97 protein-coding genes and 1 tRNA gene are annotated in these 114,942 nt (G+C 41.4%); 44 read left to right on the forward strand and 54 right to left on the reverse strand.

Annotated features, from left to right (window positions below; all coding sequences use genetic code 11):
* Nucleotides 1–412 precede the first annotated feature (412 nt).
* Entirely contained in the window at nt 413–1,081 is a 669-nt protein-coding gene (locus A2W93_00150) for a hypothetical protein (protein ID OFY53817.1), read from the reverse strand.
* Nucleotides 1,082–1,150: 69 nt separating this feature from the next.
* Here A2W93_00150 and A2W93_00155 point away from each other — a divergent pair, with 69 nt between their 5' ends.
* The 11 genes from A2W93_00155 to A2W93_00205 all read left to right on the forward strand — a co-directional run bounded on the left by A2W93_00155 (nt 1,151) and on the right by A2W93_00205 (nt 15,317).
* Nucleotides 1,151–2,734: a hypothetical protein gene (locus tag A2W93_00155; protein OFY53818.1), complete on the forward strand. Its 1,584-nt coding sequence runs from the start codon at nt 1,151–1,153 to the stop codon at nt 2,732–2,734.
* Nucleotides 2,735–2,987: 253 nt separating this feature from the next.
* A complete protein-coding gene (locus tag A2W93_00160; protein ID OFY53819.1) occupies nt 2,988–3,971 on the forward strand; it encodes a diguanylate cyclase in 984 nt (327 codons plus the stop codon).
* Between the two features lie 187 nt (nt 3,972–4,158).
* Nucleotides 4,159–6,012: a DNA topoisomerase IV gene (locus A2W93_00165; protein ID OFY53820.1), complete on the forward strand. Its 1,854-nt coding sequence runs from the start codon at nt 4,159–4,161 to the stop codon at nt 6,010–6,012.
* Nucleotides 6,013–6,578: 566 nt separating this feature from the next.
* Entirely contained in the window at nt 6,579–7,538 is a 960-nt protein-coding gene (locus tag A2W93_00170; GenBank protein OFY53821.1) for a transcription antitermination factor NusB, read from the forward strand.
* A gap of 230 nt (nt 7,539–7,768) precedes the next feature.
* A complete protein-coding gene (locus A2W93_00175; GenBank protein OFY53822.1) occupies nt 7,769–8,632 on the forward strand; it encodes a ferredoxin in 864 nt (287 codons plus the stop codon).
* Nucleotides 8,633–8,649: 17 nt separating this feature from the next.
* Entirely contained in the window at nt 8,650–9,981 is a 1,332-nt protein-coding gene (locus tag A2W93_00180) for an electron transporter RnfC (protein ID OFY53823.1), read from the forward strand.
* A 15-nt stretch (nt 9,982–9,996) separates the two neighbouring features.
* Nucleotides 9,997–10,986 (forward strand): Na+-transporting NADH:ubiquinone oxidoreductase subunit D, encoded by a 990-nt coding sequence (locus A2W93_00185; protein ID OFY53824.1) that lies wholly within the window; start codon nt 9,997–9,999, stop codon nt 10,984–10,986.
* The gene (locus A2W93_00190; protein OFY53825.1) at nt 10,979–11,548 is read left to right on the forward strand and encodes a hypothetical protein; all 570 of its coding nucleotides are present in this window, start codon (nt 10,979–10,981) and stop codon (nt 11,546–11,548) included. The genes A2W93_00185 and A2W93_00190 overlap by 8 nt, the downstream gene beginning before the upstream one ends.
* The gene (locus A2W93_00195; protein ID OFY53826.1) at nt 11,545–12,132 is read left to right on the forward strand and encodes an electron transport complex subunit RsxE; all 588 of its coding nucleotides are present in this window, start codon (nt 11,545–11,547) and stop codon (nt 12,130–12,132) included. Before A2W93_00190 ends, A2W93_00195 begins: the two co-directional genes overlap by 4 nt.
* A gap of 12 nt (nt 12,133–12,144) precedes the next feature.
* Entirely contained in the window at nt 12,145–12,717 is a 573-nt protein-coding gene (locus tag A2W93_00200; GenBank protein ID OFY53827.1) for an electron transport complex subunit RsxA, read from the forward strand.
* Between the two features lie 275 nt (nt 12,718–12,992).
* Nucleotides 12,993–15,317 (forward strand): hypothetical protein, encoded by a 2,325-nt coding sequence (locus tag A2W93_00205; GenBank protein OFY53828.1) that lies wholly within the window; start codon nt 12,993–12,995, stop codon nt 15,315–15,317.
* On the opposite strand, the gene A2W93_00210 is transcribed toward A2W93_00205, so the two are convergent.
* The 3 genes from A2W93_00210 to A2W93_00220 all read right to left on the reverse strand — a co-directional run bounded on the left by A2W93_00210 (nt 15,314) and on the right by A2W93_00220 (nt 19,713).
* Nucleotides 15,314–16,390 carry a hypothetical protein gene (locus A2W93_00210; protein ID OFY53829.1) on the reverse strand — a complete coding sequence of 359 codons (1,077 nt, stop codon included), beginning with the start codon at nt 16,388–16,390 and terminating at the stop codon, nt 15,314–15,316. The two genes, A2W93_00205 and A2W93_00210, sit on opposite strands and share 4 nt — an antisense overlap.
* A gap of 56 nt (nt 16,391–16,446) precedes the next feature.
* Nucleotides 16,447–17,937, reverse strand: coding sequence for a hypothetical protein (locus A2W93_00215; GenBank protein ID OFY53830.1), 1,491 nt, complete (start codon nt 17,935–17,937; stop codon nt 16,447–16,449).
* A gap of 282 nt (nt 17,938–18,219) precedes the next feature.
* Nucleotides 18,220–19,713: a hypothetical protein gene (locus A2W93_00220; GenBank protein ID OFY53831.1), complete on the reverse strand. Its 1,494-nt coding sequence runs from the start codon at nt 19,711–19,713 to the stop codon at nt 18,220–18,222.
* Nucleotides 19,714–19,979: 266 nt separating this feature from the next.
* Between A2W93_00220 and A2W93_00225 the strand changes: the two genes are divergently transcribed.
* From A2W93_00225 to A2W93_00275, 11 genes are all read left to right on the forward strand, one after another.
* Nucleotides 19,980–22,124, forward strand: coding sequence for a hypothetical protein (locus A2W93_00225; GenBank protein ID OFY53832.1), 2,145 nt, complete (start codon nt 19,980–19,982; stop codon nt 22,122–22,124).
* The gene (locus tag A2W93_00230) at nt 22,121–22,873 is read left to right on the forward strand and encodes a hypothetical protein (GenBank protein OFY53833.1); all 753 of its coding nucleotides are present in this window, start codon (nt 22,121–22,123) and stop codon (nt 22,871–22,873) included. Before A2W93_00225 ends, A2W93_00230 begins: the two co-directional genes overlap by 4 nt.
* A 45-nt stretch (nt 22,874–22,918) precedes the next feature.
* Nucleotides 22,919–25,276, forward strand: a complete 2,358-nt coding sequence (locus tag A2W93_00235) for a hypothetical protein (protein ID OFY53834.1) — start codon at nt 22,919–22,921, stop codon at nt 25,274–25,276.
* A 30-nt stretch (nt 25,277–25,306) separates the two neighbouring features.
* A complete protein-coding gene (locus A2W93_00240; GenBank protein OFY53835.1) occupies nt 25,307–27,337 on the forward strand; it encodes a hypothetical protein in 2,031 nt (676 codons plus the stop codon).
* A gap of 232 nt (nt 27,338–27,569) precedes the next feature.
* Entirely contained in the window at nt 27,570–28,163 is a 594-nt protein-coding gene (locus tag A2W93_00245) for a hypothetical protein (protein ID OFY53836.1), read from the forward strand.
* An 11-nt stretch (nt 28,164–28,174) separates the two neighbouring features.
* Entirely contained in the window at nt 28,175–29,614 is a 1,440-nt protein-coding gene (locus tag A2W93_00250; GenBank protein ID OFY53837.1) for a hypothetical protein, read from the forward strand.
* 371 nt (nt 29,615–29,985) lie between these two features.
* Nucleotides 29,986–32,103, forward strand: a complete 2,118-nt coding sequence (locus A2W93_00255; protein ID OFY53838.1) for a hypothetical protein — start codon at nt 29,986–29,988, stop codon at nt 32,101–32,103.
* A gap of 567 nt (nt 32,104–32,670) precedes the next feature.
* Nucleotides 32,671–33,168, forward strand: coding sequence for a hypothetical protein (locus A2W93_00260; GenBank protein ID OFY53839.1), 498 nt, complete (start codon nt 32,671–32,673; stop codon nt 33,166–33,168).
* 75 nt (nt 33,169–33,243) lie between these two features.
* Nucleotides 33,244–34,614, forward strand: coding sequence for a hypothetical protein (locus A2W93_00265; protein OFY53840.1), 1,371 nt, complete (start codon nt 33,244–33,246; stop codon nt 34,612–34,614).
* A gap of 496 nt (nt 34,615–35,110) precedes the next feature.
* Nucleotides 35,111–35,608, forward strand: a complete 498-nt coding sequence (locus A2W93_00270; protein OFY53841.1) for a hypothetical protein — start codon at nt 35,111–35,113, stop codon at nt 35,606–35,608.
* Between the two features lie 76 nt (nt 35,609–35,684).
* The gene (locus tag A2W93_00275) at nt 35,685–36,845 is read left to right on the forward strand and encodes a hypothetical protein (GenBank protein OFY53842.1); all 1,161 of its coding nucleotides are present in this window, start codon (nt 35,685–35,687) and stop codon (nt 36,843–36,845) included.
* An 824-nt stretch (nt 36,846–37,669) separates the two neighbouring features.
* Here A2W93_00275 and A2W93_00280 read toward each other — a convergent pair.
* From A2W93_00280 to A2W93_00310, 7 genes are all read right to left on the reverse strand, one after another.
* A complete protein-coding gene (locus A2W93_00280) occupies nt 37,670–40,138 on the reverse strand; it encodes a ferrous iron transport protein B (protein ID OFY53906.1) in 2,469 nt (822 codons plus the stop codon).
* 11 nt (nt 40,139–40,149) lie between these two features.
* A complete protein-coding gene (locus tag A2W93_00285) occupies nt 40,150–41,283 on the reverse strand; it encodes a hypothetical protein (GenBank protein ID OFY53843.1) in 1,134 nt (377 codons plus the stop codon).
* Between the two features lie 109 nt (nt 41,284–41,392).
* Entirely contained in the window at nt 41,393–41,983 is a 591-nt protein-coding gene (locus A2W93_00290; GenBank protein ID OFY53844.1) for a hypothetical protein, read from the reverse strand.
* Nucleotides 41,980–42,708, reverse strand: a complete 729-nt coding sequence (locus tag A2W93_00295; GenBank protein OFY53845.1) for a hypothetical protein — start codon at nt 42,706–42,708, stop codon at nt 41,980–41,982. Before A2W93_00295 ends, A2W93_00290 begins: the two co-directional genes overlap by 4 nt.
* A 257-nt stretch (nt 42,709–42,965) precedes the next feature.
* Nucleotides 42,966–43,598, reverse strand: a complete 633-nt coding sequence (locus A2W93_00300; protein OFY53846.1) for a hypothetical protein — start codon at nt 43,596–43,598, stop codon at nt 42,966–42,968.
* A gap of 13 nt (nt 43,599–43,611) precedes the next feature.
* Nucleotides 43,612–45,048 carry a hypothetical protein gene (locus A2W93_00305; GenBank protein ID OFY53847.1) on the reverse strand — a complete coding sequence of 479 codons (1,437 nt, stop codon included), beginning with the start codon at nt 45,046–45,048 and terminating at the stop codon, nt 43,612–43,614.
* 593 nt (nt 45,049–45,641) lie between these two features.
* Nucleotides 45,642–46,334, reverse strand: coding sequence for an HAD family hydrolase (locus A2W93_00310; protein ID OFY53848.1), 693 nt, complete (start codon nt 46,332–46,334; stop codon nt 45,642–45,644).
* 290 nt (nt 46,335–46,624) lie between these two features.
* Here A2W93_00310 and A2W93_00315 point away from each other — a divergent pair, with 290 nt between their 5' ends.
* Together A2W93_00315 and A2W93_00320 are read left to right on the forward strand one after the other, a co-directional pair.
* Nucleotides 46,625–46,858 (forward strand): hypothetical protein, encoded by a 234-nt coding sequence (locus A2W93_00315; protein OFY53849.1) that lies wholly within the window; start codon nt 46,625–46,627, stop codon nt 46,856–46,858.
* A gap of 375 nt (nt 46,859–47,233) precedes the next feature.
* Entirely contained in the window at nt 47,234–47,578 is a 345-nt protein-coding gene (locus A2W93_00320; protein OFY53850.1) for a hypothetical protein, read from the forward strand.
* Between the two features lie 98 nt (nt 47,579–47,676).
* On the opposite strand, the gene A2W93_00325 is transcribed toward A2W93_00320, so the two are convergent.
* The 15 genes from A2W93_00325 to A2W93_00395 form a co-directional block, all read right to left on the reverse strand.
* Entirely contained in the window at nt 47,677–48,297 is a 621-nt protein-coding gene (locus A2W93_00325) for a hypothetical protein (GenBank protein OFY53851.1), read from the reverse strand.
* A 152-nt stretch (nt 48,298–48,449) separates the two neighbouring features.
* On the reverse strand, nt 48,450–48,875 hold the full coding sequence (locus tag A2W93_00330) for a hypothetical protein (protein OFY53852.1): 426 nt from the start codon (nt 48,873–48,875) through the stop codon (nt 48,450–48,452).
* Between the two features lie 73 nt (nt 48,876–48,948).
* A complete protein-coding gene (locus A2W93_00335) occupies nt 48,949–49,194 on the reverse strand; it encodes a hypothetical protein (GenBank protein ID OFY53853.1) in 246 nt (81 codons plus the stop codon).
* Nucleotides 49,191–49,634 (reverse strand): hypothetical protein, encoded by a 444-nt coding sequence (locus tag A2W93_00340; GenBank protein OFY53854.1) that lies wholly within the window; start codon nt 49,632–49,634, stop codon nt 49,191–49,193. The genes A2W93_00335 and A2W93_00340 overlap by 4 nt, the downstream gene beginning before the upstream one ends.
* Before the next feature lie 590 nt (nt 49,635–50,224).
* A complete protein-coding gene (locus tag A2W93_00345; protein ID OFY53855.1) occupies nt 50,225–53,437 on the reverse strand; it encodes a type I restriction endonuclease in 3,213 nt (1,070 codons plus the stop codon).
* The gene (locus tag A2W93_00350; protein ID OFY53856.1) at nt 53,438–54,793 is read right to left on the reverse strand and encodes a transcriptional regulator; all 1,356 of its coding nucleotides are present in this window, start codon (nt 54,791–54,793) and stop codon (nt 53,438–53,440) included.
* Nucleotides 54,794–55,072: 279 nt separating this feature from the next.
* Complete coding sequence (locus tag A2W93_00355; GenBank protein ID OFY53857.1) at nt 55,073–55,798, reverse strand: hypothetical protein; 726 nt, start codon at nt 55,796–55,798, stop codon at nt 55,073–55,075.
* 300 nt (nt 55,799–56,098) lie between these two features.
* Nucleotides 56,099–57,211, reverse strand: coding sequence for a hypothetical protein (locus A2W93_00360; protein ID OFY53858.1), 1,113 nt, complete (start codon nt 57,209–57,211; stop codon nt 56,099–56,101).
* A gap of 8 nt (nt 57,212–57,219) precedes the next feature.
* Nucleotides 57,220–57,687: a hypothetical protein gene (locus A2W93_00365; protein OFY53859.1), complete on the reverse strand. Its 468-nt coding sequence runs from the start codon at nt 57,685–57,687 to the stop codon at nt 57,220–57,222.
* A 40-nt stretch (nt 57,688–57,727) separates the two neighbouring features.
* Entirely contained in the window at nt 57,728–59,431 is a 1,704-nt protein-coding gene (locus A2W93_00370) for a hypothetical protein (protein OFY53860.1), read from the reverse strand.
* Nucleotides 59,418–60,644 (reverse strand): hypothetical protein, encoded by a 1,227-nt coding sequence (locus tag A2W93_00375; GenBank protein OFY53861.1) that lies wholly within the window; start codon nt 60,642–60,644, stop codon nt 59,418–59,420. The genes A2W93_00370 and A2W93_00375 overlap by 14 nt, the downstream gene beginning before the upstream one ends.
* Nucleotides 60,644–61,885 carry a hypothetical protein gene (locus A2W93_00380; protein OFY53862.1) on the reverse strand — a complete coding sequence of 414 codons (1,242 nt, stop codon included), beginning with the start codon at nt 61,883–61,885 and terminating at the stop codon, nt 60,644–60,646. Before A2W93_00380 ends, A2W93_00375 begins: the two co-directional genes overlap by 1 nt.
* Nucleotides 61,882–62,730: a DNA-binding protein gene (locus A2W93_00385; protein OFY53863.1), complete on the reverse strand. Its 849-nt coding sequence runs from the start codon at nt 62,728–62,730 to the stop codon at nt 61,882–61,884. Before A2W93_00385 ends, A2W93_00380 begins: the two co-directional genes overlap by 4 nt.
* Nucleotides 62,714–64,267: a DNA methyltransferase gene (locus tag A2W93_00390; protein ID OFY53864.1), complete on the reverse strand. Its 1,554-nt coding sequence runs from the start codon at nt 64,265–64,267 to the stop codon at nt 62,714–62,716. The genes A2W93_00385 and A2W93_00390 overlap by 17 nt, the downstream gene beginning before the upstream one ends.
* A gap of 8 nt (nt 64,268–64,275) precedes the next feature.
* Nucleotides 64,276–64,845 carry a hypothetical protein gene (locus A2W93_00395; protein OFY53865.1) on the reverse strand — a complete coding sequence of 190 codons (570 nt, stop codon included), beginning with the start codon at nt 64,843–64,845 and terminating at the stop codon, nt 64,276–64,278.
* 498 nt (nt 64,846–65,343) lie between these two features.
* On the opposite strand from A2W93_00395, the gene A2W93_00400 reads away from it, so the two are divergent.
* The 6 genes from A2W93_00400 to A2W93_00425 all read left to right on the forward strand — a co-directional run bounded on the left by A2W93_00400 (nt 65,344) and on the right by A2W93_00425 (nt 70,728).
* Nucleotides 65,344–65,670, forward strand: coding sequence for a hypothetical protein (locus A2W93_00400; protein OFY53866.1), 327 nt, complete (start codon nt 65,344–65,346; stop codon nt 65,668–65,670).
* A 610-nt stretch (nt 65,671–66,280) separates the two neighbouring features.
* Nucleotides 66,281–67,108, forward strand: coding sequence for a hypothetical protein (locus tag A2W93_00405; protein OFY53907.1), 828 nt, complete (start codon nt 66,281–66,283; stop codon nt 67,106–67,108).
* A 1-nt stretch (nt 67,109) separates the two neighbouring features.
* Nucleotides 67,110–67,976 carry a hypothetical protein gene (locus A2W93_00410; protein OFY53867.1) on the forward strand — a complete coding sequence of 289 codons (867 nt, stop codon included), beginning with the start codon at nt 67,110–67,112 and terminating at the stop codon, nt 67,974–67,976.
* A 1-nt stretch (nt 67,977) separates the two neighbouring features.
* A complete protein-coding gene (locus tag A2W93_00415) occupies nt 67,978–68,715 on the forward strand; it encodes a hypothetical protein (GenBank protein OFY53868.1) in 738 nt (245 codons plus the stop codon).
* A gap of 167 nt (nt 68,716–68,882) precedes the next feature.
* Nucleotides 68,883–69,515 (forward strand): hypothetical protein, encoded by a 633-nt coding sequence (locus A2W93_00420; GenBank protein OFY53869.1) that lies wholly within the window; start codon nt 68,883–68,885, stop codon nt 69,513–69,515.
* A gap of 442 nt (nt 69,516–69,957) precedes the next feature.
* A complete protein-coding gene (locus tag A2W93_00425) occupies nt 69,958–70,728 on the forward strand; it encodes a hypothetical protein (GenBank protein OFY53870.1) in 771 nt (256 codons plus the stop codon).
* Between the two features lie 229 nt (nt 70,729–70,957).
* Here A2W93_00425 and A2W93_00430 read toward each other — a convergent pair whose 3' ends face one another.
* Both A2W93_00430 and A2W93_00435 read right to left on the reverse strand, forming a co-directional pair.
* Nucleotides 70,958–71,692 carry a hypothetical protein gene (locus A2W93_00430; GenBank protein ID OFY53871.1) on the reverse strand — a complete coding sequence of 245 codons (735 nt, stop codon included), beginning with the start codon at nt 71,690–71,692 and terminating at the stop codon, nt 70,958–70,960.
* A gap of 31 nt (nt 71,693–71,723) precedes the next feature.
* On the reverse strand, nt 71,724–72,005 hold the full coding sequence (locus tag A2W93_00435; GenBank protein ID OFY53872.1) for a hypothetical protein: 282 nt from the start codon (nt 72,003–72,005) through the stop codon (nt 71,724–71,726).
* A 390-nt stretch (nt 72,006–72,395) separates the two neighbouring features.
* Between A2W93_00435 and A2W93_00440 the strand changes: the two genes are divergently transcribed.
* Together A2W93_00440 and A2W93_00445 are read left to right on the forward strand one after the other, a co-directional pair.
* Nucleotides 72,396–73,004, forward strand: coding sequence for a hypothetical protein (locus A2W93_00440; protein ID OFY53873.1), 609 nt, complete (start codon nt 72,396–72,398; stop codon nt 73,002–73,004).
* Entirely contained in the window at nt 73,001–74,029 is a 1,029-nt protein-coding gene (locus A2W93_00445; GenBank protein OFY53908.1) for a hypothetical protein, read from the forward strand. The genes A2W93_00440 and A2W93_00445 overlap by 4 nt, the downstream gene beginning before the upstream one ends.
* Before the next feature lie 679 nt (nt 74,030–74,708).
* On the opposite strand, the gene A2W93_00450 is transcribed toward A2W93_00445, so the two are convergent.
* The 11 genes from A2W93_00450 to A2W93_00500 all read right to left on the reverse strand — a co-directional run bounded on the left by A2W93_00450 (nt 74,709) and on the right by A2W93_00500 (nt 87,030).
* Entirely contained in the window at nt 74,709–76,244 is a 1,536-nt protein-coding gene (locus A2W93_00450; protein OFY53874.1) for a cell filamentation protein Fic, read from the reverse strand.
* Entirely contained in the window at nt 76,237–76,473 is a 237-nt protein-coding gene (locus A2W93_00455) for a hypothetical protein (GenBank protein ID OFY53875.1), read from the reverse strand. Before A2W93_00455 ends, A2W93_00450 begins: the two co-directional genes overlap by 8 nt.
* Before the next feature lie 127 nt (nt 76,474–76,600).
* Nucleotides 76,601–77,824: a hypothetical protein gene (locus tag A2W93_00460; GenBank protein ID OFY53876.1), complete on the reverse strand. Its 1,224-nt coding sequence runs from the start codon at nt 77,822–77,824 to the stop codon at nt 76,601–76,603.
* A 242-nt stretch (nt 77,825–78,066) separates the two neighbouring features.
* Nucleotides 78,067–78,140, reverse strand: a tRNA-Asp gene (locus tag A2W93_00465).
* An 89-nt stretch (nt 78,141–78,229) separates the two neighbouring features.
* The gene (locus A2W93_00470) at nt 78,230–79,021 is read right to left on the reverse strand and encodes an NADH:ubiquinone oxidoreductase (protein ID OFY53909.1); all 792 of its coding nucleotides are present in this window, start codon (nt 79,019–79,021) and stop codon (nt 78,230–78,232) included.
* 99 nt (nt 79,022–79,120) lie between these two features.
* Nucleotides 79,121–80,689: a hypothetical protein gene (locus tag A2W93_00475; protein OFY53877.1), complete on the reverse strand. Its 1,569-nt coding sequence runs from the start codon at nt 80,687–80,689 to the stop codon at nt 79,121–79,123.
* Nucleotides 80,690–80,695: 6 nt separating this feature from the next.
* Nucleotides 80,696–82,081 carry a hypothetical protein gene (locus tag A2W93_00480; protein OFY53878.1) on the reverse strand — a complete coding sequence of 462 codons (1,386 nt, stop codon included), beginning with the start codon at nt 82,079–82,081 and terminating at the stop codon, nt 80,696–80,698.
* A 48-nt stretch (nt 82,082–82,129) separates the two neighbouring features.
* Nucleotides 82,130–82,744 carry a hypothetical protein gene (locus tag A2W93_00485; GenBank protein OFY53879.1) on the reverse strand — a complete coding sequence of 205 codons (615 nt, stop codon included), beginning with the start codon at nt 82,742–82,744 and terminating at the stop codon, nt 82,130–82,132.
* Nucleotides 82,741–83,658 (reverse strand): hypothetical protein, encoded by a 918-nt coding sequence (locus A2W93_00490; protein OFY53880.1) that lies wholly within the window; start codon nt 83,656–83,658, stop codon nt 82,741–82,743. The genes A2W93_00485 and A2W93_00490 overlap by 4 nt, the downstream gene beginning before the upstream one ends.
* A gap of 2 nt (nt 83,659–83,660) precedes the next feature.
* Nucleotides 83,661–85,652, reverse strand: coding sequence for a hypothetical protein (locus tag A2W93_00495; GenBank protein OFY53881.1), 1,992 nt, complete (start codon nt 85,650–85,652; stop codon nt 83,661–83,663).
* A gap of 241 nt (nt 85,653–85,893) precedes the next feature.
* Nucleotides 85,894–87,030 carry a hypothetical protein gene (locus A2W93_00500; GenBank protein OFY53882.1) on the reverse strand — a complete coding sequence of 379 codons (1,137 nt, stop codon included), beginning with the start codon at nt 87,028–87,030 and terminating at the stop codon, nt 85,894–85,896.
* A 401-nt stretch (nt 87,031–87,431) separates the two neighbouring features.
* Here A2W93_00500 and A2W93_00505 point away from each other — a divergent pair, with 401 nt between their 5' ends.
* From A2W93_00505 to A2W93_00525, 5 genes are all read left to right on the forward strand, one after another.
* Nucleotides 87,432–89,366 (forward strand): threonine--tRNA ligase, encoded by a 1,935-nt coding sequence (locus A2W93_00505; GenBank protein ID OFY53883.1) that lies wholly within the window; start codon nt 87,432–87,434, stop codon nt 89,364–89,366.
* A gap of 28 nt (nt 89,367–89,394) precedes the next feature.
* Nucleotides 89,395–89,940 (forward strand): translation initiation factor IF-3, encoded by a 546-nt coding sequence (locus A2W93_00510; GenBank protein ID OFY53910.1) that lies wholly within the window; start codon nt 89,395–89,397, stop codon nt 89,938–89,940.
* Between the two features lie 28 nt (nt 89,941–89,968).
* Nucleotides 89,969–90,163, forward strand: a complete 195-nt coding sequence (locus A2W93_00515; protein ID OFY53884.1) for a 50S ribosomal protein L35 — start codon at nt 89,969–89,971, stop codon at nt 90,161–90,163.
* A gap of 79 nt (nt 90,164–90,242) precedes the next feature.
* A complete protein-coding gene (locus A2W93_00520) occupies nt 90,243–90,590 on the forward strand; it encodes a 50S ribosomal protein L20 (GenBank protein OFY53885.1) in 348 nt (115 codons plus the stop codon).
* Nucleotides 90,591–90,670: 80 nt separating this feature from the next.
* Complete coding sequence (locus A2W93_00525; protein ID OFY53886.1) at nt 90,671–92,356, forward strand: hypothetical protein; 1,686 nt, start codon at nt 90,671–90,673, stop codon at nt 92,354–92,356.
* A gap of 211 nt (nt 92,357–92,567) precedes the next feature.
* On the opposite strand, the gene A2W93_00530 is transcribed toward A2W93_00525, so the two are convergent.
* From A2W93_00530 to A2W93_00545, 4 genes are all read right to left on the reverse strand, one after another.
* Nucleotides 92,568–93,134 carry a hypothetical protein gene (locus A2W93_00530; protein ID OFY53911.1) on the reverse strand — a complete coding sequence of 189 codons (567 nt, stop codon included), beginning with the start codon at nt 93,132–93,134 and terminating at the stop codon, nt 92,568–92,570.
* Between the two features lie 103 nt (nt 93,135–93,237).
* The gene (locus A2W93_00535) at nt 93,238–93,804 is read right to left on the reverse strand and encodes a hypothetical protein (GenBank protein ID OFY53887.1); all 567 of its coding nucleotides are present in this window, start codon (nt 93,802–93,804) and stop codon (nt 93,238–93,240) included.
* Nucleotides 93,801–94,232, reverse strand: a complete 432-nt coding sequence (locus tag A2W93_00540) for a hypothetical protein (GenBank protein ID OFY53888.1) — start codon at nt 94,230–94,232, stop codon at nt 93,801–93,803. Before A2W93_00540 ends, A2W93_00535 begins: the two co-directional genes overlap by 4 nt.
* Before the next feature lie 100 nt (nt 94,233–94,332).
* Nucleotides 94,333–95,742 (reverse strand): aldehyde dehydrogenase, encoded by a 1,410-nt coding sequence (locus tag A2W93_00545; GenBank protein ID OFY53889.1) that lies wholly within the window; start codon nt 95,740–95,742, stop codon nt 94,333–94,335.
* A 224-nt stretch (nt 95,743–95,966) separates the two neighbouring features.
* On the opposite strand from A2W93_00545, the gene A2W93_00550 reads away from it, so the two are divergent.
* The gene (locus tag A2W93_00550) at nt 95,967–96,149 is read left to right on the forward strand and encodes a hypothetical protein (protein ID OFY53890.1); all 183 of its coding nucleotides are present in this window, start codon (nt 95,967–95,969) and stop codon (nt 96,147–96,149) included.
* Nucleotides 96,150–96,611: 462 nt separating this feature from the next.
* Here the strand turns inward: A2W93_00550 and A2W93_00555 are convergent, their stop codons facing one another.
* The 5 genes from A2W93_00555 to A2W93_00575 form a co-directional block, all read right to left on the reverse strand.
* Entirely contained in the window at nt 96,612–97,871 is a 1,260-nt protein-coding gene (locus tag A2W93_00555) for a hypothetical protein (protein OFY53912.1), read from the reverse strand.
* Between the two features lie 164 nt (nt 97,872–98,035).
* A complete protein-coding gene (locus tag A2W93_00560; GenBank protein ID OFY53891.1) occupies nt 98,036–98,959 on the reverse strand; it encodes a hypothetical protein in 924 nt (307 codons plus the stop codon).
* A 123-nt stretch (nt 98,960–99,082) separates the two neighbouring features.
* A complete protein-coding gene (locus A2W93_00565) occupies nt 99,083–99,619 on the reverse strand; it encodes a hypothetical protein (GenBank protein OFY53892.1) in 537 nt (178 codons plus the stop codon).
* A 51-nt stretch (nt 99,620–99,670) separates the two neighbouring features.
* A complete protein-coding gene (locus A2W93_00570) occupies nt 99,671–100,153 on the reverse strand; it encodes a hypothetical protein (GenBank protein OFY53893.1) in 483 nt (160 codons plus the stop codon).
* 128 nt (nt 100,154–100,281) lie between these two features.
* Nucleotides 100,282–102,876, reverse strand: coding sequence for an ATP-dependent chaperone ClpB (locus A2W93_00575; protein OFY53894.1), 2,595 nt, complete (start codon nt 102,874–102,876; stop codon nt 100,282–100,284).
* 281 nt (nt 102,877–103,157) lie between these two features.
* Here A2W93_00575 and A2W93_00580 point away from each other — a divergent pair, with 281 nt between their 5' ends.
* Entirely contained in the window at nt 103,158–103,529 is a 372-nt protein-coding gene (locus A2W93_00580; protein ID OFY53895.1) for a CoA-binding protein, read from the forward strand.
* A 2-nt stretch (nt 103,530–103,531) separates the two neighbouring features.
* Here A2W93_00580 and A2W93_00585 read toward each other — a convergent pair whose 3' ends face one another.
* Complete coding sequence (locus A2W93_00585; protein OFY53913.1) at nt 103,532–104,182, reverse strand: ribulose-phosphate 3-epimerase; 651 nt, start codon at nt 104,180–104,182, stop codon at nt 103,532–103,534.
* Nucleotides 104,183–104,318: 136 nt separating this feature from the next.
* Between A2W93_00585 and A2W93_00590 the strand changes: the two genes are divergently transcribed.
* Genes A2W93_00590 through A2W93_00600 form a run of 3 tightly spaced genes read left to right on the forward strand, consistent with a single transcriptional unit; the run spans nt 104,319 to nt 106,694 of the window.
* The gene (locus tag A2W93_00590; protein OFY53896.1) at nt 104,319–105,485 is read left to right on the forward strand and encodes a hypothetical protein; all 1,167 of its coding nucleotides are present in this window, start codon (nt 104,319–104,321) and stop codon (nt 105,483–105,485) included.
* Nucleotide 105,486: 1 nt separating this feature from the next.
* The gene (locus A2W93_00595) at nt 105,487–106,080 is read left to right on the forward strand and encodes a hypothetical protein (protein OFY53897.1); all 594 of its coding nucleotides are present in this window, start codon (nt 105,487–105,489) and stop codon (nt 106,078–106,080) included.
* Nucleotides 106,077–106,694 carry a hypothetical protein gene (locus tag A2W93_00600; protein ID OFY53898.1) on the forward strand — a complete coding sequence of 206 codons (618 nt, stop codon included), beginning with the start codon at nt 106,077–106,079 and terminating at the stop codon, nt 106,692–106,694. Before A2W93_00595 ends, A2W93_00600 begins: the two co-directional genes overlap by 4 nt.
* Before the next feature lie 39 nt (nt 106,695–106,733).
* On the opposite strand, the gene A2W93_00605 is transcribed toward A2W93_00600, so the two are convergent.
* The 4 genes from A2W93_00605 to A2W93_00620 form a co-directional block, all read right to left on the reverse strand.
* Nucleotides 106,734–107,408, reverse strand: a complete 675-nt coding sequence (locus A2W93_00605; protein ID OFY53899.1) for a hypothetical protein — start codon at nt 107,406–107,408, stop codon at nt 106,734–106,736.
* Nucleotides 107,392–108,393: a hypothetical protein gene (locus A2W93_00610; GenBank protein OFY53900.1), complete on the reverse strand. Its 1,002-nt coding sequence runs from the start codon at nt 108,391–108,393 to the stop codon at nt 107,392–107,394. Before A2W93_00610 ends, A2W93_00605 begins: the two co-directional genes overlap by 17 nt.
* 296 nt (nt 108,394–108,689) lie before the next feature.
* Complete coding sequence (locus tag A2W93_00615) at nt 108,690–110,771, reverse strand: hypothetical protein (GenBank protein ID OFY53901.1); 2,082 nt, start codon at nt 110,769–110,771, stop codon at nt 108,690–108,692.
* A gap of 6 nt (nt 110,772–110,777) precedes the next feature.
* A complete protein-coding gene (locus A2W93_00620; GenBank protein ID OFY53902.1) occupies nt 110,778–111,524 on the reverse strand; it encodes a 3-oxoacyl-[acyl-carrier-protein] reductase in 747 nt (248 codons plus the stop codon).
* Nucleotides 111,525–112,189: 665 nt separating this feature from the next.
* Here A2W93_00620 and A2W93_00625 point away from each other — a divergent pair.
* Together A2W93_00625 and A2W93_00630 are read left to right on the forward strand one after the other, a co-directional pair.
* Nucleotides 112,190–112,726, forward strand: a complete 537-nt coding sequence (locus A2W93_00625; GenBank protein ID OFY53903.1) for a hypothetical protein — start codon at nt 112,190–112,192, stop codon at nt 112,724–112,726.
* An 82-nt stretch (nt 112,727–112,808) separates the two neighbouring features.
* A complete protein-coding gene (locus A2W93_00630) occupies nt 112,809–113,471 on the forward strand; it encodes a hypothetical protein (protein ID OFY53904.1) in 663 nt (220 codons plus the stop codon).
* A gap of 270 nt (nt 113,472–113,741) precedes the next feature.
* Here the strand turns inward: A2W93_00630 and A2W93_00635 are convergent, their stop codons facing one another.
* Nucleotides 113,742–114,710 (reverse strand): hypothetical protein, encoded by a 969-nt coding sequence (locus A2W93_00635; protein ID OFY53905.1) that lies wholly within the window; start codon nt 114,708–114,710, stop codon nt 113,742–113,744.
* Nucleotides 114,711–114,942 lie beyond the last annotated feature (232 nt).

The following is a 114,942-nucleotide window of genomic DNA, read 5'->3' on the forward strand; positions in this document are numbered from 1 at the left end:
AAACCATGTTGATCACTCAACAACATAAAACAATCGCACCCCTGTTCGATGAAAGTTTTTGGAAATCAATTTAGGGTGTCCCAGTGGCGAAGTCAGGAAGGCATCAAAAGAAACTGCGAAGCTCCGTCCGATACTCCTCCGCCTCTTGCGGAGTAAACTCCGGAGTTAAATATTAATAGCCCGTATGCCCTTTAGGGCTCCGGGGACCATCATGATACCACATAAGCGAAGGCGCCACATTTTCCCATTAGTTCGTATTTCCTAATGCCTCACGCCTAATGCCTCTCTCGTATCTCGAATCTCGTATTTCGAATCTCGTATTTTGTTTTTCGTATTTTTATTGACACATATATTTCCACATACGCGAAACGCACATTGGAATTTATTCCGCGACAGGCGGAACATTTCCACATCAATTCATTTTTCGCTCATCGCTCTCAATGGGCTCATCGCTGTCATTCTCATTGTCTTCATCGTCCGGTTCTTCGTCTTCGAAATAATTCTTTTTTGGATATAATTCCCGGATGTCTTTTCTATAAAAAACCGCCAGCAAAATACCCAGCAGAAAACCGCTCAGGTGCCCTTCCCATGAGACTTCTGGCAGGGTAGGGAATATGCCCCAGAAAATTCCACCATACATAAAAACAACAAACAGCGACAACGCCATTAGCCGCGCATGGCCTGAAAAAACGCCGGCAAAAAACACAAAAGAAGCAAGTGAATACACCATCATGCTGGCGCCCACATGCCACGCAGGTCGCGCAAACAGCCAGGTCCAGAAGCCTGGGACAATATAGCTGAGCAAAATCACAACCCACGCCATCGGATGGAAATTATTGAAAAGCACCAGAAAAAGAATGAACAATGCTGAAATATTTCCGGCCAGGTGCGACCAGTCTGCATGTATCAGTGGTGCGGTGAGTACGCCAATCAGCCCTTCTTCCGTGAGCGGATAAACGCCCCTTAGAAAAGAGAAATAATCTTCAAAAACAAAAGTAATAACCATTGGAAGGCATAACAGAAATGCCACAAAAATGGAAAACCGGAAAAGTACTTTATCGTTTATTATTGCTGATTCCATGATTTAATCAAAAGAAGTCGCAAAATAATATAATTTTGTATAGCAAAATCCGTTTTTAAAGAAAAAATCATGAAATTCATTTTCTCACTCTTGCTGCTTGGGGCATCTTTACTATCAATAGCCCAGCATGATCCTGCCAAAACAGAAGATAAATTCCGCCGGGCTCTTCAATATATGCGACTTTCGTATGTGGATACCGTTGATGAAAACCACCTGACTGAGCTGGCGATTCAAAAAATGCTTGAGGAGCTCGATCCGCACAGCGTTTATTTGTCGGCAGATGAAATCAAACAAGCCAATGAACCGCTGGAAGGCAATTTTGATGGAGTAGGCATTCAGTTTCAGATTATCCGCGACACCATTAACGTTGTAGATGTTATTGCTGGTGGCCCCAGCGAAACTGTCGGAATCCGGGCGGGCGATAAAATTGTTACCATTGATAAGGAAATTGCTACCGGGAAAGAAGTAAACAATAGTTTTGTCATGAAACGCTTGCGCGGACCTAAAGGAACGCAGGTGATAATGAGCATTGCCAGACAGGGTGAAAAAGATCCGATTGAATTCACGGTGACACGCGACAAAATTCCGATTTACAGCATTGATGCAGCCTACATGATCACTCCGGAGATCGGATATATCAAGCTCAATAAATTCGCTGCAAAAACAATGGACGAGTTTAATGCCGCTATCAAAGAACTGAAAAAGGAAAATTTCGAATCACTGATTCTCGATCTGAGAGACAATAGTGGCGGATATTTGCAGACTTCGGTAGAACTTGCCGACCAGTTTCTTCCAAAAGAACAGCTGATCGTGTACACGCAGGGACGCAATGAAAAAAGAAGTGACTATAGTGCAACCAGCAGGGGCGCCTTTGAAAAAGGAAAACTAGTAATTCTGATTGACGAAGGCAGTGCCTCGGCCAGCGAGATTGTTTCTGGAGCCATGCAGGACTGCGATCGCGCCTTGGTTATCGGACGCCGTTCGTATGGGAAAGGACTGGTTCAGCGCCCGTTCTCTTTTGCAGATGGTTCGGTTATGCGTATGACTGTGGCTCGATATTACACTCCCAGTGGTCGTTGTATTCAGAAGCCTTACGAAAATGGGAATGAAAAGTATTTTGAAGACCTTGGACAAAGAATGAAGCATGGAGAATTCGTTCATCCCGACTCCATTAAATTCCCCGACTCACTACGCTATAAAACAACAGCCGGCAGGGTTGTTTATGGTGGCGGTGGAGTGATGCCCGATATTTTCATTGCACTCGACACAACCAAATACAGCGATTACTATGTGAAACTGATCCGAAAAAATTATTTCAGCACATTTACACTGGATTATCTCAACAGCAATCGCGGTGAAATGCTTTCCAAATACAAAACAGTTGAGAAGTTTAAACGTGAATACAAGGCTGATGAGGCGTTTATGAAATCATTTCTTGATGGCGCAACGGCTGCAGGTGTTGAATTTGATCAGGCTGGATATGATCAGAGTAAAGTTATTATCGAAACAATTCTGCGGGCTTTCCTTGCGCGGAGTCTGTACGGGCCGGAAGCTTATTATTTTCTGATCGCGGAAATTGATGAGGAGCTCATCAAAGCTGTTGAATCCATCGAGCAAGAAGATGTTTTTGAAAAATACTCCATCAAATATTAGCTCCGAATGAAAATGCCAACCTCTCTGCGTCGCAGAATGCGACCTGAGTGCGTTGGAATGTGTCGCCCACAACGCAGAGAGCTCGCTCTGCGAGTCAGGTTGTGGAAATGTTTTGATGCCAACCTCTCTGCGTCGCAGAATGCGACCTGAGTGCGTTGGCATGAAACACTCGAAACCCAATTTTGATTGAATTTTTTCAGGCACCAAACTAGAGAAAACTTATTATATTTGTTGCTTCAAAATTACTACCATCATGGCAAATTTAGAAACAAGCTATTTAGGTCTTAAACTCAAGTCGCCCATTATTGCCGGCAGCTCCGGACTTAGTCTCAAAGTTGAAAATCTGGTTGAGATGGAAAAGAATGGTGTTGGCGCCATAGTCCTCAAGTCTCTTTTCGAGGAACAAATCCGGTTTGAATATGCCAGACAAATGGCTGATGAGAACAACATTGGATATCCCGAAGCTGATGATTACATCAGACAATATACAGAACACAATGAGCTCGAAAAGTATCTGAATCTGATTTCTGAAGCGAAGAAAGCCGTTTCGGTTCCAATTATTGCCAGCATCAACTGCTATTCGGATTCGGATTGGGTGAAATTCACAGAGAAAATCGAAAAAGCCGGTGCCGATGCACTGGAACTCAACATTTTTCTGCTGCCTTCCGATGAAAAATTAAAAGCTGAAGCTATTGAAGATCAGTATGCGAAAATTGTTGACAAGGTCCTTGCAAATACAAAGATTCCTGTTGCAGTGAAGCTGAGTTCCTATTTCACCGACCTGGCTCACTATTTTGTAAAACTTTCGTGGAAAAAGGTAGGCGGCATTGTTCTCTTCAATCGCTCTTTTGCTCCCGATATTAATATTACAAAACAAACCATTGTTGGCACCGGTGTATTCAGCCACAAGGATGAAATATCGCTTCCACTCCGCTGGATAGCATTGCTTTCGGACAAAGTGCAGACCGATCTTTGCTCCTCGACTGGTGTTCATGATGGCGAAGGTGTTGTGAAAATGCTGCTCGTGGGCGCCAAAGCTGTTCAGGTGGCTTCTGTGCTGTATCAGAAAGGCATTGCTGAAATTAGCAAGATGAATGCATTCCTGAGCGACTGGATGGACAAGAACAACTACAAATCGATTGAAGATTTCCGTGGCAAAATGTCCTACAAAGCCCATTCAAATCCTGCCGCCTTCGAACGCGTGCAGTTTATGAAATATTATTCGGGGATTGAATAATTTCAATCAACGGTTTAAAGGCAATATGAAAATCCTGGCTGCTTTGCCGGGATTTTTTCATTTCAGTATTTCTATAATTCGGAAACTGGTAATACACTATACCGCAGCAATGCCTAATGGTTGAAAAGTTTTATCGCCTGTTTTCTTTTAATGTATTAATTTTGCAAGGAATTGAGCAGAACGTATTATGGCAGAGCAGTATAACGAAGAAAGTATTAAATCGCTGGCGTGGAACGAACACATTCGTCTCCGCCCGGGTATGTATATTGGAAAGCTTGGCAACGGAGCTTCGCACGACGATGGAATCTATGTCCTGATTAAGGAAATTCTCGATAATGCCATCGACGAATTCATCATGGGATACGGGAAAAAAGTGGATGTCAAAATTGATGGCAAGCAGGTAACCGTGCGCGATTACGGACGTGGCATTCCCCTCGGCAGTGTGGTTGATGTTGTTTCGAAAATCAACACCGGAGCCAAATACGACAGCGAGGTTTTTAAAAAATCGGTAGGTCTTAACGGCGTCGGAACCAAGGCTGTGAACGCGCTGGCATCTGCATTTCGCATTGAGTCTTTTCGCGATGGCAAGAAAGTGATCGCTGATTTCAGCGGCGGCAATCTGGCGAAACAATCCAAAGACACTGTAGGTGCAAATGAGCGCGGAACCCGTGTTTCATGGACCCCGGACGAGACTATTTTTGGTGAATATGAATACATCAATGAGCACATTGAACGCCTTTTGTGGAATTATGCTTATCTGAACAAAGGGCTCTGTATCAATTTCAACGGCGAAAAATTCGAATCTAAAAACGGATTGCTCGATTTGCTTGAACGCAATATTGATGGTGAAATTATTTATCCGGCGATACATATGGAAGAAGGCGATCTGGAATTTGCCTTCACCCACAGTCATAAAAATTACGGTGAAGAAATTTACTCTTTCGTAAACGGACAGCACACAACGCAGGGTGGGACACATGTTGCAGCATTCAGAGAAGCGCTGGTTGACACGGTCCGGAAGTTTTTTAAAAAGGATTTCGAAGCCAGTGATATCAGGGGAGCAGTTGTAGCAGCCGTTTCTGTCAGAGTTCATGAGCCGGTATTCGAATCGCAGACCAAGACCAAACTGGGATCCCAGTATATGGAACCGAACGGTCAGACAATCCGCAATTATATTGGCGACGTGGTGCGCCGCAACCTTGACAATTATCTGCATATTCACGGAGACACCGCCGACACTTTGCTGCAGAAAATTCTGGCCAACGAAAAAGAGCGGAAAGAACTGGCCAACATCAAGAAAATTGCGAAGGATAGTTTTAAGAAAGTTAGTCTTCACAACAAAAAGCTGCGTGATTGCAAGCTGCATTTCAATGAGGAAAAAGGGGAACGCTGCATGGAGACTACTCTTTTTATCACCGAAGGTGATTCGGCCAGCGGCTCCATCACCAAGGCGCGCGATCCTTATACCCAGGCCGTTTTTAGTTTGAAGGGAAAGCCGCTCAACACCTATGGTCTGAGCAAGCGCATCGTTTATGAAAACGAGGAATTCAATCTGTTGCAGGCGGCCATAAATCTTGAAGAAGGTATTGAAAATATTCGCTATAACAATGTTGTTGTCGCTACCGATGCCGACGTAGACGGTATGCATATCCGCTTACTGTTGCTCACTTTTTTCCTTCAGTTTTATCCCGATCTTGTACGTTCCGGCCACCTGTATATTTTGCAGACACCTTTGTTCCGTGTCAGGAATAAGCAAAAAACCAATTATTGCTATTCTGATCTGGAGCGCGTGAATTCGATCAAAGAGCTGGGACCGAAACCAGAGATCACCCGATTCAAAGGTCTTGGAGAGATTAGCCCAGACGAATTCCGTCATTTGATAGGCCCGAAAATGCGTCTGGAAAATGTGATGCTCAAAAAAGAAAACGGACTTGAAGAAATTCTGAGATTCTACATGGGCAAAAATACGCCGGACCGACAGGGCTTTATTATACAAAATCTGAGAGTAGAAGAAGATCTTCCGGAGCCGGTGGAGCAATAGATCAAGGTTAAGATTAAGGTCAAGGTTGAGATTAGGTCACGCGTCAGAGTCACGCGTCGGGAGACGCGCGCCCAGAGACGCGCGCCCAGGTTGAGGTTGAGGAGCGAAGCTCAAAAACAGACAAAAAAGTCCATTGAAGGAACTACTCCGCCTTGCTGAGTAAACTCCGTAGTTCAAAATCAATAGCCCCGAGCCCCGCCAGCTGTCACACTGAGCGGAGTCGAAGTGCAAAATGGCGGGATAAACTCCGCTCCGGGAACTATCGGGCGACAATGTCACGTTTTACGTGAAGCTCCGTTGAAAAAGATTAGGTCACGCGTCAACGTGAAACCACGTCAAACGTGGCAAGCTGTTGCAAGCAGGAGACGCGCGCCCAGAGACGCTTGCCCAGGTCAAGGCCAAGAGCCGACTTTGTCACGTTTCAAGTGAAGCCCTCAAAAAAAGCTGCAAAGTACCGATTAAAAATCAAATCATTTTTTAACAAGCCCGCTAAAAAACTTACTCCTTACTCCTTACTCATCACTACTATTTCTTATCTTTGCATCCGCAAAACAAAAACGTTCTCTATGTTATCGCGTCATATTATCCGAAGCAAAACCCTGCAAGCAGTTTATTCGTACGTAGTTGGTGGAAATACCGACATTGAAAAAGGGCGCAGGGCGCTGGTTGATTCTGTTGAAGATATGCGCGATCTGATTTTTATACAAATATCGGCGCTGCTGGAATTAAGAGACATCGCCGAAAGAAAAATCGAAGAGAATCGTCACAAACATGTCCCAACGGACGAAGACATCAATCCGAATCTGAATTTTATTGAAAATCCGCTGTTGCTTCATCTGCGCGACAATACTCATGTGCAAAATGCTATCAACGGTCTGCGCATGAACTGGGCGGATATGAACGATATTTTCCGTAAGATATATAAGGAAGTTCAGGAGTGGAGCGAATATCAGAATCACATGAATTCTACCGAGCAAGACTTTGCATCACAAAGGCAATTTGTGGTGAAATTGTTCAAAAAATTCATTGCGTTCGACAGTAATCTCAGAGCGTTGTATGAAGAAAAAAACCTGCACTGGGGCGACGATTCGGTTTTGACCGGATTGATGGTTCATGCATGGCTGAAATGTTATGATCCGGAAAAACCTGAAACAACTGAATTTGCTCCCTTGCTCAAACCATCCGAAGGAATGGGCGATGACGACGACAAGACATTTATGGTTAAACTTTTCGACAAAACCGTTCAGAATTTTGGGAAGTACGATGACCTCATCGAGAAGCACCTTAAAAACTGGGACATAGAGCGAATTATTGTTCTCGACATGTTGGTTATCAAACTCGCACTGACTGAAATTACGCAATTCGAGAACATTCCGATCAAGGCATCCATGAACGAATACATTGATTTATCGAAAGAATTCGGCACTCCAAAAAGCAGCGGCTTTGTCAATGGGATTCTCGATAAAATCATTCAGGAGCTGAAAGCTGACGGTCAAATCGTCAAAAACGGCCGCGGCCTGGCGTAAGGATTTCATCAATTTTGCCAGTGTATATTCTAATTTAGAGCGGTTATAAAGAATATGCGCAAATATGTGATTAACAGATTTTAACGAGCTATCTCAGCGTGTGAGAAGTCGATGTTTTTCAATGTAAACGTTTGAAAAACAATCAAATATAATTTATTATTCAAACAATTAAAAAGTTACTTCATTGTAATTATCCTTTATACATTTGCACCCAAATAAAACGAAACAAAGTGGATCCGATTTTACTTGCAGTAATTGTTTTAGGTGGCGTTGCATTGATTTTTGCAGCCATCATTTTCGGAGTCGAAAAGAAATTTATGGTCGTTGAAGATCCCCGCATTGATCTGGTTGTTGAAAAACTTCCGGGTGCAAACTGCGGTGGATGCGGTTTTGCGGGTTGCCGCAATTTTGCAGAGGCCATTGTGAAAAACGAAAGCTTAGAAGGTTTGTTTTGCCCGGTAGGTGGAAATGCCACTACAGCAGATGTTGCTGCTGTGATGGGGCTGACCGCTGCTGAAAAAGCACCTCAGGTTGCCGTGATTCGCTGTCAGGGCAGTTTTGCCAACTCTCCGGCCAAATCGAATTATGAAGGTGTAAGTAGTTGCGCTTTTGCCCACGCATTGTTTCCTGGTGCCGGTGGTTGTCCGAATGGCTGTCTCGGTCTGGGCGATTGTGTTGTCAGCTGTGCTTTTGACGCAATGTATATTGACTCCGTAACCGGACTTCCGGTTGTGATTGAAGAGAATTGCACATCCTGCGGTGCCTGTGTGAAAGCTTGCCCGCGTGCAATAATTGAACTACGCAACAAAGGACCGAAAAGCAAACGAATTTTCGTTTCCTGTGTCAATACTGAAAAAGGCGCCATCGCAAAAAAGAATTGTGTTGTTGCCTGCATTGGCTGCGGAAAATGTGTAAAGGCTTGTCCTCACGATTCCATTACGCTTGAGAATAATCTGGCGTATATCAATTTCGAAAAGTGTAAACTCTGTCGTAAGTGTGTTACTGAATGTCCCACAGGTGCTATTCTGGAAATCAATTTTCCGGCACGAAAGATTGAAAGTGCTCCCGCAGGTGAAGATCAAATAACCCAATAATTTACAGGAGGCCAAACATGTTGAAGACTTTCAAAATGGGCGGTGTTCATCCCGAAGAATGCAAACTTTCGGAACACAGTGCCATTGAAATCATTGAAGCTCCCGACACCGTATATGTCATGCTGAACCAGAATCTCGGAGCCCCTTCGGTTCCCGTGGTAAGCAAAGGCGACAAAGTGAAAATCGGTCAGCTTATAGCAAAAGGCGAAGCATTCATTTCGGCTTCCATTCATTCACCCGTGTCAGGAACTGTTGACAAGGTTGATGCCTGGGCCGATGCTTCGGGTTACCGCAAACCGGTGATCATCATTAAAAAAGATGGTGAAGAGTGGAATGAAGGCATTGACACTTCTAAAGATCTGGTGAAGGAAATCAAAGCTTCGAAAGCTGAAATCATCGATATAGTCAAGAATTCAGGCATCGTTGGTCTGGGTGGAGCTGCATTTCCAACCCATGTAAAACTCATGGTTCCTCAGGGGAAAAAAGCAGAATACCTTATCATTAATGCCGTTGAATGTGAACCATATCTCACCGCCGACCATCGTTTGATGCTTGAAAAAGGCGAAGAAATCATGATTGGCGTTCAGATTCTGATGAAAGCACTTGAAGTAAACAAGGCCATCATCGGAATTGAAAACAATAAGCCGGATGCGATTGAGCTGCTATCGAAACTCGCGCAGAAATACTCCGGCATCAGCGTAATTGCATTGAAACTGAAATACCCGCAGGGAGCCGAAAAACAGCTGATTAAAGCAGCCATTAATCGCGAAGTACCGAGTGGTAAATTGCCCATTGAAGTTGGTTGTGTTGTTCAGAATGTCGGAACTACGTTCGCGGTTTATGAGGCTGTTCAAAAGAACAAACCATTGATCGAAAGAGTAGTGACTGTAACAGGAAAAAAAGTTTCGAAGCCTTCGAATTTCATGGTTCGGATTGGCACACCGGTTTCTGTATTGCTTGACAAATGTGGTGGCATACCTGAAGGAACCGGAAAAATGATCAATGGCGGCCCCATGATGGGGAAAGCTTTTGCATCAACCGACATATCTGTAACCAAGGGTACGAGCGGAATTCTGCTGATGGATGAAAAAGAAGCAAAACGTGTAAAAGAATACAACTGTATTCGTTGCGCCCGTTGCACTACCGTCTGCCCAATGGGATTAGAGCCATTTCTGCTTGGTCTGGCTGGTGAAAACCAGAACTGGGAAATTGCTGAAAACAACCGCGTGATGGATTGCATGGAATGCGGCTCATGCCAGTTCACATGTCCTTCGGGCAGACCTTTACTCGACAACATCCGTCTGGGTAAAAACAAGGTTGGACAAATTATAAGAAAAAGAAACAATTAAAAGGATTAACACAATATGAATATGCTGACCATTTCAGGATCACCGCACTTACACGCCAGGGGCGATGCCGGAAAAGTCATGCGGCTGGTTATTCTTGCCATGCTGCCTGCACTCCTGGGATCATTCTACCTTTTCGGGCTGGGTGCCGTGAAAGTCGTTTTAGTATCGGTTTTGGCTTGTGTACTGATCGAGTATCTTATTCAACGGTTTTTACTCAAGGACAAATCAACCATTGGAGACGGCTCTGCTGTAGTTACCGGCATTTTGCTGGCCTTCAATGTGCCAAGTAACCTTCCGGTATGGATCATTCTCATCGGGGCTCTGGTTGCCATTGGCATTGGAAAAATGTCTTTTGGTGGTTTGGGCAAAAATCCATTTAACCCTGCTCTTGTAGGACGTGTATTTCTGCTAATTTCATTCCCGGTGCAGATGACAAGCTGGCCAAAACCCATTGAATCGGCCTCTGCACTTACTGATGTGGTCACTGGACCAACGCCACTGGCCTTGCTTAAGGAAAGTGATGGTTTTACGGCTGCAATGGCGAAACCGGAAATGCCGGATTATTTGAATATGCTGCTTGGAAATATGGGCGGCTCAGTTGGTGAAGTTTCTGCCTTGTTGCTGCTAATTGGTGCTGCATTGTTACTTATTACACGTGTTATTACCTGGCACATTCCGGTATCCTACATTCTGGGTGCCGTACTATTTTCCGGAATTTTGTGGCTCTATGATCCGGCTTATTATGCCGATCCGGTGTTTCATCTGATAACCGGGGGTATGATGCTCGGAGTATTCTTTATGGCAACAGATATGGTAACATCTCCCATGAGTCCGCTTGGGATGCTGATATTTGGCTTTATGTGCGGGTTTTTGACTATTCTCATCCGGGTCTTTGGAGCTTACCCGGAAGGAGTGTCCTTCGCAATTCTTATCATGAATGCCTTTGTGCCGCTTTTAAATAAAATCAAACCCAAACGATTCGGGGAGGTAGTGAATAATGGCTAAGAAAAAGAATTCATTGTTTAATATGACCTCAACGCTGTTGATTATTTCAGCGATTGCAGCATTTGCTCTTGCAGGAGTGTACTCACTCACCAAAGGTCCCATCGAGCAGTCAGAGAAAAAGAAAATCGAAACAGCCATCAAAGAGGTAATTCCTGCATTTGAGACACTGGTTCAGGGTAAAGTAAAATGTGCCGATTCCGACGACAGTCTTACTGTTTATTATGGACTCAAAGGAACCGACACAACCGGAGTTGCGGTAGAATCTTTTACGAAAAACGGTTTCTCAGGTTTGATCACCATAATGGTCGGATTTTTACCTGATGGGACAATCAACAATACCAAGGTTTTGACTCACGCCGAAACGCCAGGTCTTGGAACAAAAATGATGGAAGACAAATTCAAGAATCAGTTTATGCAGAAAAATCCAACGAGCTTCAAGCTTGTTGTAAAAAAAGATGGCGGCGATGTTGATGCAATTACTGCTTCTACCATCACAAGCCGTGCTTTTTGCGACGCTGTTGACCGTGCATATAATTCAATTTGGAAAGGAGGTCAGGAATGAATCAATGGACAAATTTCACCAAGGGTTTTATTAAAGAAAATCCTGTATTGGTGCTACTGCTGGGAATGTGTCCCACGTTGGGTGTTACCACATCGGCCATCAACGGAATCGGGATGGGACTGGCCACCACTTTCGTACTGATTATGTCTAACGTAATCATTTCGCTGATCAAGAATTTTATTCCTTCATCGGTGCGCATTCCTGCATTCATTGTTGTGATTGCTTCTTTTGTGACCGTCGTCGATCTTAGCATGAAGGCTTATATTCCTGATCTGCATGCGCAGCTTGGTCTCTTTATTCCGTTGATCGTTGTAAACTGCATCGTGCTTGGCCGTGCCGAAGCATTTGCATCCAAGAATAATGTATTCAGCTCATTCATAGATGGCCTGAGCATGGGACTGGGATTCACATTCGCTCTTGGTTTGCTTGGATCTATCCGTGAAATTCTGGGTGGAGGAGCCATTTTTAACCAGAAGTTTATTCCTGCTGAAATGGACGGAATCCTTGTTTTTGTGCTTGCTCCCGGCGCTTTCATTGCCCTGGGATATCTGATTGCACTTGTCAACAGTTTTAAAAAGAAATAAAACCAAAGCACTATGGAATACATTGTAATTGTTATATCCGCCATATTTGTTTCCAACATTATTTTCGCTCAGTTCCTCGGAGTTTGTCCGTTTCTGGGTGTTTCGAAAAAGATTTCGACAGCTGTTGGAATGGGTGGCGCTGTTGTTTTTGTAATGACACTCGCTACATTGGTAACATACCTGATTCAGGTTTATGTTCTTGATGTATTCTCTTTGCAGTATCTGCAAACCATCGTTTTCATTCTTGTCATTGCTTCTCTGGTGCAGATGGTTGAAATCATTCTGAAGAAAATGTCGCCCCCGCTTTATCAGGCGCTCGGTATTTTCCTGCCACTCATTACAACCAACTGCGCTGTTCTTGGGGTTGCCATCATGGTAATCACAAAGGAATTTGTTCTGGGAGAAGCGCTTGTATTTGCTGTATCAACGGCTATCGGATTTACACTGGCACTGGTTATTTTTGCCGGAATTCGCGAACAACTTGACCTGATGGGTGTTCCAAAGGGCATGCGTGGAATTCCCATTGCGCTTGTTGTTGCCGGCATTTTATCGCTCGCATTTATGGGATTTGCAAACCTCGTTTAGAGATTGCAAGTAAACCAAATCAACCTGAATCCCTGTCGGCGAAAGCTGATGGGGATTTTTTTACGCGCAGGGCATGCAGCATATGGCTTGCGGTCTGCTGTGCTATCGCTCGCATATATTGGCTTTGTTGGACTGATCTAAGACATCTGTAAATAAACCAAAACAAACCTCAATCCCTGTCGGCAAAAGCTGATGGTGATTTTTATTTTAAAAATTATTGAAAGGCAATTTGATTTTTTTATTTTATCTTTGTCTAAGGGTGGGGGCTATTTGTTATGAAAAAGACATTGTTTATTGTGTTTTTATTATTGTTGTGCAGAGCAACTTTATTTGCTCAGCCTGTCAACGATGAGTGCACCGGAGCTGTTACACTTACCAATCTCAACAACTGGTGTTCCGCTACCGGAGCATATACAAATGTCAACGCCTCAGCAACTCTTGCATCCTTACCCTCGTGCTGGACCGGAAGTCTGCCCAGTAACGATGTATGGTTTGCTTTTACCGCCATTGGAGCGGCCATGAATATCGCAGTGGAAGGGGCCGGTGTCGGTGGAACCCTGAACCAGCCACAGATTGCCGTTTTCACCGGGGTATGCGATCCTTTCAACATGTATGAAGTTGGATGCACCCAGTTTACATCAACCAATAATGGATATGCGAATCTTTATATTTCGGGGCTGACCATAGGCCAGCTGTATTACATTGCTATCGATGGATGCAACAGCTATACCGGCACATTCAGGCTTTGCGTTAACAACTTTGATCCTCCCTCTGCTCCTGGCCAGGATTGTGCTACCGGGGCATTTTTATGTAACAAAAACACCATAACACAGCAATCACTTTTTGGATCAGGGATTTATGAAACAGCCGGCACCTGCCTCGATGATCCATATACCGGACCGACTGATAAAAACTCTGTATGGTTTAAATGGGTTTGCGCAACGGCAGGAACCATTACTTTTTCAATCGATCCGCTCATTCCAGCCGATGATATTGATTGGGTTTTTTATCAACTGCCGGGCGGCAACTGTGCCAGCAGAGTGAATCTGCGATGCAATTCAAGCAGTTGTGTTGGAGCCACGGGACTTATGACAGGTGCATCCAATATTTCCGTCGATCCGGGTTGTAATGGAATCACAAACGAACTCTGGTGCTCTCCGGTGTCTATGGTGGTCGGCAACACCTATGGATTGCTGGTAAACAACTGGACGGATGCTTCAGTAGGCCTGAATAATGGATTCACTCTAACCTTTGGGGGTATAGGAACCTTTGTGGGCCCGGTTTCAAATTTTACAATCACCCCGGCTGGACCATACTGCACGGGCGACAGTATTGTGTTTACCGATGCATCAACGGGTGGCGGAACAAACTATCAGTGGACATTTGGGCAGGATGCCAGTATAGCATCGGCCAATACAATCGGGCCACACACGGTCACTTATTCAACACCGGGCACTAAAACAATCGTTCTCACGGTCGATAACGGCACCTGCAACGATGTTTCGTATCAAAGCATTGACATTATCTATTGTTGCCTGCAGCCTGAAATAGTGACTCAACCACAGGATGTAGCCATTTGCAGCCAGCCCCAGCACACATTTTCGGTCACAGCAACCAGCAATAGCGGAGGCCCGCTGACTTATCAGTGGCAGTTCAATGGTGTTGATATTTCCGGAGCCACATCGTCGACTTATACGGTATCTCCGATATCATCGGCCGATGCCGGTAATTACACGTGTATTGTGAGTGATGCCAGCTGCGAGATTACCTCGGATATTGCGGTGCTGAGTTTTGGTACAGGCGACTCGGTGGCTTTTTCGGCCGATCCGGTGACTGGTTGTAAACCACTCCCGGTGAACTTTACCGATCTGACAGCAGGATCCATTGTGAACTGGGAATGGGATTTCGGCGACATGTCTTCCGGCACGAACACCAGCGCACTTCAGAATCCAAATCACACTTACAGTCACTCCGGCCTGTTCGACGTTACCCTAACGGTCACCAATGACCAGGGTTGTGTTTCAACCGTTACTATTCCGGATATAATTTCGGTGGAAAAATCGCCCGATATCGATTTCTATTGCAGTCCACCTTCGGTTTACGAGGATGAACCTTTGGTTTCATTTGTCAATAACACAACCGACGCCCTGTATTACGTCTGGGATTTTAATGATATTGGAAGTCCGGGGACTTCTACCGATTACAGTCCGGTGCATTCTTTTTCAGGAACCGGCACCTATCACGTCTGGCTTTATGCTGAGAATGAAACAGGTTGTAAAGATTCATCCTATTGCACGGTCGAAGTTCTTCCCTTGTTCACTTGCTATATTCCGGATGCATTCAGCCCGAACGGTGATGGCATCAATGACTTTTTTATGCCTTATGGTGCTGGTTGGGACTTATCATCGTACCTTCTGGTCATTTACTCCCGTTGGGGCGAACTGGTGTTCCGGACAACAGACATCAATCAGGCATGGGATGGAAAGCTGCCGGGGAATTCCAACAGCAAACCTCAGAATGTATATTCTTATATGCTTGAGCTGAAAGACCTGTCTGGTATTACCCGCCGCTTCTATGGACGGGTTGTGCTGTTATTTTAACGGGTGATTTTATCTTTAATAATCGCAGGCAACGCCTCACTATTTACCATCACCGCAACAGTCTTTAGTAGAAAGTATTCCCGGTTCATGAGGATATAGCCTTTGTTGCGCCCGTATTCTCCCCAGGAATTTTTCACGAGATAATAAGTGTCGCCGTTGTATTTTTTCAATTTCCCGACCATATGCATCACGTGATCAACAGTGGTTTCATGATTGTCGAACATTTGCTGACGCAAGGTGTTATTGTCGGAATTTTTGTCAGAACTAATCAATGCAGTTCCAGCTTCAGCATTGAAAGTGGTTTCGCTCACATCGCCATCCCAGACCACACTGTAACCTTTCAGCAGAGCGCTGTCGCAAATCAATTCAAAAACATCGGGCGGAACGTTGTAGTATTGCTCCATGGCCCAGTTGAAGCGATCTTCGAGCACAAACCAGGTGTAATACGGATGATGCGTGTATGATGTAATGGTAATATATTTTTCCGGATCGAAATCAAAAGAGTCTCTGAAATCCGCAGCAGAACAAGGTTTTCCGTTGTGTGAAAATTTTTCAGGTGGAGTTCCGAGATGCACCGACAGGATGGAATCGACCACCAATTGCCAGTTTTCGGAAAGGGCAGGAGATTTCAAGTGTGCAATTTTTTGCATGTATCGAGCCATTGCGGTATCAAGCAATGCGTGATTGTGACCGTTTGAACCAAATGTGTAACCTCCGTATGCACTTTCAGGCATCATTCCAAATTCCCGCACAACATTCATTACATCGTGCATCTGGCCGCCGGGCGTAAAATAATTATTTCCGTGCATGCGGATGTGCATTTCGGCTTTGGCTTGTAATGCGTGATACGCAAAATACATTTCCGATAGATCGAATTCGCCGGAGCCTGTGCGCATCAATTCACTTTCAATAAAAGAGGTTGTGCCAAAACTCCAGCAGGTACTGCTCATCTGCTGGTCTTTAATGGGTGTATGCGGAATATAGGAAAGGGTATCGTACAGATTTTGTGACAGCACAAAAGCTGGCATCAATGATATAAAGGCAATTATGAAGCCCCGATTTAAAAGAGTCATATCAGAATCTGATTTTCAAAATTTCGAAATTATTTGTCATTATGAAAATCACCACATCAGTTTAAACGTATTTTCGCAGCCCTGTATTCCGATTTCAGCCGGCCACAATAAAACACTTCATTGTCATTCAAAACCCGGACTGTAGCAGGAGTTATTTTGCAGTTGACATCGGCGGGTAAAACATAGCGCGACACTTCGCCTTTTTCCGATATGCGAAGCAAAATATTGGAGCAATTGTCATCGCCTTTGTATATGGCTTTATTCTCGTTGCTCAGCGTATCATTTTGCGGGTTGTCGTTATACAAAACGTAAACTGAGCTCCCTGATACAAATGAGGCCATGCCAAGGTGCAAAGAGTTGTATGATTGCTGAATCTTTGGGATTTTTTTAAATTGGAGCACTTTGCCTTCAGGTGAAAATATTACAATCACTAAAGATCCTCTGTTGTATCCTTTGATGGTGCTGCCTGACCCAAGTTCCTTCCTGCATACATCTTCATCAATATAGTCAATTGTCTCATCATAGTTTTGTTCTGCAATAAATGCATAATTGCCGTTTGGCATAGGCAGCAGATTCCTGAATTCGTAGCTGAATAATCCTGTTGATTTGCCAGTGCACATTTCATTGGCAAATAATTCGGACGGGAACTCAGTGAGCACTGGTGAACGCAAAATATCCTTTTCTTTGTCGTATTCAACATATGCAACTCCTCTGGCTGCACATTGATTGTTCCCGTAAAACATTGTTACAGCACCACTTTTATTGTTTACATTGAAGGAAATATCAAAAAACACATGGTCTTCGAGCTCAATAGCTGTGCTGTGAGCACCATCTTCGTCGGAGCGGTAAACAGAGAAAGCGAGTTTATTTGTGCCGTCGAAATTGCTTAAATGAAGTCTGTACACGTTTCCTTCATTGTCAATCTGAAAATTATTCATATAGAGGTCTTGCTGGTCCCATTCCAGGCCATCCTGCGACCAAAGTAAATTCAAATCTGAGTCATAGCATGACAATTTTAGAATCGGGTTATCTGTGCAGGACACGCATTTGTTTATTACAGCGAATTTGCCTCTGTCCTCACTCACAATAACATTTTCAATTAACTCAGCTGATTTCATATCTGATGGGATAGTATACAGTTCCTTTCTATCTGATATTGTTTCGGACTTAACATCAAATATTTTCACATAGAGTCTGAATACTTTAACCGTTTGGTCATACTCTCCTAAGAACAAATAAATATTTTCGTTTATGTATTCGATGTTTTGTTGGTATCCAAGATCGTTTTCCATCAGATTAATGGTAATTCGCTTAATCAGATTCATATTGTTATCGAATCGATAACACAGATATCCCTTGTATGTAGCCGGAACAATGTAAACTTCTTCTCCATCAGGGAGAAGAAATGCTTTGGAATCATCGCCCGGGAATACAGATTTCACTTTAAATGTATTTCCACCAGTTGTTTTTATGTTTTCAGGCAGCTCCTGTCCCCACGCCAGCACAGGCATGATCATTATCAATAAAAATGCAATCTTTTTCATCATGATGGATAGGGTTTTTGTCAAAAGCAAATGTAAAAATTATTCAACTTGTTGTGTCTATTTGAGTTTATTTTATCAAATACCATAATCTTTCGACGTACCCGGAAATTATTTAATTAGCACTGATTCCGTGCTTATTGTTATGGTGCACAATAAAATAATTCATTGTCATTAGCCACTCCGGCATCAACCAAAATAAAAAAGAAAGAAATATCATTATTGGACTATCTGATATAACAGTTTGGTATTATATTTTACTTTCATACGAATGAATACAAGTTTAGTTTATTTGATTGTGATTTTTCCCACCAAATATTTAGCGCCATTAGTAACTGCGCCGTATATAATCTCAGAGTTTTTGTTTTCAACTTGCAAAGAGAAACTCATTCTTGAAGTTGCTGTTTCTGGCAAAATATACCTTGACATATCTCCATTTTCATTTACAATGGCAAGAACGTTCGAACAATTTTTGCTTCCTTTATATGCGAGCTGTGTGTTGGATCCCATACCTGTATTACCTGGGTTATCATTGAAAAGAAAATATATTGAAGAACCGTCTGAATATATACCTGACCCAATGAAAGTATCATATCCTGCTTGCTGAACTTTAGGAACTTTTACAAAATGAAGAATGTCGCCTTTTTGTGAAAAAATTGCAACGAAAAAAGATCCTCTGTTATAAACGCTCGAGGCATCTCCCTTGCCCTTTTCTTTAATACATCCATGTCTTACCCAGCCCTGTCCACTGTCATTAATGACAGATTGCTCTGCCACAAAGGCGTAATTGCCGTTTTTCAGTGGTATGAGTTTTCTGAAAGAATAACTGAAAAGTCCTTCCGCTTCTCCGTAGCACATTTCATTTAAAAGAACGCTGGAAGGGATTTCTGTAAACACGGGGTCATGCAGAAAATTGCGATTCTTATCATACTCGACGAAGACGATACCCTTGGCTATACACTCCGAATTGCCATAAAACATGGTGATTGCGCCATGTTTTTCATTTACATTAAACGAAATATCGAAGAAAGTGTAGTTATCCAAGTCCAGCGGAGTACTATGAGCACCGCTTTCATCGTCGGTGTAAACCGAAAGGGTAAGTTTGTTTTCGCCACCTGCTTTACTGATATGCAATCGATATATATTTCCGGCATCGTCAATCTGAAAGTTGTTAGAATATGTATCATTAACATCTAATTCCACATCAGTTTGCGACCACAGCAAATTCAATTCGGAATCATAACAGGATATTTGTATCAATTCTTTTTCTTTGGCGGATTCGCATCTCGTAATGACAGCAATTTTACTATTGTCTTTGCTGATAATAACATTCTGGTATGCTGAAGTTTTTTTATATACAAAGGGTACCGTAAACAAGTCAATTTCATGTATCAGGGTTTTAGATTCCACATTATAGATCTTTGTGTAATATCTCAATTTGGAGCCCGATTCAGTTACTTGAGCAAAAAACATATATACCTGATTATTTGCAAACAGGACGTTCGCTTTTCCGGCAAGGAAACTGTCTGATTCTCTCATGCTTGTCATACTAATCAGATTCATGTTATCATCGTACTGATGCCAATAAGGACCCCCTGGTTTTATTACAGCAGTTTCACCGTTGGGTAACGCATATGCTATTGGCTCATTTAAACCGGATATGGATATACTCAATACTGCTACATGTTTTTCGCCTCGGACAACCGAAATACTATCTGGAAGAGACTGAGCCCTTATCAGCGCAGGCATGATCATTATAAACAAAAATGCAATCTTTTTCATTTTATGGATTAGGGATTAGTCAAAAGCAAATGTAAAAATTATTCAACTTATCAAGATTGTTTAAATTTATTTTATTACATGGATTATTCTTTCGATGAATCTGAATTATTATATTATAAAAGCTGATTTATGCCTGGATTATATCATGGCAGGTGATTGCAAATCTTATTCAAACAAGGCATTAATGTAAATATTGTTTATATATTTGTTCAAAATCTATACGTATTATGAGAGCTATACTTTTATTATCACTTTTACTGTTGTCGATGCTCGTGTCAGCACAGGATTTCAACTCCTATCAGCCGATTCGATGCAGTGGTGAGATTCCAACTGAATTTTACAGCAGCGATTTGCTTGTAACAACGGCTGATGTTGGCAATATATCTCCCAATGCGAGTTACAAAGACATCAAAAGCAAAAAGGATTTTGTAAAATACTCGGATTTTTATCTTCGCTATTTACTCCGCAGTGGCGACCTTATGTTTGGTGACCCGCTCACGAATTATGTAAATAAAGTTGCTGATATTTTATTGAAAGATAAACCCGAAATTCGTGAAAAATTCAGATTTTATGTTTCCCGATATCCGGAAGTCAATGCGGCTTGTTTACCCAACGGAATTGTTATCGTGAACATTGGTCTGCTGGCGCAGCTTGAAAACGAGTCTCAGCTTGCTTTTGTGCTTGCACACGAAATTGTCCACTATGTAAAAAGACACGGCATTGATGCTTATGTTGAGCAAAACCGTATTCGTCGCAACGCAGGTGAATATCGCAGTGTGCAAAAGTCTGATCGCCTGTTTGCCATGCTGCAATACCAGAAAGATCTGGAATTTGTGGCTGATGAATCGGGCTTCCATGATTATTTCGCATCATCGGGTTATAAATTATCTGAAGCAGAGGCCGTCTGTGATGTTTTACTTTACAGCGATTTTCCCGTTGACGAAATTCCTGTTTCGCGTAGCCATTTCGAAGATGAGTGGTTTCGCATACCTGATAAATGCTGGCTCGACACGGTTGGTCTTATTACGGCTGTTGAAGATTTTGATGATGAAAAACTCACACACCCGAATATTAAAAAACGTCGTGAAAAACTCAGCAATCTTCTTACAGAGTACGATGATAATGGCCACTACTTTGTTTTGCCACAGGAGGAGTTCAACAGTATGCGCGAAACTGCGCGTTTTGAGCTGGTGCAGCTGTATCTGACCGATCGTAAATATGTTGACGCTTTGTATCTCGTTCATGTATTGCAACAAAAGCATCCGGAGAGCTTATACCTCAACAGTGCAAAAGCCAAGTCATACTATGGACTGATGCGCCTGAAAAATGAAAAAAGCAAAACAACCGCAATTCGTTCTTCAACCAAGATCAAGGGCGAGAGTCAACGGTTGTTTCATATGTTTAAAAACTTTTCCAACAAAGAACTTGTTACAGTTTGTGCACGCGAAATTTGGAAAACGCATCTTGTCGATCCGTCAAACAATGAAATTACGAGTATGGCAAGTGCTACCATGAGCGATTTGTTGAACAATTGCAAGTTAACCGACGATTACTTTGCTTTCAAAGCGCCGATAGTTGAGGACACAGTAACTCAAACAGCAGTTCCAGACTCATCTGCATCGAAGTACGACAAGATAAAACAGAATCAGAAAAAAGCATTGCAGAAAGATAATTTCACGTATGCATTTTTGAGTTTTGCGGAGGATAAAGAATTCAGACGCATTTTCAATGAAGCATCAGACTTGCCCGAGGTTGAAGAAAAAGAATATAAGAAAAAGAAGAAAAATTTCGAATTCAAAGACTCGCTTTTTACAGGCACAAAAAAAATAATGGTTTTTGATCCCACGTACATGCGCGTGACTGAAAGCAAAAAAAGTGGCGAGCGATTTTTAGCTACAACAAAATATGAAACCACTTTTGTTGAAATGGTTACTGAAGCGGCAAAACTCAAGAACATTGACGTGTCGCTTCTTGATGTAAGTGCCATGAATAACGGGAACGTGGACCTCTATAACGAATTTCAGCTGATTCAATCGTGGGTGAATGAACTGCCGGAAGACGATGAAAGCGGAAAGAGTTTTATTAGTTCGAATCAGGAATATCTGAATCAGCTGGCCGATGATGAAGGCACAAATTACATTGGCTTTACCGGTATTTATTCACTCAGGGCTAAAAGAGAATTTCATATCTGGATGGCTTATGGTCTGGTTATTCCTCCCTTATATCCTGTATTGGCGGTCTATTTACTTTCACCCAAATACGAGACGCTTTACTACTTTTATTTGTACGATGTGCGCACAGGCAATAGAGTCTACACCGAAGTATCACTGGTAAAAAGCCGTGATTACAAATACACGGTGAAGAACATGATTTATTCAACATTGAACAGAATTAATACTTCAGCAAAATGAAAAAAAACATAATTCTTCTTTTCATAATGGTGCTCGCTTTTCAAGGTTATACGCAGGTTTCAGGATACCTCGGCAGCAGAATATTTCTAAGTGTTAACGGATCGCTGACCCCTGATTATAAAACTTATTTTTTTGATAATCGTTACGATAGCAGGTTCAAAATCAGAACTCCCTTTTCTGCTGATCTGAATTTTGTTGCAAGCGATAATTTGTCTCTTGGAACTAAATTTTCGTTTGGTAAATCCTCCGGCAATTTTACCAGCGTGACTTACGATGACAATTACTTTTATTCAGGAATTGCCGATTATCAAACAAAATTCTTCAGTATTTTTGTTGAAGGTCATCGGCGTTCTTCCTATTCCGTTATCGACAATTATTATCGCGTTGGTCTCTGCATGGCTTCGCTGAAAAACACGGAATATCCCTACACTGCTGTCAGTTCATATTATTCGAATCTTGTTTCGTGTGATTTTCCTGAGACGGCAAAAGTATTTGCTTTGGGACAGAAAACGTCTATGTTTGGCATCTATTATGAATTCGGCAACAGAGTTCCTTTGTCAAATCATTTGCTTTTTTTGTATAGTCTGTCCGGCTATGTTTTCCCGGATCGCGGAACAATATATACAGACGCCAATTATGTGCGTGTAAGTAATTCTTCCAGCAACACCTTTATCCGTGACTTGGGTAAGAGAAGGGTTGCCAATTCGAATATGTTCAATCTGAATTTCGGCCTCACATGGGCGTTTTGATGTTGCTTAAATAAATTGCATTTTTAATATCTTTGTTCCTGACTGATGCATTTTTACATGAACAAAGCCACTATCGTTTCCTTTCTGTTTTTGCTGTTTGCTTCGCATGTCTGGTCGCAATCAGAAAACATGCAGCTACGGCAAACCAATGTTGCCGGAAAAGATGTGATGGCCGACATGCCCTGGCGTATGCAGAAAAACGATGCCGGAGGTAGTTCAAACGGGCTTCCGGTGCTGGTTTGCATAAAAGACGCCAATGTGACCGGCGCTTATGCCGATGTTGTTTATATTGATATTTCCATTAAAAACGCCGATGATGCCTCATTCGGCAGTCCGCTGACTTTTGGTTCATATTCCGATTCGGCTTTTCTTTCTTTGTTCTCTTGCAAATCAACATCCGATGCGTCTTTTGGCGTACAGAATTTCGATGCGTCTCTTCCGGTGAAGGACAACGCACACACGATTCAGTTTACAGCTGATTATTCATCGCTGTTCGATATTCATTATTCCCGTGTGGATCAGGAATTCTGGTATTTTGTTTTTACCATTCCTGCCGAAAAACTGGCTGGGTATGACGATATTATCGACTTGAAAATATATTTCTCGCTCGACTGGGAGGATGATGACGAGCTGTATTTCCGGGTTTTCAGAAATGATGAATTGTTGCCTTCGTTGCCGGGATATCGCCGTGGCGATGTCCATTATCATACATTGTACACCAACAATTCGGCTGAGTATGGTTGTCCACTTGAAGCAACAAAAAAAATGGGGGAATACATCGGTCTCGACTGGATAGCTTCAACAAATCATTCATGCGATTACGATAACTACGGAGCCGGAATCCTACAAAACTGGACAAGAGAAAAGAATGAAATCCAGACGCTGAATTCGCTCGACTCTTCTTTGATTCTTTTGCATGCACTCGAGGCTTCGGTGGTCAACACCAACGATAACGTTGTCCATCTTCTTTGTTATCCAGATCCCGCAAACCCGCTCTCATTGCCATATATCGGTGATGGAAACGGTGATCTTTCTTCCACTGATGTTTCAATTGATAATGCTTTGAATTCACTGCAGCTATGTAACGGATTCGCTTATGCAGCTCATCCCTTTGCCGCGGGCGACAAGCTGTCAGCCCTGATTGACGGTGGTATCTGGAATCTGAATGATGCTGCATTTCCCGCCAACGGAGCTTCAATGCCCGGACACGATGTGGTTGTCTGTAATGATTTGTCTGTCGCATCTGACCTTTATTCAGACAATGCTTCAGCGTTATTTGAAAATTATTTGCTGGGCGGACAGATATGGAATTACCGTAATTCGATGTACACCACCGATGAATCATTCAATCCCTGGGATGTTTTGTATGACAGCGGTACTGATGTGTTTGTGCCGTACGACACAACAAATATCACGGAACATTTTAACCGGCTTCTGCCGGGGATTGAGGTTTCAAAATTCCTTTGGCGGAAAGGACTTCAACTGAAAAACTCCAACAACAATCTGCAGTATTACCGTTTTTTCATTTCGGCCGGCACCGATGCTCATGGTGATTTCAATTACTGCAACACCAATTTCGTGTATGGCGTAACAGGCGATATCAGTGATAACGCACTGGGAAAACTTACCACGCTTGCCTATTGTCCGGCGGGGCAGGGGGCCGATGGGGAGAATGTGCTTTCGGCCATGAAAAACGGCAACATCATTTTGTCTGATGGTCCTGTTGTGAGCATTTCGCTTGAACTGAATGGCTTGCCAGGCCCGGAGTTTGTTTGTGGTGATGAAGTATTGATGACCTATCCGCAATATGCATCAGCCGACATTATTCTCAATGCCGTTTCATCAGATGAGTTTGGTCGTCTCGATCATGTTCGTCTGATACTCGGAACCGAGGACGGTGAGACTTCAACAGACTTTGTTTTCAGCACACACACTACTTCAAAAGAAATTGTACTGTCGCTCGATTCATTGATTAATGCTGCCGGCAACATTGGCATGAATGAGTATTTTTATGTTCGGGCAGAGTTGACGACAGACAGGCAATATGGAGTTTTCAGTTCACTGCATGGAAAAACATCGGAAGTTTTCCGCTCATATACCAATCCGTTGTGGATAGTCAGACCTGACTCTGTATCCGGTTTTTCAGAGGATGTAGTATGGCAGTTGACTATTTATCCCATGCCGTTTTACGATAATTTTTATGTTGAATCTGTGAACACGGATGCTACTGATCTGCACGTCATTCTTACAGATGTTGCAGGAAAAATTATTATGGAAGAAAGAAGGATGGTGAATGCAGGTCATTCGAAACTGGCTTTCAGCCCGGTTTTACAGAACGGTATTTATTTCCTGACTATCGCAGACGGCAGCAAATCAGCGACACTGAAGTTACTGAAGGAATAGAGTTTTGTTCAGAAACAAAAATACGAAACAATGCCTCAAAAAAAGAAGCCCGTAACAAAACCATCTCCGAAAGCAAAGCCGGCAGCCGGGTCGGCGAAACCTTTCGCGCAGAATTTTCGCATGCAGGCACTGGTGATTTTCCTGTTTGCGTTTGCCTTGTATGCAAACACACTCGGACATCAGTATGCACTCGACGACGACCTGATGATTCGCGATAACAAATTCACCAAACAAGGATTTTCGGGCATTGGGAAAATACTCACAACCGATGCACTGGCCGGTGTTTTCGGCGAACAGAATTTATTGCAGGGCGGGCGATACAGGCCACTTTCGCAGATTTGTTTTGCCATAGAATATGAATTATTTGGTTTGAATCCTTTCATCGGGCACTTGATTAATGTGTTGCTTTATGGCTTGCTGTGCGTTGTTTTGTTCCATGTGCTGCGAAAAATATTTGCGGATTTCAAAACCGAAAAATGGTACTTCGGCCTGCCATTTCTTGTGACAGTGCTGTTTGCCGTGCATCCGCTGCATACCGAAGCAGTGGCAAATATCAAAGGCCGCGATGAAATAATGAGTCTGCTCGGTTCACTTGGATCGCTTTGGTTTGCGCTTAAATACTGCGAAAACAAGAAACCGCTGAATCTATTGTGGGCTGCATTGATCTTTATTCTTGCGCTGCTCTCCAAAGAAAATGCGTTAACGTTTATTGCTGTGATTCCGCTGACAATGTACTTTTTCAGTCACGCAAAAGGGAAAGATTATCTGTTGGTGAGTACGGTTCTCATTGCTGGTTTTGCACTGTATGCATTGATCCGTTACAACGCGCTCGGCTTTTTTATGAACAGCTACGAAGAAACGGAACTTTTCAATAATCCGTTTGCAGAGGCCACGGTTTCGCAGAAATATGCAACGATTGTATTTACATGGTTTCGCTATATTGGGCTAATCGTTTTCGGAAATCCGCTTACGCACGATTATTATCCCTATCAGGTTTCTTTGCACGAATGGAGCGACTTCCCCGTAATTCTTTCTTTAGTTATATATGCATTTCTTGCTGTTGTTGCCATTATAAAACTGAAAAGAAAATCACTCATTTCATTTGCCATTTTATTTTTCGCTGTAACATTTTCAATCCAGTCTAACTTATTGCTGAACATTGGAACATTCATGAATGAACGCTTCATGTTTGTTGCGCTCATTGGCTTTTGTGTGGTTGTTGCTGTGTTTTTTCGCCGTCTTTCAGGCGATGACCAAAGTGGGAAAAAAGTGTGGCCTCAGCTCGCATTATATTTATTTCTTTTTCTGATTGTGACTTTTTCTTCTCTGACAATCAACAGAAACAGAGCCTGGAAAAATTCCGAAACATTGTTTTTGACTGACGTGAAAACGTCGGTCAATAGTGCGCGGTGTAATTATCTGGCGGGTTTCACTTTGCTTGAAAAAGCGCGCAAAGAGTTGGATGCAGCAAAGAAAAATGAACTGTACAACCAATCAGCGTTATATCTTGAGCGTGGTTTGAAAATCTACGGAAAGAATACAAGCGCCCTTGGTAATCTGGGCGAAGTGTATATTGCACTTGGCCGGAATGATGAAGCTCGTGCCATGTACATGCGTGTCCTGGAGCTGATTCCAGATGATCAGGTTTCCATTGCTAATTTGCGTGTGATTGCAAATTTATATGTCAGAGAAAAGAGTTTTAATGAAGCAATACAATTGTTGAAAATGCTTGCTGATAAATCAGTGATCGATCCGGCCGATTATAATGCAATCGGAGAAATTTTCGGACGTAATTTGAATCAGCTTGACAGTGCAGAACTGTATTTTCAAAAGTCACTTGAAAGATATTCCGAATATGCACCGGCTCTCGAAAACATGGGGCTGATTCACGGAATGCGTGGTAATTATCAAAAGTCGCTTGAATACTTGCTTCTGGCATATCCGCTGGACTCAACCAATGTGGATTTGTTGCGCAATCTAAGCAGCACATATACCAATCTTGGAAACACGCAAAAAGCGGTGGAGATGAAACTGAAAGCAGAAGGTATCAGCGCGCCGTAGTTGCATGAGGCTGAGTTCTTCAAAAACAATAATCCAACTACGCGAATAGAAATATTAGTTAGGTTAAAACACCTGAAAAAATACCATCGTTTTCGAATTTGCTTTTGTTAATTCTGTTTTTTCAAATTATTTAAAGTTTCAATTTTGCCATCTGGCAGTGTTGATACAATTTGCCATTTGAAATTGTTGCCAATTTTTTCAGAATACTTCACATATAAACGCATGTTTCTAAATGTTAATGCTTTTTTTAAAAGCACATCCACGCTGGATTTCAGAAGCCCAAATCAGTATTTTGTCCCATAATTTTCATTCAATGAAAAACAGTTTTTTATTATTCATGTTTATTGGTGTTTTTTTTACGGGAATTGTGTCTGCGCAATCTCTTACGCCAATTGTTGTTGCTTCTTCCGGAGGATATTTTACATCAGGTTCCGGCTCCATTTCGGCTACAGTAGCTGAAATGACCATGGTTCAAACTTTTGAATCATCAGGTATTTTCTTAACTCAGGGTTTTCAGCAGATTGTAGAATCGTATACAGCTATTGAGGAAACCGCTGAAGATTTTGATGTTTTTCCCAATCCAACCAGCGGCAAATTCACTATTACCGTTGATGCAAAAGAGAGCGGTTCCGTTCGGATCAGGTTATATAATCTGCTCGGATTAATTGTTCATTCTGAAACTTTGGACGCCTCGGATGGCGACAATTTATTTGACTTCGACATCAGTGGATTCGATGTAGGTGTTTATCTGTTAGAGTTCACAGTGTCTAATTCAACCGGACAAATAGAAACCGGAACCGTGAAAATCAATCTCATTAATGACTAAAAATTACAATCATGAAAACGTTAAAAAAAATATTTGTGATCTTTTCTCTCCTCCTGATTACTGGTTTTGCTGTTGCTCAGTCGCCACAGGCATTCAATTATCAGGCTGTAGCCAGGAATGCGGCAGGAAATGTTTTGCCGGATCAGGCACTGGGCATCCGGGTTTCGATTCATCAGGGATCTGAAGCAGGCGATGTTGTTTATTCCGAAACGTTTGCCACAAGCACCAACGAATTCGGCCTTTTTAATTTATCTATTGGTACAGGAACTGTTGCCAGCGGCAATTTCAGCACCATCGACTGGGGTGACCATCAGTACTGGATGCAGGTTGAAGTTGATATGAATGGTGGAACAACATACACCGACATGGGGACCAGTCAGCTGTTGAGTGTGCCGTATGCCATGTATGCATCTAAATCAGTTTGGGAAAAAAATGGAGCAAGTGCAGTGTATATGGATGGCGGGGTTGGAATAGGCACTTTAACTCCAACTGCAACGCTCGATGTTGTGAGAAATAACACGATGACAAACAGCCAGATTTGGGTTAAACAACTTGGTACTGGAGATGCTTCGATTGGGTTTAACACACCTTCCGGATCATGGGGTATTGCCAACGATCAGGATGATTTCGGCAAACTAAAAATTGGCAATAACGCATTTGCAAGCAGTAGCCCTCAAATGACTTTTGATCAGAATGGTCATATTGGCATGGGCACGACAAATCCTTCAACACAAAGCAAATTGAATGTTGCTTCGCACAATCGTTATGCGGGGTATTTTACCACAGACAGTGTGAGCAGTTTCACTCAAGCAGTTCATGGAGAATACACGGGAACGAATTATGTTGATGCAATTGGTGTTTTCGGTCAGTCTCATCCGATTGATAATTATGGAATCGGCGGATACTTTGTTGGTGGATACAGAGGAGTTTATGGTTCTTCAATCGGCACAGGGGCTGCTTATTATTACGGTGTAAGAGGTATAGCCGAGTCGACCGGAGCTGGTCATACCTATGGGGTATACGGTTCAGCCACAACAGTGGGTGGTACTGCTTATGGTGTTTATTGCAGCGGCAATGGCGCCTACACTGGCACCTGGACTGATGTATCGGATGCAAAATTCAAAAGCAATGTAGCCGATTATAACGAAAATGCTCTCCTGAAAATCATGTTGCTGCGACCAGTCTCCTACACCATGAAAACAGCAGAGTATCCTTTTATGGGATTTGAACCCGGAACTCAGGTTGGCTTTATCGCTCAGGAGGTTAAAATTATTTTTCCAAACCTGGTTGAAAATGGTGCACATCCCGGCGAAAGCAAAGATGATCCGGCAATTGAATACGAGGGTCTGAACTATATTGGCATGATTCCGATTCTTGTGAAAGGAATGCAGGAACAACAAGCCGAAATTGAATTGCTCAAAGATGAAATTAAACTTCTTAAAAACAAGTAGTGAGCAAAAAGCGTAATCGATTTTCATAAGGAGAAGCGAAGGCTTCTCTTTTTTATTGAAGCACGAGGCGTTAAAACAGAGCCATGCTTTCTGAATGTTTATTTCGGACCCGGTTGTACTGCTTGTCACTTTGTTTTAAAGGACCAATGCTGTTTTACAGCGCTCAGGGAGCGCAAGTTCTATGTTCTATTTATTCGTTGTCCGTAATTCGCTTCAGAGATACTCACGCTGCCGTTCTGTTTTATTATACGGTATTAATTATTGTGTTAACAATCAGGAGAATACGCAAGCATTTCAATGCGTTAATCCTGACTTCAAACTCTTCGAGGATTAATATTTTTATTATTTTTGCTATCCCCCAAAAATGACAAATGTTGAATTGTTTTATTTCAGCTGAAAGTAGATATACCACGGTGAAACGTTGGTGCAAAGATCTGTTCGCATTTTTTCTCGTTGTTGGTCTTTACTTTTGCTTTTCAATAAATGGCGCTTTCGCTCAAAAAAGAATCGCCCCTGCATTAATACCTTCTCCACAAAAAACTGTATGGTCGGATGAATTTTATAAGCCGGCTAAAAACATCAGGATTGTCATAGATCAGCCCGGGAATGAGCTTGTTGTAAAACAGCTTCAGGAGATGATTCCAGACATTGTATCGGTTTTATCTGATGACAAAAATACGAGCCGTAATGTTGTAAAATTCAAAATTGATTCGTCATTGTTTTTTAAAACAAAAGGCATTGAATCTTACTCACTATCGGTGAAAAAAAACAGCATTGAAGTACGAGCCATACATCCTGCAGGATTTTTCAGAGCTGTGCAAACTTTGAAACAATTGCGTAGTGCAAATAGTGAAAAAGCATTTTTCAGATGCTGTGAAATCGTTGATTGGCCTGCGTTTCCGATGCGCGGGTTTATGCAGGATGTTGGCCGGAATTTCATGTCGGTTGAATTATTGAAAGAACAGATTGATGTCATGGCGGCGTATAAATACAATGTTTTTCATCTGCATCTGACCGATAATCCTGGCTGGAGGCTCGAAAGCAAATTGTATCCGGAGTTGAAGGATTCTGCCACGATGAGCCGTTGGCCTGGAAAATACTATACGCAAAAGGACTTTGTTGATTTGGTGAATTACTGCAACGACCGCTTCATTACTTTGATTCCGGAGTTCGATATTCCTGGTCACAGCGAGGCTTTTCGCAAGGCGTTTTCGATTGATTCAATGCGTGACCCGCGTGTGAAGCCGATTTTGAACAACCTCGTTTCAGAATTATGCGCATTGGTGCCTGTCGATAAAATGCCTTTTATTCATCTTGGAACCGACGAAGTCTGGAATTCATGGGAGCAGGGGAGTGCTGATTTACTTCCTTCATTGTTGCAAACTGCGAAATTATATAACCGCAAGATTGTTGTATGGCGGCCAGGCCAGCTGGTTTCAGGCGACTCAACTTCGATCACTCAACTGTGGTCTTCCAATGGATATCCGCTGCAAGGTCATTCATTTATTGATTCGAGATTAAATTATCTCAACCATCTCGATCCGTTTGCGGGTATGACTCAATTGTACTTCGACCGGATTTGCGGGGCTGCTAAGGGCGATTCCATGCGACTTGGCGGAATTTTATGCTGTTGGAACGATAATCTTGTTTCGGATGAAAGCGATATACTTCGCATGAATCCTGTATATCCGGGCATGCTGGTGTATAGCGAATCCGCATGGGCAGGTCAATCCGCTAATGATGGAGAAAAATACCTTGCAGTTCTGCCGGATCCGGAAACATGTGTTTATGAGGCTTTTCAGAACATGGAGTCCAGACTTTGCATTCACCGTGATTTGTATTTTCAAAACAAACCCTTTCCATACGTCAGGCAATCGCATATTCCGTGGAAACTCATCGGACCGTTTAACCACGGAGGCAATACCAAAGCTGCGTTTCCTGTCGAAGATTCAATTTCCGAAAGCTATGTTCACGAAGGGAAAACATATAATTGGTGGGGACCTGTGTTTGGCGGTACGATTTTTCCGAAACATTTTTTTGGATATCCGGCTCCGGTCGCAGAAAATGAAGGAACGATCTACGCGCTGACTTATGTTTATTCTCCCATCGATCAGGAACTCGACGCCTGGATCGGATTTCATGGCTGGTCGCGTTCCGGTGGCCGACGCGGCGGCCCGTTTCCCGAACAAGGACAATGGCACAATACAAATACAAAAATATGGATCAATGGAATCGAAATCGCACCTCCGATATGGAATAATCCGGGACTAGCAGCCAATAGCGAAGAAATTCCTTTTTCGGACGAAGATTATTTTTACAGAGCTCCATCGAAAATCGCGCTGAAAGCGGGCTGGAACAAGGTGCTGCTGAAAGTCCCTTTTGAAGCCACTTCCTGGAAATGGATGTTTACTTTTGTGCCTGTAAAACTTGACGGCATCAACGTTTCAGAAGTGGAAGGCTTGCTGTTTTCGCTGAAGCCAGGGTTGTAATTCCACGAACTGCGGAATGTTGCTTTTAGCTTCAATCCAACCTGAGTGCATTGTGAAGCAATCTCTCTGCGTTGGATTGTACATCAACAAAACTTTTCCGACATTCCACCGTCCGATCCGCCGGCTGGCGGAGAGGACATGGAACCGTCGGGGGAGAAGGTGCTCACTATACCCAACAGCATATACACCAACCTGCGGAATACCGGGACTGCACCTATTCTCTCTTTCATAGCTCGACTCCGATAACAATCGTGGTGAAATCCATGCTTTGTGTACACTGTCACGAATTACTCACTAATATAAATATTGTTCAAGGTGTTCGTGAGCTCAGTGCTTTCTGCGCTTCGGTTGTCAAATCCGCGACAGTTGATATCCGCGCCAGTGTAATTTTCGTTTAGGAAATATTTGCTAATAATTTATCTTTGAAATTTTCGGTTATTTCGTTAATAATCAATAAAATATCATTGATTATATTTGTCATTAAACTTAAAATACATTATATACGATTTAAAATATCATTAATTCGAAGGGGAAATTATTACATTTGCCAATCAAAACAAAATTAAAATGTATAAAACACTACTTTCCATTGTTTTGGGACTAATGACTGGCAGCATTGTGCTAGCTCAGTCGCTATCTCCTATTGCAATTGCATCTTCCGGAGGGTATTTCAGCAATGGCTCAGGTTCGCTGTCGGCGACAGTGGCTGAAATGACCATGGTTGAAACTTTCCATGCTACAAGCAACATTCTTACGCAGGGGTTTCAGCAGCCCGCCGATGCTGTATCTTCAATTGATGAAACAACGCAAGCCGAAGTTTCAATTTTTCCCAATCCTACCAACGGACAATTCAGTCTGACGGTTAATGCTTCAGCAAATGGCTCTGCCACTGTCCGCATTTATGATTTGCTTGGACAAACCATAAGGGAACAGGAACTTGCAATCAGCAGCGGCATCAGTCATCTGATGTTCGATATCCGTGGTTGCAGTGCCGGTATTTACATGCTGTATTACCGCGATGAAACCGGTAGCAAAACAATCAAGTTCAACGTGACAAACAATTAAAAAACAGAAACAATGAAAACAAAAATCACCTCAATATTTTTCGCATTCATCATGACCTTTGCAATTGGTCAGTCAATGGCACAGTCGCCCGAAGCATTCAATTATCAAGCGGTAGCACGCGATGCAGCCGGCGATGTTATGTCCAACCAGGCCATCGGAATCAGAGTTTCACTTCATAATGGTTCAGCTGCAGGCGCAGTTGATTACAGTGAAACATTCACTCCAACCACTAATGAATTTGGTTTGTTTACGCTTTCTGTTGGAACAGGAACTCCGGTTACCGGACAGTTCGACACTCTTCACTGGGATGTTGCACAATACTGGCTTCAGGTCGAAATGGATCCTGCCGGAGGTGTTGCTTATGCCGATATGGGAACCAGTCAGCTGTTGAGCGTTCCTTATGCAATGTATGCTTCAAAAGGGGTTTGGGAAAAAATGGGAACAAGTGCAGTTTATATGGATGGCAGAGTTGGGATTGGCACCACATCTCCGTCTGCAGCATTAGATGTTGTGAGAAATGACAATAATACAAATAGTCAGATTTGGGTTAAACAAACTGGAACCGGCGATGCTTCTATCGGATTTAATACTCCTGCCGGATCATGGGGTATTGCCACCGATCAGGATGATTTTGGAAAATTGAAAATCGGTAATTCTGCATTTGCAAGTTCAAGTCCACAAATGACTTTTGACATGAATGGTCACATTGGCATGGGTACAACAACCCCAACTTCTACCAGTAAGCTTCATGTTGCCAGCACTAATCGCTATGCCGGTTATTTTACTTCAGACAGCGTTTCATATTTGACTCATGCAGTTCATGCAGAATATAAAGCCACAAGTATTGATGGTATTGCAGTTTATGGCAAATCAACTCCGGCCGATTTTTATGGTTATGGTGGATATTTTGAAGGTGGTTACCGTGGCGTCTTTGGCTATAGTTATGGTACTGGCAGTGGCTATATTGGTGTGCGGGGCATTGCAGAAACCAGTGGAACCGGTACAGTCTATGGCGTTTTTGGATCAGCTTCGGGAGCAACCGGCACCCCATACGGAGTATATTGCAGTGGAAATGGTGGCTACACCGGCACCTGGCTGGCTGTATCTGACTCGAAATTTAAAAAAGACGTAACCAATTACAGTGGTGCTTTGGAAAACATCATGAAACTTCGCACCGTATCGTACAATATGAAAACCGAAGAATACCCCTTCATGGGCTTCTCATCTGGTCTGCAGATTGGTTTTATATCACAGGAAGTGAAAGAAATATTCCCAACATTGGTTGAAAAAGGTGCACACCCGGGTGCAGAAAAAGAAGATGCCGAAGTTGAATATCTGGGCATGAACTATATTGGCTTAGTGCCTGTTTTAGTCAATGCCATTCAGGAACAACAGCAGCAAATCGAATTACTGAAACAGGAAATTGAATTGCTGAAGAATAAATAGCATCCATATTTTGCGCGAATAAAAAAGGAGAAGTTTTGCTTCTCCTTTTTTAATTTTTTCATAGGCTCCCCGATATTCCATCGTCCGAACGCAGAGAGGATATGGAATCGTCGGGGATAAAGTATTTTGCACCCAACGATTCCGGGACCGCACCCCCTTCGCAAAACAAATCTCACGGACGCCAAAATGTTGGGTGCAATTCTTTCCCGACATTTTTGCTCCAGACTAATGAGGGGGTAAACTTCAGCTACCGCTGGCCTGAAATTTTATTCTGACTGACAAGGCTGACGTCGTGATTATAATAGCTACAAATAAAGATTATATTAAAAAAATATTAGCTTATAATTTAGCTTTGAAAGTTCCGGTTATTTCGTTAATAATCAATAAAATATCATTGATTACATTTGTTATTAAACCTAAAATACGTCATATATGAGTTAAAATAACACCAATTCGAGGGGAAAGTGGTATATTTGCCAATCAAAACTAAATTAAAATGTATAAAACACTACTTTCCATTGTTTTGGGAATAATGACTGGCAGCATTGTGCTAGCTCAGTCGCTATCTCCTACTGCAATTGCATCTTCCGGAGGGTATTTCAGCAATGGCTCAGGTTCGCTGTCGGCGACAGTGGCTGAAATGACCATGGTTGAAACTTTCCATGCTACCAGCAACATTCTTACGCAGGGGTTTCAGCAGCCCGCCGATGCTGTCTCTTCAATTGATGAAACAACTCAAGCCGAAGTTTCAATTTTTCCCAATCCTACAAACGGGCAATTCAGTCTGACCATCAATGCTTCTGCAAATGGATCAGCTACTGTCCGCATTTACGATCTGCTCGGACAAACCGTAAAAGAACAGGAAATCTCCATCAGCAACGGTGTGAATCGGCTGATGTTTGATATCCGTGGCTGCAGTGCCGGAATTTACATGTTGTATTACCGCGATGAAACCGGTAGCAAAACAATCAAGTTCAACGTGACAAACAATTAAAAAAACAGAAACAATGAAAACTAAAATCACCTCAATATTTTTCGCATTCATCATGACCTTTGCAATTGGTCAGTCAATGGCACAGTCGCCAGAAGCATTCAATTATCAAGCGGTAGCACGCGATGCAGCCGGCGATGTTCTGTCCAACCAGGCCATCGGAATCAGAGTTTCACTTCATAATGGTTCAGCTGCAGGCGCAGTTGATTACAGTGAAACATTCACTCCAACCACCAATGAATTTGGTTTATTCACTTTGGCCATTGGTACAGGAACTGTTGTCTCTGGTGATTTCAGCACGATTTCGTGGGGTACCGCGCAATACTGGCTTCAGGTTGAAATGGATCCTGCCGGAGGAGCAACCTATGCCGACATGGGTACCAGTCAGCTGTTGAGTGTGCCTTATGCTATGTATGCGGAAAATTCGGTTTGGCAAAAAGCAGGATCTGCCGCTTATTATAATAGTGGAAATGTGGGAATAGGTACAGACAATCCACTTACGCACTTGCATTTGCTTGGTTCATTCAGAGTTGATTATTCAAATCCATTGATTCAGTTATATGATGGCTCAGCCTTTAAGGGGTTTATACAATCATTCAACAACGATATGATCTTTGCCAATGCAAATGACACCGGAAGCCTGGAACTCTGGACAAATTATTCGGAAAAAATGAAAATCAAGGCCAATGGAAATGTTGGTGTCAATTGTATCAATCCTACTTATAAATTCCAGATAGACGGGCCTGCCGGCACCTTTAATGCGAGTGGAATACGGCTTGAGAACAGTACTGGAGCAACTGGATGGAGTTTTTATCCGTCCTCTGCTGGTAGTTTAATCATTGGGAAAACCAGCAATCTGGGCACCTTCGATGCAACGACAGGCGCTTACACTTCATCTTCTGATGCCCGTTTAAAAACAAATGTACGGACACTGGAATCAGTTTTACCTTCAGTTATGGGATTGGAATTTAAAAGATATGAATTTATCAATAATAACCCCACTCACAAAGAATCCATTGGTGTAATAGCCCAGGATCTTCAAAAAGTATTCCCCGAATTTGTTTCGGTAAATTCGTCGAATGAGGGTAATCCAATTGTTGACAATCAGCTGGGTGTTGATTACAGCGGTTTGAGCGTTATTGCAATTAAGGCGATTCAAGAACAGCAACTACAAATCGGGTTATTGAATCAGCAAATCGAATTACTGAAACAGGAAATTGAATTACTGAAACAGAAATAATAATGATTTGTTTTGCAAAAAAAGGAGAAGTTTTACTTCTCCTTTTTTTTGTCCGGTTCCGACGCTTCTGTCGGAATTCTGAGAAAATAAAAAAGAGGAGAAACTTACGCTTCTCCTCTTTTAGCGGTCCGGACGGGACTCGAACCTCAAGTCTGTTTTCCGCACCAGAGCGTGATATTTTGCTGAATCCAAAGTTAGTCCAGCCCGAAGTCCAACCGCTGAAATAACTGGCGCATTTTTAGTCAAAGAACTGATTTATTTTTACTATTGCAAATATACAAAATTTTTTAGCAATCTCTTTAGAAAAAAAATCGAAACCTGAATTCAAATTGCACTGACTGTAAACCGAAGACGGAATGAACATGGTCAAAGTTTTGTAGAACGTGAATTTTCAATAAAATCACTATGACTATTTCCGATTCCTTTAATAAATGAACATTTTTCTGTTCATTTTATAACCTAACAAGCATAAAGCCGGCGCGTGGCAGGCTTTGTTCTGAATAATGCAATAATGGATATTTTTACACCCGGAGAAAAGTGTTTTTTGATTTTCAGTGTTGCTATATCACAAAACGCATCACACATATAGAGTTTTATTTCTAATGATGATTAAGAGAACAAAGCATGATCCCAATTTGATTTAGGCTCACCTTTTTTTTACATTTATTCCAGCTTCTTTTAACGGACAACCGCCGCATGAACTGCAATTGCTGCATGAATTGTTTTTTGGTGAACGAAGACTACGAACTGTTTTTAATCCCAGATACAGCAGTGATACAACGATGATGACCATGACCAATATTTCCTGTAACATGATTTTGGTTTTAAATTAATATATTTCCGACCTGATAAACGGCAAAGGCTACCAGCCATGCAAGAGCGGTGGTGTACACCATGGTGAATACTGCCCAGCCCCAGTTTGATTCTTTCCGTATTGCCGCAATAACGGCGATACATGGAAAATAGATCAGAATAAACAGCATAAAACCAAAGGCTACAATTGGTGTAAACACTTTTTGTCCTTGTAATTCACCGCTGCTGTGAACCTGGTTTTGCAGTTTTTCTATCAAGCCCTGCGAACTTGCGTCTTCATCGGGCCCTATCTGATATAAAACACCCATCGAACCGACAACTATTTCTTTGGCCGCCAGGCCGGTGATAAGACTGACACCTATTTTCCAATCGAAACCCAGGGGCCGAATGACAGGTTCAATAAAATGACCGAGCTGTCCGATGTATGATTTTTCCTGATGTTCAGATGCTTTCATTAGATTGATGGTTGCAATAGAATCGGCTTTCACGTCGTTGGGCACAGAGGTTGATACTTCGATAGCTGCAATTTGTCCGTCATAATCTACACTGGATTCAACATGACGTGGATAATATCCCAATGCCCAAATCAGAATTGAAGCAATAAGAATAACAGTTCCCATTTTTTTGAGATATTGAGCGCCTTTGAACCACATGTGACGGGTAGTGTTTTTCAACGTTGGAATGCGGTATGGCGGTAATTCCATCACAAATGGAATGTCTTGTTTTGAAAAAATCGTGTTTTTCAGAATCAATGCTACCACAATGGCCAAAATTACACCGGCTGCATACACCGAAAACAGTACAAGTCCCTGATATTGGGTAAAAAACGCTGAAATAATGAGCACATATACGGGTAATCGCGCACTACACGACATAAATGGTGTTATGAGCATGGTCATTATACGGTCTTTGCGGTTTCCCAGTGTGCGGGTAGCCATAATGGCCGGAACGTTGCAGCCAAAGCCCATCAGCAGCGGAATAAATGATTTTCCGTGCAGACCGATTTTATGCATCAGTTTATCCATAATAAAGGATACGCGCGCCATGTAACCGGTATCTTCCATCATTGAAATGAAGAAAAACAAAATTAGAATATTGGGAAGAAATATAATCACGCCGCCCACTCCTCCGATGATGCCATCAATGAGCAGATCGTGAAACGCTCCCGACGGAATCAGACTGCTTAGTGTGTCACTTAGCATGGCTACACCTGCATCTATCCAGTCCATTGGATAACTACCGATGGTAAAGGTAGCCTGAAACATCAGCCACATAAAAATCATAAAAACAGGGAACCCCCAGATTTTATGTGTGAGCAGATTATCGGGGTCCCATTTTTTTGACGTCTTTTTTTCGCTGCATCCAATGCAGGTTTCAGCCAAAGCGCCTGCAATAAAACCATATTTTGCATCGGTGAGAATGGTTTCAGATTTTTCGCGGAATTCGGTTTCAATTTTTTGAATGCAGCGCTGTGCCTGCATTTCAATGTCGTCGAAGTTGTCGCAACTTTTAAGTGAATTTAAAGTGGCCTGATCGTTTTCGATAAGCTTCACCGACAGATATCGTGTTGAATAGCGAATAACCAGATCCCTGTTTTTCTTAAGCTCGCGCTGAATTTGCATTATTGCTTCTTCTACGGAAGGACCATAGTTGATATGAATATGTCTTAATACAGAATTCTGGTCTTCGAACACCTGAATGATGGTTGAAATCAGATTCTCCACACCATGACCCTTTACTGCAACTGTTGGAACGACAGGAATTCCGATCAGTTTGCCAAGTTCATCATGATTCAATTGTACGCCTTTTTGTTCAAGTTCATCGTACATATTCAAAGCTATTACCACTTTGATGTTCATATCGATAAGCTGGGTTGTCAGGAATAAATTTCGCTCCAGATTCGATGCATCGATTACATTTACAACCACATCGGGCATGTTTTCCAGGATATGATTGCGGACAAACAATTCTTCGGGTGTATATTCGGTGATGGAATAGGTACCGGGCAAATCGGTCACTTTTAGCCTGTAATCGCCGCTGCGAATGGTTGCTTCTTTCGAATCGACCGTAACACCGCCATAGTTGCCAACGTGTTCGTGCGAGCCTGATGCAAAATTGAACAATGTTGTTTTTCCACAGTTGGGATTACCTACCAGTGCAATCCGGATCGTATTACTTTTTTCATGTATTACTTCACGCAAAGATTCATCGGTAATAGTACCCAGGTAGTTTCCTGTCTCGTTTGCGTCAGCATCGGGTGTGCCAACAACTTCTATCAGGCCTGCCTCGCTCAGTCGCAACGAGACATGGTATCCCATTATTTCATATTCCACCGGATCCTTCAATGGTGCTTTTTTTACGACACGTACAGTTTTACCTTTTACAAAACCCATTTCGGTAATGCGCTTGCGGAAAGCACCGTGTCCGGTGACTTTTACTATTACGGCGCTTTGATGTATGTTCAGTTCAGATAGTTTCATATGAGCAGACATTAAAAAGTGAATCCAATACGCAACAGACCAGTCAGGCAGTTTTTTAAACCACTGTCTTTTCCCGAAGGCTGAATGATGTATTGAAGATCGGGTTGAATAAAAACATGCCGGCGAATTTCTTTTTGCCAGCTTAGTTCAAGACTGGTTTCGGAACCGGCAGTTTCAGCAAGATTAACATGAGCTACAGCAAATCCGAGAACATCGTTATGAGCCTTACTCAGGAATCCGGTTAAATGAAAACCAGCGCCAATATAAGATTGTACGGCGCAGGACCGGGTGGGGCAAACCGAAGCCTGTACAAAAACACCGGTTGCGGTATTATTTTTTTCAATCAGAAGCTGATCCGCAACGAAATACAATCCTCCTATAAAATGCTTGAGTGAATCGGGAAATTGTTTGTGAATGATGTTTTCGAGCAGGTGATTGTGTGTGAAAGCACCAATTTTATATAAGCCGTGCTTTTGCCGGATATTGAGGGTCTGTTGAAATTCTGCAATTTCAAGTAATCCATCGCCTGCATTATGCTCCCATCGGATATTGTAAGGATTGCGGTCGAAATCGGTTGGCGAGCCGTCGTGAATGGCTGCCAGAAATTTCGAGTTGTTGCCGGTTTTCCATTCGGCAGAAATACCGGGGGTAGTTAATGGAAAGATGGGCGCAGACAGATTTCCACTGATGGTGGGGTGAATGCCGAAAGAGCTGTTGATGAACAAGCTGCCGTATTCAGAATTGGCAAAACAGGCATTGAGGTCCTGTAATCCAGCTGTGACAGACATTTTGCTAAAGTCGTGTTTGTACCAAAGTTCCTGAAAATAGGTGTGGTTTCCTGCTTCGATATTCGACACCACCTGCAGGTCGCCGGTCAGTTCTGCCGAAGGCATGGAACCATGGGTATTGGCTGCATGTACATAAATTGTTCCGCCGGACCAGATTTTTCTTGTATCATAAGTTGCTTCAAGGCTTACCATGCCAAGAAATGCATATCCGGGATTAATACCGCCCCGGAAATTGCAAACCTGGTCGGTGATGTACGATGCTCCGGTCGAGAAAGGTGTTAGGGTGTCTTTTGTTATGTCCTGTGCTTGGTTCAGAACCGGTGAAAACAGGGCTATCCATAATATCAGTCTTTTCATATTGCTGTGATTTTTGATTTTCGCACAGCAAAAGTAAATTCACTCTATTATTTGTGTAATCCCTAAAACTGATGAATTTTAGGCTTCCAGCTCATCAGAAATGATGATATTACAAACTGTCGATGGAGATAAGTTTATTGACAACGGCGTAAATGGTCAGACCCGATACGGTTTTGATGCCGGTTTTCTGCGTCAGGTTTTTTCGGTGCGAAATGACGGTATTAATGCTGATATTTAGTTTATCGGCTATTTCTTTGTTTGACATTCCCACGGCAAGGAGTTTCAGCACATCGGTTTCGCGTTCGCTGAGTGCGGTTTCAGCTGTTTGTTTTAACTGAATATCAGCTGAAAATAATTTTCGTACAGACTGTAAAATAGCACCGGGAGAATCATTGATACCAATGATGCCATCGAACAAAGTCATCAGTTGCTGATCGTAGAACGCAGTTGCCAGTGCCATCCAGCGAACATTGTAGCGTTGAATTTTCAGTGCCTGAAAGTCTTTCTGATTAAACTGCACCATAGCTGGATTGATTATGACAACAGCTTCGGGATCAGCGCCAAGAAAGAGATCCAAATCGTTGAATTGCTGAATGTGCTTTATGTGAACAGCCGTCTCGGTTCGCAAAAGAATCTGCGCCAGTCCTTCAAAAATAATAATTGACGGTTCAGCAATGAGGATGGTTCGGATGGTTCTCATTTTTGTTGATTCAAAGCATTTTCGAGCTGTTCAACAAGTGGTGTCAGTATCAGATCTTCAATGAGGGTGTGTATTTTAAGGTCAAAATCTAGTTGTGAAAGCGAGAGAAATAATCTGCGACGCGCCAGCTGATCATTGTTTTCTGGTAAATGACGAATAATCAGATTCATCAGATCATCAATTTTTTCCTCAATGTCATCGTGATGATCTTTATAGTTTGAAACACTGTAGTCATCAGCATTTTGAAATGGTTTGCCTGTATTATAACAGTCCGTCAGTGACATAATATATGGAAAAGCCACTTCGTTTTCATAATTCAGATGTTCGCGAACCTCGTTGAAATACTGCTGATAAAAGGAGTCAATTATCTGGTAAGTTCCGGACTGATCCGCTTCGTACAATGATTTAACCGAAGACTGAATGTTTGGATAAATTTCATCGAGATAGTACCTGTGACTGTTTTTCAGATAATCGGTGATCACCGGAATATCGGAAAACGACAACTGGTTGGTCTGAATATCCTTCTGCCCAGTATATAGTTGTGACAGTGCTGTAAACAGTGGTATTCCGATCCGATATTCCCTGCAAATAATCCCGATGGTTTTATGCTGAAATGGAACAAAAATTCCGAAATGTTCAAGATACAACAAGGCTGCAGGATGACTCAAAACCAGCTGTGCAAGCTCAGTTTCAGAATTTATAAATAATTGCTGTGACGAATACATGCTACAGATTTGTTGATAAAGATACAAATTTTGATCTTATTCAGAAATGAACAAAATTCTGTTTATTTGATAACCCAATATATACAAAAGCCGGCGCTGTGGCCGACTTTAATGTGATCCGTTGAAATTCAATGCTTTACCAATATTGGGATGGGTATCAAAGATTTGTCTTGGATGGTGCAGCGCTCGGATCCACATACTTCAGCGGGTTATTCCAGCAATAGCTGTAGCGGTTGTAGCTCCAGATGACCATTTACTCAATCATTATTTTTTACAAATGAAAACACATAACCTCCATTTTCATATAATAAAGTATCAGCCACTTTAAAAAAACCTCCGCAACTGATACAGCATTTGTAACAATTTGTAAATCGTTTATCATCTGTTTGAAAAAACAAGTTTTCCATTTTTTTAATATTATCTGTTGGTTGGTAAAACATCGCCGACCTAAGAAAAAAGGAATAGTAATCAGACGTATCGATAAAATACGATGTGAAGTGTTTATAGATTATAGGATTCTCAAATACACAATCATTTTCAAAATAATATTCATGATAGTTTATATGCAGAATTGAGTTCTTAATTTGTTCGGCTAAAACAATGCTCAATTCATGAACACCTCCTCTTTCATCCATATCAATGCACTTCCATTGTCCAACAATGGTGTTTCTAACCTTTCTATCCCGAAGTAATTTTATCAACAGAATATCCGTATTCCAGATTTTTTCCAATCCCTTGTATAATATTTTTGGCTGAACATAGGATTGTTTTTCTGTTTTCACTGCACTCTTTGCAATAGCATTTCGATTTTCAATATTTTCACTACATGAGGTGAGAAAAATGAAAACAGATAAAAACACCAGAAATATTTTTGCAGATATGCGACACATCTTTATTTAAATTTTAATAACCATAATTATAAGTCCCAAATGTCCACAAAACACGTTCTTTTTGTCTTCTAACTACATGTCCTGGTTGAGTAACAATATCCATTTGACTGCAAGCCTCTGAATAATTTCCATTATTCAACGCATTGAGAAAATTCCTTGTAACACCTTTACTACTAACAAACACATTTCCACTACCGGCATTAAAAACATAACTTACTAATGCATCATATTGATTTTGAGACAAGGGTACTTCAACATAGTAGTTAATTTGATCAATAGTTTCTTTTAAATCCTTTTCAAACAATTTTCTCCCATCGTCTACTGTAATATTAGAAAAGTGTTCACCTTGTTTGATTTTATGCCCCCAGCCTATTGTCCAATCGCCTTTTCCTGTTGCATCATATGATTGAGAGTGAAAAGCACCCTCAAATGAAATTATAAAATCAATTCCCCTCTGTGAGACATACAAGTTGTTAACATTAAGTTTAGGTGGAATTATTTGGGTGTTGGAAAATCCTTTTCGTCCTGTTGGAGGATCTCCTTCCAACCCCATTATAGCATAATAATACCTGTTTGTAACCGTATGCCGGTAATCATTGATGCTTTCGCCTGAACCAAGATATTTTGGAATCGGGTCATAATAGGTGTATGAATTTACCACTTCTCTGAATTGTATAGGTTTATTGTCATATCCGCGCGAATAGATTGATTCGACATTGTCATTTCCAAAAACACCAGCCAGATAGCTGAGGCTGTGCGACTGAAATTGCAGCCCGTCAATATCAATCGTGTAATATCCACTCGGATCCACAAACTTCAAAGGATTGTTCCAGCAATAGCTGTAGCGGTTGTAGCTCTGGGGGCTGGTGGGTGATTGAATGAATGGGTCGGGAGAGAGGAACTGGCCCACAAGCGGGTCGTAGGCGCGGCCGTTCATGTTTATCAGACCAAAGGCATCCATGTGCTCGTGCAGGGTGTAGCCGCGGTCGGTGGTGAGGGTTGGCTGCAACGCCTTTGTTTGTGCAACGGTGAGCTGTTCCCAGGTGTATGGGTTACGGCGGCGGCCCCATGCATCGTAGCTCAGGTCGTTCACAATGTTGCCCTGTGCATCGGCAACAATGTTTATGCTGCCCAGATTGTCGGTCGAAACGTAATACATGTTTCCGGTTCCGTTCTTTTTTTCGTAAATGGCGGCCAGCCCGTCAGGAGCAAAGATAAAATTTATTTCTTTTTCGGTGGTCACGCCATTAGCTTCGGTAATCTCGCGATCAAACACACCGGAGTAATATTTCGTGCGGGTCAGCACCAGTGCTGCATCTTCGTAGGTTTCTTCGGTCATTTTGCGGCGCTGGTTATCAATGCCGTAATAATATTTGAGATGGGTATAGTTGGTGTTTAGGTTTTCATCTCCTTCGGTTATTTCATCTATTTTGTCATGTCTTTCGGTCATATTTCCGTTGGCATCCCACTTGAAATTTGCATTGCCGGCTGATTGAACAGCATGTGGCTGGACTTGATAGTAATTATAAATATTGTTGCACGAAATGGTGTTTACAGTGCCTTTGATGGAAGTCTCGGCATAAAGTGAATATTCTCAATTGGAATGCGGCTATTCCTAATCAATTCAGGGTCGACGCATTAAACTCCACAAAAATCTGCAGGAATCGTAGGTACACAGAGTTTATTCGTGTATTATATTATTTTAAAAAGTACTCATGAGCTCGCACCGCTGGTGCTCGGTTCACAGAGGTATCACAGAGTATTCACAGAGTGAAAAAATAGCAAAAGCCGGTTAACAGTGTACACAACGAGTTGTGTAAATCAATTACAGCAAAGTGAATCTGAAAGCGCGCTTTCAGATTCACTTTGCTGTAATTGATACCGGCTTTTGTCTCGTAAAATCTACTCTGTGTGACTCCGTGTGTACTCCTTCAAACTCTGTGTAACAAAGGTTATAGAGGCATGACATTGTACGCTTGAAGTCGGCGTCGGATGCATTAATCAGAAGTATATACAGGCATTTAAATGCGTTAGCCCTGCTAATCAATTCCCCAAAACACCCCAGATATCTGAAATTTTTTTTACTTGAATTAGATTTGGATGTCCGGCTGGTACTGTCTCGGTCTCGTGCTGCCAGGTAACATGGTAGGGGATGTAAATAGCTGTGCCGCCCAGGCCAATGACTGGAAGAATGTCGGATTTGAGAGAGTTCCCAACCATCATAAAGTCGGCCGGGCTAATATCAAGTTTTTTAAATAGGAGCTGGTAATCAGCTTCTGTCTTGTCGCTCATGATTTCAATATGATGAAAATGAGTCTCAAGTCCAGACTTTTTAAGCTTTCGTTGCTGATCGAGTAAATCGCCTTTTGTTGCTATCACAACAGTGTAGCGTGTTTTCAATTCAGTCAGGATATTTTTAACATCGCCTAAAAGCTCCACAGGCTTATCAATGAGTTCTTTGCCCAATTCCAGAATAACATTGATTGTCTTAGCAGAAACCTTGTCCTTACTGACTTTTATGGCAGTCTCAACCATTGACAATGTGAAGCCTTTGGCACCGTATCCATACAGGCTCATATTCTGGATTTCAGTTTTCAGCAGTGCTGATGAAACCTGCTCCGGAGTGGCATACTCATTCATCAATTCGCAAAATTGTCGCTCTGTTTCCTGATAATAGGGCTCATTCACCCACAATGTATCATCTCCATCAAAGGCTATTACTTTAATCCGGCTCATAATTATTGAATATGACTTTTTATTTGATTTTGTTTTCGCTGCTTTGCAGCCTTGAGATAAGGTTGAGGATGCTATTTTGTGGTTTTTTCAGCGGTTTCTGATTTTTGAAATGGAATGCAAAGTTAATAAGGAAAGAGTAGCTTTTTTAAGAATTAACAATAAGGATTGAAGAGAGTGCGGCAGATTCAGTTGAGATTTGTAAGCCAGTCTAAACCATCAAAAAGATCTGATCGATTTTTTATATTATCGGGAAGATTCTCCACTGGTTTTCAAAATGTTTCGCTCAATTTATGGGTGGTCAATTTGCAGCGACGCAGGGTGGTCAGTTTGCTCCGTCGCAGGGTGGTCAATTTGCAGCGACGCGAATTGTTTATTGTGTCTTTTCCCCCAGATTATCAACCTTTTTTATAATAAAACACTATCCATTTCTTGTTTATCTGTCTAAGAATGGTCGAAAAGTGGTCAAAATCAGATCACTTCGCGGTTATTTTGCGACTATTTTTGCCAAAATGAGTCGAAAATGAGTTCAAAATGGGCTGGTTTGGACGTTTTTCAGGCAATTTTGGACGAAAATGGACGAAAACCGGGCAATTTCGGACGATTTTGGGTAAATTCGGGCGTTTTTCAGGCGATTCCGGGTAATTTCGGGTACTTCTCGGGAGATTTTTGGAAAACCCTGGTAATATTCAGGTAAATCTCAGGTGATTTTTGGTAAACACTAGAGGCTGTTCGAAAAAGTGTGTCATTTGCAAGTTGAAAAATGCTGCGATTTTTTGTACTAATGACGTGTTTGCAAACAAATCGGTCATATTTTTTTAGGAATCCAGTTGATTGCAAAAAGATTTTGAGCAAATTGTTATCCCCGAAATGAAATTCCGGAAATAATGTATTTTTGAAGTATGGCATTTACACAAACAGAAGAAAACGACATCCGGAATCTCATGCACACGTTCATTGAAGATCTGCGACCACCGGAACATATCAGGCCGAAACTCGATTTTGGATATAGAATCGAAGATCAGAATATTTTCATTTTCGAAATCCGTCCGCAATGGAACGAGCCACAGATAATTCGACATCATGATTTTGCAAAAATATCTTTTGTGCGTAACACAAGTATGTGGAAGTTATACTGGATGCGCGGTAATCTGCAGTGGTATGCATATGAAACACCCGCAACCGGATCTTTGAAAGCTGCCTTGATGCTGATAAAGAAGGATAAGCATTCTTGTTTTTTTGGGTGAGAATCCGATTATAAAAATTCTGATTTAACCCCAATAAGTAAAAAAAATAATAGGGGAGGGGGATTAGTCTGCCATTTTTTGTGTTTTCCGGGCAGTCTCTAATAAAGGAAAATCTGCATAATAACTAATGACAGAAACATGATGATTCCGATAAAAGTTATGTACATTCCATGCAGCCTGTCATCGTCATGATAAATGAACACTTTGCTGCCATTTGGCAGAATTCGTTTCCCTTTCCATAACGAAAGACCAATTGCAATTCCAAGAATTCCACCGAGAAAAGCTGATATGTACCCGAATGTGGTCCAGATGCTGCTGTTGTTTTCTTTTTTTGAAAGATCTTTAATTCTTTTTTCTTTCATTGCCTTCTCTAATGATGTTGAGATGGGAATTCCTCTTCCACTGAGAATTTTTTTCGACAGCTGGACATCGAATGCACTCCAGGAGTCTTGCTCTGCGACTATTTCCAGCAGTTCATCATCTTCAAAGGAATATAAATAATAATCGCTTTCAGCGCTGGCAATATCATCATTTGCTTTTGACAACAGCAATTCATTTGCCTTCAGAAAGTCTTCCTGGAATAATTTAAGCAAAACCGTGGGAGCAGTATCCATTCCCAGAAAAATTTCCTGAACTGGTCTTGAATTATCTTCAATTTCAAACTGAATATCATGATTTTTCAAAACCTCAACGTCATTCTCTGCCTGTCCGGCATCCATATATCTTTTGAAAATTATGGTCTTATTCATTGTGTCTGTCGTTCATGAATTTTCAGGTTGCTTCTATCCTCTTTTTTTTGATAATGCTAAAGTAAAATATTTTCTTTGATTGAGATGTATGCATGCTGGTTTTCAGGTTTGGCGAGATGTTTTTAATCATCCGTTTGACCTTCTGTTTCTTTGTTTAAAATGAGCCGTTCCTTTTCATTTAAAACCAGGCTTAATGCAGTTCTTGCAATAACCCCTACCTGCACAATTTCAAGCCATTTTGCATCATTAAGTACAGCAACATGATCGGTGTCATTCTTATCCGGCGCTTCATATTTATCCAATGCTTCGTGCCATTCTTTAATTATTTCAAATTCCTGCTCCGAAACCAAGCCCGATTTCAACTGCTCATCATAATTGTAGTTAAGAGTCAGATCATCAAAATAGCAACAAAAAAACTCAACAAACGACCAATGCGGATTTGTATTTGCTCTGTCAAGCCAACTTCTCCGCTGAAGTTCAATCGATGTTAACTCATTGATGCTAGCCAGCCATCGCATTCTCCAGGTGTCTTTTACTTCTGAAAGCATTTTGGATTATTTATTTTCGTGTTGCATTCTAATTCGGATACTCACAGCCATGTTGAACCCAACAGGGATCATGTTATTTGATAAATTGGTACAAATATCCGATCAATGAAAACAATGGTATTAATATGAACCAATTCAATCTTTTCACTCCAGGCGAAAGCTCTTTGTTTTTTTGAAGCATTATGAATGAAACGATTAAAACAGTGATCAAAATACCGCCGGCAATGAATTTTACCCACAAATTTTCAACGGCAATAACAGCCACCATCAACAATGATGCACCAATGCCGGCAAGATTGTTTAGTAAAGATCTGTTCATTTCAATTTCTCCACTATCTCTTTTTTCAGTTCGTCAAAAAGATCAAGCCCCGACGGAATAAAAATCTGTTTTCCCTTGGCTTTAAAGTAGTATCCGTTCTTCTGCAGCTTATGCTTCTCGACCTCATCGTAATTTATACGAATCACTACACCTGTTTGAGCAATCTTCTCAATACCGCTTTCAGTCAGGCGATACGACTCTCCCATTAACCGGCGAACCAGCATTCGAAAGCCGAGATATAGCCCTCCGGCAGTAGTAAGTGCTAAAACCACAATTATTATAATTACCAATGTTGTATTGTCGAAAATACTTTCCTTGGATTGCATGTCTGATAAATAAACTCCAACGCCGACAGCAACTATCATCATAGGAATTAGCGACAGCGCCATTGACTTCGCCGTTCTTTTTGCATTCTTTTCAGTGAACCTGTATTCTTTCATAAGCGTTTTTTTGTAATGGGAAGTATTGAACGATTTTATGCTGTCTCAAAAAGCCTGTAAAGCCCGTCTTTCTTATCTTTCAAGTGCAAACTTTAAAAAATGAATAACCTCAACTTTACGCTGGTGCAAATTAACGAATTTTTAATGGAAGTCAAAAAAAACAGATGAATTTGACGTGGAGTGATTTTTTCGGACAAACAGTGCCACTCAAGAAATAGATCTATAAAGGGGTGGTCAATTTAAAACGGCGGCGGGTGGTCAATTTGCATCGGCGCGAGCTGTTTTATTTAGCGTTTTTTCCTGTGAACCTGCCCGACGATGAAGACGATTTCAATTTCAATGAGCGCTTTTCGGAAGCTTTTCGCTTTCAGCTCACAAAGGAAGGATGGGGAATTTTAAGATCGCAAATTGCGACCTTAGACGATGATGGCCGTGGAAAACATCGCAAATATTTGCCCTATGTTTTATAAAGAGCAGGGCTTATCCATGCTTTAGGCAGTACTGCACAGCGAAACGGCTGCAAAGGCAAGCATAAATGTTCTATAGAATTGAAGTCACAAAGCACCTATCGGTTTTTTTGAATGTAAACGCTAGCTTCTGTTTTTCTTAAAATTCTCGGCCTGCTCAAAAATCTCAACATATACTTCGTCTCGCTCTACCGGCGGATATCCAAATTCGTCAAGTAAAAGAATCAGGCCGACTTTCAAAGCCGATTTTATATCATCGCGCTTATTCCAATCAGGAAATTTTGCTTGTCCATCCACTAATTCTTTGACGGCTTTGGCCAATTCAATCATTTTATCATCAGGATATTTGAAGTCATACTTTAGGCAGAGTTCTTTCAGAATATCGTAAAATGCTTTTTCTTCAAAGTCAATTCCAAGTGCGTCGCCTGCTGAAAATTCCTTGTGAACTTCCCAAATTAAATCAGTCAATGCATTTGCCATTTCCTCATACACTTCGCTTCGCAGAATGTCATTTGCTTCGCGGTTGTTATAGCGATCAACAAGGGCTTGCATCTTCTTTGTAAAATCAATTCCCTTTACCCGGTTCACTTTTCTTATTTCACCAATCACTTTTGCAAGCAGCTGTTGCAGCAGTTTTATCTTGGTATTCGGCAGTTTGATTTTATCAATTTTAGCCAGATAATCTTCATCAAAAATGTCTTGCTCAGATTCATTTTCGTCACCGAGTTTGAATATTTCTTCAACTCCGTCACTCTGCAAAGCCTCTTTTATCATTTCCCTCACTCTTGCATTCATTTGCGCTGTGTCTGGCGCATTGCCCTTGGTGAGTTTGAAAACAATCGACCGGACAGCCAGATAAAAATGCGTGTAATCTCTTTCCGGTTGCGTCAGATGCTCACTCCCGGCACAAATATCATAGGCAGCTTTTAGCCGCTTTACAAATCCCATAAAGCGGTTTTCAAAGTCTTTCGTCTGCTGAACAAACTCAGCAGCCAGATTCAACGTGTTTAGCTGTTGAATCGTTGTGCCTTTGAAGTATTTCGAGCTGTCAAATGTGTGAAAAATCTTAGCCAAAAGATCTAAATGATTTCTCACAATGATTAATGATTCTGCAATATCTTCAAAATTTTCCTCGTCGCCTTTGTTGTACTTAGCCAAAGCGAGATTCATTTGTTTTTTGATTCCGATGTAATCCACCACCAGCCCTTTGTTTTTTCCTTCATACCTGCGGTTTACACGCGAAATGGTCTGAATCAGATTGTGTTGCTGAATGGGTTTGTCAATGTAGATGCTATCCAGAAACGGCACATCAAAGCCTGTGAGCCACATATCGACAACAATCGCAATTTTGAAATTCGATTTTTCGTTTTTAAACTGCCGGTCCAGTTCTTTACGATTTTCTTTAGTGCCCAACAAATCGTAGAGTTCTTTCGGATCATCCTGTCCCCGGGTCATAATCATTTTTATGCGTTCAATCGGCTTCAACTCTCTGCGATCTTTGTCGGTGAGTTCCACCCCTTCTTCAGCTGCACGAATCTCATTCCATTCAGGTTTTATGGCAATGATATTTTTATACAATTCATATGCTATTTCACGATTGCTGCAAACAAACATGGCTTTGCCCCTGACGGTTGAACCTTCGGCAACCCTGTTGCAGTAGTGGTTTACGAAATCTTCTGCAACAGCTTTCAATCGTTTCGGATCGCCAAGGATAGCGTACATGTTTGCCGATTCTTCTTTGCTTTGCTCTATTTGGTATTCATTTGCTCCTGCTGCAGCGGCTTCTTCGTAGTACTGTTCAATCTTTTCCAATTCTCCGTTTTTCAATGCTACTTTGGCGGCGCGGCCTTCATACACAATTCTTACGGTGATTTCATCTTTCACCGATTCAGTCATCGTGTATGCATCGACTACTTTTCCAAAAACGTCAAGCGTTGCATCAATTGGAGTGCCCGTAAAACCTACAAAAGTGGCGTTTGGCAAAGAATCGTGTAAGTATTTTGCGAAGCCGAAAGTCTTCGTTACTCCTTTGTCAGTCACCTTAACTTTCTGATCAAGATTTACCTGACTGCGGTGTGCTTCGTCCGAAATGCAAATTATGTTTGTTCGGTCGGTAAGCAATTCCGTATCCTCGGTAAACTTGTGAATCGTGGTTAAAAACACACCACCGCTTTGTCTGCCTTGTAATAATTCTCTCAGATTTGCTCTGCTTTCCACGCTTACAATGGCATTGTCTCCAACAAAGTTTTTAGCATTGGTAAATTGTCCCGAAAGTTGATCATCCAAATCGGTACGATCAGTTATCATCACAATGGTCGGACTTTCGAAATATTCGCTTTTCATCAACAGACGGGCAAGATAAAGCATAGTGAAACTCTTACCGCAACCGGTGGCACCAAAATAAGTTCCTCCTTTTCCATTCCCTTCTGGCTTTTGGGCATTCTTAATGTTGTCGTATAAAGCTCTTGCAGCATAGTATTGCGGATAGCGACAAACTATTTTCTCGCTTTTCCTGGAACTGTCAGGTATGTAAATAAAGTTGCGGATAATATCGCGCAAACGGTCTTTGTGAAACATCCCCTGAATCAATGTGTACATGCTGTTTATACCGTCCACATCTTTTGCTAATCCGGCAACCCTGCGCCACGCATAATAAAACTCATACGGCGCAAAGAAAGATCCCGCCTTATTATTCACACCATCGCTGATAACACAAAATGCATTGTATTTAAAAAGTTCGGGAATATCTCTGCGATACCGAATCGTCAATTGCTTGTATGCATCATGTATGGTTGACTCCTCGCGTATGGCGCTTTTGAATTCAAACACCACGAGCGGCAATCCATTCACATAAACAATACCGTCTGGTATGCGTTTTTCATTGCCGTGTATTTCCAGCTGATTGACGAATTTGTAAATGTTTGTATCGGGTGGATACGGCGTTTCGGGCTCGGCTGCAATGGTGATAAGAGCTTCGGCTTCGGGTTGCCGGTGCTTGTTCAGTCCTGCGTAATTGATGAGCTGAATATAAATGTCTTTCTGATTGCGGTCTTCTCTTTTCAGAATAAATCCATCCGAAAGCATCCGCATAAAAGCACGGTTGCTGTCGTACAGATCGCTGGCCGGAAGCCGCTTCAGCTGCAGTACGATCGTTCTGGCTTCGGTCTCTGTAAGTTCTTCTTTCGCGTACTCCGAAAGCAAAAAGCGCATCAAGTCTTCTTCTATCAGCACTTCGCCGGGTGCTTTCGATATTTTATCGCCGTGCAAATGCTCGTAGCCCTCTTCGTGCAAGAGCTCGACAAATGATTGTTCCAAACTGGCTTCGGTGAATTTCATTTAAAGTTCAATTATTATTCTCCAGTATCCTCTGGTTCCACCAATTCTTTCTATTATCCCTTTCTCTTTAAGTATATCCAAATGACCCTGGGCGGCAGAAACATTAATGTCAAGCTTTTCGGCAAGTTTTCTTTTAGTCAGTTTATTATCTTCCGTAATCAGCTTTAAAATCTCTCTTTGCCTGTCTGTTAAGCTTCCTATTGGACCACCTATTGGACCACCTATTGGACCACCTATTGGACCACCTATTGGACCACCTTCAACAGTAGCACCATGAACATTACCGGTCGCTGGAAAAGTCATGCGTAGAAAATTAGCAGTAAACTTGAAACATTCACGTCCGTAGCTTTCCAGGATTCTGGGAATGCCTGAACCCAGCTGTTCAACCAACTCAAGATCTTTGAATACCCGCATCAATTCCTTATTGCGTGGAACGGAGATACCCTCAAAAAACTCTTCCAAGCTAATACTATCCGGCAGACTGCCTGCAGATGTAATTTCTATCCTATCCGCAAAAATCTCGAATTTTGGAGGTACTTCATTGGTATAATCGTTATGCACAATAGCGTTAATAATCGCTTCACGCATGGCAACCGGATTCCACAAACGGGAGTCTTCTCTCTCTTTGGATGTAATCTTTGCCCGGGTTTTGTTTTCCAGTTCGATTTTATCAAGCACCTGCTTGGTGGCTTTAATCAACGAGCAATAGCCATACTCATTGTTTTCGATCAATTCAACCCTGTTCAGCCCCTTGTATTTGGCGACTTTAATGGATAAACCATTGGTGTCTGATAAAAGGTAGGCGACATAATTAAGATCGCCATCGGCATTGAGCAACTCCAGATTGGTAGTAAATCTGGCGTTTAGCTTTAACCCTCTTTCTTCGTAATAAATTTTTAGCTGCTCAAAATGCAGGTCCTGTCTGTTCGATTTGATTTTGCTGATGGAATTGCGTGTACGTTTAGCAAACAACTCATCAATTATTCTTTGAGGCATTGGTTCCGAAGCGCTACCGATGCGGATAAAGCAACCTTTTTCGGTCATGCCGAATTTTTTCAAAAAATAGGGCTTTTCACTTCCACTGAGTACAATGATTTTTATTATATCAACACCCTCTTTTTGTTCACACACCACATCAAACAAGCCCATGCAAGAGGGCGAAATATTATGTTTCAACCTGTCTTTTATCTTCAGTTGGTCTCCATCGGCATCTTTAACTCCAACAGCCTTGCCTTGCTTATCAATGCCTATGTAAACAAAGCCACCCCCACGACAATTCAGGAAAGCAATCACCTCTTTTTCCAGGCCATCAGTAAGCTCTCTTTTAAATTCTATTCTGTTTGATTCGGATGTCATTGCTTAATTATTTTTCGTCGGAGAATTTTATTTTTAACCCTTGTTATTATAGCAATAGACGTTTTCCAGATTCGAATAAAACTAACTCATTGTATTTTAGTGTATTATTATTCATTTCCGAATTCCAGTTAAATAAAAATCGATTTGTCCTTGCAATATTCATTTCTCAAAATTAATTAAAATATCCCAATAGTTATATGACGGGTTTTTAGGTAATGATACTGCAGAATTGCAGGGTGAATCCTGCCTGTCTGAATAATGTTTTGTCTTCGTGCAATCTCATACAATATTCCATTTTTCAGCAGTGGTCAATGCTTTGGAAGCGCCGGCCAGTTTGTATTTTGTTATCGGATTCAAAGACTTGAAAAGCTGATCCGTTGCTGCACCTTTTTTCAATTGCTCCAGCAAAGCTCCTAATAAAGCCCGCGTTGCAGGTGGATACTTTAATGCCAGACGAACCAGTGTGCTGATTTCTTTGTCAGAAAATTTCCTTATGATGGCTAAAAACCGCTTGCAGGATGCTTCTGTACTGGCATCGGGTATTTTTTTGATATAGCGGATGGCATCCAGTAATTGCAGTAAGGGGATATTCTCTTTGGTAATGGTGTTTTTTTGCTTTACAAATGCAATCGTGTAGCGTTCTCTTTTAAAACCGGGACGAACCTGATTTTTCCCAATCTGAATGGTGTTGCTCACCTGAGTGGTTAATCCCAATTGGTTGTATATGCTGTAACCGGTCAGATAGCCCGTCGGCTTGCCGTTTTCCTCCAGCAGGTCTTTCACCACTTGTTTCTGATCGGGCAGCAGATTGCCGAATGGCGTGGTCTCCGGTTTATAATAGCGCCCTTTCGACAGCTTGACAATTTTGCCCGATTGCGCCATCCGGTTCAATGCTTTTATAACCGCTTCCTTTTGATTAACCTCAGTATCAAAATCAGCATAGGTGAAAACATAGCCTTTAGGCAGTCGTTCTATCTTACCACTAATATAATCAGTAACATTCATAGCATTGTCATTGTGATTATCATCTGGGACATGTCCAGTTTATTCGTTAATTTACTGGACAAATATACAGCTATTTTCATTACCATCAATCTCATCATTACTATTTCTGTTACCCGGTAGTAAATCATCATCTCCAATTACATCACCGTCCATTACAAAGGCCATTGCATTGATATATACCCAATCTATTTGTCAAGTTTTTCGCGCAGAAAACTTGACATATCTTCTCACATATTAACCCGGCAAACGCCTTTTCCAACTTTTCTTCTGTGAATTTCATTTGGTGGATGCTTATATGTATCATTTCCCTAAAAACTGTTTTTCCCAACTGCTGATATCTGTATTTGGATAAATAAATTTTATTGCAGCATGGGTTATTTCAGCAAAATCTTCATGTATTTTTCGAACAACAAAATCTGCAAGATTCTCAAGTTCATCTTCTGAAATATCATAACATTTGCAAAGTAAATGCATGTATTTTCCTATCTGCGGCCCCCATTTTTTATCTTTCACCTGTGGATGATTTATTAGCATTGTTTGTAGCTCAGAAGCATGTTTTACATCCTTCTCATTCAACTCCAGGATTATCGTAAATGCCAATTTCCCTTCAAGCAAATCTTTAGTAAGAATGGTTAAATACGTATCAAGCTTATTCTTTCCATCCCAAAGATTGCGCCATCCCATTGAATTGCCATATGTTTGCCAACCAATGTTGCCCGCAATTATTTCCAATTGATTATCAATAAACCTATGTGCATGGTCCATTGTAGCATTCGCTTGCAAAACCTTCTCTGCATTCTGAAAATAGAATTTCACTGATTCATTCATTTTATACTCTTTCGTTAATAACTCAATTGTGGCAATGAAATCGGTAATGTAAACGCGGTATTTTTCGGACAAAACTTCTGGGTTAAAGCGTGTCTCAATCAGTTTTATCCACTCTAAGTGTGTAATATTAATGAATTTCCCTTTAACTGGTTCCGGAATCGAATGCGGGTGCAATGTGAGTAAAACTCCAACCTTTTGCGATTCACTCTGCTTAATAAACCGCCAGTAATCCATCAAATCGTTGAAAAGACAGTGGTATATTTTGTTTTCTACAACAATAAAATTGTCGCTTGTTTGATCGCTTATTACAATATCAATGCGCCCTTGTCCAGTATTTACTTCTGTTTGAGCAAAAGCTTGTCTGAGACTAAGTGATTTGCCACTTTTTTTATCAACCAATTCAAGCAGAGTATCTAGAAACAAATTCCTTACTTCATCATTGCCCGAATTTATAAAATGCGCATATATGGCGCTGTTAATATTCTCGTGGTGCTGCTTGCCAATGATTTCGAGAAATCCAACTGTTTCTTTTGAAACTGGAATCTTATGTTCTGAAAAAAAGTCATTTAATTGTTGTATGTCCATGTCTATTATCAATCAATTCTTTCTTTAATCATGTCCTCCTTTGAAACCTGATTCATTAATCCCTTCAGCTTTCCCTTCGAAACGGAGTAGTAGGAGTTATTGTATGGCTTCAGTTTGTGTTTTACAATGTAATTATCATACGCTACACGTCCCGGACCATTATAAACCTCATGCAATTCCCCGTGCTCATCAATCAATACAGCCAGAAAATAATCCGGGATTTTTTCTTCGCCATACGGAAATTGAAAGTACCCTTTGAAAGAAGCCTTTATCTGCACCTTTCTTCCGCTAGCTATTTCCACACCATCATACACTTCTGAATTCTCCGGATACAGCTCCAATCCATACTTTTCCGCAGCCAGCACCTCCCCAATATCGCCCACCAGTTTACCATCTAGGGTGAATTGCTTGTTCCATCTACGGTGTTTTTCCCTGAGTTGTTGGGTGATTTTGTAGAGTTGTTTGATTTGGTGCATGGGTGGTTTATATTTTTTCTTTGGGGAATTTTTTCTAAAATTATTTCTCTGGTTTTACTTTTAGTTTTGGGGTGGTTGATTGTGGCTTCTTTTCAGGTTCTGAAATCTTAACTAATAAGGGCATTGGAAAATCAACTCCAACTAATAACGCCTCTCCTTCTCCCAGTATAGGCAAGAAAGACAATGCACTTCTGTTTGCAGAAGATGCAGCACTTTCAATTGATTTTCTATCAAGCTCATTTATTAAACGGTGAACAATGAAAGTTCCCATTTGGCTTAATGTTCCAGTAGGAATATCTCTTGGCATTTGCGTAGCAAGGCAAAGAAACATTCCATATTTCCTACACTCTTTTGCAATCAAATCAAAAGCATCTAATGTTTGACTTTCAAAAAATTCGTCTTTGATGTTTTTATTCAAAAACTGGTGTGCTTCATCTACAACAAGAATCAGAGGGTCGGTCCTAAATTTATTGTGTCTTGCAAGGTTTAATAAAAATGATGCAAGTGCATTGGCTGTGATTTCTTTTACAGAAAATGAAGATGGAATATTTTCAAAACTGATTCTTAAAATTTGTTCATCGTTCTGTTCAATGAATTTTTCTATTTTTTCAACTATTGAAGAGCATCCAGTAGGTGCACCTTGAAAGCCTAATAGTTTATTAAATATTTCCGTATTAATCAAATCAGCAATTCTTCCAATGAGTGAGGTTTGGTAATCATAAGTTTTAGCATCATAGCCACCCCACTTTTTAGGGTCTTGCAGTTTGTCTGTATAACCTGATGGATAAACACATTCCTCTTTAATTTGCTCAATCAAATGTAATATATCAAAATTGCAAGTATTGTCTTCTATTTCCTTTGTGTTCGATTGATAGAATGTGTAATATTTACCCTTCTCTTTTTCTGCTTTTTGCTTTGTGTTAGAAGTATAACTTGCATTTTCTGATTTAGCAATTCTAACCATTTTCAAAGAACGTATTGCTTCAAGCAAAACAGGCCTTTGTGATTGTCCAGTTGGTCTTAGCAGAAAAAACAAATCAGGTATTGATAAATTCTGATACGGGAAATATGCATCAGTTCCTAATGTTAAGGAGTTTGAAGTAAGTTTAGAATACTCGCCTGTGGCATCAATTAGAATTAATTTATTATTTGTTTTTGAAATAACCTCCTCCACTAATTTTGCAACTGTCCAGCTTTTTCCTCCGCCAGTTGTTCCAACAATAGCACAGTGCCGCCCGAAAATAGAATTAATTGAAACTTTACATTTAGCATAATTTGAAGTCAGGTTACCTAAATCAGCATAAACATTTTCTAAGTCGCCATTCTTTTTGCCAAATTCCCTTACATAGATTTCAATTTGCTCATCAGAACATGAATACACTTTAGCACCAATTGTTGGGTACTTGGAAACAGTCTTTTCAGTTTTTTCGGGTTCAAATACACTAAAACTTAAAAGCAGTTCTGCTTTGCCAGACGGATGGAATGCAGTTTCATCATGTTGAATTGCTTTTTCACTTATTGTTTTTCTTTCACCATCCGGCAATTCAATTTCAATTATTCGTGCAAGGAACCCAAATTCAGCACCTTCTATAACAATAAAATTTCCAACATTACCCCCGGCAAAAAAAACACCTTTATGACTGAATTTTTCCAACAGGTTAGAAGAAGGAAAATGCACCTTTACATATTGGGGCGAAACCTCATTGATGTAACCCAAAAAATAATTATGATTAAAGGGATTCATTTCCTGTTTCTTTATTTGGTTCTATGTATGTGTTATTTGATGGGTGTTTTTTTGTGAAGTCACGGAATGTGTCAAAAACAATATTTACATTTCGTTTTACTTGCTTCTTGCTTTCATCAACGAAAAATGATTTCATACAAGCAGTTTCAATTCCTCCTGAGCCATTGTAGTTTACAATCAGTAATTGAAAACTTGGATTTTGTTCAACTGCCTCAATAATTACATTTTGAATGTGTTTATCTTGAAAACCAAAACCAATTACAATCAACAACGTGTTTTCTTTTCGTAATGCTTGTTGAAACCTTGACATCATTTCAAAATACGGTTGTTCGTAAGAACTCTCATACTTTTCGCTTGCAGGGTAAATGATTAATGGTTTTGTAGGATTGTCTTTCTGAACAATATTTTCATTTTCGTCTTTAAACCAATTTAATGAGCCATGTAATTTGTATAAATGAAACACTTTAGACACAAAACTTTCTTCTTGTTTAATTCTTGTTTTTTCTCGATTTACAATATCAAGGTCAAAGTATCTTCCTGAAAATTTTCTCGGTTGTGTAAATGAAAATCCGTCAATAACGACAAAGCCACTTTCATTAGCAGCAGTTTCGAAAAGCAAATCATAATTGGTTGTAAATAGTTGAACTCTTGGGTCGCTTGGCTTTCTTGCAATTATTTTGTTTAGAAAATCTTTATGTGGTGCCTGTGGTTGCAATTTCAATTTACATGCTTCTGCAATTTTTGATTCAAGTTTTTCTCGTAAAACAACTTCATCTTTTTTTATTACACCAGTTAACTTTTCAAATAAAATTAAATGAGATAACAATCCTTCAATGTCTTTTTTTATATAAAAAGGTTTTGTTTTAAAGTCCATAATTGAATCTGCAAAAGCATCAATTTCAGTATTGCAATAATCCCAAAGCCCTTCTCTTGTTTTGCCACTTGTATCTTGTGCCCCATTGTCCATTGAGGTACCTGCGGCTGTTAATACAACCACATTCTTGATATGTCTTTTCAGAAAGGAGTCATAAAATGATTTTTGTTTCTCAATGCAAAATTCTTTGGCTGATAGTTTAGGTTCTGTTTTATTCTCAACTGCTTTGTCATTCACAAAACAATCTGCTGTTGTATAGGACAAAGAAAATTCGCTTTGAAGCAAAATATATTTCGGGGTTTCTTCATCCACTTCGGGTTCATCTGTTTCTTTTTTCATTATACTATTGTTGCAAGTTTAGAGAGTAATAATTCTTTCAGCTCCGTTAGCTTCTGGTTTTCTTGGTTTTTTAATTCAATGAGTTTCGACAATTCAATTGTTCCTTGATGAAACTGATATTCAATTAGTCTATTAGGAATTAGAATACTGATTTTTTTTAATTCAGACAGCTTAATTCCAAAAACAGTAGTTCCAGAGGAACGTCCTTCTAAATCTTGTTTAGCATGTCGCGAATTAAGCCACATATACAAAAACCACCCAGATATTTTTTCTTTCTTCGTTCTTAAAGCAAAAAGCCTTTGACTCAATGCATAGTCTGGATTCACTGCTATATAAAATGTTTCACCTAGCGGTGCTTCAGATGTTAATAACACATCATCGGCTTCAAGTTTAGGGTTCATCCATTTATTGAATTCCTTAGAATTAACATAGGGTATTGTATCGTATTTCACAATTTTACCATTACTAATATTCATTGCAGAAATAACAGGATACATAAATTCACAACTAAATGGTTGCAAATTCATTGTTGATTTGCTTTTTCCTCTCTTAGAAATAAAATCTTTTACCACATTTCCAAAGCAATCAACTTCCCACCCCCTCGGAATATTCCCAAGTTCCGATTCAACCATTTCCCCACCACTACTTTTATAAGGTTTTCCGTTTTCATCAGGAAATTCATAATCCACAAACCATTGTTTATAAATCGTCTGCGCAGTTTCCTCCAGTTTTTGTATCAGCTGTTTGTTAAGGTTTATGCGGTTTTGAATGGTGTTGTATTCGGCTACTGTTTCGCGCTGCTGGTCAATTGGGGGAACGGGAAGCTGCATGTTTTCAAAATCCTCCCATTCCAGGCTGCCTCTGACACCGCCAATGGCGTTAAAACATGCCTCGCGGTCAAACTCTGAACGTTCAAACCACATCATTAAATATTCGGGTAAAAGCACATTTTTGTCTTTTACCTCAAATACCGGATATGCCTGTGAAATAATGGCTTCATCAAGTTCTTTCAGCAGGGCTACGGGCATCTTTTTATCGCGCCTAACCTGCATGGTGCTGCAGGCAAATTGGTTTTTTCGAATGATTTTGTAGTTCTCCATGTCTGTTCCAATAATGTTTGCAACAGATGGAATGAATTGTTTTGAAATACTTAATCCGAGAAGTTGGTTTATGTGCAAACCTTTGTTGCGCTCATCAACAAGCTGAATAAAATCACCGATACGTTTATAATTCGATTTCATAAGCGCATCCTCAAATTATCGATCATTTCTTTATCCACTATTTTGGAAAAAGCAAACCATTTCTTTCCCAAATCCTTGAGCGAAGCTCCAATGTGAAACAACTCCGAATCATCGATAAGCAGGAAGCGATCGTGGGCATCATGAAAGAGCGATATTTCTATGGCCGGATATTGGGCGTTGTGTTTTTCAAGGTCCAGCCTGAGTTGTTTGCTGATGTTTTTTGTGTAAATACAGACCGATACTCCCTTGTTTCTTTTTTCCAGCAAAACCAAAACGGAATCATCGACGTAATTATCAATTAAAGTAATCGATTTTTTTGCAGAGCGGATGATGTCGGCAACAAATGTGTAGGCATCAAAGATCTGCCCGTTGAAGAAAACACCTTGCGGGGGAATAGCGCCGGTATTTACCTGTAAATCTATTCTGTCGATTCTTTCAGTGAGTGCAAATACGTGATCCTCTATTCTGTTCATGCGGTTATTTATGGAATAACCTTTCAGCAAATAGTCTTTCAGAATGCTGTTTGCCCAAATGCGGAATTGTGTACCTCTGATTGAATTTACCCTATATCCAACAGAGATGATGACATCTAAATTATAGTGCTTAATGTTGTAACTTTTCCCATCAGTGGCAGTTGTTCGGAAATTCCGAACAACTGACATTTCGTCCAGTTCGCCCGATAAAAATATGTTTTTGATGTGTTCGCTTATATTGGCTTTGCTGCTGTCAAACAACTTTACAATTTGCTGCTGCGAAAGCCAGATTGTTTCGTCGGCGATATTCACCTCGATTTTTATCAAAGAATCATTTACCTGATAAATGACAATTTCATTTTTCGAGTTCATAACCCAGCTCTTTAAAAACCTTTAATAAATCTAACTTCGATTGTTGCTCAGCTTTCAGCAATACAGCCAATTCGCTTTGCAGTGCTCTCATCTTTTCGTCAAAATCTATAGTCTCGTCGCGGTTTACAAATTCAATGTATTTGCTCGGAACCAGCGAGAAATCTTTTTTCACCACTTCGTCAAACGAAGCGGAATAGCAGAACTCCGGAATGTTTTCAATTTCCCCGGATTGCCATAGGTGATAAGTCCCTGTGATTTTCAAAATATCGTCTTCGGAAAACTGAGTGTATTTTTTCTCAAACGGGATACCCATCTGCCGGAGATCCATAAACAGAATTTCTGTTGAACGGTCGCGGTAGCTGCGGATTTCATCACCAATTTGTTTGGTATGTGCTTTTTTGTTTTTGTTGATTATCCACAGTGTAACGCTGATATTGGTGGTATAAAACATGTCCTGAGGCAACACCAGAATGGCTTCCACCAGATTGTTTTCAATCAGCTTGCGGCGTATTTTGTATTCCTCGCCGCCGCCGCTCAGAGCGCCGTTTGCCAGAATAAAGCCCGCAACGCCGTCTTCGCTGAGTTTGCTCACCATATTCAGAATCCAGGCATAGTTGGCATTGCTTTTTGGCGGCACATCGTAGCCACGCCAGCGGGGATCGTCAATCAACTCGTTTTCGGCCCGCCAGTCTTTCTGGTTAAAAGGTGGGTTGGCCATAATGTAATCGGCTTTCAGATCTTTGTGCTGGTCGTCGCCAAAAGTGTCGGCTGCTTTTTCGCCCAGGTTGCCACTGATGCCGCGTATGGCCAGGTTCATCTTTGCCAGTTTGTAGGTGGTGTTGGTGTATTCCTGTCCGTAAATGGAAATTTCTTTTTTGTTGCCGTGGTGCGCTTCAATAAACTTTATTGATTGAACAAACATGCCGCCCGAACCGCAGGCCGGGTCATAGATAATGCCCTTGTAGGGCTCAATCATTTCGGCAATCAGGTTTACAATGCTTTTGGGTGTGTAAAATTCGCCTTTGCCCTTACCCTCGGCCAGTGCAAATTTCGAAAGGAAATATTCATACACTTTTCCCACGACATCCTGCTTTGGATCTTTGGTAGTATCAATGTCGTTTATTGTATCGAGCAACGAAGCCAGTTTGGTTACATCGAGTCCCAGACGCGAAAAATAATTGTCGGGCAAGGCACCTTTCAGCGCCTTGTTGTTTTTTTCAATGGTATGCAGCGCAGTATCAATGAGCAAAGCAATGTCGTTTTGTTTCGATTTTTTGATCAGATAACTCCATCGGCTGGTTTCTTCGAGAAAAAAGACATTGCTCATATTGTAGAAATCGGCAATCTCAATATATTTTTCTTTGCCTTCGGCAATCAGCCTGGCGCGGTGTTCTTCGAATTTGTCGCTGGCGAACTTCAGAAAGATCAATCCCAACACCACATGCTTGTATTCGGCCGGCTCCACACTACCGCGCAACTTATTGGCCGCGTCCCACAGTGTAACTTCAATTGCTTTGTCTTTGATTTGTTTTGTCATGATTTATTTTACGCCGCTTTTATTATTACAATGATTTCAATGCCGCCAAGAAGTGCTGCCATTTTTATGTTTTCTGAATCTTGCACTGCCAATTCATGACTTTCTTCATTTCTGAACTGATGCAGGATGCAAGCGGCATTATACAACTTATCGTTAAACAAACACATCTCTTTTGCATGCTCAATTAAAGGTTTCAAGGTTATTCTTTTGAGTTTAGCAAAACGTGGTTCTGTTTGATATTTTTCTTTAAGAAGGTTTTCAATAATTTTCGCAAGATCTCTGATTGCTTTAATGTCCTTCCCGTTCTGAATCTGATCAAGCACATCTTTCAACTCTGACGAAACCTTCGGGTGAGTCGATTTAAAGTGAGATATTAAATTTTCGATTTGATTTTTAACTTCCGGTGTAAGTCCTTTATTTTGATTTATACTTTCTTTCAATAATTTAAACTTGTCTTCGCCGAGGTCACGATTCTCTTCACGGAGTTTCTTGTTTTGATTTCTTTCAGAAAACAATAATAAAGCAAAAATTGCTGCCACAATTGCCAATGTACCAATAATGAATTCTTTGCTTTTCATATTATTAAAATACGTTTCAGGATGCCAATTTAACAATTCTTTTCATTTCCGACTCAAAATTAAGAAAGTTTTATAATTAACAGGTGCTTTTCATCGCAGTAATAAATGATTGTTGTTGATTTCAACCAGCAATAGTCAGAATACCAATTCCGGACTAAGTACCGACGCAAAAACTTCTGTAATGCTTTTTTCGGGCTGGACGTGATGGTAATTTGGAGGTGTGGAATATTCCGGCCCAAACGGCGCCACCCCTAATCACAAAAATTGATGACTTTTTAATCGGAATATTTCAGAAAAGAGACCTGACATTCCGGCAGAAACGGCGCCACTTTCAAATCACCGTAACATTGTAAAACAGTTGACAATCTGACTGTTTCGGAGCATTGGGTGCCACCCATTTCGGAGCAAACAGCGCCACCCCTCTAACCGTTCTATTCTTTTATCAACGAAGGGTGATCAATTTGGCCGGCGTTTGCAATAATCAAATATTCCCTAACTTTGAGTAAAATCATTTTTGAAATGGTTGAAAACCTGATTGACCGTGGTGTTATTGTGGCAGCAATATGCGGGGCTACAGTTGCATTGGCAAATTCGGGGATTTTAGATAGTCGAAAGCATACGAGTTATGGTAAAGGATTTCTGGAAATGATGTGTCCTGAATATAAAGGGCAGGATAATTATATCGACTGTCCGGCAGTGTGCGACGGCAATCTGATAACTGCTTCCGGATTGGCACCACAGGAGTTTACATATGAAATTCTGAAGAGACCCGAAGTAATGAAGGAAGAAACAGTCGCGGCCTGGGACAAGTTGTATAGCACGTAAGAGTTAAGGCACTTCTATGAACTTATGGAGTCCATGAAGTAAAAGCGAACGCCGTCATGGCAACTGACTGCAGGCCAGAAATTCCACACCCGTCCCGAATTCTGATTGAATTCAAAGCTGACTTCGACGTAACTTACATAGTTCAATAGTTCCTCTCACTGTTTTCAAAGCCACACAAGGCATTCCTTTAAGAGCTGGGGTGTTTTTTTCTATTTTACACGTCTCCTGTTCTTGCGTAAACGCAGAGTCTGCTTTGTAAACGCCTATATATTAATGCCATATAAATTATTTTCAAAAGAATACGAAGAACATATAATCTACATATACGCATTTACTATATTTGTGTTATCGATATAAGACGAAAGTAACGATCCAAAGAATTAAGCCACTGTAACGATTGCATGAAATTTTTGCTGGATATATCCGGAAAAGAAGATAAGAAAAAAATGCCGCACAAACACACGAATGTGGCACCCATTCCCTTTTCAGCATCACATCTCTTTTATCATGTCAACACACTCGCTACAGTGAAAATAAAGTGGTAATTTTTAAGGCTTTTTGATTGGTTGTGATAAAAAAACAAACGCACATGAAACCATTATTAGCAATTATGATATCAATTTTCACTGGACAAACCTTAACTGCTCAGAATCCCATTGATGCTAAAGAATTGTTTGTTTATGAAAGCGGAACGCAAAACGCGAAAACCATTGTATTTCTGCATGGTTCAGGGTCGTGTAGTAATATGTGGCTAAAACACATTGCAGCACTCGATAGCTCGTTTCATTGTATTGCACCAGACTTGCCCGGTCATGGCAGAAGCAATCACATTGAATGGTCTGATATGGACAAAGTAGCTGATGAAATAGCAGAGTTGATAAAAGCCAAAAGTAATGGAAAAGTACATGTGGTGGGTTTGTCTCTGGGAGGCAGTTTAATCTATAAACTATTGGAAAAATATCCCGACCTGATAGACAAGGCTATTATTGATGGAGCCAGCGCTGTACCCATAAAAGGAGCATCATTTGTCATATTCGGGGTTAATATTACATCGCCCTTTTTGAAAACGAATATGATGATTAAAATAATGGCTAACAGTCTTGGAATACCTGATGAAGAATTCGAATCATTTAAAGGAGACATCCGAATGGTTTCCCGTAAATCTTTTCGCAAAGCCATGTCGCAAGCCAATCGCCAGAAAATTGACGTGGAAAATTGTACATTCAGTAGCCCGACTTTTTTTGTTTCTGGGGAATCAGAATCGGAAAACATGCATAACTCACATCAGATTTTGTCAAAGAAAATACCAAATAGTGAATGCGCTTACTATCCTGCAAAAGGTCACGCCTGGATGGTTAGCGATGTACAAACGCATATTCAACTGTTGAAATACTGGTTTTTGAACGATTCCTTTCCAACCAAATTAAAATCTTTTTAAAATGCAGAACAAAAAGACAATTTCGGTCCTCGTCATTTTAATTTCCATTTTTGCAATAATCGCCTCTCTTGCCGGAATTCTTTCAGAAGGCGGTAATGGCGAATATATTTTTAAATCAATTCACGGTCAAGCTGTGACTATTTATGGTAAAGGCTTGTATCAGCACATGTCGTCCGATGTTGCAATTCAGGGTATTGCCCAGGATTATGTAACCCTGCTGTTAGCAATCCCATTTTTACTGTTTTCACTTTATCGTTCTCGACTGGGTTTGCTGAGCGGAAAATTTTTGTTGGCCGGAGTATTAAACTATATTTTCCTGACCTATCTTTTTTACATGAATATGGCCATGTATAATTCCATGTTTTTAGTGTATGTAACACTCACGGGATTGTCTTTTTTCGGGCTGGTGCTGACATTGATTTCAATCGATACAAAGGAGCTTCCATTCAGATTCAACAAAAGTACTCCGGTGAAATTCATTGGTGGTTTTTTGATTTTTAATGCCATCAGTATTGCGATGTTGTGGTTAGGTGTTATTGTTCCCCCTTTACTTGATAGGTCAATTGTGCCAGCAACTGTTCAGCATTATACTACATTGACTGTTCAGGCTTTTGATTTATCCTTGTTTTTGCCAATTTCATTTGTTGCGGGTTTTTTGCTTATCAAAAAAAATAAATTCGGTTTTCTCATAGCGCCTGTTTATCTTATTTTCCTTTCGCTGTTAATGACTGCCCTGATTGCCAAAATTATTGCAATGGCTATGGCTGGTGTGAATGTTTTCCCTGCCATTATTATTATACCCTGTATTGCCATCGTAGCAATTGTTTGTGGGGTTATTCTTGTTAAAAACATTAGTAAAAAAGTATAATATGGAAAATGAAAAACTATTTCAGGATAGCAATCCGAATTATGCAAGATTTGGTTGGTACGTTTCAATCATTACTACAATTCTCACGGTAATTACGTTTGGAATTGCCATGGCTACACCTCCATTATCAGGTCCTTTTTGCACAGGCTCGTGTTTTGAATATCCTTTTACAGATATTGCCAGCCGTTTCCCAAGAGATTATTACTGGATGTTTCCTGCCATTATTTTATCAATTTCTTATTTGATTATGATGATTACAATATATCACACAATACCCGGGAATAAAAAATTATTCGGGTTAATGAGTGTTGTATTTGCAATAATGGCATCGCTAATCTTAATCGTCGATTATTTTATTCAGGTGTCTGTAATTCAACCATCCATTTTGTCAGGAGAATACGATGGAATATCACTGCTAACACAGTTTAATCCACATGGAATTTTTATTGTGCTGGAAGAGATCGGATTTCTATTCATGATTATTTCATTTTTTGTCTTATTCCCGGTTTTTAGCGGAGCAAGCTCTCTTGAAAAAGGCATAAAGTGGATTGTAATTATTGGGTTGTTGTTAGCGATAGTTTCATTCACTCTGGTTTTAATCATGCATGGGATCCAAAGAGAATATCGTTTTGAAATTATCATTATTTCAATAACGTGGTTAGAACTGATTCTGTTTAGTTTTTTGCTTTCAAGGTTTTTTAAGACAAAATATTCCGCTGCCGATAACAAAAAACCATAATACTCAGCAACAATCTGTTTTTTAATAGTATAAAAAATATTTATGCTTTTTAAACGTAGTAAATAGAATTTGAATAGACGCATTTACTATATTTGCGTTGAGACTGCGGGAAGTTTGGTGCAAAACCAAAAAAAGAATATGATTGTGTAATTTAAAAATTTACTGGTATGAAATTGCCATTTACAACTGAGCAGTTTTTCAATGTAATTGAGAAGTACAATTTGACAATGTTCCCGTTTCAACTGATTATTTTTATGATGGGAATTGGATGTTTATTTTTACTCCACTCAAAATTATCAGCGAAAGACAAGTTAATAGGAATCTGTCTTGGTACATTATGGATATGGATAGGAGTAGCATATCACCTTGCCTTTTTTACAGTAATAAACAAAGCAGCATACTTATTTGGAGTACTCTTTATCCTTCAGGGATTATTTATTTTGCTAAGTACGTTCGGCAAGAATAGACTCATTTTCAAATTCACACTACAGACTAAAGACTATTTGGGATATTTTTTCATCTTGTATGGTTTAATTGTTTATCCAATAATCAGCTATTTTGTTGAAGGTTCAATAGAAAGAACCATAGTGATGGGTTTACCCTGTCCTTCAACTATATTTACTTTTGGATTTTTTATTCTTGCGGGTAATAAATTTACCAGGTATTTATTGATTATTCCCTCTTTATGGGCAATTGTGGGTTTGAGTGCCGCAATAAACATTGGAGTATTCCAAGATGTAATGATAATAATCGCAGCAATAACCGCTGATATCATATTGATTCTACGGAAGAAAGAATAAAGTGAAAGCCACTATGCGGTATGGCCAACAAGGGTTTCAACGGCATGCGAAGGGTTGTAACCCACATCAATACTTCATCTCGGTTGATGGGAATAACGCTTCTTAACATCTAATTGGTCATACCTCGAACCGATACCAAAATACAAAATAGCACCTTGGTCTATTACCAGGGTGCTTTTATTATTTTGCGCCATGCATGGGAAAATCTATATTCGGCAACCACCTCTTTTGCGTTCAGTAACAACCTGTATTACAAATTGATGTAAAATAAGTAATTTTTTAGACGCGTTAAATGAGGTTTTTTTTAATGCATTTGCTATATTTGTGTTGGGTCTGCAAATTGTAATGGCGAGCAATAAAAACCGTCAGCATAAAACTATCATGTGACGCATGACATTCATCTGGGTGCTTGAATTTTTGACTTTTAAATACATTTTCAATTATGAAAAATAACGACCCCACTCAACATTCTGACACCGACAGACAATGGAAAAACATTTATTTTCTGGGCGGCATAATGACTTTGCTTGCTTTAGCCGGTATTCTTCTTGATGTATTTATTGGCAATGTGACTGGTGGCGACTTGACAGCTCTTCCCGGAACAGCAATTGGCAGATTTGAACAATTTCAAAGCAATGTGTTTCTCGGACTCTATAATCTTGACTTTTTAAACATCGTAAATCAAATTATTTTAATACCCGTTTACATAGCACTTTTTGCAGTTCACAGAAACACAAATGTTGGTTACGCTTTTTTAGCGTTGATTGCATTCCTTTTTGGCTCAGCAATTATGGTTGCCAACAATACCGCCTTACCAATGTTGGAATTGAGTAATAAATATTTTGCGACAAGCATTGAATCGCAAAGGACTTTGTATGCAGCAGCAGGAGAATCAATGCTTGCTCAAGGCGCTCATGGAAGTCCCGGAATATTTCTTGGCTTTTTCATTCCAACCATAGCGAACTTAATATTTTCAATTGTAATGCTGCATGGCCGGGTTTTTAGCAAAATTAATTCCTGGATTGGCATCATTGGAAGCATATTCATGCTGTTATATATTGTATTGATAAACTTTATTTCAGGAGTTGAAAACATGGCTACCGCTATCGCTATGCCCGGAGGACTATTATTAATAACATGGATGATTCTGTTTACCCTAAGGTTGTTTAAGTTAGGCCGAAATGTATGCTCAGATCAGCAACGACTTCAATAATTGAGTTCATTTCACACGCGTCGTTTTGCCATATAAATTGCCTTTTTTGGTGGTGTGATAGACGAAGATCATAATAGGGCCAATTCCGGCCCAATCGGCGCCACCGATTCCGGTCACCCAGCGCCACTCTGGTGATGAATTATACAACAAACTCTACTTTGTTAAAAGAATGGAGCGATGGCAATTCCCAACTCAGACATTGATCAATAAGCCTTGCCGTTGTTAGTTGTTACTTCCCGTATTTACTAATCAAGTCCTTCACTGTTGATGAGATTTGACCATATTCTTCTTTACGAACTCTCCAGTCTAAATGTTTAGAGAAGTAAATTTTCGTGCCAGCAAGCGTTGTTTCTTTTTTATTTCCAATAGAGTCTTTGAGCATTTCTTTTTTAATCGTAAACGATCCGTCATTGTTGTCTTCAAAAGTATAGCCAAGCCAAATGTTAGTGAATTTGCCATCAGCTTGTATTTTAGGATTTAAGCCCCAAAAGTTTGATGCAAAACGGTTGAAAACAAGTATAAGAGATGGCTTTAATTGTTCAACCACATCTTTTGTAATTTCAAGTTGTTGCGCAAGGAATGATTTCCCTTTTTCAGTAGAACAAAACTTCAATAAATCTTTCTGATTGGAATGGCGCTGAACGAGCATGTCAATATATGTTGCTTTTGATGCTAATGGTATTGGTAAAAGGTCGTATCGCTTTTTATAAAAAGAGTCTTTCTCAACAACCTCATGAAAATTAAAACCATATGGTTCAAATGGATCTTTGCCGCCTTCATTTTCTTGATTTTCTCTGAAAGACGGATTTAATCCACAGATCAGAATTTTTGCAGAGCTATTAACTTCTGAATAAACATAGTTTCGTTTAAGGATTTTATTCAATTCCGGGTCCTCCATTTTCCCTTTATACTTTTCAAATAAGTCCTGGATTTTGTTCAGATACTTTTCTTCAAATGTGTTCATAGTTGGATATTTATGCAATTAAACTAAAATATTATTCGGGTAGTATATCTTTTTCTGTTTTCTCCATATTCATCACCATTTTGGGCATCTGAGGCAATACGCTTGCGGAAGATTGATTTGCGACTGATTCGCATTTACGCAGAAGATGATTGCGGTAAGAAAAATCGGCGGAATTGTTATTGGCCTGTGCGGCCAGATGCGGAAAACGGGTGTTAAGCAGTTGCAGAATCTGGCTCCGGTCAATGCTCGCGTTCTCGTTCAAGAACGAAGCAAGAACAAGCATCAGCGCCTGATTTTCGTTGATGATTTTCAATGCTTTTGAATGCGATTATGCAGAAAAGACCTGATTTCTTCGAACGACGGGTGACGGCCTCCACCTATTTTTTGCATTAGTAACAGCCAGCGATGTAAAGTTCCTTGATAAGACATGAATAAGTGCATTAATTCTGTAAATGTATAAAATGAACTAATGCGCACTACAATTGCATTATACATTCAGTTTTTGCAATATGTAGTTGTATTTGGACAGTGCTATTCACGAATATTTGAAATATGTCAAGTTTATTGCGCGAAAAACTTGACAACTTGTTTTAGTGCGATACAAGTCCAGTGTCCCGAACAAATAATTAAGTAATTTCCGCCCTGATAGTAATATTGTCGCATTTATATGCTATATTTGCGACGAAATATTCAAAATATAGTCATGTTAAGCACTGAAGAATTGATACTTACGAAAATTAAAAAAGCGAAGAGGGGTACGCTGTTTTTTACCGAAGATTTTTTGTCTTTTGGTGGAGCTAAAACTGTTGCCAAAGCTCTGGAGCGATTGGTCGGACAGGAAGTTATTTCCCGCGTGGCGCGTGGCATTTATGCCCGATTGGAAAGCGACCCGATACTCGGAACAGTAACGCCAGGCACCGAAGCCATTGCAGAAGCCATCAGGCGAAGAGATAAAAGCCGGATTATTATAACGGGAGCTGCAGCGTTGAATGCGTTGGGCCTCTCAACGCAGGTTCCGATGAATGTTGTTTATCTTACTGACGGCGCAGCGAGAAGAATTTCCTTTGGCAGACGAAAAATTATTTTTAAAAAGACTGCCCCCAGGAATCTGGCTGCAATTGGAAAAATAAGCAGTGTGGTGATTCAGGCTCTTAAAGAAATCGGAAAGGGCAATGTCACCGAATCGGAGATAAATGTCATCCTAAAGCATTTGGGAAAAGAAGACCCTTATCGACTGGAACACGATATAAAGCTGGCTCCTGAATGGATCCGGATAATTATGCGGAAAGCTATAAAGAAAACACAATCATGAATCCCTGGATAACAATAGCTGACGAAACAAAGAGAAGGGCTTATGCTGAAACAGCAGAAAAGACCGGTCTATCAGCGTTTGCAGCAGAAAAGGACTGGTGGGTGGTGCAAACTTTGTCTGTTGTTTTCGGGATGGATGTGTCAGCACACCTCGTCTTTAAAGGCGGCACTTCACTTAGCAAGGGATGGGGAATTATTGACCGGTTTTCTGAAGATGTTGATTTAGCTCTGGATCGGGCATTTCTCGGCTTTGATGGAGAGTTGAGCAAAAAACAACGCAGTAATCTCCGGAAACAAACGGGTTTGTATGTTGATAACGTTTTTTATCCGAAATTGATTGAAAAGTTTGAAATCAAAGGATTTACGGATGTGCGTCTTGAACTGGTGAAGGAAAAGGAAAGCGATCGGGATCGGAAAATAATTATTTATTATCCAAATGTGATTGAAGCGCCCGGCTACTTGCAGCCTGCCGTTCAGATAGAGATCAGTTGTCGTTCTTTACGTGAACCTTTCACCATGAGAAGCATTATTCCGCATCTTGACGATGTGTTTCCTGACGCAAATTTCATCCAGCCCCCAGCCATTATTCCAACCGTTAATCCGGAAAGAACTTTTCTGGAGAAAATCTTTCTATTACATGAAGAATTTCACCGGCCAGTTGAAAAAAGAAGAGTTAATCGACTCAGTCGCCATTTGTACGATGTGGTGAAATTATCTAAAACACGTTTTGCTGAAAATGCGCTTACAGACAGGACTTTGTACGAGACAATTGTAAATCATCGATACCATTTTACAAGAGTGGGCGAAGTGAACTACAATTTACATCAGCCTCAGTCAATAAATCCGATACCTCCTGAGGAGTTGATGCAAGCATGGAAAGACGACTACAATGTAATGATTGAACAAATGATCTATGAAGAAAATCCACCGGTCTTTCGTGAAATAATTTCGGATTTAGAAAAATTGACAAACAAGATCAATTCGCTGGAATGGAGATTTAGTATGGAGTTTCCATTGCCAAAATAATTTCAATTTAACCAGTTGCAGCGCAAATATTCATCTTATAAAAGCTGGAGAAACAAGAATATTTAAAGCATGTATAAAATTACAGTTATAGTGCAACGTGTTTTCCTGTAACAACCTGTTGACATGCAATATCTAATCAAATCTAAGCCATTTGAAAGATGTGCCAACCAATAATCCTCTCAGAAAGAGCTGAAGTTAGTTCTCAGGCCAATGCTTTTCATCATTTGATGATCTTCCAGCAGAATACTTTCCAAAAATCTTGGCCATATCGTCTCCCACTTTATTATCCAGCAGCTTCGCATAAATCTCAGTCATTTTCACGGAGCTGTGCCCAAGCATTTTCGATACGCTTTCGATCGGGATCCCGTTGTTTAGAGCGACTGTCGTTGCAAATGTATGGCGGGGTTAATGGCATAAACTATGGCTATAAAAACTCAAATACGATTGTATTTATAAATGTCACAATTGCCAAAATACTTGTTTTATTGGTGATAGTGACATTTCTTTGTGCTGTTATACAAACTATGGCTATGGGTTTAAAGACAATTGATATTGCCGAAGTTTTTTAAGGTAAGACAACAGTTACCATGGGTGTGCTGGCTGATAACCCTTTTTCGCCGGCATTAACGGACTATGACCAAACGACTTGATGGTTGTCTATTTATTCGGAGTATGAATGTTACCTGAAAATTTCAAGATATATTTTTTCGATATCCCTGACTTCAGTTTCAGTCAGAGCCTCAAATTCTTTTTCCCTTGCTCTTTGCGATAGTTTTCCATTGTTCTGTTCGAGAAACCGCACCAGGGTTGCGATGAGTTTGTCGGGCATTTCGAATTTATTTTCAATGTATCTTTTCAATTCATCATATTGCTGTATATATTTCAGCTCGGCAGGAATGATGTTCTGAATTGTGTCATTTACACAATCATATAGAAATTCCGCAAGCCTTGTTGCGTCAAAATATCTGTAGTAATCTATCGTATCATTCAACACTTCAATATTGTGATCGCTGGTTTCTTTCCATTCAATAAAATCGAGCAGGGGTTGCGAATGGCTTTCCAGTGCTTTGCGATAATCATCTATATGATTCAGAATGGAAGCCGAGACTGGAAAAACAAGCCCTTGTGCGGAGAATTGTTTTCTCATCAATACATGATGAATCAGATAACGATGGATGCGGCCATTTCCATCGACAAACGGATGTATGAAAACAAATCCGAATGCTATTACTGTCGCCGTCAGTACTGCGTCTATTTCATCGTTTAGTAATAATTCATTTGACGCTATAAGCCCGTTAATCAATTGTTTCACATCCTGCCATTTTGCTGAAATGTGGTCGGGAACTGGCTCTCCGGTAATACGGTCATGTTCTCCCACAAATCCGCCCTGTTCCCGGAAACCCAGCTTGATAAAGCGCGCGTTTTCAATAACAGCCTGTTGCAACCGGATCAATTCCTCTTTTGTAAGATCATTATTGCCGGCCTGTCCTATAATTCTTCCCCATCGTGCCGCACGGCTGCTTTTGGGGCTCTCTCCTTCAATACTGAATGACGCTTTGGAATCCTTAAGAAGCAAAAATGCTGCGGTTCGTTGAAGAATGTCTTTGTGTATTTTTTTCAGATACGCTGATTTGCGACCGGAAATATTTTCTTTTATATAGTTTTCCAGTTTTGCTGTTTTCCGGATCAAAGGGCAGAAATCCCTGGTCCCCGGAAGATTGTTGATGATTCTGTGTCTTGGCGATTTTGAGCCAGATGATAAGGCAAACTGAAGTGAATCGTCAACAAGCGGCACATAGTTTTTTATTGTCAGATCATCGATTGGGAGTTCTTTGTGCATCAGCCATTCGTATAGAAACCATATTTTTCTTGAGTACTGACCTGTCGGTTCCTCTTTAAGAATTGCTACAACATCTTTAGCGCTTAGTTTTTCAAAGAGTTTTTTAAAAAATAATAAATGTAGTCCTTCGTATTTAAGAGCAAAAACGAGGTGTCGGTATAATGTGTCTTCGAAAGCTGCGCGTGAAGAAAAAACATTCCATTCCCCGGTACTGTATTGTTTTCGCGTGTTGCATATCAATGACAGTATTGAAGGCATAGGTAATTCCAGCCCAAGGGTGTCTATTATTGCGGCATAGCCTGCTATTACCCCTTGCTCCGGTGCAGTCCGTCCATGAAATACGCCTGCATTTATAGAAAACCTTTTTTTATTCATTGTGCAAGAATTTGAATTTTGCAAATATAGGGATTTTTAGGTATTGGTGTGGAAAAAAAGGTATAATGAGAATAAAAATGGAAAAACAGGTATTATTAAACATGAAAATGGAATAGCAGGTACTATTTTTGAATAATATGGCTAAACCGGTATTTTCATGGAATAACGGGTAGCAGTCTGAAACTTTCAGGAAAATCAGGATTTGATTGAGCTGAAAAGAGATTTTCAAACTTGCCAGGGTTATTTTGCGAAAGACATAACAAAGAGTTTTACCAATATGATATATTGATTTCAGAAAGTCACGTCTGCCTAAAAATCTTTGCACTCTCAGAAACTGCACCCAAGCTTATTCCAACTCACTTTGCAGAATACTTATCAAAAATTCTGGCCATATCATTTCCCACTTTATTATCCAGCAGCTTCGCATAAATTTCGGTCATTTTCACGGAGCTGTGACCAAGCATCTTTGAAACGCTTTCGATTGGAATTCCGTTGTTCAGGGTGACGGTTGTAGCAAATGTATGCCGGGCCATGTGCGTGGTCAGATTTTTAGTAAGGCCGCACAGGTCTGCTATTTCTTTCAGATAGGCATTGAGTTTCTGATTCGACAATACCGGGAAAAGGACATTGTTTTCCTGACAATAGGGATTGCTGCGGTATTTCAGAAGAATCATTCTGGCGGCAGGAAGCAGCGGAACATGTGATGCCATGCCGGTTTTCAGTCGGTGTGTGTGAATCCACAGCTGTCCGTTTTCGCTTTCCGACAGATTTTCCAGTGTAAGCGCTTTCAGGTCGGAGTAGGCGAATCCGGTGTAGCAGGCAAACAGGAAGGTGTCAGCTACCTGCTGCAGACGTTCAACAGAAAATTGTTTGTCGCCGATTTTTTGCAATTCCTGTTCTGTCAGAAATTCTTTTTCAACTTTTTGTATTCTGATTTTGTAATTTACAAACGGATCTGTTTTCATCCAGCCGTTTCCGGCGCAGATTCGGATAATCTTTTTCAGGTTTTTGATATGTTTCATAGCTGAATTTTGCTGGCAGTTCTGCACCGTTTTCAGATACAGATCAAAACCTCTAACGAAGTCTGTATCAATTTTATCAAGCGGTAAATCCGACACGGAATATTTTGATTTAATATAATCCTTCAAATGCTGCAGTGTTGTCTCAAACTTTCTGTACGTTGCTGGAGCATATTCCTTTCCAACCAGTAATTTTAAAGTGCGGTTGTGTTCCTGAACAACGCTCACAATGGTTTTCTCATTGTCGTTTATTCCCAGAAAGGTGTTTTTCAGCCGTTGTGCAGATATTTCAAAACCGGTTTCATACAAATGATTCAGGTGGTTGCTGATTTGCTGAATAATGTAATTCATGTATTTGTTTACATCATCAGCTTCTTTTGTATTTCCCCTGGCTTTGTTTTTCGCAGTATCCCACAGCTGTGGCTGAATGGACCTGAACAGGGCCAGTTCTGCTTTTCCATTACCTACTTTAATTTTAAGGTAGATGGGTGCTTCACCGTTTTTTAGAAGTTTTGTTCTTTTAATGTAGAACAGAAATGAAATGCGTGGTCTGGCGGTCATAATTTCCTCCTTTTTTTAAAGATTAAAGTTACGAAAACCAGTTCCTAAAACAAAATGCAAAATGCTGTAATTCAGCGCATAAAAACCATTCTGGCTGGACTAAATCGAAAGTGCGTTTAGTCCAGCCAGAAGTCCAACTGAAAACGGTATTTTTCGTGGGTTTTTTGCTATTGGCTGTAAAAGAAAAAGTCCCGAAAATCATTGAATTTCAGGACTTTACTTTAGATTGCTCTTTTAAAAAGCGGTCCGGACGGGACTCGAACCCGCGACCCCGTGCGTGACAGGCACGTATTCTAACCAACTGAACTACCGAACCGTTTGTACTTTCCCTTGGTTTTGGGACTGCAAATATAGAAACTTTTTTTTAATTGTGATACGACCAGTGAAAATATTTTAAAAATCCGCTTATTTCCCAATCAGCGACAGCACTCCGTTGATGAATGTCAACGGGTGACAGGGATTGCCCGGGACATATAAATCGACTTTAATACTTTTTCCTGGCGCGGATTTGCAATCCGTGACAGGATCAACGGGTTCTATTACACTTCGGTTCAAGGCCGGACTCTCGGCGAAAATACCGCCTGAAATGGCATCGGTACCGGCCAGAATGCATATTTTGTGGGAGGGGATTGCTTCCCATGTGATTTCGAGCGCGCGGGCCATGTTTTCTGAGATCGGCCCAGTAATAACAATGCCATCTGCATGGCGGGGTGATGCCACAAATTCAATCCCGTAGCGCCCCATGTCGAAGTTCACATTGCCTGCAGCATTCAGTTCCATCTCGCAGGAATTATCGCCTGCAGCCGATACCTGGCGCAGTTTCAACGATTTGCGAAAAAGCTTTTTTATTTCTTTTCTGCGAAGTGCGTCGTTGAATTCGATAGATGTGGTCTGTCCCGGAAAAATCTTCAGCTTTTCAGGGTCGTTGGTGGCAATTTTATAATCGTTTGTAAATTTTATTTTGTCGGGCAGCACAAAATGACATTCTTTACAGAAGACGCATTTGCCAAGGTTCAGACAAAAAGGATTTGTTTCAAACGCCTCTGTAGGACAAAGTTCCACCACCATTTTTTGTTCATCTGAACTAATATCAGCGCTGATTTCGGGGCGACCGCGGAATAATTCTGTCAGCACGGGTTTTTTCAGATCTGGCACAAATTGTTTCCCGTGATGAAGCAGAATGCCCGTTTCGGGAATACCGAAATAAGCGTTCCTGATATTTTTATTTTTCTCGGTTTCTTTTTCCGGAAGAACCGGAAGCTGCAATTCGCGTGAAAATTTCATAATAATTGCTGATTATAAATCGTGGCCACAATAACTCAGGTTGAAACTTTTGTTGCAGACCGGAAAATCGGATATCTCCTGATTTCGCACTGCCAGCGCGAGTCCGGTCCAGTTGTGCAATGAAGGATCTGTGATTTTGTATTTTGAAATATCGCCTTGCGCATCAGTCACAGCCACATGAACGATTTCGCCACGCCATCCTTCCGTCAAGGATATACATACGGAATTCGCAGCCAGAGCCATTTTGTAATCAGGCGCTGCGTTTTTTACATCAACAATCTGGTGCGGATTTGTAATCACATTCTGGCGCGGATTTGCAATCCGTGACAGAATATCTGCAACCACAGTCCTGATTAACTCAATCGACTTTGCAATCTCGCCTCTGCGCATGAGTGCACGCGCCAAAACATCGCCGCCGTGAAAAACCGTTGACTCATATTCAAAATTCCGATAAGCTTGAAATGGATGTGTAGCCCGCACATCGCGCTCGATTCCGCACATTCGTGCAGCCATTCCTGTTAGTCCTGCACGTAACCCTTGCTCATTGGTAACAACTCCGATTCCATCGAAACGAGACAGCGCACCTGGCATGGAATAAAGATGTGCAGCCATTTCATTGAAGCGGCCTTCGACATAATCCAGATTTTTCAGAATCTCTTCCGCAACATCATTTGTCATTGGATAATGGCTTCCGCCTGCGCGAATAAATCCTTTACCCAGTCGATTTCCGCACCAATACTGGGTTGTGTTGATAACAACCGTGCGCAGCGATTCGCAAACAACTTGCCCAAGCTGATAGGCGATGTCGCCACAAAGCGCAGCTGTGTCTCCTAAATGAACAGCAATTCTTTCGAGCTCAAGTGCTACAGCCCGCTCCAGCTGAAGATTCTCAGAAGGTGAAAATCCTGCAAGTTCTTCGATCAGTTGTGCATGGCAAAGTGAATGACCAACAGCCGTGTCACCTGCAATGCTCTCACTCAGTACGGCTTTTTGCAACAGCGATATTTTTGAAACAAACAATGCTTCAACGCCTCGATGCTGGTATCCCAGATGGATTTCGAGGTGATGAACTTTTTCGCCATTACATATAAAACGAAAATGCCCGGGCTCAATAATTCCGGCGTGAACCGGCCCTACGCCTACTTCGTGAAGCTCTTCGCTATCGACATGAAAGAAAGGATAGTCATTCATGCAGTTGCTTTTGTCATAGCGGTCATGCGGCCAGCGCACCGGTTTCAACCATGGATTTCCGGGAAATTGAATACCATGATTTTCGTGCATCTCGCGTTCGAAAATATGAACGGCATTTATTTCTTTGGTCAATGTTTCCAATTGTGCATTCTCGCGCTGACATTCATGCGAATACACCCGGATATTTTTGTTTTCGTCATCGGCAATGGCACAGATGAATTTCCATTTGTCGGCTCCATTCGACAGCGGGAAATACGCTATCATGTGATTATTATTGCTTTTCAGCAATGACGATATTTCCTGCCAGAACTGCACATAATCAATAACAGGCAGCTCTGTAAGCGCGAATACAGAAGGGTTTTGACTTAATATGATATGACTTTCCTTCATGATGTTTTATTTAGGAAGCGCTGTAATACTTGCGTTGATCGCATCTACAAGAAATGGCGGCTGATAAAAACACAGAACAGCAACGATTGCGAGTAATATGAATTGAGGTACTGTTTCAATGGCTTTTACTTTCCCCGGCTCTTCAATTTCGCTCATCGGTTCCGCCGGATCGGAAAAAAGTATATGCAAAATGCGCGTGAGCAAAGCGTAAATCACTGCTGTCAGTAGCAACGCGGTAACAATAAAAGTGATCCAATGTTGCTGCGCAATCAGGGTTTTGAAAATGAGGAATTCGCTGATGAAAATTCCGGATGGTGGAATAGCCAGAATAAAAACAACGCAAAGGAGCAACAGCATTCCGCCGGCAGAATAGTTTTTCATATAATTGCCAACCTGTTTTAATTCATAGGAATGATTCACTTTTTTGAATTGTCCCATGTGAAAAAAGATGGAACTTTTCACGAGCGTGTGAAGCAGAACAAGCAGAATAGCTGCATAATATCCCTGATGCCCGCTACCCATGGCTATGGCTACAAGCCCCATCATTTCCAGGCTTGAATAGGCAAACATCCTTTTTATGTGATAAGCTTTCAGCATGTATCCGGCTGCAATCAGCAATGAAAGAATACCTGTCAGCACCAATGAATGCTGCATGAATGGAAGAATTTCCGTTGAAGAAAATAAAGTAAAAACCCGGAAAATAGCCAGGAATCCGACGTTCATGAGTGTTGTGGAAATGAGTGCACTCACCGGAGCAGGTGCAACGGAATGCGCATCAATAGTGACAGAGTGCATGGGAAACAAACCCATTTTGGTACTGAACCCAACAAGTACAAAAACAAAAGCCACTTTTAAATAGATCGGATTGGCCTGACTTACCAGTACCGAAAACTCATCGAAAGTAAGACTGGCAGCGTCGTAGCGACCATAGATAAAGCCAAGCAGCAACACGCCAACATAAGCAATCGATATACCGACTGAACAGATAAAAACATATTTCCAGGTAGCTTCGAGCGATTGCGCAGTACGGTCGTGATAAATGAGCGCAGCAACCGACAGCGTAGTGGCTTCAACAAATACCCACAGCATGGTCATGGAATTAGACAAATAGGCACCGGTCATAAAAGTCATCAGGGCAATCATCGAAACGTGATAAATATTGTAATGCCTGACCGTTGAATTTTGCGTGTACCGGAATCCATGATAGAAAGTGGGCAATGCTATAAGAGCCAGAACACTGAGAAGCAGCATCCCTTCGTGAGTAAATGTGAAAAAATGAACAGACGACTCATCCAGATGCAGCCAGCCGTAAGCAGTGAGACCAATGATTGAAATGGAGAATAGCAGCGACACCCCTTGCGTAAAGAGTTTGCTTCGCATGATCAAAACCATGATGCCGAAAAACAGCGATAAGGAAAAAAATAAAATGAGTTCCATAGTTTAATCCTTTAATTGTGTAAGGTCGCCTGTATCTGGTTTCAGGCGCATTCCAAAGAATCCCAATATCAGAACACCAACAAAAATATCGAGCAGCATGGCGATGTTTATGAGAGCCGGCATTTCGTTTCCCAAAGCAATGGTAAAAAGAAAAACAGCATTTTCTATAATCAGAAATCCGATAAGGTGGGAGATGATAAGTTTGTGCGTAACAATTATAATCAGACCACTCAAAAGCGCATACAGAGCCACTGTCATAAAGACCCCGTTGATGAATGGGTTCTGAAGTGTGTAGGCAACAATGACTGAAACAATGAGGCTCACCGCGTTGAGGATAAGAATGTAGAAAGAGGATGTTGCTTGCGAATGAACTTTGAAAACCTGTGTTCTGCGAATAATATAGAACAGCATGAATGGAACAATAATTCCTTTAAAAATGAGTGTTTCTGAAACAATCAAAATAAGGTTTCCTGTAGCCATTTCATTCAATTCAAGAAATGCAATGCCAAAAATAAGCAAACCCTGCACGCCCATAAATCGCGCAAACACACGAAAGCGTTGGGCGGCTGAAAGATAAATCAGTGTTGCTGCAAAGGCAACAATCAGAAATTCCATCATAACACAATCATTTTTTCAGTAAGTATAAGAGCCACGACAAAGGCCAGCAGAGCCAGTGATGAGATGGTGAAAAGAAATGCAGGATTCCTTCCGATTTTATTTCGCGCTTTGAACGATTCAATGAATCCGATATAAACAGCCATCAAAACAATCACGAGCGCGAAAAGTCCGAGTTGAAGCGTGATACTCCAGCGGACAGGAATCAGTACATCGAATATCAATGTTGAATACATGGCAAATTTTATCCACGAAGTAATATGAATGAGTGCCTTGTCGAAACCTGAATAATCAAGAATCATTACCTCGTGAACCATGGTGAGTTCGAGATGTGTTTTTGGATCATCAACAGGCAGACGACTGTTTTCGACCTGCATAATCTGCGCAAGAATAATTACGCTGAGAATGCTATAGATAAGAATGTAGGAATTGTTTGGATTGTAAAGTCCAACCAGAATTTCGTTGAAGGATGTGTAACCAGTAAGCATGGCCAGTGTCCCCGTGAGAATAAAAAAAGCCGGTTCGGTGAGCATCGAGTATAAGGCCTCGCGATTGGCCCCCATTCCTTCAAATGCAGAACCGGTGTCAAGCGCAGCCAGAATTAAAAAAAACTTTCCAAGCCCAAGCATATAGGCGAAGAAAACGATATCGCCATTGAATGAAACCAGCGCCGGAAAAGGTCCGAACGGAAGAACCAGAATGGCGCTAATTACTGAAGCCAATCCAACAGCCGGAGCCATTTTGAATATCACACTGGTAGTAGTGCTGATTACATTTCCTTTTTGAAAAAGCAATGCAACATCTTTTATTGGTTGTAACATTCCGGGGCCTTTGCGACCAGCTAAAATGCTTTTTGCTCGAAGAATAATTCCGGGGAAAACGATAGCAGAAGCCAGAATAAACACTATTGTCATCATGATCAGAGTAGATTAAAATAGGTTAAAATGAAAATCAGAATCATGAATGCAAAGGCATACAGAATATAATGTTCGATGCGACCTGTTTGCATGCGAGCCATTTTTTTAAGCCATTCTGCAATGATGCCGGTTGGTTTGTCAATCCATTTTTCCTGAATAACATCATGAGGGGTGGTTTTGAAAGTGGCTGATACTGGGAATAAATCATTCTCCTCTATAATCGGTAATTCTTTTTTCAGGCCAAGAGCGGGTTGTGCGAGTCCCGCAATATTATCGGCGTAGGATGTCGAAGTATATTGTAATGCGGCAGTTGGAGCAGTGTAGCCGCAACCCCAGGTTGGGCCTTTTTCTGTCGGTTTATTTTTCAGATGCATTTTCCGCCAGATTAGAATCAGGATAGTGAGCAAAACAAATATACCTACTACAATGCTGATGTCCTGCAGATTTAAAATATATGGAGCACTGACAATAGATGCGTTGGTTAGATTAAACCATTGCGAGATCATTGAAAACAAAGGAGCCGCGAAGAAAACGGGAGCAAGACCTATGATGAAAATAATAAACGATATTGCGAAAAGCGGCCACAACATTGACTTTGGAGATTCAGTTGCATGATGAACTTTCTCGCTTCGTGCTTCACCAAGAAATATTATTCCCGCTGCCTTTGTAAATGCAAACAGCGCCAGGCCTCCGATGAGCGCCAGTCCAATGATCGAAAATATCAGAATGAGCGTTTCATAAAATGAAGCATTACCCAAACCAGCAAACATCCCGGAATAAATGAGATATTCTGAAATGAAACCATTTAACGGTGGAAGTCCGCAGATGGCTGCTGATCCAATTATAAAGAACATCCCAGTATAAGGCATTTTTTTCATCAGACCACCAAGCTGATTGATATTGCGCGTGTGCGTCGATTTGTAAACAGAACCGGCAGAGAAAAAAAGCATTGATTTGAAAAGCGAATGGTTTAGGGTGTGGAGCAGGGCCCCGCTGAATCCAAGCAAAGTCAGCACCGGATTTTCTGTCGCCAGTCCGATAACCCCGAGTCCGATACCAATGCCGATAATTCCAATGTTTTCAATGCTACTGTATGCAAGCAGTTTTTTAATATCATTTTGAACAATGGCCTGCAGCACGCCCAGAATGCCACTTAACAGAGACACTCCAAGAATTAGCAATCCAATATTCACCAGATCATTCTCTACATACAAGAGTACGCGCAGGATCCCGTAAATTCCCATTTTAATCATTACGCCCGACATGACACCAGACACATGCGAAGGCGCAGCTGGATGCGCTTTTGGTAGCCATGAATGAAAGGGAATAAATCCCGCTTTTATTCCAAAGCCCACAAAGAAAAGCAGAAACAATATGAAATTGGAGTGGACTGAAAAATACGCCCCCAATTCTCTGAATTCATCCACAGAAGAGACTGTGTCTGCAATCAGCATGGCTGCAATCAGAAACAGCAGTCCAACATGCATTTGTATCAGGTAATTGATGCCGGCTTTCAAAACACTGCGTTCTTCGGCATCGAAGATTACAAGAATAAAAGATGATAATGTCATGAGTTCCCACACAATCAGAAATGATAGAAAATCTTGTGCTACAGCAACCATAATCATTGCGAAACCCAGCCATAAATAGGAAAATAAATGCAGTGAAATTTGTATCGGTGTTTTGGTTTCGAAATAAGGTTTAAGGTAACCCTTTGCGTAGATAAGTCCTGCCAGCCAGGTAAAGCTGACAATCAGTATGAAGAATGCTGACAGACCATCAATGAACAGTAGCGGAGCTGTGTTTCGGGGAACATTGAATCCTGAAATGACAAAATCTTTTCCTTGAATAAATACTTCTGCAGCGGGGATGCAGGCGAGTGCTACCGCAGTCAATGCTACAATGAGAGACCAAAGGTGTTTCCAGCGCAGCGGTAGAAAAAACACGCCGGTGCTTGCCAGCATAATAAAACAAAAGATCAGAAAAATATACATGACAAATGTTTTCTATTTTGCCGCAAAATTACCTATATTAAAATCAACAGTGGTTTAAAAATATTTTGGTTATCAACAGGCAACGGTGCATTCTGCTTATCAGTAGTCAGCTTCAGCCGTTAGCTATCTGCGTGTCCGTCCACCACGGCGAATTCGTATTTTTCAGGCTTTCATGTATTATGCTTCAAACCTCCATGCACCATGCACTATGCATTGAGCATTGCGCGTTGAGCTGCACGCCCTATGCCTCATGCCGCATGCTTTCCTCCACGATTGCAAAAAACATTTGCGCACCGATTTCGATCAGCTCATCAGGAAAATCATAATCTGGGTTATGCAGCGCCGGGACGTTGGTTCCGGCCCCCAAACCAAAGAAGGCTCCGGGATATTCGTTTGTTATTAGTCCGAAATCTTCTCCCCACGAAAACGGTTCCGGCTTCTCAATATAATTTAAATTACATTTTTCGGAGGCCATCTTCACGCGTAAAACGGCATCTGCATTATTCTCGCAGGATGAAAATGGTTCAACCCAGTCGAATTTCACATCCAGCCCTTCGGTTTTGCGCACTACATTTTTAACTCCTTTTTCGATTTCCTCTTTTTTCTGTCCGAACAAAGTGTTGTACCATGAACGGAACGTATATCCGATTGTGGCTTCACCTGCAGAAGTACCGAATGCATCCGCACCCATTTTTATTTGTATCGGTGTGCTCATGAAATAATCAGGTCTGCTCTTTTCGGTCTGATTCAGCGTTTCAAAATAACGGATAATGTCAGCAACCGCAGATGCAGGACTGATGCCTTTTTCGGGCTCAGATGCATGACTTGTTTTTCCAATCAGTAAAATCTGCAAACTCTCTACAGCCGCAGTAAAAGGGCCTTTGCGACAAATGATTTGATTTTTTTTAAATCCAGGAATATTATGCAGTGCAAATGCTTCAGAAACATTGTATTTGTCAAGGATTTTTGATTTAATTATCGATCTGGCGCCATTGCCGGTTTCTTCAGCAGCCTGAAATAATAGTAATACGTTGCCTTTTTCAAGCGGGCTCTGCATCAGCATTTCGGCGAAGCGAAGCATTATGGCTGTGTGCCCATCGTGTCCGCAGGCGTGCATGACTCCATCGTTTTCCGATACATGATCGTGTTGCGCAAGTTCCTGTATTGGCAATGCATCGATGTCGCAACGGAACAACAATGCAGGCCCCGCTTGTTTCCCTTCAATCACAGCCAGCACCGATTGTCCGCCTATTGGATGATGAATTGTTTTAATATTCATCTCGCGCAGCTTGTCAATGATTAGTGCAGCTGCATATTGCTCCTGCCCTGATAATTCAGGATGTTTGTGAAGGTTGCGCCTTATTTCAATAAAATTCATAATCGTTGAATCAATAATACAAAGATAATTTTTTTAATCGCATGTTATTTTTCTACTTGTCAGCTATCAGCTTGTCCGCCAGCCGCGGCGTATTCGAATTTCTCAAGCTTTCTGCCTCATGCCCAATTCAGAGTGAGTGAACAGTGTGAGAGCGAAGCAACTCCATACTCCATGCTCTATGCCTCATGCTGCTTGCCGCCTGCCTCTTACCTCTTGCATCTTGCCATATGCCGCCTGCTTTAGTTGATTTTTTCAAAATTAAAGACAAAATGACAAATACAAAAATGACTCTACCCACACTTTCAAATTGCCGAATTTTCAAATAATCATCACATTATAATTTGTTTGGTCAATTCAATGATTATTTGTACTTTTGCACCTCTTTTTGAAAACTAAAAAAAATGGTCCGAATTACTTTACCCGACGGCAGTGTGCGTGAATACGAAAACGCAGTCAACAGCATGGATGTAGCCCTCAGCATCAGCGAGGGGCTTGCCCGTAACGTGCTTTCGGCTAAAGTCAATGACGAAATCTGGGATCTGAACCGGATGATTACTTCGGATGCCCGCGTGAAATTGTTCACCTGGGACAACACCGAAGGCAAAGCCACATTCTGGCACAGCTCTGCTCACCTGATGGCTGAAGCCGTTGAACAGCTGTATCCCGGAACTAAATTTGGCATTGGCCCGGACATCGAAAACGGCTTTTACTACGACATGGATTTCGGCGCCAACAGCATTGTTGAAGCCGATCTCGAAGCCATAGAGAAGAAATTTCTGGAACTTGCCCGTCAGAATCAACCCCTGACACGACGCGATGTTTCCAAAGCCGAGGCCATTGAGCATTTTACAAAAAAAGGCGATCAATACAAGCTTGAACTTATCAACGAACTCGAAGACGGCACAATCTCTTTCTACGAAAGCGGCACCTTCACCGACCTCTGTCGTGGACCGCATCTGCCCGACACTTCGAAGATTAAGGCCGTGAAACTTCTTTCTATTGCTGGTGCCTACTGGCGTGGAGACGAGAAACGCCCGATGATGACTCGTATTTACGGCATTACCTTCCCAAAACAAAAAGAGCTGGATGAATATCTGGTGAAGTTGGAAGAAGCCAAAAAACGAGATCACCGCAAGCTTGGAAAAGAACTTGAGATTTTCATGTTCAGTCAGCGTGTCGGATCAGGATTACCCATCTGGCTTCCGAAAGGCGCGGCACTGCGTGAACGTTTGGAGAATTTTCTCAAGAAAAAACAGAAAGAATACGGTTACCAGCAGGTAATCACCCCGCATATCGGAAATGTAGAGCTGTACAAGACTTCAGGCCATTTTCAGAAATATGGCAAAGATTCATTTCAGCCAATAAAGACCCCAATTGAAGGGGAAGAGTTTATGCTGAAACCGATGAACTGCCCTCATCATTGTGAAATTTATGCGCAGAAGCCGCGCAGCTACAAAGATTTGCCGGTTCGCTATGCTGAATTTGGCACTGTGTATCGCTATGAACAGAGCGGAGAACTGCATGGACTCACTCGTGTACGTAGTTTTACGCAGGATGATGCGCACCTGTTCTGCCGTCCAGATCAGATAAAGGAAGAATTTATCGGAGTTATAGAGATCGTTCTTTATATTTTCAAAACGCTCGGGTTCAACGATTTTACTGCCCAAATTTCACTTCGCGATCCGAACAACAAAGAAAAGTACATTGGTTCTGACGAGAATTGGGAAAAAGCGGAAAAAGCCATTATCGAAGCCACGCAGGAACAAGGGATGGAAACTACGGTTGAACTTGGCGAAGCCGCATTCTACGGTCCTAAACTCGATTTCATGGTTCGTGATGCTCTTGGCCGCAAGTGGCAATTGGGAACCATTCAGGTGGATTACAACTTACCAGAGCGTTTCGAACTTGAATATATTGGTTCCGACAACCAGCGCTATCGCCCGGTGATGATTCACCGTGCACCGTTTGGTTCGATGGAGCGCTTTGTTGCAGTATTGCTTGAGCATAGTGCTGGTAAACTCCCGCTTTGGCTTATTCCCGATCAGGCCATTGTTTTGCCAATCAGCGAGAAATATGAAGAGTATGCGAAAAAAGTCGTAGATTTGCTGGATAAATCAGATGTCCGCTGCCTGATGGATAATCGATCCGAAAAAATCGGAAAGAAAATCAGGGATGCTGAATTGAAGCGAATTCCATATATGCTTATTGTTGGAGAGAAAGAAGAAGAGCAGGGAATGGTGTCAGTTCGCCGTCAGGGTGAGGGCGATTTAGGGCAGCAAACCATTGAACAATTCGCGGATTTTATCCGTGTTGAAACGGACAAAGAACTTAACTAATATAGGAGGTAAAGCTATAGCAACTAACATCCCATTTAAAGGACCATTCCGCCGGAGACCCCCGCAAAGGGAGGAACCGTACAAAGTAAACCAGCTGATAAAAGCACCGATGGTGCGTCTGGTTGGCGAAAACATTGAAACCGGCATCGTGTCTCTGCGTGATGCATTGGCTATTGCCGAAGAACAGGGCCTCGACCTGGTCGAGATTTCACCAACCGCCAACCCACCGGTCTGCAAAGTGGTTGATTATCGAAAATTTCTATACGACAAAAAGAAAAAGGCGAAAGAACAAAAAGCCAATTCCACAAAAATCGTTGTGAAAGAGCTTCGATTGAGTCCCAATACGGATGATCATGATTTCAATTTCAAACTGAAACATGCCATCAATTTCCTTCAGGAAGGTTCAAAAGTAAAAGTGGATGTATTTTTCCGCGGTCGTTCAATTGTGTATAAGGAGCAGGGTGAAATCATCCTGTTGCGTTTCGCGAATGAACTTGCTGAGTACGGAAAAGTCGAATCACTGCCAAAGCTCGAAGGGAAAAGAATGATAATGATTATCGCCCCGAAAAAGTAAAATCTCAACCCAAATAACAAATACGATCATGCCTAAGATGAAAACGAAATCCGCTGCCAAAAAACGCTTCGCGTTTACAGGTACCGGTAAAATCAAAAGAAAGCATGCCTACAAGAGTCACATTCTGACTAAAAAATCAACTAAACGCAAACGTAATCTTACTTACTTTGCCATTGTTGATAAGGCCAATCTCAACTCCGTAAAAGACATGCTTGTCAAGTAAACAAATCGTTTAACCTTGCTGTCAGCATCAAAGATTCCGGAAATGCGGAACGCTGAAGCAACTAAAGAAAGGAAAAAAAATGCCACGTTCAGTAAATCATGTTGCGTCACGTGCACGCAGAAAAAAAATTCTCAAAAGGACCCGGGGTTACTGGGGCCGTAGTAAAAACGTTTGGACCGTAGCGAAAAATCGCTGGGAAAAAGGTCAAGGTTACGCATTCCGCGATCGCAGAGCTAAGAAAAGAAGCTTCCGCGCTCTCTGGATTCAGCGTATTAATGCAGGTGTGCGTCCTCTCGGACTGTCATACTCGCAATTTATCGGTCTGCTCAACAAATCGGAAATTCAGCTCAATCGCAAAACACTTGCAGATCTCGCGCTGAACAGCCCCGAAGCTTTCAAAGCTGTTGTTGAAATGCTGAAAAAATAAAGCTGATTTTTTAAATCAACATATTGAAAACTGTCCATCTCGGGCAGTTTTCTTATTTTTGTCGAATTGCAAATAAATACATGACGGTACAACGACAACAAAAATGGATCTACGCAGCGGCACTGGCCTGCCTCTGGGCTTCTTCCGAAATTATTCTGGGTAGCTTTCTGCACAATCTCAAAGTCCCGATGCGGGGAACCATTCTGGCTTCTATCGCTGTCATCATAATGACGGCCGTTGGCTATCGCTTCAAACTTAAAGGTATTTACTGGCGTGCTGCTTTATTGACGGCAGCTATGAAAACGATGAGCCCGAGTGCAGTTCTGCTTGGCCCTATGATGGCTATAACCATTCAGGGGTTGATGATGGAATTCGTTATTTCAACCGGGGGCACCCGCCGCGTAATGTTTGTTCTTGGTGGGGCCTTATCTATCACCTGGAATTTCGTGCATTTGATTCTGGGTTACTGGCTCTATTACGGCAACGATGTGGTAGCATTGGGCGCTAGTTTGGTACAGTATGCCCAGAAGGAAACCGGCTGGCAGTTTATTACTGGCTGGGGATTGATTGCTGCTTTTGGATCCATTTATTTTACGGCTGGTACTGTTGCTGCGATTATTGGTACAAGTATGCGAAAACCGGACTCTTCTAAAGTCCTGAATATCCCTAGAAAGGAAAAGCAATCAAAACAAACACTAAAAAAACAGCAGGCCGGTGATCAGCCAAGGTCGCTCTACTGGCTGTTTTTGCTTTTTGTTATCGTAGTTTCGATGCTGATGGTTTTATCGTACCTGCCGCTTGAAATAAGCATTTTCGCCTGGCTGGCGGTTATTTCCATGCTGATTATTCGTTATCGAAAGTCTTATCGCAGGCTCGCAAAAGTTGGATTCTGGGTAGTGTTTCTGTTACTTACCGTATTATCGTCTTTGCTGTTGGGTCCTACGATTGAAGAAGGTCTGATGATTGGTTTACGCATGAATCTGCGTGCTATTTTATTTGTGCTGGTGTTATCCGCGCTTAGTTTTGAATTGCGAAATGAAAAGATTGCAAAAGCATTCAATATGCGCAACAAGGGCTTCCTGAGCGTGCTTGAGACTTGCTTCGAAACATTACCGATGGTCATTTCCATTTTACCGCCAGCCAAAGCCATTCTGAAAACACCGCGCGAAAGTTTATCCTTGTTTGTCAACACCATAAATGTCTGGGTTGATTCCATGCAATTCCGGCAGCTGGAGCCGGTTTCGGCAATCATTGTCAGCGGTGATAAGGGCAGTGGGAAAAGCCGCTTACTAAAGAATTTTGTGATACCTGAACTTGAAAGAAAAAATATTAACTACGCAGGAATCCTTATGCAGTATATGTTTCAGAACAATGAGCATGTTGGCTACACTATATCGTTGCTGCCCGGAAACACTGAAATGACGCTTGTGGGGCCGCAAGTCAACGACGCAATACTGAAAGTAGGCAAGTACAGTTTCTCGCGTTCCGCATTCGAAGCAGGGTCTAAGCATATTGAACAAAAGCTCAATGATGTCGATGTGGTCTTTCTCGATGAAAGCGGCTGGCTCGAAACCTACGGTCTGGGCTGGTACGGCATTCTGAAAGAGATGCGTCTGAGCGGTAAGCCAATGATTATAGTCGTGCGTCCCGACCTGAAAGAAGACTTTTTGAAGTTCTGGAATATCACTGAAGTTGCTCTACTGAAGCCGGATTCAGACGACAATGAAGTGCGCAGCGCATTGGAAGCTTTGCTGCTGAGTTTTTAAAGGTATCAATTTGTTGGTGATGTTATTAGTAAACTTTCTCGAGTGGATTTGAAGCACGTGCAGAGCTCGATCATGTTAAAGTTTAAATACCAGATCGCTATTGGTACTGCATCAGAGATATGGGTGGAGTTCCCGGTTTGAGTTTAGTACGTTTTGGAGCAGCGATTTACTCGAAACATCATGCAGCATAGGGCTAAAAGTCCCTCATTTATTATTTTCTGGTGTTTTTCCCAATCCGTCTGAATCCAAAATAAATCAGTCCAATACAAATGATCAGTCCTGCGATGGCCGGAATGACAATGGATTTGCCCGATTCTCCGGCGTTGTAAATGCTCCAGAGTATTTTCCCGGTGGCCATTAAAACAACAACACCCAATCCCATCCAGATGCTGCGTTTCCAGAAAGCCAGACCCAGCGCGGCAAATGAAACTGGTACTGCCAAAATCAGCAAGAGCTTTTTATAGTCCCATGCACCATATAACCATTCTTTTTCGAATTGCAGAAATCCCTGTACTTCGGCGCTGACACTGGCGGGCGCGTTGAACCAAAACATGCTGGTGAATAAGCAAAAAATGGTTATGAATATTCCGCTCCAACTGTGTCGGTACGCAAAAAAACAAAACGGAATCAGAAATAACGGCCGTATGTACCAGCTCCATTGATTATGATGCCGTTCGAAAACCCAGTTGAAAAATGTTTCATTGGTCATCGAAATCACAATGAATGCGATGGTCAGCAATGCAAAAATGATGGCGATTGCTGTGTCGTTGTGTTTCATAAATTTCATACATCTTTTATTTTTTATTCTTCTCTCAATTGTTTAATCAGACGATCCGTTTCTTCCTCCGTAAACTGGCCGCTGATGCTGAGTTTGGGATTAATTACTCCATACGCCTGAAATCAAAAAGACCAATCTGATAAATCATGTATGGCCACATTTCGTTTGTTTTTACACCCGGATACGTTCCAACATTAGAGGTTGATTCGAATTTGCCATCTTCCTTTCTTTGGATTTCGGATGTATAATTCATTGCGTAGATGGTTCTGTTTTTAAACAACAAAACTACATGCATGTTTTCGTCTCTTTCTTTCTCAGTATCGCCATCTGTTGCAAAACAAAAGTAAAAATCAATGGTGCCGGCTTCTCCATCGGTTTTAAACAGACTGTCGTTTTCATGCAGACTGATTGTCTGATCAAATGCTTCATAAGCAATTACAGAGAAGTCGAAATGTGTACTGTCGACCGGATACAATTTTATGGTGAATTTACTACCAATCGGAAATGCAAATCCATTTGCCGGTGGCGAAGGTATTTCCTGAGCCTGGCTGCAAAACTGCATGGCCAAAATTGCAATTAGAATTAGCTTTTTCATGATTTCCGTTTTTTTAATATTTTTTTTGTGTCTCAACCTTCGCTCCTTCAGCAATGTCCAGCATTCCCATTTCACTTTTCAAAACAAAACCGGATATCCACTTCCGTATTGCCTTTAACCATGGCGTACACCGGACAGTATTTGTCTTCGGCCAGGGCAATTACTTTTTTCATGTCGTCGTCGCTTACGTCGGGCGATTGCAGCCGGATGTCGACCACAATGTGTGAAAAGCCCGTCGGATGCTCTTCGCGGCGCGTGCCATTGGATTGAATTTCGCAGCCGCTGATTGTTTTATTCATCCTTCGCAGAAAGGTGAGCACCGCGCTGCCGACACACGAAGAAAGGCTCAGCAACAGGAGCTCAAGCGATGTGTATCCGGCATCATCGCCCAATGGCGCAATATAATCAATGGCCACCGGTGCATTTTCTTCCACCATTCCCTCGAAACGCAGTTTGTCGTTTACCAGTCTGATACTTGATTGAAGCTCTTTTGACTTGTTCATTTTGCGAGAATTGATGTTGTGCCTGAACAAATTTTCTGATAAGGCTAAAGTAAATAAAATTTATTTACTAACCCATTCAAATTCTCGTATGAATACGAACTCAATACACCAAAACCTTCATCTCCATATAATCCATCATCGCATACTTCACGCCTTCGCGGCCGAGACCGCTGTCTTTGATGCCGCCGTAAGGTGCGTGATCGACGCGGAAAGTCGGCACATCGTTGATGATTACACCGCCGACATCCAACGTATTAAATGCATATTTCATATGATCGAGCGAATCGGTGAAAACGCCCGCCTGGAGCCCGAAGCGTGATTCATTCACTTGTTGGATGGCTTGTTTGTAATCGCTGAATTTTTCCAACGTTACCACCGGGCCAAAAATTTCCATGCAGCAAACATTCATTTCCGGTTTTGTATCGATAAGCACTGTTGGCTCAAATGCAGCACCCGCGCGCTTTCCGCCACAGAGAATTTTTGCGCCGTCTTTCACGGCGTCCTGTACCCAGCTCTCCACGCGGATGGCATTGGCTTCGTCAATCATGGACGATATATCGGTATCGGCTGCAAACGGAGAGCCCATCCTGAGTTTCGAAGTTGCTTCAGCAAAGGCTTTGGCAAAAGCTTCAAAAATTTCTTCATGAACAAAAATGCGCTGCGTATGAATGCACACTTGTCCCGCATAGGCGAATGCGCCCGCAAGAACTTTGGGTGCCGCCACATTCAGATCGGCGCTTTTGTCGATCACAACGCCTGCATTACCACCAAGTTCAAGCACCACTTTTTTCTTGTCCGCATCCGATTTCATTTTCCAGCCTACTTCGGGCGAGCCGGTAAAAGTAAGTACGGCAAAGCGCGGATCGGTTACCATCTGATTTCCGCATTCTCGGTCGAGCGGTAACACCGACAGCGCCCCTTTCGGAAGTCCGCTCTCAGCCATCAGTTGCGCCATATACAACATGGACAAAGGCGTGTTGCGCGATGGTTTCAGAATGATGGGGCAACCAGCTGCAATCGCAGGAGCAATCTTATGTATAGCAAGATTCAATGGAAAATTAAAAGGACTGATTCCTGATATAATGCCTGCCGGAAAGTATTTCACAATGGCTTCTTTGCCGCTGCCGGCCTGCGTCCAGTCGATTTTCATGAACTCGCCGGCAACGCGACGGCTTTCTTCTGCGGCCACTTCAAAAGTCTGTATGGCGCGATCGACCTCACCCAATGCCAGTTTTATAGGTTTTGCCGCTTCACCTGCAATGATATTTGCCATTTTCTCCTTGTGTAAACGCAGAACTGAAGCGCTTTTCATGAGTATATCGTGTTTTTCCCACGATGGCATCTCTTTCATTTCTGCACGAACATCTTCCGCCATTTGAATGGCTTTTTCAAGTTCGATTTTTCCGGCCAGAAAAGTCGAGCCAACGATTGAACCATCGAAGGAGCAAGTCACATCGAGTGTTTGTGCGGTCTCGCAGAATTCGCCGCCGATGCAGATGGGGAAGTTCATGGTGAATTGTTTTTGCAAATATAATACTTGATGTGCTAACGTGATAATATGCTGATGTGTTGATTTGATAATGCAGATTTTATGCAGTTCTGCTTTTTTTGCAACCTCTCTGCGTCGCGTAGCGACGTGTTGCGATAGCTATCGCAAGCGTTAAAGAAACTGAGGTCGTCTGAAATAATCTTGCAGATTTTTCGTAAATTGCATATTAATTAAAACACATTGTCATGGAAAACAGAATTCAGAAGAGCGGACCATCAGGTGCAATCTATGGGCTGGGGCTTATTGGCGCTGCCGTTTATTTCATTTCGACCGCAGCCGGTTTCTGGATGGGCGTACTTGGCTTTCTGAAAGCGCTGGTGTGGCCTGCGTTTCTGGTATATGAGGCCTTCAGGTTTTTTGGGTCATAGAAAAGGAAAAATACTTCTTCCGGCCGAAATTTTACCAAAAGTCTTGTCTGTATGACTCCGTTTTAATAAAATACTATTATTGAAAATGTACTACTGTGCAAATTATTTTAAGAGGAAAAATATAACAGTCATTATTGATGATTTCAAGGAATCAGTCCCAGACTGATGCCAGCGTTATCACATGTGTAGACAAACCAAAAGTGTAAACACGGATTAAGAGAAGTTTCAAACAGGCAATCTTTAAGAGAATACAAATATCCATATTTGAGGATGTCTCAAAAAGAAATCAAATGCGGTTTTGAGACATTCTCTTGAATAATATTAATTTCTCAATGACATGTGACTCCTCCGGATCTCGCAAATTAATAGCCTGCAATATTTTTCCTAATAATAAGCACTCCTGACGATTATCGCTTTGAAGAGTGTAATACGGGAATGTTTTAATGAGAAATGAAAATGAAATCATCTGAACCGCAGTTTCCCTTTCTGCGACATATACAGGAAGAGAAAAAAGAAAAGACTCAGAACAAAATAAATACAAATGGCAACTACCGATGTGCGCATGTTTCCTGTGATTGCTTCTATCAACCCAAAGCTGAAAGTTCCGCCAACGGTAGCCAGTTTTTCCATCACATCGTAGAAACTGAAAAACGAGGTGTGATCGGTGGTTTTCGGAAGCATCTTGGAATAGGTCGAACGCGCCAGTGCCTGAGATCCCCCCATAACGAGTCCAATAAAAAATGCCACAATCATAAATCCGAACGCATCGGTAATGAAGAAAGCAGCAACACAAACAAACACCCACCAAAAGACTGTGATAATCAGCGATTGAAAATTGCCGATCTTTCCGGAAAGCCACGCAAAGCCGTGTGCGCCGACCGATCCGACTAGTTGTATCACGAGAACTGTTGCAATCAGCGTTGTCTCATCAAGCCCGATTTCTTTTTCACCGTAGGTGGCGGCCATAAACATTACGGTGAGTGTTCCCATCATCATAAAGAAAAAACCAAACAGAAAAAATGTCAGACTACGCGATTTTAAAATCTGGCGGAAGACTTTCCGGAGTTCGCTGTAACCGTTTGTCAAAACGCGTTTGCTCGCTTTGCCATGTCCGTATGTATATTTCGGTAAACGACGGAAAGTGATTTGTGCAAAGCCGATCCACCATATAAAAACGGTTACAAAAGCAATGCGTGCGGGAAAAGAATCATCTTTAATACCCAATGCATCCTGTCCGAGAATGACAGCCAGATTGAGAATGAGCAATACCACGCCGCCGATGTAGCCCATCGAATAGCCACGGGCGCTGATGCGGTCCTGGTCTTTGGGTTCGGCAATGACTGGCAGAAAGGAATTATAAAACACTATGCTGCCGCCATATCCGATGGTGGCCAATGTAAATGCAATCAGCCCAAGCTCGATGTGTTGCGGATCGAAAAAATACAACAATCCGCAGGAAATGGAGCCAACCCAGGTGAAAAACTTCATATACGATTTTCGCATCCCCGTGTAATCGGCCATGGATGAGAAAAACGGAGAGAGTAAAGCCACAAATAAATAGGCTGCCGAAATCGACCATGAATACGCAACCGTGTTGATGATATTGAATCCGAACACCTGAATCACACTGTCGCCGTTGTGGCTGGTAACACTGTTGAAATATATGGGGAAAATCGCGGAAAGAATGGTGAGCTGAAACACAGAATTGGCCCAGTCGTACATCACCCAACCCCGGATAATTTTCGGGTCACCGACTGCAATGGCAGCGTTTTTTACACGTTTCATGAGTCATGATAATATCATGTAAAAGTAAAATTTATTTTTTCATTTCGTTTTGAAAAATAAATTCTTTTTTGATCTGCCAGTAAAAAGTTTCCGACTCGTTTCTATTCTGCTGACATAAAGCGATATACCTGATTCCCATACACTTTAATGACACCCTTGAATGTGTTGTTTTGACGACAATTAGCATCGCTTTTAATGGAGCCCTCGAATGGTATTTCAAGCGTTCCGGAAGGTTGTAATAAAAAGCGAATCATTTTTTCAGCATCAATTTTTGGAGCATTGGCGTAAAATTGCTTTTTGAAATTTTCTTCGAATTCATCTCTTTCTTTACCTAAAGTTTCAGTCAGACCTGCGTCTGTAACAGCTATTGCCAGGGCCGGATAAAAAAGATATTCGTGTGAAAATTCCGCATCTAACGACAGGCCTTCTGTTACAGTAATTGTGGGATTGTTGTTTGATTTAAAAACGGCCTTCCCTGAAACATTTTTTTCTATGCAACTTACACATGGATCCAACTTAAAAAGGAGTGTGAAGAGCGGCTTTTCAGTTTTTTTCAAAGATTCAGCAAAATTCAGAATAGAGAATCCAACAAATAAAGCCGTTCCTCTTTCGCCTGAAACATCGCGGGTCCAGCTTTCAGTCTGATTGTCGGCAAAGGATACATCATGTGTTTTCATATTTCCCGGCACAATTTCATTGTTGCCCAGGTGGTCTGAATATACATAGGTGGTGCTGATTAACGGATCGACATGATTTATAAATACCTCCGGTTTCTTTAAAAAATTCTCTAAATCGGCCTTATTAAACTGAATAAACAATGGTGATAAAAGATGCAGTGTCCGGTGAAGTGTGTCCTTTGTGTTTGCACAATAAACTGCTTCAACAAATTCTAAATCAACATCTGCGCGAATAGAATACTCTTCGCTTGTTGCACCGATAAAAATTTCATTATCTTCCTGTGCTGTTGACGGAAGATATGCTGTTAGCAGCACGAACAACATTAAATACAGATAGAAAGCTTTCATGTGATTTTTTTACGAATATATAAATTATTTATTAAGTGAAAAAAAGCGAAGAACACAGATTGTATTCTTCGCTTTCCAGCTGTATAACGCACAAGAATTTGTGATATGTGCGCGACAGGCAAATTACATATGATGTTCCACCCAAATCAGCTTCGATGTATCGTAGCCCATACTCTGCGCTTTGTTCACGTATTCAGCACGGATGTGTTCAGGGATTGTTTTTTCTCTGGAAAGGATCCACAAATAGCTTTTATTTTGTCCCGAAATTAATGCGTATTTATAATCCGCATCGAGTGCAATGATGTTGTAACCTGCATAGAAAGGACCAAAGAAAGAAACTTTGAGCATGGCCACATCCGGAGTTTTTACAAATTTTGCTTTGCCGGTGGCTTCGCTCCATTCGTTTGTAACGTAGTTGTAGCCGCGGTTTACAACCTTAATGGTTCCATCTGGATTATTAATGTAATTCGCAGTGGTATTGTTCATGTCTCGCTCAAACCGGAAATCAAACCGGGCAATTTCGTACCATTGGCCGAGATATTTATCGGCATTGAAATTTGTTACGGCTTCAATTCCATTGGGTATCGAGCGGCAGGAAAACAAACTACTAAGCATGACTATAAGGATTATTGAAACTTGAGAACCAAAATGAATTTTCATATTGGATTGATTAAAATTGATCAGTAAAAAATCAACTCTTTTGTAAGAGTGTTAGAATGTATACCTGATTCCAAGGGCTGCTCCCCAACCAAAGCCAGAGTGATCATCGCCGAGAAAATCCCACATGGGCCTTCCGTCGATACTCAGAAGAATGGGAGCGCCATTTTTGTTGAAATCGTATTCCAAACCGATTTGGCCTCCGACGCCAATATTGATGTAGTCACTGTGATCATCCCACGTGTAAAAACCAACAGCTGCGCCAGGTCCAACGTACCAGTTCAGTCCGCCGGTTATGTTCCAGTCCCAGTGATAAATGGCCGCAAGGTAAATGCGGTTGTGATGATCGTTTCCGCCAAATCCGAGGTCGAATTCAAGTCTGTTGGCTTCACCCATGGCATGCTGATAGGAAATCTCACCGCCATTAACATCGCCGTCTCCACCCAATCTAACTCCAAGGGCATGTGGATTTACTTGAGACTGAGCGTAAAAACTCAGACCTGCGATAATGGTCAATAAAATAATTAGCTTTTTCATATTTGTTCGTTTTAGTTGTTCTTATTGAACCCAAAACAGGTTACTAAAGGGATAATTTTTCCCCTTTTATTTTGATTGTAAAGTTACAACTTTACTTATGTTAATGCAAGGTTTGTCAATGATTTTTATCATGACATTGGCAGGAAAATATATTGTTTTTCCATAACATCGAGTTTTACTCCGCGTTTTTTATCAATGTTCCCGGCAAGCAACTGTTTTGATAATTCATTGATGATCTTTCGCTGAATAAGCCGTTTGATCGGGCGCGCACCGAGTTGTGGATCATAGCCTTCAGTTGCCAGTTCATTCAATGCCTCCTCGGTATATTCAAAACGAATTTCCTGACCTTCGAGCATTTTATTCAGTTGTTTCAGCTGAATTATAACGACTTCTTTGATTTCTTCCGGCAGCAATGGTTTGAACATGATGATTTCATCCACACGGTTCAGAAATTCTGGTCGCAGCGTGTGTCTCAGCAAATCAAAAACATCTTCGCGTGTTTTTCTGAATATCTGTGATTCGCTTCCCGGTTGCAAATCTTCATAATTATCCCGTATGATTTCAGCACCAAGATTGCTGGTCATGATGATGATGGTGTTTCTGAAATTGGCCGTGCGTCCTTTGTTGTCGGTCAAACGCCCATCATCGAGCACTTGCAGTAAAATATTGAATACGTCCGGATGTGCTTTTTCAATTTCGTCGAGCAGCACAACACTGTACGGCTTGCGGCGCACAGCTTCGGTCAGCTGGCCGCTTTCATCGTAGCCAACATATCCAGGAGGCGCACCGATGAGCCGTGAAACACTGTGTCGTTCCTGATATTCGCTCATGTCGATGCGTACTAAACTATTTTCATCGTTGAACATGTATTCGGCCAGAGCCCGCGCCAGTTCTGTTTTTCCAACACCTGTTGTTCCCAGAAAAATAAATGAGCCAATGGGTTTCTTTTCATCACTGAGTCCGCTGCGGCTACGACGGATCGCATCGCTTACCGCTTCAATAGCCGCATTCTGACCTACAACCCGCTTGTGTAATTCTTCTTCGAGGTGCAATAGTTTTTCTTTTTCACTTTGCAACATTCGACTCAAGGGAATTCCGGTCCATCGGGAAACTATCTCTGCAATCTGCTCTGAGTCTACTTCTTCGTTGATAAGTGTGTGTCCGGATTTTTTGTTTTGAATCGACTCTTCAAGTTCATGCAAAAGATTTTCTGCTTCTTTTATTTTTCCATAACGAAGCTCTGCAACTTTGCCATAGTCGCCGGAACGCTCTGCCTGCTCAGCTTCGAATTTGTAATCCTCGATCGATTTTTTCGCATGCTGGATTTGATCTACAATTTCTTTTTCTTCTTTCCATTGTGCAGTGAGTACATTGCGAACGTCGCTCAGCTGGCCGATTTCCTTGTTGAGCAGATTGAGTTTTGATTCATCCTTTTCGCGCTTGATTGCCTCGCGTTCAATTTCCAATTGACGTATGCGGCGTTCCAGTTCATCGAGTTCTTCGGGAACAGAATTGATTTCGAGACGCAATTTGCTGGCTGCTTCGTCAATAAGATCAATGGCTTTATCCGGCAGAAAACGATCGGTAATATAGCGGTTTGAAAGTTCAACAGCTGACAAAATGGCTTCATCTTTTATTCTCACCTGATGATGCGTTTCGTAGCGTTCTTTAAGCCCGCGAAGAATGCTCACCGAATCTGCTGGCGATGGCTCATCCACCATAACGACCTGAAATCGTCGTTCCAATGCTTTGTCTTTTTCGAAATATTTCTGATATTCATTCAATGTGGTTGCACCTACTGCACGCAGTTCGCCACGCGCCAGAGCGGGTTTCAAGATGTTGGCTGCATCCATGGCACTTTGATTTGCGCCTGCTCCTACGAGTGTATGAATTTCATCAATGAATAGAATAATCTGTCCTTCGCTGTCGATCACTTCTTTGATCACGCTTTTCAGACGCTCTTCAAACTCGCCCTGAAACTTGGCTCCGGCAATTAAAGATCCCATGTCGAGTGAGAAAATTACTTTATCTTTCAGGTTTTCCGGGATATCGCCTTTGATAATTCTGTGCGCAAGACCTTCTGCTATTGCGGTTTTTCCAACACCGGGCTCGCCAATCAGAATGGGATTGTTTTTTGTGCGCCGCGTTAGAATCTGAAGCAGACGTCTGATTTCTTCATCACGCCCGATCACCGGATCCAGCTTGCCTTTCAGCGCCAGGTCGTTCAAATTTCGAGCGTATCGATTCAGCGCATTGTATTGGTTTTCCGCACCAGCACTGGTCACTTTGCTGCCTTTTCGTAAATCGGCAATGGCGGTTTTTAGGTCTTTTTCTGTAATTCCTGCATCCTTCAGAATTCGTTCGGCAACTCCATCGCTCTCAACCAGCCCCAGCAGAATATGTTCAAGGCTGACAAACTCATCACCCAATTCTTTCTGTTTGGCCATGGCCTGCTGAATAGTTTTCAGTCCTGACGGTGATAAAAATGGTTGTCCGCCTTCCACTTTCGGCCGTGATTCAATTTCTTTATTGGAAAGTTGTTGAATAACTACCGCGTTTGCACCGAGCTTTTTCATTAGATAGGGAGTTACCTGTTGATCTTGCTCAAGCAAAGTGTTTAAAATATGAATATCTTCAATGGCCTGATTTTTATTTTCAAAGGCTTTTTGGAATGCCGATGCAATAATTTCCTGGCTTTTTATGGTGAAAGACTCGAGATTCATAATTATTTTTTTCAGGGGACATCAAAATCCTCTCCATGCCATAAAATCATCGATATAATGACATTTTGGCCGATTCAGAATGGGTTATTTATGTCATGTTTACATTGTCAATATGCCGTTTCAATACATTAATAATTAGATAAAATCCTTTCGAAAATGAGTTTAAAACACAGTAAATCAACTTTATGCATATGAAATCATTTGCATTAAACATTCATTAAACTTTGTCGCTTATAACTCATCCAATATTCAAGTTTGCGAAACTATAAAGTGTGAATAATATGGAAACCAGAAATAAACCAACGCTCGTTCTCGGTGCAAGCCCGAATCCGTCGAGGTATTCCTATCTGGCCACACTGAAACTATCAGAGCACGGACACACCGTTTATCCGATTGGAAATAAAAACGGGAAAATCGGCGATTTTGACATTTTGAAGTCCGGTCATGATCAGCAACAGGTACATACTGTCACGTTGTATCTGGGAGAGAAGCATCAGAAAGAATGGGAAGACTATATTCTTTCGCTGAATCCTGAGCGAATCATTTTTAATCCTGGTGCCGAAAATCAGAGTTTATTTGTGAAAGCGTCGCAAAAAGGAATTTTTTGCATGGAAGCCTGCACCCTGGTTATGCTTGCCAGTGGATCATTTTGATTTTATTTTTTCAGATTTCGGATTGCCATTTCCGGATCAGCGGCTTTGAAAATAGCATTGCCAGCCACTAAAACATCAGCCCCAGCTTCGAAAACGTCGTGTGCATTCTTTTCATTAATTCCACCATCAACTTCAATGAGGCAATTCTGATTCCTTGACCGGCGCAGCAAGTTAAGCGCTTCAATCTTTTTGAGTGTTCCTGAAATGAATTTCTGACCGCCATAGCCGGGATTGACAGACATGAGCAATACGAAATCAAGATCAGAAATCACCTCTTTAAGAACGTCAACACTTGTATGCGGATTCAGCACAACGCCTGCTTTAGCGCCAAATTCTTTTATCTGATGAATGGTCCGGTTCAAATGAATGGCTCCTTCATAGTGGATACTCAGGTACTGTGCGCCAGCTTTTACAAATTGCTCGATATAGCGTTCGGGCTGAGTAATCATCAAATGTACATCGAGCGGTTTTTTAGCAATGGCAGCTACAGCTTCAAGTACCGGAAATCCAAAAGAAATATTCGGCACAAAAACGCCATCCATCACGTCCACATGAATCCAATCGGCTTCGCTGCGGTTGAGCATTTCAATGTCTTTTCCGAGATTCAGAAAATCGGCGGAGAGAATGGATGGAGCAATTTTGGGCGACATAATTTTTTTTACAAAGATAATAAAAAGCAATATGCACGTTTTTTAGACACGGCAGATGTGTCTCATAAAAATAAATCAAAACAGAATTGAACGATCAGGGAGTTTAAAGTGTATTATCTGGTGAATCAAAACCTGAATTATGAAAAAGCTCGTTTTTATTATTGCCGTTTTTATTTTTGGATTTTCATCCATAGCTCAGAAACCTGAAAAAATTGTTTCTTTTGTGATTGAACCTCACGAATGTGACTGGTATCAGACACAGGCGGGATTATGGAGAAAAGAAACAATGAAAAATAAAAAGGATGCATCAGCATGGATGTATTATTACCTTGCCACCAGATATGAGCACACGATGTGCGGAGAGCCACAATATATGCTTGATGAAGAAGACTACAAAGTATTGGGTGATATTTTGAGTGGAATGGCTAAGCATATCCCGCAATCATACGAATACAATTATCTGATGTATTACAACTCCGGATGGGGTAATCCGGAAAACAGCAAATACCTGCTGAAAGCATATGAAATAAACCCTGACCGGAGTGAGATTTATCCCGATCTTATTGTTTACTTCGAAACAAATGGCAAATATGGAGACAGGGATAAAGTGGTTAAGCACCGACAGGAAATATCACCGGCATCGCCCGGAATGATGGCCTGGAACTACAATGCACTGGCGACACTCGAAGAAAATGCAATAGTATTAACCGGCGGAGACAACGACACCTATCAGAAATGGATATTGCAGGTGGTGAACAATATCCGTCCGGATGTGAGAGTAATCAATACCAGTCTAATTATGATTGAGAGTTACCGAAACCGCTTGTTCAGCGAACTTGGCATTGCTCCGTTTACAATAAAAGTTGATTCATCAAACTGGCAGAATTTCAATCAGCTTATTGTTGAACATGTCTGCCACAACAGCGGATCTCATCCGGTTTATATTTGCAATTCCGTTCCCGAGGGACACTATACCTCACTGAAAGACAGCTTGTATCTTGAAGGCCTGGTGTATAAATACAGCCCGGAGCGTTATGACAATATTGCTGTCATCAGAAAAAACTTTGAACAGATAATGCTGTTGGATTATATTACTACTCCGCTGTCGGCTGATGTTTCCCAATCTATTGTTGACAATTCCAATCTCAATTATATTCCGGCATTTATTCAGTTGTATGATCATTACAGGCTTTGCGGCGAATCGGATGAAGCAGGCAAAATGGCTAAACTTCTGCGTCTCCTTGTATCAAGAGCAGGCAATGATGAATATCGGAAATATGTTGAGGATTACCTTAACGAAAAGTAGCATGCCGCAGGGAAAGACTGGAAAATCAATAATGGCCGGTTCCGGCGATAATCAGCTGATGATGCTGGTTGCCGGAGCCGACCATGCTGCATTTACGGAGCTTTACAACCGCTGGGCCGGAAGAATCCGGTATTTTTTTCTTCGTTTGTACGGTTATAATTATGAAACAGCCGATGACCGCACGCAGGATACTTTCCTGAGAGTTCTTGAAAGTGCCCCGAAGTTTGATCCCAATCAACGCTTTTCCCCCTGGCTTTATGCCATTGCTTACAACCTCTATAAAAACGACCTGAGACGCCGCCGGCTGGATATTGAGTTCCGTGAATCAGCGGTTAGGGAAGCGGATGCAGTTATGCCGGTTGCCGAACGAAAGACGGAGATACATTCTTCGGCAAAACTAATCAACAAATATCTCGACAGGCTGGATCCGGAAGTGAAGACCATTTTTATTCTGCGTCATGCCGGGGACCTTTCTGTTCCTGAAATCGCGCGTGCAACCGGATGTCCGGAAGGAACGGTTAAGTCACGATTGTTTTATGCCATGAAAAAAATAACGGAAAATCTGCAACCACACACTATAAACGATTGGTTATGAAAAGCTTTGATATGTTTGAGAATTTTGAAAGTCTACTGATTAGCAAAGATTATGATCAGTTGAATGAAGAAGAGAAAACTTTTGTTCATTCGTTTTGTGATGGTTCGGAAGAGTATTTTACGATGAAGCAGGTCCTGTTGCAAAGCCATTCTTTTGCGGATGAAAGCGAGACCATTACTCCGCCACCTGGTGGAGCCGATCAGGTGTTCGATCGCTTTTTATTGCGAAAAAAAACAGGAAAACGGGTTGCTTTTTACAATCGCAAAACATCGGTATTGTGGGTCGCAGGACTGGCCGCAGCTCTTATTTTTTCGTGGTTGATCCGGTTTCCGGTATATGAGCATAAAGCCGATCCGATGTTCATTCCTGATATCACTCCACGTTTTATAACCGAGGTAAAAACCGACACGGTGATAAAAGAAGTTCCGGTTTACATTCAACCTGAAACCCCGACGGGCACTCATTTACCGGAGTCGTCAAACGAAGTTGTGTCTTATGGCGGAATGGTTTATGTGCAACCGGTCAGCTCGGTGGGCGAAAACAAGGAACAACGTCAGGGTACCAATGCGAGTGAAATGGGCGATCTGGCAAAACTTGCGGTGACGATGAATTGAAATATCAAAAATAAAATTTGTAAATCCACATTGGGTTGTTTACAAAACAACGATTCCACCCACATCCAAAGGCTCTTCATTGCCAATAAAAATCAGCTCTTTATTCTGACTGGCACACATGGTTGAAAGTATTGCTGCGTAGGAGCTGCCGCGCGAACCAGTGTACAGCACTTTGTTTTCGAATTGTCCGATGGTGCCTCCAATAAATCCGTTGGAAGCTCCTGATAGTTTTATTTGTGCGGGCTTTACAAAACGAACAACTTTCTCACGACTCGCCAACTCTTTTTCAATTCCTGCATCGGATGTTATAAACTCGCTTCCAATGCGGGCCAGATTGCAGGCGATATAACCCTGTTTAACTTCAATAATTTCTTTCGATTTCAGCTGCGACATTATCGACTCATCGGTGTACTTGCTCACGACGGCAATTTCATCATCGCAAAAAATATTGTAAAATGCTGTGTCGGGGTAACGAAACCCAACTTTTTGAATTCCGGATTCGAAGGGAATTTGCATTTCATTAAACAGATCAATAATATCCGATGGTGCATTGGGAGCCAGAATCCACTGACCATGAATGTTGGCAATAAAAATATCCGGATGACCACTTATGGCAGGATAGACCATACTACCTGCATCGAAAAATGTGATTTCGCCGTATATATCGAGACGCTCTGCAATTTTAGACGCTCTGTAATCAAGAATAAAATGCATGAAAATCTCCTTTTTTAATGTTTGAATCGGAACGAAAATACAATAAAAATCCTTTTTGTCTGAAATAATTAGCATTGCATCGTTTGGGGCCCAGAGCAGAGTTTATGTCAGACGGGTGAATAGTGAATCCTGAAATGACTGAGTCCTGATGCAGCGTTTTTTCGAATTTGCGTTGCCATATGCGAGCTTGGACATGCTGTCGGAATGCGGGAATCCATGGACCGGCGAGCAGTGACCCATTGTAAAGAAATTCCGAAGGGTGCAACCCAATTTTATAAATTTGAACTCCGGCTTCCAGAAAGAGTTCCAGCACATCGGCCGATTGTTCAATGGCTTCTTCGATGGTGAGCGGAATGTATTCGTTGTTGTTGTAAAGCTGCTCCAGATCTGTGTCGCGGAAGACGAGCAGGGGATAAATCCTTGTTCCTTTTGCTCCGCAGCGAATAATTTCTTTAGCAGTGAAAACCGCTTTGTCGCGTGTGTCGCCGGGCAATCCGATCATCATCTGCATACCAAGGGTGAAGCCATGCGCATTGATTTTTGCCGCTGCTTCATAAACAACCGAGGCGGTGTAACCGCGTCCGGAAAGTCTCAAAACTTCGTCGTCGAGCGATTGAACACCAAGCTCAATAATGCTTACTCTGTAACGTTTCAGTAATGAAATAATGTCATCGGTAATGGCGTCAGGCCTTGTGCTTATGCGAATATTGCGGATAGAATCATTGTTGAGATAAGGTTGAACAATTTTCAGATATTGCTCTTGCAAATCGGCTGACAGCGCCGTAAATGATCCTCCGAAAAACGCCAGTTCAGTAGTGATATCACGACCGATTAATGTTGAAAGATGTTGTTCAATAATGCTTTTCACTTCCTCTGCATCCGGCACCGAATGCTGCCCACTGATGTGTTTCTGATTGCAGAAAACACATTGCTTCGGACATCCGAGTTCCGGCAAAAATATGGGGATGATGGAATGATGTTTCATAATCTAATCAAGAACACTGAACAAGGAACATGGAAGGAAGAAATAGAGGCAGAAGTATATGAAGAGTCTTTAGACTTTATGAACTTATGGTGAACACTGAACACCGAATTTGAAATATTCAGAAACTGCGTAATTCCTTGTTCGATGTTCATGACTCTGTATTTACTTCATCATTCTCACTTCCTTGTTCCTTGTTCATGATTCTGTTATTACTTCGTCATTTTTACTTCCTTGTTCAGTGTTCAAAAACCGGTATTTCCTTCGTCCTTCTACTTCCTTGTTCAGTGTTTATGATTCTAGTAATATCCTTCCCGTTTTCGAATAACCCATTCCGCTGAAACAAGCGCCAGGATGATGAACAGAATCCACTTCCATTCAAGCAGATCGATGTATTTGTTTTCGCGGTAATAGGTGGATTGAATCAGATTATTTTTCTCAAGAAAAACGGAAATATCATTGAGCTTTTCGGGACTAACCATGATACCGCCGGTTTGCTGAGCAATGAGTCTCAAAACATTGAAATCGGCGCGGGTGCTGGCCAGTTCAGGGTTGTAGCTGTCAACTGTAATCCGGCCGCTTTGAGTGTAGGGATATTGTTTGCTTTTTACCTGTGCAGTAAATGAGTACTCGCCGGGTCGCATGCGGCCACAATTGAGCGAATATCCGGAGCCATCAGGCAAGAAAGAGCAAGCATAATTTTTTCCGGTCGAGTCGCGCAGAATCAGATCTATGGGCTCGCTGTTGACGAGTTCGAAATTCTGATTGAACAACTCGGCATTGAAAGTTATTGCTTCAGTTTCGGAATGTGTTGGTTCGTATATCACACGAAACCGGCTCCGGTCGCTGTTTTGACAAAGGAACTGAGCAATACGCGACATGAAAGAATCGAATAATTCGTGCGAATTATTTCTTTGGAAATCGTATATTTTCCAGCGCCAGACGCCTTCTCCAAGCAGGAATGCCCATCGCTGTCCTTCGACCTGACTCATGCAAAGCAGTGGCTGAGACGAAATAACATTTCCGATGCGCTGATAAATGAGAACATCGGTGCCAGCTGAAATACTGTAGTCACCGAATGCCGCGCTGAGTGGTGGCATGGCTTTTACAAAATCTGCTTCCTGTTGCGGAACAGAAAACAAGGAGAAGTTTTCATTAAGTACGCCAAGAACTTCGTTGGGGGCAGCACTGCGCACACGTACGGTAACACCGGCATTCAGTGCATTCAGTGAAGCATAGTTCGTGTTGGCTCCGGTGATCATCCACACAGGAATTCGTGCGGCTTTCGCTTTTTCAATCAACGCGCTGTTGCGTGTACTTGCTGCAGGAATCTGATGCAGAATCAGTAAATCATAATCTGTAATATCGCCTGCATTTGCTTCGCCGGTAACTGCTTTTACCGAATAATTCAGATTCGATTCCAGCGACGTGCGGATGGCTCTGATATCGGGATGTGGTGCTGATGCGACGATAAGCACTTTCTTCACATCATCAGCTACATTGAAATAAAAAACACGCGTATTGTTGGCCGTGTTTTTCTCACCTATTAATACGGAAACTGACACAACAATTTTGTTCAGCCCTTTTTTGTCAGCAAAGCCGCGGATATTGAAAACACGCGAAAACTGGTTGCCCTGAATATCTGAATTGTGATTGTAAATTTCTTTGTCATTGTGCGTGACCTTCACTTGAATGCTTTGCCCTGTAGCTTGCTGAGCAGTTACCGAGAATTCAACCGGAAAGTAATTGTTGTAAATCACATCACGATTTCCGGTCAGTGATGTAATCGCCGCATCGGTATGGGTGCTGGTATCGCCAACAGCAACTGTGAAAACAGGTGTCTGAATCTGTTCTGCAGCGGTCAATGGATTAGATCCGGTATTGTAAATTCCATCGCTGATGAGCACAATTCCCGCTACGTTTTTATTGATATAACGGCTGCGAATTTCATTGAACACATTTCCAATATCGGTCAGATTGCCGCTGTAATCCGCATTTGGTCCGGCAAGTAATGAATCGCTGAAATGATAGCGTGCAATTTCAAGTTCATCTTGCAATCCATTGAGCCATTGGTCAACAATTTCCGGGAGTTTGTTTTTTACAAAATCAGAATCTGCCGATGCTGTCATCGATTTTGAATTGTCGCTGGCAACTATCAGCACAGGGTTGTTGGTGATTTTTACATTCAGCCGTATGAGTGGTTCCAGCAGAAAAAAAGCGAGCAGTGAAACGACAATGAAGCGCAGAATAAACAGAACAGATCTGATTCCCGGGCGCCATTTATTCGACTTTTTGCCAGTGTATAGTACTGCTGCGTATGCAGCACCCAGCGCTATACACAGGACGATCAGCCATAGCGAATATCCGGAAATCAGGCCCATAATAAATTACTGTTGCATAGCACCACAAACGCTGATGACCTGACCAGAAACATAGTCTGCGAGATCAGAGCCAAGGAATACAGCTACATTGGCGACATCTTTTGTTGTTCCGATTCTTTTCAAAGGAATATCATTGATCCACTTGTTGCGGATATCATCCGGCAATTTTGCGGTCATTTCAGTTTCGATAAATCCAGGTGCGATGGCATTGCAATGTATGTTGCGTGAACCAAGTTCCTGTGCAATGCTTTTGGTGAAACCAATGATACCGGCTTTTGACGCGGCGTAGTTGCCCTGACCGGCATTGCCTTCGATTCCAACAACAGAGCTCATGTTGACAATAGAGCCAAAACGCTGTTTCAGCATGACTTTCTGAATGGCTTTGGTCATATTGAACACAGATTTCAGATTGACGGTAAGCACCAGATCCCAGTCCTGTTCAGTCATTCGCATCAGAAGGTTATCGCGGGTAATTCCGGCATTGTTCACCAGAATATCAATCACCGGAAATTCAGCACTTACATCGGCGATTAGTTTTTCGCAATCGGCAAAGATGGAAGCGTTGCTTGCGTACGCCCTGGCTTTGACACCCAGTTTTTCAAGTTCTTCAACAAACTGCTGTGTTTCTTCAGTCACAGTCAGGTCGGTTATAATTACATTTGCACCGTTTTCGGCATAGGTTTGCGCAATGGTTTTTCCGATTCCTCTTGCAGCACCTGTGATGATGGCGGTTTTGCCTTCCAGAAGTTTCATCTTTCTTTTGGTTTTGATTTGAGGTTGCAAAAGTACGATTAAATGTGCTAATATGCTAATGTGTTGATGCACAATGCATAGCGCGCAACGCACAATGCTCAACGCTTGTCAGAACACCCAACATTCTGGCGTCCACCCGACACTGCTTTAAGCAAGAGAGTGGTCCCGGAATCGTTGGGTACCCTGACAGGCTCAGAACAGCTCTTTTCACTTTTATCTTTTTACTATTATCTTTTGCCTTTTTGCTCTCGCTCTGAATTTCTCCAACCTCTCTGCGTCGCTGACTGTGTCACCACGTGAAACGTGGCAAGCTGTTTTACGTGAAAGCGACCTGAGTGCGTTGGAGAATAACAATGCAGCGCAATCTGCGTGACAAACTCCCGCCCTACATTAAGTCGTGTTTAAGAGCGGTCCCGGAATTCCGCCGGTAGGCAGTCTAGCTGTATGGTGTAAGTTGTAGCCGGTCGGACGAAAAATTGTTTCCCCAAGTGTTCGCTTAATTAAATAATTTGTCATATTATTGCAGGAATAAATTCATTAAGATGATAATTTTCAAAATTGAAGAACTTACCCTCTATATGCTCGAACTGAAAAAAGAGAATGTGGAGTTGAGGAAGATGATTGATGAGAAATGATTGGAATTGAGAACTATTAATTGAGAAACTATGAAAACAAAATCAATAAAAAATATTTTCACTCTCGCTCTCATTCTTTTCATTGCTTTTGGTTGTGGCAGATACGAGGATGGGCCGTGTATTAGTTTCAGAAGCGTGCTTGATAGAATTGAAGGAGAGTACGAAGTAGTTTATTTGTCGAAAAATGATATTGACATTACCCAAAACTGGAAAGACAGTTGCGATTGGCATTTTTATTTTGATGATAATGAAAACACTCCCCAAAAAGAACAAATGCTTGATTTTGGTGGAAAATGCTATATAGATGATTCTTTAGTTCAAATAATTGGCGAGGATATGTATACTTTTGATAATAACAAGAAGGAACTGTACTTAGGCCTGTTTGGCTATTACGTTTTTGGTATTAATAGTTATCAGTCTGATTCCATTGGGATGAATCCTTTTATAACAGGTTCCGCAAGATTTTTTGACATCATAAAACTTACTCCAACTGATCTTTGGCTTAAGAAAGTGGAAACAAATGGTGATGAATACATCGTTAAGCTTAAACAAATTTCTGAATTATGAAACAGATATGTATGTCTTAAATAAAGTCTAATGTTGCAATAAAAGTTGCATTAATTCAACAGGATGATAAAACCAACTATTTATGAAGAAGCTTTTGATTAAATCAATATTTATATTGCTGGCCATTGGCTTGCTATTTTCGTGTCAGATTGAGAAGCGGCAGTATGTGAAGGGGTTCTTCGTAAGTAATCCGGCATCGGAGCATAGCTCCCGAAGTGAAAGCAATCAACTTACCGATACTTTTATTGACAATGTAGATACAGTGCAGGGTGCTGATGTTGCAAAAACACAACTGGAAAAAATTTCAGCACCGGATCAGACAAATGATTCTTTGCAGACAGAAAACTTCTCAAAGGAAACAGTGTTTACTAAGAGCATTTCAAATATTGAGTCAGGATTATCGACTGCATTCAAACATTTATTACTCAGAAAAACTTCATTACTTACATCTATTCCGGCTACTTTTGGTGCAAGAAAGTTGCATCCATTGGCAATATGGGCTTTTGTCATGATAGCAACGGGTTTTCTTGCATTAATACTTGGTGTTTATTTTGAAGCTGGTGCTTTAGCATTTGTATTTTTAGGTCTATTAATAGCTGCTTGGGTCTTCTTGCTTATGGCAATAATAAAAACAAAAGAAAATCCGCAGCAGTGGAATGGGTTAATTATTGAGAATTTTATTCTTGTCATGTTGTCTCTTGTTGTTTTTAGTTTTGTGCTGGGAATGGCATTATTAACTTTATAAATAAAAATAAATCTTAAAGCACAAGTTTTACTTGCTTTTCTATTGACCTCGCAATTCGGATCATCTCAAGAACTATTTAATCAAGAGGCTGAAAGATACTGGTATTACAGGGATCGCTTGAAGTATTTTGATATGCCAGGAACAGAGCCTGGACAAAGTTTTTTACTTTTGTCTTTTTGTATTCGCTCAATTACACGCTTCCGGCTTTCCAGAGTCGCGAATTATCCGAAAGAGTCGGTGAGAAATAGCGCTCAGAGCCAGTTCGGCGCATTAATCAACGAAAATGATTTTTGCTGCACTTACAACCCTGTTGTTTTGATTCATTTGCAGAAAATAAATTCCGGCGGGCAGATTATTTCTTGCAACAAAGAAAGATTTACCGAAGAGTTGGTTCATTTGCAGAACCTTGCCCCCAGATGAATTAAACAAAGCAAGGGATGCATTTTGTAAATAAAAATCTGATTTGATGCTGATTTCAGCTACATTGGGATTCGAGAAATGAATTAAATTGGCTTGTGTCGGTTCTTCAATTCCTTCGACAATCAAATTGCATCCGAATTCTGAAATGTAACCGGACTCAAACAGAATCTCTTCTCCTTTTTTTGCACAAACAAGATATCGGTCCGTGAAATCATTAGCGTAGTCACATATAGCATCAATCAGGCCTGAGCTGCTGCCAATTCCTTCAATTATGTATGGATGACAATAAAATGAACCGTAATTGATACAGCTATCAAGGATCCATCGTCTGTGATAATTTCCATCAATCAGAACTGAATCAACGGCATTTACTGTTTTCGGACATGTGAAGTATTTCCCAGCTATTCCTTTTACAGTATCGCCTGGCTGCAAATTATAATCAAGCAGTAAAGAATCGGTGTTCGTTCCGTCGTAAACAAAAAAGGTTTTATCTGCAACCGAATCATCGCGCAGAGCCCCAAGGTAACAAGGTGGCTGACTCTGAGGGCTGGGGTATAGCGGATGAACATTGATGTGAGTGATGTATAAATATGATCTGTAAATTTTCTTGTATTGCTTTGCACTAATGACTGTATCTCCATTTATGTAATAATGGAAATACGAATCCCAGAAATAATAATTTTGAAATGGATTATGAACAAAATAGTCAACTCTCCACATTGATGAATCAGGGAAATAGCGGTAGGTTGCTGATTGTGCATTCCCATTGTTGTATATAAGAATGAAAAATGAAATGATGCAAAGCAGTTTTTTCATCATATTGCTTTTATTCGAAAAATAAAAAATCTAAAACAAAGTTATGTGTTATTTTAATAAAATGCAAAGGAGGCAAGAAAACTTTTTCAAAAGTCCTCAATAAAATCTAAAACAACCGGACTGCTTTTTTATCCTTCAGGATTAGTCCTGACTTGTCCGCCCCTGTTGCCATGTTGAAAAATCGCTATTGAAAATCAGTTAGTTGTGACAAAAAATGATGAAATTTGTCGCACTA

This window comes from Bacteroidetes bacterium GWF2_43_63 (genome assembly GCA_001769275.1).
In the GTDB taxonomy this organism is placed as follows: Bacteria; Bacteroidota; Bacteroidia; order Bacteroidales; family DTU049; genus GWF2-43-63.

Excerpts from the sequence above, each read along its gene's own strand:
- A2W93_00520 (OFY53885.1), top strand. The coding sequence starts at position 90,243 with ATGCCACGTTCAGTAAATCATGTTGCGTCACGTGCACGCAGAAAAAAA.
- A2W93_00270 (OFY53841.1), top strand. The coding sequence starts at position 35,111 with ATGTATAAAACACTACTTTCCATTGTTTTGGGAATAATGACTGGCAGC.
- A2W93_00150 (OFY53817.1), bottom strand. The coding sequence starts at position 1,081 with ATGGAATCAGCAATAATAAACGATAAAGTACTTTTCCGGTTTTCCATT.
- A2W93_00620 (OFY53902.1), bottom strand. The coding sequence starts at position 111,524 with ATGAAACTTCTGGAAGGCAAAACCGCCATCATCACAGGTGCTGCAAGA.
- A2W93_00410 (OFY53867.1), top strand. The coding sequence starts at position 67,110 with ATGCAGAACAAAAAGACAATTTCGGTCCTCGTCATTTTAATTTCCATT.
- A2W93_00415 (OFY53868.1), top strand. The coding sequence starts at position 67,978 with ATGGAAAATGAAAAACTATTTCAGGATAGCAATCCGAATTATGCAAGA.
- A2W93_00365 (OFY53859.1), bottom strand. The coding sequence starts at position 57,687 with ATGCACCAAATCAAACAACTCTACAAAATCACCCAACAACTCAGGGAA.
- A2W93_00615 (OFY53901.1), bottom strand. The coding sequence starts at position 110,771 with ATGGGCCTGATTTCCGGATATTCGCTATGGCTGATCGTCCTGTGTATA.
- A2W93_00595 (OFY53897.1), top strand. The coding sequence starts at position 105,487 with ATGCCGCAGGGAAAGACTGGAAAATCAATAATGGCCGGTTCCGGCGAT.
- A2W93_00255 (OFY53838.1), top strand. The coding sequence starts at position 29,986 with ATGTTGAATTGTTTTATTTCAGCTGAAAGTAGATATACCACGGTGAAA.
- A2W93_00295 (OFY53845.1), bottom strand. The coding sequence starts at position 42,708 with ATGTATTCGTCACAGCAATTATTTATAAATTCTGAAACTGAGCTTGCA.
- A2W93_00195 (OFY53826.1), top strand. The coding sequence starts at position 11,545 with ATGAATCAATGGACAAATTTCACCAAGGGTTTTATTAAAGAAAATCCT.
- A2W93_00515 (OFY53884.1), top strand. The coding sequence starts at position 89,969 with ATGCCTAAGATGAAAACGAAATCCGCTGCCAAAAAACGCTTCGCGTTT.
- A2W93_00555 (OFY53912.1), bottom strand. The coding sequence starts at position 97,871 with ATGTACGACTGGGCCAATTCTGTGTTTCAGCTCACCATTCTTTCCGCG.
- A2W93_00155 (OFY53818.1), top strand. The coding sequence starts at position 1,151 with ATGAAATTCATTTTCTCACTCTTGCTGCTTGGGGCATCTTTACTATCA.
- A2W93_00180 (OFY53823.1), top strand. The coding sequence starts at position 8,650 with ATGTTGAAGACTTTCAAAATGGGCGGTGTTCATCCCGAAGAATGCAAA.
- A2W93_00325 (OFY53851.1), bottom strand. The coding sequence starts at position 48,297 with ATGGATGCCGGACAGGCAGAGAATGACGTTGAGGTTTTGAAAAATCAT.
- A2W93_00380 (OFY53862.1), bottom strand. The coding sequence starts at position 61,885 with ATGAAATCGAATTATAAACGTATCGGTGATTTTATTCAGCTTGTTGAT.
- A2W93_00420 (OFY53869.1), top strand. The coding sequence starts at position 68,883 with ATGAAATTGCCATTTACAACTGAGCAGTTTTTCAATGTAATTGAGAAG.
- A2W93_00405 (OFY53907.1), top strand. The coding sequence starts at position 66,281 with ATGATATCAATTTTCACTGGACAAACCTTAACTGCTCAGAATCCCATT.
- A2W93_00565 (OFY53892.1), bottom strand. The coding sequence starts at position 99,619 with ATGAAAATTCATTTTGGTTCTCAAGTTTCAATAATCCTTATAGTCATG.
- A2W93_00290 (OFY53844.1), bottom strand. The coding sequence starts at position 41,983 with ATGAGAACCATCCGAACCATCCTCATTGCTGAACCGTCAATTATTATT.
- A2W93_00580 (OFY53895.1), top strand. The coding sequence starts at position 103,158 with ATGGAAACCAGAAATAAACCAACGCTCGTTCTCGGTGCAAGCCCGAAT.
- A2W93_00225 (OFY53832.1), top strand. The coding sequence starts at position 19,980 with ATGCTCGTGTCAGCACAGGATTTCAACTCCTATCAGCCGATTCGATGC.
- A2W93_00625 (OFY53903.1), top strand. The coding sequence starts at position 112,190 with ATGAAAACAAAATCAATAAAAAATATTTTCACTCTCGCTCTCATTCTT.
- A2W93_00600 (OFY53898.1), top strand. The coding sequence starts at position 106,077 with ATGAAAAGCTTTGATATGTTTGAGAATTTTGAAAGTCTACTGATTAGC.
- A2W93_00250 (OFY53837.1), top strand. The coding sequence starts at position 28,175 with ATGAAAACGTTAAAAAAAATATTTGTGATCTTTTCTCTCCTCCTGATT.
- A2W93_00495 (OFY53881.1), bottom strand. The coding sequence starts at position 85,652 with ATGTATATTTTTCTGATCTTTTGTTTTATTATGCTGGCAAGCACCGGC.
- A2W93_00315 (OFY53849.1), top strand. The coding sequence starts at position 46,625 with ATGGGTGGTCAATTTGCAGCGACGCAGGGTGGTCAGTTTGCTCCGTCG.
- A2W93_00525 (OFY53886.1), top strand. The coding sequence starts at position 90,671 with ATGACGGTACAACGACAACAAAAATGGATCTACGCAGCGGCACTGGCC.
- A2W93_00235 (OFY53834.1), top strand. The coding sequence starts at position 22,919 with ATGCATTTTTACATGAACAAAGCCACTATCGTTTCCTTTCTGTTTTTG.
- A2W93_00245 (OFY53836.1), top strand. The coding sequence starts at position 27,570 with ATGTTAATGCTTTTTTTAAAAGCACATCCACGCTGGATTTCAGAAGCC.
- A2W93_00355 (OFY53857.1), bottom strand. The coding sequence starts at position 55,798 with ATGAATGTTACTGATTATATTAGTGGTAAGATAGAACGACTGCCTAAA.
- A2W93_00370 (OFY53860.1), bottom strand. The coding sequence starts at position 59,431 with ATGAATCCCTTTAATCATAATTATTTTTTGGGTTACATCAATGAGGTT.
- A2W93_00630 (OFY53904.1), top strand. The coding sequence starts at position 112,809 with ATGAAGAAGCTTTTGATTAAATCAATATTTATATTGCTGGCCATTGGC.
- A2W93_00390 (OFY53864.1), bottom strand. The coding sequence starts at position 64,267 with ATGACAAAACAAATCAAAGACAAAGCAATTGAAGTTACACTGTGGGAC.
- A2W93_00320 (OFY53850.1), top strand. The coding sequence starts at position 47,234 with ATGGCATTTACACAAACAGAAGAAAACGACATCCGGAATCTCATGCAC.
- A2W93_00440 (OFY53873.1), top strand. The coding sequence starts at position 72,396 with ATGTTAAGCACTGAAGAATTGATACTTACGAAAATTAAAAAAGCGAAG.
- A2W93_00560 (OFY53891.1), bottom strand. The coding sequence starts at position 98,959 with ATGAAAGCTTTCTATCTGTATTTAATGTTGTTCGTGCTGCTAACAGCA.
- A2W93_00425 (OFY53870.1), top strand. The coding sequence starts at position 69,958 with ATGAAAAATAACGACCCCACTCAACATTCTGACACCGACAGACAATGG.
- A2W93_00275 (OFY53842.1), top strand. The coding sequence starts at position 35,685 with ATGGCACAGTCGCCAGAAGCATTCAATTATCAAGCGGTAGCACGCGAT.
- A2W93_00605 (OFY53899.1), bottom strand. The coding sequence starts at position 107,408 with ATGCATTTTATTCTTGATTACAGAGCGTCTAAAATTGCAGAGCGTCTC.
- A2W93_00500 (OFY53882.1), bottom strand. The coding sequence starts at position 87,030 with ATGAATTTTATTGAAATAAGGCGCAACCTTCACAAACATCCTGAATTA.
- A2W93_00550 (OFY53890.1), top strand. The coding sequence starts at position 95,967 with ATGGAAAACAGAATTCAGAAGAGCGGACCATCAGGTGCAATCTATGGG.
- A2W93_00300 (OFY53846.1), bottom strand. The coding sequence starts at position 43,598 with ATGTGTCGCATATCTGCAAAAATATTTCTGGTGTTTTTATCTGTTTTC.
- A2W93_00165 (OFY53820.1), top strand. The coding sequence starts at position 4,159 with ATGGCAGAGCAGTATAACGAAGAAAGTATTAAATCGCTGGCGTGGAAC.
- A2W93_00345 (OFY53855.1), bottom strand. The coding sequence starts at position 53,437 with ATGAAATTCACCGAAGCCAGTTTGGAACAATCATTTGTCGAGCTCTTG.
- A2W93_00385 (OFY53863.1), bottom strand. The coding sequence starts at position 62,730 with ATGAACTCGAAAAATGAAATTGTCATTTATCAGGTAAATGATTCTTTG.
- A2W93_00490 (OFY53880.1), bottom strand. The coding sequence starts at position 83,658 with ATGATGACAATAGTGTTTATTCTGGCTTCTGCTATCGTTTTCCCCGGA.
- A2W93_00260 (OFY53839.1), top strand. The coding sequence starts at position 32,671 with ATGTATAAAACACTACTTTCCATTGTTTTGGGACTAATGACTGGCAGC.
- A2W93_00240 (OFY53835.1), top strand. The coding sequence starts at position 25,307 with ATGCCTCAAAAAAAGAAGCCCGTAACAAAACCATCTCCGAAAGCAAAG.
- A2W93_00590 (OFY53896.1), top strand. The coding sequence starts at position 104,319 with ATGAAAAAGCTCGTTTTTATTATTGCCGTTTTTATTTTTGGATTTTCA.
- A2W93_00545 (OFY53889.1), bottom strand. The coding sequence starts at position 95,742 with ATGAACTTCCCCATCTGCATCGGCGGCGAATTCTGCGAGACCGCACAA.
- A2W93_00265 (OFY53840.1), top strand. The coding sequence starts at position 33,244 with ATGGCACAGTCGCCCGAAGCATTCAATTATCAAGCGGTAGCACGCGAT.
- A2W93_00220 (OFY53831.1), bottom strand. The coding sequence starts at position 19,713 with ATGAAAAAGATTGCATTTTTGTTTATAATGATCATGCCTGCGCTGATA.
- A2W93_00450 (OFY53874.1), bottom strand. The coding sequence starts at position 76,244 with ATGAATAAAAAAAGGTTTTCTATAAATGCAGGCGTATTTCATGGACGG.
- A2W93_00210 (OFY53829.1), bottom strand. The coding sequence starts at position 16,390 with ATGACTCTTTTAAATCGGGGCTTCATAATTGCCTTTATATCATTGATG.
- A2W93_00505 (OFY53883.1), top strand. The coding sequence starts at position 87,432 with ATGGTCCGAATTACTTTACCCGACGGCAGTGTGCGTGAATACGAAAAC.
- A2W93_00475 (OFY53877.1), bottom strand. The coding sequence starts at position 80,689 with ATGAAGGAAAGTCATATCATATTAAGTCAAAACCCTTCTGTATTCGCG.
- A2W93_00570 (OFY53893.1), bottom strand. The coding sequence starts at position 100,153 with ATGAAAAAGCTAATTATTTTATTGACCATTATCGCAGGTCTGAGTTTT.
- A2W93_00205 (OFY53828.1), top strand. The coding sequence starts at position 12,993 with ATGAAAAAGACATTGTTTATTGTGTTTTTATTATTGTTGTGCAGAGCA.
- A2W93_00215 (OFY53830.1), bottom strand. The coding sequence starts at position 17,937 with ATGATGAAAAAGATTGCATTTTTATTGATAATGATCATGCCTGTGCTG.
- A2W93_00540 (OFY53888.1), bottom strand. The coding sequence starts at position 94,232 with ATGAACAAGTCAAAAGAGCTTCAATCAAGTATCAGACTGGTAAACGAC.
- A2W93_00480 (OFY53878.1), bottom strand. The coding sequence starts at position 82,081 with ATGGTTTTGATCATGCGAAGCAAACTCTTTACGCAAGGGGTGTCGCTG.
- A2W93_00310 (OFY53848.1), bottom strand. The coding sequence starts at position 46,334 with ATGAGCCGGATTAAAGTAATAGCCTTTGATGGAGATGATACATTGTGG.
- A2W93_00280 (OFY53906.1), bottom strand. The coding sequence starts at position 40,138 with ATGAAACTATCTGAACTGAACATACATCAAAGCGCCGTAATAGTAAAA.
- A2W93_00185 (OFY53824.1), top strand. The coding sequence starts at position 9,997 with ATGAATATGCTGACCATTTCAGGATCACCGCACTTACACGCCAGGGGC.
- A2W93_00330 (OFY53852.1), bottom strand. The coding sequence starts at position 48,875 with ATGCTTTCAGAAGTAAAAGACACCTGGAGAATGCGATGGCTGGCTAGC.
- A2W93_00160 (OFY53819.1), top strand. The coding sequence starts at position 2,988 with ATGGCAAATTTAGAAACAAGCTATTTAGGTCTTAAACTCAAGTCGCCC.
- A2W93_00190 (OFY53825.1), top strand. The coding sequence starts at position 10,979 with ATGGCTAAGAAAAAGAATTCATTGTTTAATATGACCTCAACGCTGTTG.
- A2W93_00485 (OFY53879.1), bottom strand. The coding sequence starts at position 82,744 with ATGATGGAATTTCTGATTGTTGCCTTTGCAGCAACACTGATTTATCTT.
- A2W93_00530 (OFY53911.1), bottom strand. The coding sequence starts at position 93,134 with ATGAAACACAACGACACAGCAATCGCCATCATTTTTGCATTGCTGACC.
- A2W93_00335 (OFY53853.1), bottom strand. The coding sequence starts at position 49,194 with ATGAACAGATCTTTACTAAACAATCTTGCCGGCATTGGTGCATCATTG.
- A2W93_00170 (OFY53821.1), top strand. The coding sequence starts at position 6,579 with ATGTTATCGCGTCATATTATCCGAAGCAAAACCCTGCAAGCAGTTTAT.
- A2W93_00610 (OFY53900.1), bottom strand. The coding sequence starts at position 108,393 with ATGAAACATCATTCCATCATCCCCATATTTTTGCCGGAACTCGGATGT.
- A2W93_00350 (OFY53856.1), bottom strand. The coding sequence starts at position 54,793 with ATGACATCCGAATCAAACAGAATAGAATTTAAAAGAGAGCTTACTGAT.
- A2W93_00430 (OFY53871.1), bottom strand. The coding sequence starts at position 71,692 with ATGAACACATTTGAAGAAAAGTATCTGAACAAAATCCAGGACTTATTT.
- A2W93_00305 (OFY53847.1), bottom strand. The coding sequence starts at position 45,048 with ATGACCGAAAGACATGACAAAATAGATGAAATAACCGAAGGAGATGAA.
- A2W93_00460 (OFY53876.1), bottom strand. The coding sequence starts at position 77,824 with ATGACCGCCAGACCACGCATTTCATTTCTGTTCTACATTAAAAGAACA.
- A2W93_00635 (OFY53905.1), bottom strand. The coding sequence starts at position 114,710 with ATGATGAAAAAACTGCTTTGCATCATTTCATTTTTCATTCTTATATAC.
- A2W93_00445 (OFY53908.1), top strand. The coding sequence starts at position 73,001 with ATGAATCCCTGGATAACAATAGCTGACGAAACAAAGAGAAGGGCTTAT.
- A2W93_00230 (OFY53833.1), top strand. The coding sequence starts at position 22,121 with ATGAAAAAAAACATAATTCTTCTTTTCATAATGGTGCTCGCTTTTCAA.
- A2W93_00340 (OFY53854.1), bottom strand. The coding sequence starts at position 49,634 with ATGAAAGAATACAGGTTCACTGAAAAGAATGCAAAAAGAACGGCGAAG.
- A2W93_00360 (OFY53858.1), bottom strand. The coding sequence starts at position 57,211 with ATGGACATACAACAATTAAATGACTTTTTTTCAGAACATAAGATTCCA.
- A2W93_00375 (OFY53861.1), bottom strand. The coding sequence starts at position 60,644 with ATGAAAAAAGAAACAGATGAACCCGAAGTGGATGAAGAAACCCCGAAA.
- A2W93_00200 (OFY53827.1), top strand. The coding sequence starts at position 12,145 with ATGGAATACATTGTAATTGTTATATCCGCCATATTTGTTTCCAACATT.
- A2W93_00575 (OFY53894.1), bottom strand. The coding sequence starts at position 102,876 with ATGAATCTCGAGTCTTTCACCATAAAAAGCCAGGAAATTATTGCATCG.
- A2W93_00395 (OFY53865.1), bottom strand. The coding sequence starts at position 64,845 with ATGAAAAGCAAAGAATTCATTATTGGTACATTGGCAATTGTGGCAGCA.
- A2W93_00285 (OFY53843.1), bottom strand. The coding sequence starts at position 41,283 with ATGAAAAGACTGATATTATGGATAGCCCTGTTTTCACCGGTTCTGAAC.